The organism is Azospirillum largimobile (assembly GCF_977007025.2).
Window position 1 is genome coordinate 57,672 of sequence record NZ_CDRMUA020000004.1, and the last position, 102,329, is coordinate 160,000.

At 69.1% G+C, this 102,329-nt stretch carries 86 protein-coding genes (2 of these 86 cut by a window edge); 31 read left to right on the forward strand and 55 right to left on the reverse strand.

Annotated elements, in window-relative coordinates; translation table 11 throughout:
• On the reverse strand, positions 1–354 hold the 5' portion of the coding sequence (locus tag ACWPKK_RS21790) for a tRNA (cytidine(34)-2'-O)-methyltransferase (RefSeq protein ID WP_452009605.1). Its footprint begins 105 nt before the window's first position; 354 of the gene's 459 nt are visible here — the first part of the coding sequence; it begins with the start codon at positions 352–354; the stop codon falls past the left edge of the window.
• 271 nt (positions 355–625) lie between these two features.
• Between ACWPKK_RS21790 and petA the strand changes: the two genes are divergently transcribed.
• The 4 genes from petA (at position 626) to ACWPKK_RS21810 (ending at position 3,916) form a co-directional block, all read left to right on the forward strand.
• The gene (gene petA, locus ACWPKK_RS21795) at positions 626–1,195 is read left to right on the forward strand and encodes a ubiquinol-cytochrome c reductase iron-sulfur subunit (RefSeq protein ID WP_014249761.1); all 570 of its coding nucleotides are present in this window, start codon (positions 626–628) and stop codon (positions 1,193–1,195) included.
• Positions 1,196–1,223: 28 nt separating this feature from the next.
• Positions 1,224–2,492, forward strand: coding sequence for a cytochrome b (locus ACWPKK_RS21800; RefSeq protein ID WP_149226745.1), 1,269 nt, complete (start codon positions 1,224–1,226; stop codon positions 2,490–2,492).
• The gene (locus ACWPKK_RS21805) at positions 2,492–3,253 is read left to right on the forward strand and encodes a cytochrome c1 (protein WP_452008381.1); all 762 of its coding nucleotides are present in this window, start codon (positions 2,492–2,494) and stop codon (positions 3,251–3,253) included. The genes ACWPKK_RS21800 and ACWPKK_RS21805 overlap by 1 nt, the downstream gene beginning before the upstream one ends.
• 111 nt (positions 3,254–3,364) lie before the next feature.
• Complete coding sequence (locus ACWPKK_RS21810; RefSeq protein WP_452008384.1) at positions 3,365–3,916, forward strand: DUF924 family protein; 552 nt, start codon at positions 3,365–3,367, stop codon at positions 3,914–3,916.
• 3 nt (positions 3,917–3,919) lie between these two features.
• On the opposite strand, the gene ACWPKK_RS21815 is transcribed toward ACWPKK_RS21810, so the two are convergent.
• Both ACWPKK_RS21815 and ACWPKK_RS21820 read right to left on the reverse strand, forming a co-directional pair.
• On the reverse strand, positions 3,920–4,804 hold the full coding sequence (locus tag ACWPKK_RS21815; RefSeq protein ID WP_452008386.1) for a response regulator: 885 nt from the start codon (positions 4,802–4,804) through the stop codon (positions 3,920–3,922).
• 134 nt (positions 4,805–4,938) lie between these two features.
• On the reverse strand, positions 4,939–6,399 hold the full coding sequence (locus tag ACWPKK_RS21820) for a helix-turn-helix domain-containing protein (protein WP_452008388.1): 1,461 nt from the start codon (positions 6,397–6,399) through the stop codon (positions 4,939–4,941).
• A 231-nt stretch (positions 6,400–6,630) separates the two neighbouring features.
• On the opposite strand from ACWPKK_RS21820, the gene ACWPKK_RS21825 reads away from it, so the two are divergent.
• The 12 genes from ACWPKK_RS21825 to xdhC all read left to right on the forward strand — a co-directional run bounded on the left by ACWPKK_RS21825 (position 6,631) and on the right by xdhC (position 22,754).
• The gene (locus tag ACWPKK_RS21825; RefSeq protein WP_324864651.1) at positions 6,631–8,163 is read left to right on the forward strand and encodes an acyl-CoA carboxylase subunit beta; all 1,533 of its coding nucleotides are present in this window, start codon (positions 6,631–6,633) and stop codon (positions 8,161–8,163) included.
• An 11-nt stretch (positions 8,164–8,174) separates the two neighbouring features.
• Positions 8,175–10,175 carry an acetyl-CoA carboxylase biotin carboxylase subunit gene (locus ACWPKK_RS21830; protein ID WP_452008390.1) on the forward strand — a complete coding sequence of 667 codons (2,001 nt, stop codon included), beginning with the start codon at positions 8,175–8,177 and terminating at the stop codon, positions 10,173–10,175.
• Between the two features lie 146 nt (positions 10,176–10,321).
• On the forward strand, positions 10,322–12,475 hold the full coding sequence (scpA, locus tag ACWPKK_RS21835; RefSeq protein ID WP_452008393.1) for a methylmalonyl-CoA mutase: 2,154 nt from the start codon (positions 10,322–10,324) through the stop codon (positions 12,473–12,475).
• Complete coding sequence (locus ACWPKK_RS21840; protein ID WP_452008395.1) at positions 12,472–12,654, forward strand: type II toxin-antitoxin system CcdA family antitoxin; 183 nt, start codon at positions 12,472–12,474, stop codon at positions 12,652–12,654. Before scpA ends, ACWPKK_RS21840 begins: the two co-directional genes overlap by 4 nt.
• Positions 12,655–12,860: 206 nt before the next feature.
• Entirely contained in the window at positions 12,861–13,553 is a 693-nt protein-coding gene (locus ACWPKK_RS21845; RefSeq protein ID WP_452008397.1) for a DUF2161 domain-containing phosphodiesterase, read from the forward strand.
• Between the two features lie 65 nt (positions 13,554–13,618).
• Positions 13,619–14,245 carry a MarC family protein gene (locus tag ACWPKK_RS21850; protein ID WP_452008400.1) on the forward strand — a complete coding sequence of 209 codons (627 nt, stop codon included), beginning with the start codon at positions 13,619–13,621 and terminating at the stop codon, positions 14,243–14,245.
• A 180-nt stretch (positions 14,246–14,425) separates the two neighbouring features.
• Positions 14,426–15,823, forward strand: coding sequence for a cytochrome ubiquinol oxidase subunit I (locus ACWPKK_RS21855; protein ID WP_452008403.1), 1,398 nt, complete (start codon positions 14,426–14,428; stop codon positions 15,821–15,823).
• A gap of 5 nt (positions 15,824–15,828) precedes the next feature.
• Positions 15,829–16,848 carry a cytochrome d ubiquinol oxidase subunit II gene (cydB, locus tag ACWPKK_RS21860; RefSeq protein ID WP_452008405.1) on the forward strand — a complete coding sequence of 340 codons (1,020 nt, stop codon included), beginning with the start codon at positions 15,829–15,831 and terminating at the stop codon, positions 16,846–16,848.
• 62 nt (positions 16,849–16,910) lie between these two features.
• Positions 16,911–17,570, forward strand: a complete 660-nt coding sequence (locus ACWPKK_RS21865; protein WP_452008407.1) for a hypothetical protein — start codon at positions 16,911–16,913, stop codon at positions 17,568–17,570.
• 351 nt (positions 17,571–17,921) lie between these two features.
• Complete coding sequence (gene xdhA, locus ACWPKK_RS21870; RefSeq protein WP_452008409.1) at positions 17,922–19,394, forward strand: xanthine dehydrogenase small subunit; 1,473 nt, start codon at positions 17,922–17,924, stop codon at positions 19,392–19,394.
• Positions 19,387–21,900, forward strand: coding sequence for a xanthine dehydrogenase molybdopterin binding subunit (gene xdhB / locus ACWPKK_RS21875; protein WP_452008411.1), 2,514 nt, complete (start codon positions 19,387–19,389; stop codon positions 21,898–21,900). The genes xdhA and xdhB overlap by 8 nt, the downstream gene beginning before the upstream one ends.
• A complete protein-coding gene (gene xdhC, locus ACWPKK_RS21880; protein ID WP_452008414.1) occupies positions 21,897–22,754 on the forward strand; it encodes a xanthine dehydrogenase accessory protein XdhC in 858 nt (285 codons plus the stop codon). Before xdhB ends, xdhC begins: the two co-directional genes overlap by 4 nt.
• A 150-nt stretch (positions 22,755–22,904) precedes the next feature.
• On the opposite strand, the gene ACWPKK_RS21885 is transcribed toward xdhC, so the two are convergent.
• The 14 genes from ACWPKK_RS21885 to ACWPKK_RS21950 all read right to left on the reverse strand — a co-directional run bounded on the left by ACWPKK_RS21885 (position 22,905) and on the right by ACWPKK_RS21950 (position 36,429).
• A complete protein-coding gene (locus ACWPKK_RS21885; RefSeq protein WP_452008416.1) occupies positions 22,905–23,744 on the reverse strand; it encodes a F0F1 ATP synthase subunit gamma in 840 nt (279 codons plus the stop codon).
• Positions 23,741–25,270: a F0F1 ATP synthase subunit alpha gene (locus ACWPKK_RS21890; RefSeq protein WP_452008418.1), complete on the reverse strand. Its 1,530-nt coding sequence runs from the start codon at positions 25,268–25,270 to the stop codon at positions 23,741–23,743. Before ACWPKK_RS21890 ends, ACWPKK_RS21885 begins: the two co-directional genes overlap by 4 nt.
• A complete protein-coding gene (locus ACWPKK_RS21895) occupies positions 25,233–26,006 on the reverse strand; it encodes a F0F1 ATP synthase subunit delta (protein WP_452008420.1) in 774 nt (257 codons plus the stop codon). Before ACWPKK_RS21895 ends, ACWPKK_RS21890 begins: the two co-directional genes overlap by 38 nt.
• Before the next feature lie 23 nt (positions 26,007–26,029).
• Complete coding sequence (locus ACWPKK_RS21900; protein ID WP_014249776.1) at positions 26,030–26,269, reverse strand: F0F1 ATP synthase subunit C; 240 nt, start codon at positions 26,267–26,269, stop codon at positions 26,030–26,032.
• Positions 26,270–26,274: 5 nt separating this feature from the next.
• Positions 26,275–26,949, reverse strand: coding sequence for a F0F1 ATP synthase subunit A (locus ACWPKK_RS21905; RefSeq protein ID WP_452008422.1), 675 nt, complete (start codon positions 26,947–26,949; stop codon positions 26,275–26,277).
• A complete protein-coding gene (locus ACWPKK_RS21910; protein ID WP_452008425.1) occupies positions 26,946–27,233 on the reverse strand; it encodes an N-ATPase subunit AtpR in 288 nt (95 codons plus the stop codon). The genes ACWPKK_RS21905 and ACWPKK_RS21910 overlap by 4 nt, the downstream gene beginning before the upstream one ends.
• A gap of 4 nt (positions 27,234–27,237) precedes the next feature.
• A complete protein-coding gene (locus tag ACWPKK_RS21915; RefSeq protein ID WP_452008427.1) occupies positions 27,238–27,516 on the reverse strand; it encodes an AtpZ/AtpI family protein in 279 nt (92 codons plus the stop codon).
• Complete coding sequence (locus ACWPKK_RS21920) at positions 27,513–28,124, reverse strand: F0F1 ATP synthase subunit epsilon (RefSeq protein WP_452008430.1); 612 nt, start codon at positions 28,122–28,124, stop codon at positions 27,513–27,515. The genes ACWPKK_RS21915 and ACWPKK_RS21920 overlap by 4 nt, the downstream gene beginning before the upstream one ends.
• Complete coding sequence (gene atpD, locus ACWPKK_RS21925; protein ID WP_452008433.1) at positions 28,121–29,593, reverse strand: F0F1 ATP synthase subunit beta; 1,473 nt, start codon at positions 29,591–29,593, stop codon at positions 28,121–28,123. The genes ACWPKK_RS21920 and atpD overlap by 4 nt, the downstream gene beginning before the upstream one ends.
• A gap of 263 nt (positions 29,594–29,856) precedes the next feature.
• On the reverse strand, positions 29,857–30,732 hold the full coding sequence (locus ACWPKK_RS21930; protein WP_452008435.1) for an OmpA/MotB family protein: 876 nt from the start codon (positions 30,730–30,732) through the stop codon (positions 29,857–29,859).
• The gene (locus tag ACWPKK_RS21935) at positions 30,719–31,558 is read right to left on the reverse strand and encodes a motility protein A (protein ID WP_452008437.1); all 840 of its coding nucleotides are present in this window, start codon (positions 31,556–31,558) and stop codon (positions 30,719–30,721) included. The genes ACWPKK_RS21930 and ACWPKK_RS21935 overlap by 14 nt, the downstream gene beginning before the upstream one ends.
• A 215-nt stretch (positions 31,559–31,773) precedes the next feature.
• Entirely contained in the window at positions 31,774–33,006 is a 1,233-nt protein-coding gene (locus ACWPKK_RS21940) for a hypothetical protein (RefSeq protein ID WP_452008440.1), read from the reverse strand.
• Between the two features lie 99 nt (positions 33,007–33,105).
• Positions 33,106–34,602 (reverse strand): L-piperidine-6-carboxylate dehydrogenase, encoded by a 1,497-nt coding sequence (gene amaB, locus ACWPKK_RS21945; protein ID WP_452008443.1) that lies wholly within the window; start codon positions 34,600–34,602, stop codon positions 33,106–33,108.
• A 168-nt stretch (positions 34,603–34,770) separates the two neighbouring features.
• Positions 34,771–36,429: a thiamine pyrophosphate-binding protein gene (locus tag ACWPKK_RS21950; protein WP_452008445.1), complete on the reverse strand. Its 1,659-nt coding sequence runs from the start codon at positions 36,427–36,429 to the stop codon at positions 34,771–34,773.
• A 127-nt stretch (positions 36,430–36,556) separates the two neighbouring features.
• Here ACWPKK_RS21950 and gcvA point away from each other — a divergent pair, with 127 nt between their 5' ends.
• Positions 36,557–37,456, forward strand: coding sequence for a transcriptional regulator GcvA (gene gcvA / locus ACWPKK_RS21955; RefSeq protein ID WP_452008448.1), 900 nt, complete (start codon positions 36,557–36,559; stop codon positions 37,454–37,456).
• Between the two features lie 53 nt (positions 37,457–37,509).
• Positions 37,510–38,427 (forward strand): glycosyltransferase family 2 protein, encoded by a 918-nt coding sequence (locus ACWPKK_RS21960; RefSeq protein WP_452008451.1) that lies wholly within the window; start codon positions 37,510–37,512, stop codon positions 38,425–38,427.
• A 96-nt stretch (positions 38,428–38,523) separates the two neighbouring features.
• Here ACWPKK_RS21960 and ACWPKK_RS21965 read toward each other — a convergent pair whose 3' ends face one another.
• A complete protein-coding gene (locus tag ACWPKK_RS21965) occupies positions 38,524–39,333 on the reverse strand; it encodes a LuxR C-terminal-related transcriptional regulator (protein ID WP_452008454.1) in 810 nt (269 codons plus the stop codon).
• Between the two features lie 727 nt (positions 39,334–40,060).
• Positions 40,061–42,787 (reverse strand): carbohydrate-binding domain-containing protein, encoded by a 2,727-nt coding sequence (locus ACWPKK_RS21970; RefSeq protein ID WP_452008456.1) that lies wholly within the window; start codon positions 42,785–42,787, stop codon positions 40,061–40,063.
• A gap of 341 nt (positions 42,788–43,128) precedes the next feature.
• Here ACWPKK_RS21970 and ACWPKK_RS21975 point away from each other — a divergent pair, with 341 nt between their 5' ends.
• Positions 43,129–44,301 (forward strand): glycosyltransferase family 4 protein, encoded by a 1,173-nt coding sequence (locus ACWPKK_RS21975; protein ID WP_452008459.1) that lies wholly within the window; start codon positions 43,129–43,131, stop codon positions 44,299–44,301.
• Between the two features lie 69 nt (positions 44,302–44,370).
• On the opposite strand, the gene ACWPKK_RS21980 is transcribed toward ACWPKK_RS21975, so the two are convergent.
• The 11 genes from ACWPKK_RS21980 to ACWPKK_RS22030 form a co-directional block, all read right to left on the reverse strand.
• Positions 44,371–46,044, reverse strand: coding sequence for a DUF2190 family protein (locus ACWPKK_RS21980; protein WP_452008461.1), 1,674 nt, complete (start codon positions 46,042–46,044; stop codon positions 44,371–44,373).
• On the reverse strand, positions 46,041–47,333 hold the full coding sequence (locus tag ACWPKK_RS21985; protein ID WP_452008463.1) for a glycosyltransferase family 4 protein: 1,293 nt from the start codon (positions 47,331–47,333) through the stop codon (positions 46,041–46,043). The genes ACWPKK_RS21980 and ACWPKK_RS21985 overlap by 4 nt, the downstream gene beginning before the upstream one ends.
• 38 nt (positions 47,334–47,371) lie before the next feature.
• Complete coding sequence (locus tag ACWPKK_RS21990) at positions 47,372–48,517, reverse strand: glycosyltransferase family 4 protein (protein ID WP_452009608.1); 1,146 nt, start codon at positions 48,515–48,517, stop codon at positions 47,372–47,374.
• Positions 48,518–48,531: 14 nt separating this feature from the next.
• Positions 48,532–50,064: an O-antigen ligase family protein gene (locus tag ACWPKK_RS21995; RefSeq protein ID WP_452008465.1), complete on the reverse strand. Its 1,533-nt coding sequence runs from the start codon at positions 50,062–50,064 to the stop codon at positions 48,532–48,534.
• Positions 50,061–51,071, reverse strand: a complete 1,011-nt coding sequence (locus ACWPKK_RS22000) for a glycosyltransferase family 2 protein (protein ID WP_452008467.1) — start codon at positions 51,069–51,071, stop codon at positions 50,061–50,063. Before ACWPKK_RS22000 ends, ACWPKK_RS21995 begins: the two co-directional genes overlap by 4 nt.
• Positions 51,068–52,225, reverse strand: a complete 1,158-nt coding sequence (locus ACWPKK_RS22005; protein ID WP_452008470.1) for a glycosyltransferase — start codon at positions 52,223–52,225, stop codon at positions 51,068–51,070. Before ACWPKK_RS22005 ends, ACWPKK_RS22000 begins: the two co-directional genes overlap by 4 nt.
• Before the next feature lie 53 nt (positions 52,226–52,278).
• The gene (locus tag ACWPKK_RS22010) at positions 52,279–54,603 is read right to left on the reverse strand and encodes a GumC family protein (protein ID WP_452008472.1); all 2,325 of its coding nucleotides are present in this window, start codon (positions 54,601–54,603) and stop codon (positions 52,279–52,281) included.
• Between the two features lie 66 nt (positions 54,604–54,669).
• Complete coding sequence (locus ACWPKK_RS22015; RefSeq protein ID WP_452008475.1) at positions 54,670–56,877, reverse strand: hypothetical protein; 2,208 nt, start codon at positions 56,875–56,877, stop codon at positions 54,670–54,672.
• Positions 56,874–58,724: a glycosyltransferase gene (locus ACWPKK_RS22020; protein WP_452008478.1), complete on the reverse strand. Its 1,851-nt coding sequence runs from the start codon at positions 58,722–58,724 to the stop codon at positions 56,874–56,876. The genes ACWPKK_RS22015 and ACWPKK_RS22020 overlap by 4 nt, the downstream gene beginning before the upstream one ends.
• A 57-nt stretch (positions 58,725–58,781) precedes the next feature.
• Positions 58,782–60,149, reverse strand: coding sequence for a lipopolysaccharide biosynthesis protein (locus ACWPKK_RS22025; protein WP_452008480.1), 1,368 nt, complete (start codon positions 60,147–60,149; stop codon positions 58,782–58,784).
• 618 nt (positions 60,150–60,767) lie between these two features.
• A complete protein-coding gene (locus ACWPKK_RS22030; protein ID WP_452008483.1) occupies positions 60,768–61,805 on the reverse strand; it encodes a LacI family DNA-binding transcriptional regulator in 1,038 nt (345 codons plus the stop codon).
• A gap of 273 nt (positions 61,806–62,078) precedes the next feature.
• On the opposite strand from ACWPKK_RS22030, the gene ptsP reads away from it, so the two are divergent.
• The 5 genes from ptsP to ACWPKK_RS22055 all read left to right on the forward strand — a co-directional run bounded on the left by ptsP (position 62,079) and on the right by ACWPKK_RS22055 (position 70,382).
• A complete protein-coding gene (gene ptsP, locus ACWPKK_RS22035; protein ID WP_452008485.1) occupies positions 62,079–64,610 on the forward strand; it encodes a phosphoenolpyruvate--protein phosphotransferase in 2,532 nt (843 codons plus the stop codon).
• On the forward strand, positions 64,607–65,557 hold the full coding sequence (gene pfkB, locus ACWPKK_RS22040; RefSeq protein ID WP_452008488.1) for a 1-phosphofructokinase: 951 nt from the start codon (positions 64,607–64,609) through the stop codon (positions 65,555–65,557). Before ptsP ends, pfkB begins: the two co-directional genes overlap by 4 nt.
• A gap of 89 nt (positions 65,558–65,646) precedes the next feature.
• Positions 65,647–67,440: a PTS fructose transporter subunit IIBC gene (locus tag ACWPKK_RS22045; protein ID WP_452008491.1), complete on the forward strand. Its 1,794-nt coding sequence runs from the start codon at positions 65,647–65,649 to the stop codon at positions 67,438–67,440.
• 160 nt (positions 67,441–67,600) lie between these two features.
• Positions 67,601–67,918, forward strand: a complete 318-nt coding sequence (locus tag ACWPKK_RS22050) for a hypothetical protein (protein WP_452008494.1) — start codon at positions 67,601–67,603, stop codon at positions 67,916–67,918.
• A 154-nt stretch (positions 67,919–68,072) separates the two neighbouring features.
• Positions 68,073–70,382, forward strand: coding sequence for a tetratricopeptide repeat protein (locus ACWPKK_RS22055; protein ID WP_452008497.1), 2,310 nt, complete (start codon positions 68,073–68,075; stop codon positions 70,380–70,382).
• Positions 70,383–70,397: 15 nt separating this feature from the next.
• Here ACWPKK_RS22055 and ACWPKK_RS22060 read toward each other — a convergent pair whose 3' ends face one another.
• The 20 genes from ACWPKK_RS22060 to osmF form a co-directional block, all read right to left on the reverse strand.
• Positions 70,398–70,676, reverse strand: coding sequence for a hypothetical protein (locus tag ACWPKK_RS22060; RefSeq protein ID WP_452008499.1), 279 nt, complete (start codon positions 70,674–70,676; stop codon positions 70,398–70,400).
• The gene (locus ACWPKK_RS22065; RefSeq protein WP_452008501.1) at positions 70,666–71,286 is read right to left on the reverse strand and encodes an RNA polymerase sigma factor; all 621 of its coding nucleotides are present in this window, start codon (positions 71,284–71,286) and stop codon (positions 70,666–70,668) included. Before ACWPKK_RS22065 ends, ACWPKK_RS22060 begins: the two co-directional genes overlap by 11 nt.
• 49 nt (positions 71,287–71,335) lie before the next feature.
• Positions 71,336–71,815 (reverse strand): flagellar export chaperone FliS, encoded by a 480-nt coding sequence (locus tag ACWPKK_RS22070; RefSeq protein ID WP_452008503.1) that lies wholly within the window; start codon positions 71,813–71,815, stop codon positions 71,336–71,338.
• A 64-nt stretch (positions 71,816–71,879) separates the two neighbouring features.
• Positions 71,880–73,568 carry a flagellar filament capping protein FliD gene (fliD, locus tag ACWPKK_RS22075; RefSeq protein ID WP_452008505.1) on the reverse strand — a complete coding sequence of 563 codons (1,689 nt, stop codon included), beginning with the start codon at positions 73,566–73,568 and terminating at the stop codon, positions 71,880–71,882.
• A 112-nt stretch (positions 73,569–73,680) separates the two neighbouring features.
• Positions 73,681–74,505 carry a flagellin gene (locus ACWPKK_RS22080; protein ID WP_324871724.1) on the reverse strand — a complete coding sequence of 275 codons (825 nt, stop codon included), beginning with the start codon at positions 74,503–74,505 and terminating at the stop codon, positions 73,681–73,683.
• A gap of 124 nt (positions 74,506–74,629) precedes the next feature.
• On the reverse strand, positions 74,630–75,535 hold the full coding sequence (locus tag ACWPKK_RS22085) for a flagellin (RefSeq protein ID WP_452008507.1): 906 nt from the start codon (positions 75,533–75,535) through the stop codon (positions 74,630–74,632).
• Between the two features lie 11 nt (positions 75,536–75,546).
• Entirely contained in the window at positions 75,547–77,307 is a 1,761-nt protein-coding gene (gene flgK, locus ACWPKK_RS22090; protein WP_452008509.1) for a flagellar hook-associated protein FlgK, read from the reverse strand.
• Positions 77,308–77,337: 30 nt separating this feature from the next.
• On the reverse strand, positions 77,338–77,931 hold the full coding sequence (locus ACWPKK_RS22095) for a hypothetical protein (RefSeq protein WP_452008512.1): 594 nt from the start codon (positions 77,929–77,931) through the stop codon (positions 77,338–77,340).
• A gap of 94 nt (positions 77,932–78,025) precedes the next feature.
• Positions 78,026–78,283, reverse strand: coding sequence for a hypothetical protein (locus ACWPKK_RS22100; RefSeq protein ID WP_452008514.1), 258 nt, complete (start codon positions 78,281–78,283; stop codon positions 78,026–78,028).
• A gap of 4 nt (positions 78,284–78,287) precedes the next feature.
• The gene (flgE, locus tag ACWPKK_RS22105; RefSeq protein ID WP_452008517.1) at positions 78,288–79,583 is read right to left on the reverse strand and encodes a flagellar hook protein FlgE; all 1,296 of its coding nucleotides are present in this window, start codon (positions 79,581–79,583) and stop codon (positions 78,288–78,290) included.
• A 41-nt stretch (positions 79,584–79,624) separates the two neighbouring features.
• Entirely contained in the window at positions 79,625–80,332 is a 708-nt protein-coding gene (locus tag ACWPKK_RS22110; RefSeq protein ID WP_452008520.1) for a flagellar hook assembly protein FlgD, read from the reverse strand.
• A gap of 281 nt (positions 80,333–80,613) precedes the next feature.
• The gene (locus ACWPKK_RS22115) at positions 80,614–81,129 is read right to left on the reverse strand and encodes a hypothetical protein (protein ID WP_452008522.1); all 516 of its coding nucleotides are present in this window, start codon (positions 81,127–81,129) and stop codon (positions 80,614–80,616) included.
• Between the two features lie 169 nt (positions 81,130–81,298).
• Positions 81,299–83,422: a 3-hydroxyacyl-CoA dehydrogenase NAD-binding domain-containing protein gene (locus ACWPKK_RS22120; RefSeq protein WP_452008524.1), complete on the reverse strand. Its 2,124-nt coding sequence runs from the start codon at positions 83,420–83,422 to the stop codon at positions 81,299–81,301.
• 116 nt (positions 83,423–83,538) lie between these two features.
• Positions 83,539–84,027: a c-type cytochrome gene (locus ACWPKK_RS22125; RefSeq protein ID WP_452009611.1), complete on the reverse strand. Its 489-nt coding sequence runs from the start codon at positions 84,025–84,027 to the stop codon at positions 83,539–83,541.
• Between the two features lie 48 nt (positions 84,028–84,075).
• Positions 84,076–85,035, reverse strand: coding sequence for an alpha-ketoacid dehydrogenase subunit beta (locus tag ACWPKK_RS22130; protein WP_452008527.1), 960 nt, complete (start codon positions 85,033–85,035; stop codon positions 84,076–84,078).
• A gap of 16 nt (positions 85,036–85,051) precedes the next feature.
• A complete protein-coding gene (locus ACWPKK_RS22135) occupies positions 85,052–86,008 on the reverse strand; it encodes a thiamine pyrophosphate-dependent dehydrogenase E1 component subunit alpha (RefSeq protein ID WP_452008530.1) in 957 nt (318 codons plus the stop codon).
• A 214-nt stretch (positions 86,009–86,222) separates the two neighbouring features.
• A complete protein-coding gene (locus ACWPKK_RS22140) occupies positions 86,223–86,981 on the reverse strand; it encodes an ABC transporter permease (protein WP_452008532.1) in 759 nt (252 codons plus the stop codon).
• Positions 86,978–87,937 (reverse strand): ABC transporter ATP-binding protein, encoded by a 960-nt coding sequence (locus ACWPKK_RS22145; RefSeq protein ID WP_452008534.1) that lies wholly within the window; start codon positions 87,935–87,937, stop codon positions 86,978–86,980. Before ACWPKK_RS22145 ends, ACWPKK_RS22140 begins: the two co-directional genes overlap by 4 nt.
• Complete coding sequence (locus ACWPKK_RS22150; RefSeq protein ID WP_452009614.1) at positions 87,934–89,076, reverse strand: ABC transporter permease; 1,143 nt, start codon at positions 89,074–89,076, stop codon at positions 87,934–87,936. The genes ACWPKK_RS22145 and ACWPKK_RS22150 overlap by 4 nt, the downstream gene beginning before the upstream one ends.
• A 51-nt stretch (positions 89,077–89,127) precedes the next feature.
• Positions 89,128–90,027 (reverse strand): glycine betaine ABC transporter substrate-binding protein OsmF, encoded by a 900-nt coding sequence (osmF, locus tag ACWPKK_RS22155; RefSeq protein WP_452009617.1) that lies wholly within the window; start codon positions 90,025–90,027, stop codon positions 89,128–89,130.
• Between the two features lie 201 nt (positions 90,028–90,228).
• Between osmF and ACWPKK_RS22160 the strand changes: the two genes are divergently transcribed.
• Positions 90,229–90,399 carry a hypothetical protein gene (locus tag ACWPKK_RS22160; protein ID WP_452008537.1) on the forward strand — a complete coding sequence of 57 codons (171 nt, stop codon included), beginning with the start codon at positions 90,229–90,231 and terminating at the stop codon, positions 90,397–90,399.
• Between the two features lie 20 nt (positions 90,400–90,419).
• On the opposite strand, the gene ACWPKK_RS22165 is transcribed toward ACWPKK_RS22160, so the two are convergent.
• On the reverse strand, positions 90,420–91,052 hold the full coding sequence (locus tag ACWPKK_RS22165; protein WP_452008540.1) for an MBL fold metallo-hydrolase: 633 nt from the start codon (positions 91,050–91,052) through the stop codon (positions 90,420–90,422).
• 254 nt (positions 91,053–91,306) lie between these two features.
• Here ACWPKK_RS22165 and ACWPKK_RS22170 point away from each other — a divergent pair, with 254 nt between their 5' ends.
• A complete protein-coding gene (locus ACWPKK_RS22170) occupies positions 91,307–91,759 on the forward strand; it encodes an RrF2 family transcriptional regulator (protein ID WP_149225602.1) in 453 nt (150 codons plus the stop codon).
• A gap of 100 nt (positions 91,760–91,859) precedes the next feature.
• Positions 91,860–92,564, forward strand: a complete 705-nt coding sequence (locus tag ACWPKK_RS22175; RefSeq protein ID WP_452008543.1) for an SDR family oxidoreductase — start codon at positions 91,860–91,862, stop codon at positions 92,562–92,564.
• 90 nt (positions 92,565–92,654) lie between these two features.
• Here ACWPKK_RS22175 and ACWPKK_RS22180 read toward each other — a convergent pair whose 3' ends face one another.
• The 3 genes from ACWPKK_RS22180 to phoU all read right to left on the reverse strand — a co-directional run bounded on the left by ACWPKK_RS22180 (position 92,655) and on the right by phoU (position 96,211).
• A complete protein-coding gene (locus ACWPKK_RS22180) occupies positions 92,655–93,947 on the reverse strand; it encodes an adenylosuccinate synthase (protein ID WP_324871705.1) in 1,293 nt (430 codons plus the stop codon).
• Positions 93,948–94,048: 101 nt separating this feature from the next.
• A complete protein-coding gene (locus ACWPKK_RS22185; protein ID WP_452008546.1) occupies positions 94,049–95,203 on the reverse strand; it encodes an ATP phosphoribosyltransferase regulatory subunit in 1,155 nt (384 codons plus the stop codon).
• 222 nt (positions 95,204–95,425) lie between these two features.
• On the reverse strand, positions 95,426–96,211 hold the full coding sequence (gene phoU, locus ACWPKK_RS22190) for a phosphate signaling complex protein PhoU (RefSeq protein ID WP_324871703.1): 786 nt from the start codon (positions 96,209–96,211) through the stop codon (positions 95,426–95,428).
• A gap of 287 nt (positions 96,212–96,498) precedes the next feature.
• Between phoU and ACWPKK_RS22195 the strand changes: the two genes are divergently transcribed.
• The 3 genes from ACWPKK_RS22195 to ACWPKK_RS22205 are packed head-to-tail and all read left to right on the forward strand — an operon-like array spanning position 96,499 to position 101,140.
• On the forward strand, positions 96,499–97,215 hold the full coding sequence (locus tag ACWPKK_RS22195) for a hypothetical protein (protein ID WP_452008549.1): 717 nt from the start codon (positions 96,499–96,501) through the stop codon (positions 97,213–97,215).
• Between the two features lie 25 nt (positions 97,216–97,240).
• Positions 97,241–99,379, forward strand: coding sequence for a CHASE2 domain-containing protein (locus ACWPKK_RS22200; protein ID WP_452008552.1), 2,139 nt, complete (start codon positions 97,241–97,243; stop codon positions 99,377–99,379).
• 48 nt (positions 99,380–99,427) lie between these two features.
• Positions 99,428–101,140 (forward strand): ShlB/FhaC/HecB family hemolysin secretion/activation protein, encoded by a 1,713-nt coding sequence (locus tag ACWPKK_RS22205; RefSeq protein ID WP_452008555.1) that lies wholly within the window; start codon positions 99,428–99,430, stop codon positions 101,138–101,140.
• A gap of 79 nt (positions 101,141–101,219) precedes the next feature.
• Here the strand turns inward: ACWPKK_RS22205 and ACWPKK_RS22210 are convergent, their stop codons facing one another.
• Entirely contained in the window at positions 101,220–101,834 is a 615-nt protein-coding gene (locus ACWPKK_RS22210) for a cold-shock protein (protein ID WP_324871699.1), read from the reverse strand.
• Between the two features lie 411 nt (positions 101,835–102,245).
• Between ACWPKK_RS22210 and ACWPKK_RS22215 the strand changes: the two genes are divergently transcribed.
• Positions 102,246–102,329, forward strand: partial view of a right-handed parallel beta-helix repeat-containing protein gene (locus ACWPKK_RS22215; protein ID WP_452008559.1) — the beginning only. Its footprint extends 1,794 nt past the window's final position; 84 of the gene's 1,878 nt are visible here — the first part of the coding sequence; it begins with the start codon at positions 102,246–102,248; its stop codon lies off the right edge, out of view.

The window sequence follows — 102,329 nt, forward strand, 5'->3', positions numbered from 1 at the left end:
CACCAGCCGGGCGTCGGCGGCGTCATGCACCTCGTCGGGCACGCCGGCGCTCTCGCGGCCGACCAGGATGCGGTCACCGGGGGCGAAGCGGAAGTCGGTGTAGGGGATCGCCGCCCGCGTGGTCAGCAGCACCAGCCGCCCGGCCTGCGGCGCTGCACGGTAGGCGGCCCAGGAGCTGTGTCGGACCCAGTCGAGATGGTCCAGGTAATCCATCCCGGCGCGGCGCAGACGGCGGTCGTCCAGCACGAATCCGCAAGGCTCGATCAGGTCGAGAGCCACCCCCAGCCCGGCTGCGAGTCGCATCAGAGTGCCGGCATTCTGTGGAATGTCGGGTTCGAACAGCACAAGGCGCAACGCGGGCCTTGCCTCGAAGTGTTTGTTTTGCATACAAATAGTCCAGCCCCGACACACGCGACAAATTGTCTCCCGGCCAAGGACTTTTCAAGATGTCGACGCGACGGTATACCGCAGCGCAGAAGCTGGAGATACCCACTCCGGACCGATGCGGCATGCCTGAGGGTTTTTCCTTCGGCGGGCGGGCTTGCCGTGTCATGCATAAAAATGGTCCATCGGTCGTCCGGCGCGGGCAAAGGGCGTCGGGCATGCCTTGAGGAGAAACAGGCTTATGGCTCAGACCACGCATCCGCCCGGGACGGGTGGCCACGCGGCCTCCAGCGGCGAGGGGGGTTCCCGCCGCGATTTTCTGTATCTTGCCACCGGTGCGGTCGGTGTCGTCGGGGCGGCCTCGGCGGCCTGGCCCTTCATCGACAGCCTGAATCCGGCGGCCGACACCCTGGCGCTTGCCTCCATCGACGTTGATCTGGCTCCGGTCGCCGCGGGGCAGGCGATCACGGTCACCTGGCGCGGAAAGCCTGTCTTTGTCCGCCACCGCACTGCCGAGGAGATCGAGGCCGCCAAGCAGGTCAACCTGGGCGACCTGCGCGATCCGGCCGCCGACGATGCCCGCGTGAAGAAGCCGGAATGGCTGATCGTCATCGGCATCTGCACGCATCTGGGCTGTGTGCCGCTCGGGCAGAAGGTCACCGATCCGCGCGGCGAGTATGGCGGGTGGTTCTGCCCCTGCCACGGCTCGCACTACGACACCGCCGGGCGCATCCGCAAGGGCCCGGCCCCCGCCAACCTTGTCCTTCCGACGTACGCCTTCACGGGCGATACCAAGATCCGGCTCGGTTAAGCGGCGCAACGGTTCTGGAGACCCCGAGATGGCTCAGGTTCAAGCCACCAAGTTCAAGAATCCGGTCGTGAACTGGATCGACAGCCGCCTGCCGATCTTCACGATGCTGGATCACGAGTACAACCATTACCCGATGCCGCGGAACGTCAACTATCTGTGGGCGTTCGGTGCCATCGCCGGCATCATGCTGGTGATCATGATCGCCACGGGCCTGTTCCTGGCGATGCAGTACTCGTCCCACACCTCGCTGGCCTTCGATTCGGTCGAGCGCATCATGCGCGACGTGAATTACGGCTGGCTGATCCGCTACGTGCACGCCAACGGCGCGTCGATGTTCTTCATCGCCGTCTACATCCACATGTTCCGCGGCCTCTATTACGGCTCCTACAAGGCCCCGCGCGAAATCCTGTGGATCCTGGGCGTCATCATCTTCCTCGTCATGATGGGCACCGCCTTCATGGGCTACGTGCTGCCCTGGGGCCAGATGAGCTTCTGGGGCGCCACCGTCATCACGAACCTGTTCTCGGCATTCCCGATCGTCGGCGACCCGATCGTGACCCTGCTGTGGGGCGGCTTCTCGGTCGACAACCCGACGCTGAACCGCTTCTTCGCGCTGCACTTCCTGCTGCCCTTCGTGCTGCTGGGTCTGGTGATCCTGCACACCGCGGCGCTGCATGTCTGCGGCTCGAACAACCCGCTCGGCATCGACCCGAAGGGCCCGCAGGACACCGTCCCGTTCAACCCGTACGTCACGGTCAAGGACGGCTTCGCCGTGGTGATCTTCCTGATCATCTACGCGGCGTTCGTGTTCTTCATGCCGAACTACATGGGCCATCCGGACAACTACATCCCGGCCAACCCGCTGGTGACCCCGGCGCACATCGTGCCGGAATGGTACTTCCTGCCCTTCTACGCCATGCTGCGCGCGATCCCGGACAAGCTGGGCGGCGTGCTGGCGATGTTCGGCTCGATCGCGCTGCTGGCCTTCCTGCCGTGGCTCGACCGTTCCAAGGTCCGCAGCTGCAAGTTCCGGCCGATCTACCGCCAGTTCTTCTGGATCCTCGCCCTCGACGCGCTGGTTCTCGGCTATGCCGGCGCCATGCCGGCCGAAGGCGCCTGGCTGATCATCGCCCGTATCGGCACCGCCTACTACTTCTTCCACTTCCTGGTCCTGCTGCCGGTGCTGGGCAAGCTGGAACGGCCGAGTCCGCTCCCCAACAGCATCGCGGAGTCCGTTCTGAAGGGCGGGGGCGGCATCGCCGCCGGCGCCCATGCCAAGCCGATGGAGAAGGCCTGATGCGCGCGTTGAAGACTGCTATCCTCTCGGCGGCGCTGGCTCTCGGCATCGCCGGGGCCGCGCAGGCCGCGGAAGGCGTGCACATCCCCAAGCAGAACTGGCCGCACAGCGGCATCTTCGGGACCATCGACAAGGCGTCGGCCCAGCGTGGCTTCCAGATTTACAAGGAAGTCTGCGCCGCCTGCCATTCCATGCGTCTGGTCCCGATCCGCACTCTGGCCGGCATCGGCTTCACCGAGGATGAGCTGAAGGCGATCGCCGCCGGCTACGAGGTGCAGGCCGGCCCGAACGATGCGGGCGAGATGTTCATGCGTCCGGCCGTTCCGGCCGACCGCTTCCCGTCGCCCTTCGCCAACGACCAGGCGGCGCGCGCGTCGAACAACGGCGCCCTGCCGCCCGACCTGTCGCTGATGGCGAAGGCCCGCGTCGGCGGCGAGGATTACCTCTACGCCTTCCTCACCGGCTTCGAGGAGCCGCCGGCCGACGTCAAGCTGATGGACGGCATGAACTACAACAAGGTGTTCCCCGGCCATCAGGTCGGCATGCCGAACATCCTGCAGCCCGACGGCGTCACCTTCGCCGACGGCACCAAGGCGACGGTGGAGCAGCAGGCGCACGACGTGGCGACCTTCCTGACCTTCGCCGCGGAACCGCACCTGGATGCCCGCAAGCAGATGGGCGTCAAGGTCATCCTGTTCCTGCTGGTGCTGGCCGGCCTGATGTATGCCACCAAGCGCAAGCTGTGGAGCACGCTGCACTGAGCCCGACGGTTCGGTGAGGCAATTCGGACCTGGACAGGGCGCCCCTTCGGGCGCCCTGTTTCTTTTGGGGAACGGGTCGTCCGGGCGGCGGACTTGGTGCGGAGAAGACGAATGGTGGACAAGCTGATCGACGAGATCGTCGATTTCTGGTTCGACGAGGCGATGAAGCCCTATTGGTTTCGCAAATCGGCAAGCTTCGACCGGGCGGTCGCCGACACGCTCGGCCCCCATCACGAGGCGGCGGCCCGCGGCGACTACGACCATTGGATGGAGGATGTCGACGGCTGCATCGCGCTGTGCGTCCTGCTCGATCAGGTGCCGCGCAACATGTTCCGCGACGATCCGCGCGCCTTCGCCACCGATGCCAAGGCGCGGGGCGTGAGCGACCATGCCGTCGCCAACGGCTTCGACCTGGAATGCACCACGGACGAGCGGATCTTCCTCTACCTGCCCTATGAGCATCACGAGGACCTCGCCAGCCAGGAGCGGTCGGTCGCGCTGTTCACCGAGCGGGTGGGCGACGAGACCGCGGTGCGCTACGCCCGGCGCCACCGCGAGATCATCCAGCGCTTCGGCCGCTTCCCCCACCGCAACGCCGTCCTCGGCCGTCCCGGCACGCCGGAGGAGGAGGCGTTCCTGAAAGAGCCGGACTCGTCGTTTTGAGCCTCAAACCGGCTGCGGCGCCAGCCAGCGTTCCAGCGCGCCGAGCAGGTCGGCGCGGCGGACCGGCTTGGTCAGGTAGTCGTTCATGCCGGCGGCGAGGCAGCGGACGCGGTCCTCCGGCTGGGCATTGGCGGTGACGGCGATGATCGGGATGCGGGCACGCTCGTCGCCCAGCGAGCGGATGGTGGTGGTGGCAGCCACCCCGTCCATGTCCGGCATGGCGACGTCCATCAGCACCGCTTCGGGCGGCACTGGCGCCTGGGCGACGGCCACCACGGCCTCCGCCCCGCCGGTGGCGGTCTCGACCGAAAATCCCGCCTTGGCCAGCAGCCCGGCCACCACCATCCGGTTGGTGGCGCTGTCGTCCACCACCAGCAGCCTGCCGCCGCGCGACCGGGCCCAATTCATCAGCCGGTCGGCATCGGTGGTGCGGGAGGGCAGGGCGACCGGCATGTCCAGCGTCACCCGCCGCATACCGTCCACCCCATGGTCCATGCCCATCTGAGCCCCCAGGGCCGCCAGCAGGCGGCGGGCGAGTTCGTGGCAGAAGCGATCGCCGCCATGGGGGTCGAAACGGCCGGCCAGTTCCGCCCGCAGGGTCACCCGCTCCTCCCCCACCGGCAGGGCCGACAGGCGGACCTCCAGCCGGCCGGACCCCGGATCGGCGCTGGCGATGGCGCTAGCCGCGAGTGCGGTGAAGAGCGCGCCCACGGTGCCGGCATCGCCGACCAGCCGCGGCGGCGTGCCGTTCAGCACGCTGACGTCCAGCGCGACATCGCGCGCCTGGGCCAGCGCCGCGGCCGATACCGACAGCATGCGGGCCAGCGCCTCCGGGGCGAAGGCCGTCACCCTCCCGCCGGGGGCGTGATGCAGATTGTCACCGTCCATGACCCGCCATTGGCAAAATGCAACGCAGCTTGCAGAGATCGGGGCCGCACATGCCCATGGGCACAGCTTTTCCGATCTTGCGACCCGTTCTCAGCAAGCGGCGGGCCAACTGGGCTCTCCCTCCGGTGGTCCGGTCAGCGGGGTGGGGCATCCGGCGGGTTGAAGAGGTAGGGGACGAAGCTGCGGTGGTGCTCGTTCACCCGCAACTCGCTGCCGATCGGCGGGAAAGCGCGTTGCTGGCAATCGGTGCGCTCGCACAGGCGGCAGTTGACGCCGATCGGCGCCGCCGCCTTGACGTCGGTGATGTCGATGCCGGCGGCGTAGACCAGTTCCGGCGCGTGGCTGGCCTCGCAGCCCAGCCCGACGGCGAACTGGCGCGACGGTTTCAGATAGGCGCCGCCGCGCTTGGTCACGGTGCGGGCGATGCTGATGTAGGTGGTTCGGTCGGGCATCTGGGCGAACTGCACCAGGATCTTGCCGGGCTGGGCGAAAGCCTCGTGCACGTTCCACAGCGGGCAGGCGCCACCGAAGCGGGCGAAGTGGAAGCGGGTGGCGGAATGGCGCTTGGTGATGTTGCCGGCCATGTCGACCCGGACGAAATAGAAGGGCAGGCCGCGGGCCCCCGGCCGCTGCAGGGTGGACAGCCGGTGGCAGACCTGCTCGAAACTGGCGGAGAAGCGGCTTTGCAGCTGCTCCACATCGTGGCGCAGGGCACGGGCCTGGGCGGCGAAGGCGCGGTAGGGCATGACCAGCGCGCCGGCGAAATAATTGGCGAGGCCGACCCGGCAGATCGACCGGGCATCCTCGCTGGAAAACTTCGCCTGATCCACCAGATCGTCGATCAGGTCGCCGAACTCCAGCAGCGCGATCTGGTTCGCCATGTGGAAGGCACGGCTGGAGCTGGTCAGCAGCGCGGACAGGCGCAGCGTGCCGGTCGAGGCGTCGTAGCTGCGCATGGCGGTCTCTCCCGCCTCGTCGGCGACGATCTTCACCCGCACGTCGTGACGGCGCTTCAGGTAGGCGGCGAGTTCGTTCAGCAGCGACCCCGAATGGATCTTCTCGGTGTCCCACAGCCGCTCCGCCGCCTCGTCCAGCGGGCCGATGTAGTTGTTGCAGTAGTGGAAATAGTCCCGCACCTCCTCGTACGGGAACTGCGGGCCGGCGAAGCTGTCGCCCTCCTGACTGCTGGGTTCGCGGTTGGACAGGCTGTCGGCCAGCGACTGCACCCGCTCGTGCAGCTTCTGGTAAGCCTGATGCAGGCTGAGCACCCGGCGGGCCAGTTCGGGGCTGGAACCCACCACGCTGCGCAACTCGCCCGATGTCAGCGGCGCCCCGGCGAACAGGGGATCGGCCAGCGCCTCGCGCAGGTCGGAGACCAGCCGGCTGTCCTCATCCTCCAGGAAGGCGGAGAGTTCCAGTTCGAAGGTGGCGGCGATCCGCATCAGGACCGGCAGGGTCAGCGGGCGCTGGTTGTTCTCCAACTGGTTGAGATAGCTGGGGGAAAGCTCCAGCGTCTTGGCCAGCGACGCTTGGGTCAGGCCGCGTTGTTCGCGCAGGCGGCGCAGCTTGTAGCCAAGGAATAGCTTCTTTTGCATGCGTATAAAATCCCGCCCTATGGACGGCCTTGGAATCCGCCGTTCTTCGCAATCTTAGCAAGCGCAAAACCGCATTTGCAAAGGGCTTCGCAACTTCGCACGTTTTTGCAAAGAGGCTGTTTGAAGCGCTGCGAAGTTTGTGAATAATCCGCGGCGTTCCGGTGAATGATTGCGTCGCTCGACACCGGAGCGGGGACCGTCACTGCGACGCCAAAGATATGGGAACGCCCGATGCAAGACATTCTGGCCAAGTTGGAGTCCAAGCGCGCCGCGGCGCGGCTGGGCGGCGGTGAGAAGCGCATCGCCGGCCAGCACGCCAAAGGCAAGCTGACCGCGCGCGAGCGGATCGAGCTGTTCCTCGACGAAGGGTCGTTCGAGGAGTTCGACATGTTCGTCGAACATCGCTGCATCGACTTCGGCATGGAAAACCAGAAGGTTCCGGGCGACGGCGTGGTGACCGGCCACGGCACCGTCAACGGCCGCCTCGTCTTCGTCTTCAGCCAGGACTTCACGGTCTTCGGCGGCGCGCTGTCGGAAGCGCATGCCGAGAAGATCTGCAAGATCATGGACCAGGCGCTGAAGGTCGGCGCGCCGGTGATCGGCCTGAACGATTCGGGCGGCGCCCGCATCCAGGAGGGTGTCGCCTCGCTCGGCGGCTATGCCGAGGTGTTCCAGCGCAACGTCGACGCCTCGGGCGTCATCCCGCAGATCTCGCTGATCATGGGGCCGTGCGCCGGCGGCGCGGTGTATTCGCCGGCCATGACCGACTTCATCTTCATGGTGAAGGACAGCTCCTACATGTTCGTCACCGGCCCCGACGTGGTGAAGACCGTCACCCACGAGGTCGTGACCGCCGAAGAGCTGGGCGGCGCCATCACCCACTCCACCAAGTCGGGCGTGGCCGATCTGGCCTTCGAGAACGACGTCGAGGCTCTGCTGCAACTGCGCCGCTTCGTCGATTTCCTGCCGTCGTCCAACCGCGAGAAGGCGCCGGTCCGCCCCTGCGCCGATCCGCTGGACCGCGAGGACTTCTCGCTCGACACGCTGGTGCCGGAGAACCCGAACAAGCCCTACGACATGAAGGAGCTGATCCTCAAGATCGTGGACGAGGGCGACTTCTTCGAGCTTCAGCCGGACTATGCCAAGAACATCCTCATCGGCTTCGCCCGCATGAACGGCTCCACGGTCGGCATCGTCGCCAACCAGCCGATGGTTCTCGCCGGCTGCCTGGACATCGACAGCTCCAAGAAGGCCGCGCGTTTCGTGCGCTTCTGTGACGCCTTCGAAATCCCGATCCTGACCCTGGTCGACGTCCCCGGCTTCATGCCCGGCACCAGCCAGGAGTATGGCGGCATCATCAAGCACGGCGCCAAGCTGCTGTACGCGTACGCCGAGGCCACCGTGCCGAAGGTGACGGTCATCACCCGCAAGGCGTACGGCGGCGCGTACGACGTGATGTCGTCCAAGCATCTGCGCGGCGACGTGAACTATGCGTGGCCGTCGGCGGAAATCGCGGTGATGGGCGCCAAGGGTGCGGTGGAGATCATCTTCCGCAGCGACATCGGCGACGCCGAGAAGATCGAGGCGCGTACGGAAGAGTACAAGCAGAAGTTCGCCAATCCCTTCGTCGCCGCGTCGCGCGGTTACATCGACGACGTCATCATGCCGCACGGCACCCGCCGCCGCATCACGAAGGCGCTGTCCATGCTCAAGAACAAGCAGCTCCAGAACCCCTGGCGCAAGCACGACAACATTCCGCTGTGAGGGCCGGCAGCATGTTCGAGAAGATCCTCATCGCCAACCGTGGCGAGATCGCCTGCCGCGTCATCCGCACGGCACGCCGCATGGGCATCAAGACCGTCGCGGTCTATTCCGACGCCGACAAGAACGCGCTCCATGTCGAGATGGCCGACGAGGCCGTCCACATCGGCGCCGCCCCGTCGGCCCAGAGCTATCTGCTGGTCGACCGCATCGTCGAGGCCTGCAAGAAGACCGGCGCCCAGGCCGTCCACCCCGGCTACGGCTTCCTGTCGGAAAAGCGCGAGTTCCAGGAGGCTCTGGCGGCCGCCGGCATCGCCTTCATCGGTCCGGACGCCCACGCCATCCAGGCCATGGGCGACAAGATCGAGTCCAAGAAGCTGGCGAAGGAAGCCGGCGTCTCCACCGTCCCCGGCTATCTCGGCGTCATCGCCGACGATGAAGAGGCGGTGATGATCGCCCGCGACATCGGCTATCCGGTGATGATCAAGGCCTCGGCCGGCGGCGGCGGCAAGGGCATGCGCGTGGCCTGGAACGACGAGGAGGCGCGCGAGGGCTTCCGCTCCGCCACCAACGAGGCGCGCTCCAGCTTCGCCGACGACCGCGTCTTCGTCGAGAAGTACATCCAGCAGCCGCGCCACATCGAAATCCAGCTTCTGGCCGACGGGCAAGGCACCTGCTTGTACCTGCACGAGCGCGAATGCTCGATCCAACGCCGCCACCAGAAGGTCATCGAAGAGGCCCCGAGCCCCTTCCTCGACGCCGCCACCCGCAAGGCGATGGGCGAGCAGGCGGTGGCTCTAGCCAATGCGGTGCAGTACAAGTCGGCCGGCACGGTCGAGTTCATCGTCGATGCCGAGCGCAACTTCTACTTCCTGGAGATGAACACCCGCCTCCAGGTCGAACACCCGGTCACCGAGCTGATCACCGGCCTGGACCTCGTCGAGCTGATGATCCGCGTCGCCGCCGGGGAGAAGCTGACGATCCGCCAGGAGGACGTGCAGCTGAACGGCTGGGCTGTCGAGGCGCGCGTCTACGCGGAGGATCCCTTCCGCAACTTCCTGCCCTCCACCGGCCGCCTCACCCATTACCGGCCGCCAGCCGCCAACCCGCATGTCCGCGTCGACACCGGCGTGTTCGAGGGCGGCGAGATCTCGATGTACTACGATCCGATGATCGCCAAGCTGTGCACCTGGGGATCGACGCGCGATGCGGCGATCGCCGGCATGCGCGAGGCGCTGGACCAGTATTACATCCGCGGCGTCAGCCACAACATCCCGTTCCTGGCCTCGCTGATGGCGAACCAGCGCTTTGTCGACGGGCGGCTGACCACCAACTTCATCGCCGAGGAATACCCGACCGGCTTCCACGCCTCCGATCTGCCGCCGGAAGACCCAGCGGTGCTGATCGCGGTCGCCGCGGTGATCCACCGCAGCCTGAACGACCGGGACATCCAGATTTCGGGCAAGATGGCCGGCAACAAGGCCAAGGTGCGCGACGACTGGGTGGTGGTGCTGGACGGCACCCGGCATCCGGTGCACCTCCATCCGGCGGACGGCAGCCCGCAGCGCATCGGCTACACCGTCGACATCGACGGCAAGCACCACACGGTGTGGAGCGACTGGCAACTGGGCGAGCCGCTGTTCCGCGGCACGGTGAACGGCGAGCATGTCTGCGTGCAGATCGACCGCGTCGGCGTCGGCTACCGCCTGCACCACAGCGGGTCGCAGGCCATCGTCAAGGTGCTGACCCCGAAGGCGGCGAAGCTCGACGCCCTGATGCCGGTCAAGGCGCCGCCGGACATGTCGAAGTTCCTGCTGTCGCCGATGCCGGGCCTGCTGGTGTCGCTGGCGGTGACGGAAGGCCAGGAGGTCAAGGCCGGCGAAGTGCTGGCCGTGGTCGAGGCCATGAAGATGGAGAACATTCTGCGCGCCGCGCAGGACGGAACGGTCGCGAAAATCCACGCAGCCCCGGGCAGCAGCCTGGCGGTCGATCAGAAGATCGTGGAATTCGCGTAACCGTATAATAAGAAGAACAGTACCGAGAGGAAGCGTACCCCCTTGCCCCTCTTCCAATGGTTCATGGGACCGTTGGAAGAGGGTGCATCGGGAGGAAACGCACTGCCAACATTACCTGCGCCATAAGAAGCCCTCAGGAGGCGTCGATGACCGAGTTCCCGAAGAAGACCCTTGCCGATTGGGACAAGCTGGCCGCCAAGGATCTCGGCGCCGACGGCGATATCGCCAAGCTGACCTGGAAGACCCCGGAGGGGCTGGACGTCAAGGCGCTCTACACCGCCGCCGATCTGGAAGGGCTGGAGCTGGACACGCTGCCCGGTTTCCCGCCCTTCACCCGCGGCCCGCGCGCCACGATGTACGCGGTGAAGCCCTGGACCATCCGGCAATATGCCGGCTTCTCCACCGCGGAGGAGTCGAACGCCTTCTACAAGGCCAACCTCAAGGCCGGCCAGATGGGCCTGTCGGTGGCCTTCGACCTCGCCACCCACCGCGGCTATGACAGCGACCATCCGCGCGTCGTCGGCGATGTCGGCAAGGCCGGCGTGGCGATCGACAGCGTCGAGGACATGAAGGTCCTCTTCGCCGACATCCCGCTCGACAAGATGTCGGTGTCGATGACCATGAACGGCGCGGTGCTGCCGATCCTGGCCGGCTACATCGTCGCGGCGGAGGAGCAGGGCGTCAGTCAGGACAAGCTGAGCGGGACCATCCAGAACGACATCCTCAAGGAGTTCATGGTCCGCAACACCTACATCTACCCGCCCGAACCCTCGATGCGGATCATCGCCGACATCATCGAGTACACCTCCCAGCACATGCCGAAGTTCAACTCGATCTCGATCTCCGGCTACCACATGCAGGAGGCAGGCGCCACGGCGGTGCAGGAGCTGGCCTTCACCATCGCCGACGGCCTCGAATATGTCCGCGCCGCGATGTCCAAGGGCCTCCCGGTCGACAAGTTCGCGCCGCGCCTGTCCTTCTTCTTCTCCATCGGCATGAATTTCTTCATGGAGATCGCCAAGCTGCGCGCCGCGCGCCTGCTGTGGTCCTCCCTGATGCAGGAGAAGTTCCAACCGAAGGACGCGCGCTCCCTGGCGCTGCGCACCCATTGCCAGACCTCCGGCGTCTCGCTGACCGAGCAGGACCCCTACAATAACGTCATCCGCACCACCATCGAGGCGATGGCCGCGGTGCTGGGCGGCACCCAGTCGCTGCACACCAACGCCTTCGACGAGGCGCTGGGCCTGCCGACGAAGTTCTCCGCCCGCATCGCCCGCAACACCCAGCTGATCATCGCGGAGGAGGCCGGCGTCACCAAGGTGGTCGATCCGCTCGGCGGCTCCTTCTACATCGAGCACCTGACCCACAGCCTCGCCAACGCCGCGCTGGAGCTGATCGGCCGCGTCGAGGAGATGGGCGGCATGACCAAGGCGGTCGAGAGCGGCATGCCCAAGCTGCTGATCGAGGAGGCCGCCGCCCGCCGCCAGGCCGCCATCGACCGCGGCGAGGAGGTGATCGTCGGCGTCAACAAATACCGTCCGGAGAACCCCGAGGGGGTGGACGTGCTGGACATCGACAACACCGCCGTCCGCGAGGCTCAGATCGCCCGCCTGAAGCAGATCCGCGCCACCCGCGACGAGTCCAAGTGCCAGGAGGCGCTGGCGGCGCTGACCAAGGCGGCCACCGAGAAGACCGGCAACCTGCTGGCCCTGTCGGTGGAGGCCACCCGCGCCCGCGCCACCGTCGGCGAGATCTCCGACGCGCTGGAGAAGGCCTTCACCCGCCATGTCGCCGTCATCCGCTCGGTGTCGGGCGTCTACGGCTCGGCCTATGAGGGCGACGAGGGCTTCAAGAAGATCCAGGAGGAAGTCGCATCCTTCGCCGCCGAAGAGGGCCGCCGGCCGCGCATCCTGGTGGTGAAGATGGGCCAGGACGGCCACGACCGCGGTGCCAAGGTGATCGCCACCAGCTTCGCCGACATCGGCTTCGACGTCGACATCGGCCCGCTGTTCCAGACCCCGGACGAGGCGGCGCGGCAGGCGGTGGAGAACGACGTCCACGTCATCGGCGTGTCGTCCCAGGCCGCCGGCCACAAGACGCTGGTGCCGCAGCTGATCGAGGAACTGCGCCGCCAAGGCGCCGGCGACATCCTGGTGGTGTGCGGCGGCGTGATCCCGCCGCAGGATTACGACTACCTCTACAAGGCGGGCGCCGCGGCGATCTACGGGCCGGGCACCAACATCCCGAAGGCGGCGTCGGACATCCTGGGCATCCTGCGCAAGCAGAAGGCGGCGGCGTGATAGAGCCCGACGATCGGCATGGCTCCTCAGCTTCGGAGGCTTGCGCACACCGCAAGCGAGCGCGTATGACCGAAGCCGAGAAGAAATGCTGGATCGAGGAAAACCGTGAAGCCTTCAAGGCTTACGATGAGTTGGTTGATAAGTACGGCCTCTTTGGCAACGAGTGGCGCGAGTTCTGACGGCAGTCCCCCTCTCCCCCCCGGGGAGAGGGTCGGGGTGAGGGGGATCCGTTTCAAGGATTCTTCAAGCATCGCGCAGTCCCTCACCCGGCTGCTGCGCAGCCACCCTCTCCCGCAAGCGGGCGAGGGTCCGCCCCCCTCACCCGGCCGGCACGGCCGGCCGCCCTCTCCCCAGGGGGAGAGGCGGATTTGCCATTATTCGGCAAATGACCGTCACCGCCGAAACCGACCTCTACGCGCCCGTGAAGGCCTTCCTCGAAGCCCAGGGCTATGACGTGAAGGCGGAGATCCATGGCTGCGATCTCGTCGCCACGCGCGGGGGCGAGCCGCCGGTGATCGTCGAGTTGAAGAAGCGCTTCACGCTCGACCTCGTGCTGCAGGGGGTGGACCGGCTGGCGATCAGCGACAGCGTCTATCTTGCCGTGCCGCAGCCGGGGCGCAAGGCGACCGGCCCGTCGCCGCTGGACGGTGACGTGAAGAAGCTCTGCCGGCGGCTGGGTCTCGGCCTGCTGATGGTCGATCCGGGGCTGGCGGAGGGGCAGCGCGTCGCCGTGCTGCTCGATCCGGTTCCCTACAGCCCGCGCAAGGACAGGAAGCGCACCCACCGGCTGCTGGGCGAGCATACCCGCCGGGTCGGCGATCCCAACCGGGGCGGCTCGACCCGCGTCGCCATCGTCACCGCCTATCGCCAGGACGCGTTGCGCATCGCCCGCATGCTGCGCGACGGGCCGTTGACCGTCGCGGCGCTGCGCAAGGCGGGGGCGCCGAAGGATGTCGGGCCGATGCTGCTGCGCAACGTCTATGGCTGGTTCGAGCGGGTGGGGCGCGGCACCTACGGGCTGACCCCGGCGGGCGTGCAGGGGGTGGAGGCGTTCGCCCATGCGCTGGCGGAGGGGTGACACCCCGCACCGCCAAGCCTATGATCGGCGCCACAAAACCATGAACGCACAGGCTGGAGCCGGCTTTGTCGGACTACATCAGCAATCTCGTCGTCTTTTTCGTCGTCGTCGATCCGCCCGGGCTGGTGCCGCTGTTCATCGCGCTGACCCGCGGATTCGAAGACCGCCACAAGCGCATCATCGCGCTGCGCGGCACGGCCATCGCCTTCGTGGTGCTGGTCTTCTTCGCCTATTTCGGCAAGGTGGTGCTGCAGACCCTGTCGATCGAGATGCCGGCCTTCCGCATCGCCGGCGGCGCGCTGCTGTTCTGGATCGCCTTCGAGATGCTGTTCGCCAAGCGCTCCGAACGCAAGGAGCGTGATACCGGCGAGGCGATGACCGACGAGGACGCCCACGACATCGCCGTCTTCCCGCTGGCGGTGCCGCTGATCGCCGGGCCGGGCGCCATCACCTCCATCCTGCTGTTGATGGACCGCACCAGCGGCACGGTGGCGGGACAGGTCAGCGTGCTGGGGGCGGCGGCGACGGTGATCGGCGGGGTGACGCTGATCCTGCTGGGCGCCGACCGGGTCGGGCGGCTGCTTGGCCGCACGGTGATCCACACGGTCAGCCGGGTCCTGGGCATCGTGCTGGCGGCATTGGCGGCGCAGACGATCATTTCCGGCATCACCGCGGTCTATCCGCCCCACTGACCGGCCGGCCCCAACACTCCGTATGCCCCTCCAATCCCTTGTGCGGTCGGGTTTAAGCCTGAAAGACTAGTCCCCTTTCCACGGCAGTCGCTCACTCTACATCGCCTCTTGCCACATCGGCGCCGGGCACCTGTCCGGCGTGTGCGTTTCCACGCGCCCAAACAAAAAGAGGCGGCGGCCATGGAACTCGATCCATTGATCCTGTCGCGGATTCAGTTCGCGTTCACGATCTCCTTCCACATCCTGTTTCCCAGCTTTACGGTGGGACTTGCCTGCTGGATCGCGCTGCTGGAAGCGCTTTGGGTCGGCACCGGCAAGGGCATCTACCGCAGCCTGTCGGAATTCTGGACGCGGATCTTCGCGCTGTCCTTCGGTCTGGGCGTGGTGTCCGGCATCGTCATGTCCTATCAGTTCGGCACCAACTGGAGCCGCTGGTCCGACACGGTGGGCAACGTCCTGGGCCCGCTGATCCAGTACGAGGTGGTGACCGCCTTCTTCCTCGAGGCCGCCTTCCTCGGCATCATGCTGTTCGGGCGGGACCGGGTGCCGCGCGGCATCCACCTGATGGCTGCCTGCCTCGTGGCGCTGGGCACGCTTCTGTCCACCTTCTGGATCCTGTCGGCCAACAGCTGGATGCACACGCCGGCCGGCTTCGAGATCCGCGACGGCCGCTATTTCGTCACCGACTGGTGGCAGGTGGTGTTCAACCCGTCCTTCCCCTATCGCCTCGCCCATATGGTGACGGCGATGTTCCTGACCACCAGCTTCGTGGTCGCCGGCATCAGCGCCTTCTATCTGCTGACGCGCCGCCATTTCGACCATGCGAAGCTGGGCCTCAGCATGGCGCTGGCGCTGATCACCGTGCTGGCGCCCTTGCAGATCTTCCTGGGCGACGAGCATGGGCTGAACACGCTGGAACACCAGCCGGCCAAGATTGCGGCGATGGAAGGCAATTGGGAGGGCGGCCCGCGCGCGCCGCTGATCCTGTTCGGCATTCCCGATGTGGAGAAGGAAACCAACCACTGGGAGATCGGCATCCCGGCGCTGTCCAGCCTGATCCTGACCCACGACTTCAACGGCAGCGTTCCCGGCCTGAAGCAGTTCCCGGTGGACGAGCGGCCCGACCCGCGCATCATCTTCTGGACCTTCCGGCTGATGGTCGCCATCGGCTTCCTGATGCTGACGGTGGCGGTGGTACATCTGGTGCTGCGCTTCCGCGGCCGTCTGTACAGCAGCGATTGGTTCTTCCGCGTGCTGGTCGGCTGCATGCCGATCGGCTTCATCGCCATCCTGTCCGGCTGGTTCACGACCGAGATCGGGCGCCAGCCCTGGGTCGTCCAGGGCCATCTGCGCACCGCCGATGCGGTGACGCCGTCGCTGACGACGGAAGCGGCGCTGATCTCGCTGCTGTCCTTCGTCGTCGCCTACACCATCATCTACGGCGCCGGCACCTATTACCTGATCCGCCTGCTGCGCATCGGCCCGACACATGTGCATGACGCGCCGCAGCCGCCGGAGGCGCAACGGCCCAAACGGCCGCTGTCCGCCACCGACCAGTCCATCGAACCCGCGGAGTGAACCCCATGCAGGAGATTGCGGAAGGAAGCATTCTGACCCTGATCTGGGTTGGGATCGTCGGCTTCGCGGTGTTCATGTATGTGCTGATGGACGGCTTCGACCTCGGCATCGGCATCCTGTACCCGTTCGCACCGACGGAGGAGGACCGCGATACCATGATGAACACGGTGGCGCCGGTCTGGGACTTCAACGAGACTTGGCTGATCCTTGGCGGGGCGGGGCTGTTCGCGGCCTTTCCCATCGCCTATGCCGTGGTTCTGCCGGCGATGTACATCCCGCTGCTGGTCATGCTGATCGCGCTGATCTTCCGCGGGGTGGCGTTCGAATTTCGGTTCAAGGCGCGGGCGGGCCGGCATTGGTGGAACCGCTCCTTCTTCTTCGGCTCGCTGCTGGCGACCTTTGCGCAGGGGGTCATCCTGGGCTCCTTCATCCAAGGCATCCCGGTGGAAGGAAGGCAGTTCGTCGGCGGCATGCTGCACTGGCTTTCCCCCTTCTCCCTGTTCTGCGGGGCGGCGCTGGTTGTGGGCTATGCGCTGCTGGGGGCGACGTGGCTGATCTGGCGGACCATCGGGCCGCTGCAGGACTGGTGCTATCGCATGGCGCGGCGGCTGATGCTGGTGGTGCTGGCGGGCGTCGCCGTGGTCAGCCTGTGGACGCCCTTCCTGCTGCCGCAGATCGCGGAGCGCTGGTTCTCCATGCCGAACATGATCCTGCTGTCGCCGGTGCCGATCGTCACGGCGGTGCTGGCCTTCGCCCTGTGGCGGGCCATCGACAACAGCCGGGAGGTGGCGCCCTTCGTGCTGTCGATGGCGCTGTTCGCCTTGTCCTACCTCGGCCTCGCCATCAGCCTGTGGCCGCACCTGATCCCGCCCGGCGTCACCGTGTGGGAGGCGGCCAGCCCGCCGGAGACGCAGGTCTTCCTGCTGGTCGGCATGGCGTTCCTGATCCCGTCGATCCTGGGCTACACCGCCTATTCCTATTGGGTGTTCCGCGGAAAGGTGACGGGCAGCTTCGGTTACCATTGAGCGGAGGAGGCGCCCCGTCCTAAAACGGGCCGGATTTCGAGGCAAGCGAAAGGGTTGGGGCCATGGATATCGACATCAGCTTTGCCGAGGCGATGCTGCGCCGTGGCGCCGGCCTGCTGGAAACCGGACCGGAGGAAGCGGCAAGCGATCCCTTCGCCGTTGTGGCTCGGCTGCTGGCTGCCGCCGCGGCGACCGACGCGCCGCTGGTGGTGCTGAGCGAGGGCGGCAGCCACCCCGCCCTGTTCGACGAGGCCGCCCGCCGTGCCGGGGAGCCGCTGACCGCCCGGCTTGCCGGCCTCGCCGCCACCCGTCAGGGCGAGCGCGCCACGATGTATGAATTCGACGGCACCGGGCCGCTGACCGGCAACCGAATCGTCGCCGCCCTGCTGCGGCCGGAGGATCGGCCCGACCTGCTGCATGTCTACATCGCCGTCGGCCGGCTGCGTGGGGGAGAGGCGCAGATCACCGTGGCGCCGGCCCTTTTGCGATTCGACGCCGCGGCGTTGGCCCAGACGCTGGGGCTGCTGGGCGATGCGGTGTCGCGCAGCCCGAACGCCGCCACCGCGGCGCTGGCCCACGCCGCGGCCATCCTGCCGATGGAAGGGCATGAGCAGGGCGGCATGCCGGCGGCGCTGCTGGACCTCTACTGGCATGCGTTGACGCTGGCGTCGGTGCGAGCGGATGGCGGATTGGCGACGATGACGCCGGAGGGGAGTGCGTGAGGGGGGCTATTGCCACCGTAACCCAATGCTATCGGAACTGTGTTTCTGACAACAATGTATCCGCCCCAAATGCCCTTCTCCCCTTGCGGGAGAAGGGTTGGGATGAGGGGTGCGGCGGCCAAAGGCAGCGGAAATCAATGACTTGCAACCCCTCACCCCAACCCCTCTCCCGCAAGGGGAGAGGGGCTTCGGCTGCGTGGGCCGGCCAAATGCAAATGCCATCAAGCGGACGGGGCAAAGTCTCCTCCTTTGCAATTCATTTGAAACTCTTTCCCCTGCTGCCGATCTGGTGACAGAGTCGACGTCGGTGAAATACTGCGTCACATCGTCACCAGTTCATCGGGAGCAGCCATGCGCCAGCGCCTCCGCTTCTATCTCGGCGACGAGCTTCGGGAGATCGACGCGGTCGATCCGACCCTGACGGTGCTGGACTGGCTGCGGCTGTCGGAACGGCGGGTCGGCACCAAGGAAGGCTGTGCGGAGGGCGATTGCGGCGCCTGCACCGTGGTGGTCGGGCGGCTGGACGGCGACACGCTGCGCTACGAGGCGGTGAACGCCTGCATCCGCTTCCTCGCCACGCTGGACGGCTGCCGGCTGCTGACGGTGGAGCATCTGAAGGGACCGGACGGCGCGCTGCACCCGGTTCAGCAGGCGATGGTCGATTGCCACGGCTCGCAATGCGGATTCTGCACGCCGGGCTTCGTCATGTCGCTGCTGGCGCTCTACCTGAACGAGGACCGACCCGACGGGCAGCGGATCGACGACGCGCTGGCCGGCAACCTGTGCCGCTGCACCGGCTATGAGCCGATCGTCCGCGCCGCCCACGCCATGTACGGGATCGGCGACCGTCAGAGCGACCGCTTTGCCGACCGAGAGGCTTGGGCGGACAGGCTGACGGTCCTGCGGGACGAGGAAATCCTCAGCGTCGGGGCCGGTGGGCGCCGCTTCCTGGCACCGGCCACCATGCCGCAGCTGGCGCAACTCCTGCTCGACAATCCCGGCGCCACCATCGTGGCCGGGGCGACCGATGTCGGGCTGTGGGTGACCAAGTTCCAGCGCGTGCTGGCGACGGTGATCTATACCGGCCGGGTCCGCGACCTGCGGCGGATCGAGGATCGCGGCGACGCGCTGGTGATCGGGGCCGGCGTGACCTACAGCGACGCGGCGGAGCGGATCGCCGCGCTCTATCCCGATTTCGGCGAGCTGATCCGCCGCATCGGTGCGGAGCAGGTGCGCAACATGGGCACCATCGGCGGCAACGTCGCCAACGGCTCCCCCATCGGCGATACGCCGCCGGCGCTGATCGCCTGCGGCGCCACCCTGCGCCTGCGCCGCGGCGGTGAGACGCGGGAGCTGCCGCTGGAGGATTTCTTCATCGAATACGGCAAGCAGGACCGCCGCGAGGCTGAGTTCGTGGAGGCGGTGATCCTGCCCAAACCGGCGGCGGGCGTGCGCTTCCGTGCCTACAAGATCGCCAAGCGCTTCGACCAGGACATCTCCGCCGTCTGCGGCGCCTTCCGCCTGACGCTGGACGGCGAGGGTAGGGTGGCCGACATCCGCATCGCCTTTGGCGGCATGGCCGGCACGCCCAAACGCGCCAGCGGGGCCGAAGCGGTGCTGCTGGGCCGCCATTGGACCGAGGAAACCGTGACCCAGGCGATGGACGCATTGGCCGGCGACTACACGCCGCTGAACGACTGGCGGGCCAGCGCGGGCTATCGCTCCATGGTGGCCGCGAATTTGCTGATGAAGCTGTATGTCGAGACCAGCGACCCGGCGGCGGACACCCGTCTGGTCGGCGACCGGAGGCTTGCACATGCCTGACGTGACGACCCCCATCGCGCCCGCCGCCACTCCGGACCGCATCCAGGGTGCCGTCCATGACCCGCGCCGGCACGAGAGCGCGCACAAGCATGTCAGCGGCGAGGCGGTCTATGTCGACGACATCGCCGAGCCGGCCGGGCTGCTGCACGTCTATCTGGGCCTCGGCAGCCGGGCGCATGCGCGCATCCGCTCCATCGACCTGTCGCCGGTGCGCCAGGCGCCGGGCGTGGTGGCGGTCTTCACCGCAGACGACGTGCCGGGGGTGAACGACATCGGCTGCATGGGCAAGCATGACGAGCCGCTGTTCGCCTCGACCCTGGTCGAGCATGTCGGCCAGCCGATCTTCGCCGTCGCCGCGGAAACCCGCGATCAGGCCCGCCGCGCCGCCAAGCTGGCGGTGGTCGAGTATGAGGAACTGCCCGCCGTCCTGACCATCGCCGCCGCCCGCGACGGCACGCGCACGCTGGTCACCCCGCCGATGACGCTGCGGGTCGGCGACGCCGATGCGGCGCTGGCCGAGGCGCCGCACCGGGTGGAGGGGCGGCTCGCCATCGGCGGACAGGAGCATTTCTACCTGGAAAGCCAGATCGCCATGGCGGTGCCGGGCGAGGACCAGGAGGTGCTGATCCATGTCTCCACCCAGCATCCGACCGAGGTGCAGCACATCGTCGCCCATGTTCTGGACGTGCCGGACGCCGCGGTGACGGTGGAGGTTCGGCGCATGGGCGGCGGCTTCGGAGGCAAGGAGACGCAGTCGAACCTGTTCGCCGCCTGCACCGCGCTGGTCGCCAAACGCACCGGCCGCGCCGCCAAGCTGCGTCCCGACCGCGACGACGATTTCCAGGTCACCGGCAAGCGCCATGATTTCGAGATCGACTACCGCGTCGGCTTCGACGACAGCGGGATGATCCAGGGCGTGGACATGCTGTTTGCGGCACGGGCCGGCTATGCCGCCGACCTGTCGGGGCCGGTGACCGACCGTGCGCTGTTCCATGCCGACAACGGTTATTTCTATCCGGCGGCGCGGCTGGAATCGCTGCCGCTGAAGACCAACACGGTGTCCAACACGGCATTCCGCGGCTTCGGCGGCCCGCAGGGCATGGTTGCGGCGGAGCGGGTGATCGACGAGATCGCCTTCGCGCTGGGCAAGGACCCGCTGGAGATCCGCAAGCGGAACCTCTACGGCACCGATCCCGAGAGGGACGGCCGCAACCTGACGCCCTACCACCAGACCGTCACCGACAACATCCTGCCGGACTTGATCGCGCAGCTTGAGGAAAGCAGCGGTTATTGGACGCGGCGGGAGGAGATCCGCGCCTTCAATGCCAAGAGCCGCATCCTGCGCAAGGGGCTGGCGCTGACGCCGGTGAAGTTCGGCATCTCCTTCACCGCCAGCCACTACAATCAGGCCGGCGCGCTGGTCCATGTCTACACCGATGGCAGCATCCAGCTGAACCATGGCGGGATCGAGATGGGGCAGGGGCTCTACACCAAGGTCGCCCAGGTGGTGGCGGAGGAGTTCCAGGTCGACATCTCCACCATCCGCGCGACCGCCACCAGCACCGGCAAGGTGCCCAACACGTCCGCCACCGCGGCGTCGTCGGGCTCCGACCTGAACGGCAAGGCGGCACAGGCGGCGGCCCGCACCATCAGGGAGAGGCTGGTCGCCTTCGCGGCGGAGAAATGGGGTGTTGCGCCCGAGGCGCTGCGGTTCGAGCGCAACCGGGTGCTGGTCGGCGACAGCGACATGAGCTTTGCCGAGTTGGTGCGCGCGGCCTATATGGCGCGGGTGCAGCTGTCGGCCACCGGCTTCTACAAGACGCCGAAGATCCATTGGGACCGCGCGGCCGGGCGCGGCACGCCGTTTTACTACTTCGCCTATGGTGCGGCTTGTGCCGAGGTGACGGTGGACACGCTGACCGGCGAGTATGTCGTCGACCGGGTGGACATCCTGCATGACTGCGGCCGATCGCTGAACCCGGCCATCGACAAGGGGCAGATCGAAGGCGGCTTCGTCCAGGGCATGGGCTGGCTGACCATGGAGGAGCTGTGGTGGGATGGGCAGGGCCGCCTGCGCACCCACGCGCCCAGCACCTACAAGATCCCGGCCTGTTCGGACCGTCCGCGCATATTCAACGTCGCGCTGCTGGAGAATGCGCCGAACCGCGAGGACACCATCTTCCGCTCCAAGGCGGTGGGCGAGCCGCCCTTCATGCTGGGCATGTCGGTGTTCCACGCGCTGTCCGACGCGGTGGCGAGCGTCGCCGGGCACCGGATTTGCCCGAAGCTGGACGCGCCCGCCACGCCGGAGCGGGTGCTGGCGTGCATCGCGGGGCTGCGGGAGCGGGTGCGAAATGGCGGCGAATGCCCCCTCCCTAACCCTCCCCCGCCGTTGGCGGTGGAGGGAACTGCCGCCGCCTCGCAAGAGGCCCCCTCCACCGCCGAAGGCGGGGGAGGGTCGGGGAGGGGGCAAGACACCTTGCCATTCTCCCCCGAACCGGCATGACCTCCCTCTCCACCACCCTCTCCGACTGGCTGTCCCAGGGCGCCTCCGCCATCCTCGTCACGGTCTCCGAGGCGCGCGGCTCCACCCCGCGGGAGGAGGGGGCCGGCATGCTGGTGGGGCGGGAGGCCTGTGCCGGCACGGTCGGCGGCGGGCGGCTGGAATGGACCGCCATCGCCACCGCGCGCCGGATGCTGGAGGACGGCACTCACCTTGAGACGCTCGACCTTCCGCTGGGGCCGGCGACCGGCCAGTGCTGCGGCGGGCATGTCGTGCTGTGGCTGGAGCGGGCCGACGACGGTACCGTCGCCGCGTTGCAGGAACGGGAGAACCGGGCGTTGGACGCGCGGCCGACGCTGCTGCTGTTCGGAGCCGGCCATGTCGGACGGGCCATGGCGACGGCCTTCGCGCCGCTGCCGCTACGCCTGCAGTGGATCGACGGCCGGGCGCAGGAGTTTCCCGAGACGATACCCGCGGGCGTGGAGCGTATCCTGACCGACAGCCCGCTCGACCCGCTGGCGGGGGCACCGGCCGGGGCGGGCTATCTGGTGCTGACCCACAGCCACGCCCTGGATTTCGAGATCGCCGAGGCGGCGCTGCGCCGGGGTGATGCCGCCTATGTCGGCATGATCGGTTCCGCGACGAAGCGGGCGAAGTTCGAGCGCTGGTTCCGGGCGCGCGGGCGGGACATGCACGCGCTGGAGGGGCTGACCTGCCCCATCGGTGCGGCGCTGACCGGTGACAAGCGGCCGGAGGTGATCGCGGCGCTGGTGGCGGCGGAACTGCTGGTGGCTTTTGCGGTTCCCTCCCGTGTCTCCCTCTCCCCCCCGCTCACGCGCAAACTTCGTTTGCGCTGACGCGACAGGCGGACCTCCGGTCCGCCGACAGCGGGGAGAGGGTCGGGGTGAGGGGGAGCCGCTTCGAGGATTTCTTCGGCTGCGCCGAACCCCCTCATCCTAACCTTCTCCCCAGGGGGGAGAAGGAACTGTGGCGGGAGAGGGTGTTTGTCACCCCATCGCCTCGGCGCCCGACACCAGTTCGATCAGCTCATTCGTGACCTGTTCCTGGCGCAGGTGACGCGCCGTGGCGGTCAGCTCGTCCAGCGTGGTTTCGATGTTGTGGCGGGCCGTCATCATGGTGGTGAGACGCGCGGCGTTCTCGGCGGCGAAGCTCTCCATCGCGGCGTCGGCCAGCAGGGCGAAGACATATTCGTCCACCAGCCGGGCGATCAGGTCGCGCGGCGGCATGTTGATCAGCGGCGGCACCGTCCGGGCGCCGTCTTGCGGCAGGCCGAGCGGCAGCAGGGGGCGGCGAACCAGCTCCGGCGGCGCGCCGGCGTTGGTCCGGCCGTAGAGCAGCTCCACCCGGCCCAGCCGCCCGTCCGCCGCCGCCTGGTAGAGCGCCTCGGCGATGCGCCGCGCGGTGGCGGTGACGGCATCGGTGTTGGTCGCCATCGCCGTGGCCCAGGCCGGCTGACGGCCGCGTTCCTCCAGCAGGGCGGCGCCGCGCGACCCCGCCACCCACAGCGCGTAGCCCGGCGGTGCCGCCAGCGCCGCATCGACCAGCTTTTCGGCGAAGGCGCCGACGAAGCCGTGTTCCGGCGCGAACAGCACCCACGCGCAATGGCCGTGTCCGTTGACGGGCCAGTGCGGCGGCGCATCGTCCAGCAAGGCCGCGGCCTGGGCCAGCGCTCCGGCGATCACTTCGGCATAGGCGCGGGTGCCGGCCAGCGTGCCGAGCGCCTGCTGCAACCGCATCGCGGCGAGCGAGCGCATGACGTCGGTGACCGATTCCAGATCCTGCACGCTGGCCCGCCGGGCCTCGACCTCCGCCAGCCGTTCGGTCATGGCGCCGCTCCGGTCAGGCCCGAGACAGCCTGCGCGATCAGGTCGCGCAGCGCCGCCTTGGTGGCGTCGTCCAGCGTCTCGCCGATCCTGGGCGGGTGGGCGGCGACCAGACCCGCCAGCGCGGCCTGAAAACGCAGCACCGCATCCAGCGGCAGCCCGTCCAGCGTGCCGTCGGCCAGCGCCAGCAGCTGCGCCGCCTGGACCGCCAGCGGGCGGGGCGACAGGTGCCGTTGCGCCAGCAGGGCCCGCATGCGCCGGCCATGCTCCACCGCCTTGCGCGTCCGCTCGTCCACCAGGCCGCCGAAGCGGGTGAAGACCTCCAACTCCAGGAACTGGGCGTAGTCGAGCCGCAGCGGTTCGGCCAGCGTGCGCAGGGCCGGCGGCTGTGCCTTGCCGCCGACGCGCGACACGCTGCGGCCGATGTCCACCGCCGGCTTCTGCCCCTCGTAGAACAGCTTGGCGTCGAGGCAGACCTGCCCGTCGGTGATGGAGATCAGGTTGGTTGGGATATAGGCCGACAGGTTGCCGCCCTGGGTCTCGGCGATGGGCAGCGCGGTCAGCGACCCGCCGCCCTTGGCGGGCGTCAGCTTGGCCGCCCTTTCCAGCAGGCGGCTGTGCAGGTAGAAGACGTCGCCCGGATAGGCCTCCCGCCCCGGCGGGCGGCGCAGCAGGAGCGACAATTGGCGGTGGACCGCCGCATGCTTGGTCAGGTCGTCGACGATCACCAGGGCGTGCCGGCCGCTGTCGCGGAAATGCTCGGCCATGGTGAAGCCGGCATAGGGCGCCAGCCATTGCAGGCCGGGGGCGGAATCGGCGGCGGCGATGACGAACAGGGTGCGCGCCGCGGCGCCGCCCTGGCGCACCGCCTCGATCGCCGCGCGCACGCCGGACGCCTTCTGGCCGACGGCGACATAGACGCAGAACACGTCGCCGTCAGTCTGGTTGAGGATGGCGTCCACCGCGATGGCGGTCTTGCCGGTGGCGCGGTCGCCGATAAGCAGCTCGCGCTGGCCGCGGCCGAGCGGGAACATCGCGTCGATCACCGCGGTGCCGGTCAGCAGCGGTTCCGACACAGCCGCCCGCTCGGCGATGGTCGGAGCGGGCCGCTCCACCGGCTCCCACCCATCGGCCTCGATCGGCGGACCGTCGTCCAGCGGGTTGCCGAGCGGATCGACCACCCGCCCCATCAGCCTGTCGCCGACCGGCACGCGCAGGACCGTTCCCGTGCCGTGGACGGTGCCGCCGGCCGCGACCTGCGTGGCATCGCCCAGCAGAATGCAGCCGATCCGGTCATCCAGATCCATCGCCAGCCCGGCCACGCCGCCGGGGAACAGCAGCAGCTCGTCCACCCGCACGTCGGGCAGGCCGGAGACATGGGCGATGCCGTCGCCGACCGACTCCACCCGCCCGACCGATTCCAGCCGCGCAGTGGTATCCAGCCCGTCCAGCCGGCGCAACGCGCCCGGCATCCAGGCGTCGAGCGCGTCCTCAAGCGACGGGGTCGGCATCGGTTCTTGCGGAGTCATGACGGGTCATCTCCTCCTTCGCCTCGGCCAGCGTCTGCTTCCAGCTGCGGCGGACGACGCTGTGGGCGAAATGCAGCTCCACACCGGCGATCAGCGACGGATCCTCGGTCAGTTCCAGCGCCACTGGCCGGCCCAACGCGGCTGCCAGCCGGCCGCGGGCATGGGCGGCGTCCTCGTCCGGCAGCGGACCGGCTGCGGTGAGACGCACCGGCACCGGATCGGTCCCATCCGCCAGGGCTTGGCGCCGGGCGGCAGGAAGCGCCTCCACCGCCGCGCAGGCCTCCTCCAGCAGGGGACGGGTCAGGGCGCGTGCCGGGGCGTCGCGCAGCAGGCGGGTCGCCAACTGGGTGCCGAGATCGGCGGCGTGGCGCTGCAGGGCGCCCAGCGCCTGCGCCCGCTCCTCCGCCAGCCGGGCGCGTGCCTCCTCCAGCGCATGGTCGGCCTCGCCTCGCGCCCGGTCGAGCAGGGCGGCGCGTTCGGCCTCCGCCTCTGCGCGGGCGGCGGCGATCAGGCGGTCGCGTTCGGCCGGCAGGGTTGCGCGCTGGTCCTCCAGGGCCCGGCGCGCGGCTTCGGCGGCTTGGCGCGCGGCCTCGGCGTCGCTGCGGACGCGCTCGGTGGCGGCCTGCCGCTCGGCGATCACCGCCAGGACCGGGCGGTAGAGGAAGCGGCGCAGCAGCCAGACCAGGATCAGGAAATTGACCGCCTGGAGCAGGATCGTCCAACCGTCGATGTGCATGACGGGCTCCGGAATTGCCGCGGTCAGGCGAAGGGGTTGGCGAATAGCAGCAGCAGGGCGACGACGAGGCAGTAGATCGCCATCGTCTCGATCATCGCCAGACCGACGAACAGGGTGCGCGACAGGGTGTTGGCGGCTTCCGGCTGGCGGGCGATGGCCTCCATCGCGGCGGCGACGGCGCGTCCTTCCGCCAGGGCCGGCCCGATGGCCCCGACCGAGACGGCCAGCGCGGCGCCGAGGATGCTGATCGAATGGACATCCATGATTCCTATCCCTTTTCTATTGTTCCGACCGCGCCGCCGATGAAGACCGCGGCCAGCACGGTGAAGATGTACGCCTGCACGAGGCCCAGAAGCAGTTCCAGCGCCATCAGCGGCACCGGCACGAACAGGCCGGCCAGCGACAGCACGATGGCGATGACGAACTCCCCGCTCATGACGTTGCCGAACAAGCGGACCGACAGCGAGAAGGCGCGCGTCAGTTCCGACAGGATGTTCAGCGGAAGCAGCAGTGGGGTGGGGTGGGCGAAGCCCTTCAGGTAGGGCCACAGGCCGCGCCTTCGGATGCCCAGTGCCTGCGACGCCAGCAGCACGACCAGCGCCAATGCCGCCGCCGTTTCCAGAAAAGCGGTCGGCGCCTTCAGCCCCGGCACCAGCCCGGACAGGTTGGCGACCGCCAGATAGAGGAACAGCGTGCCCAGGAGCGGCAGGAAGGGCGTGGCGTCGGCCTGCATCGTCTCGCCGATCTGCCGGCGCAGGGTCTCCACCACCAGCTCCAGCACGGTCTGGACGCGGCCCGGCCGCTCCACCCGCAGCCGCCGGGTCGCCAGCGCGGCGCCCAGCACCATCGCCGCCATCAGTCCCCAGGTGACGACGACCGGCAGGGTGACCGGGACCGGTCCTAGCAGGAAGACAACCGGCGTCGTCAGGGGGGAGTCCGTCATGGCGTTCCCGCCTCCGCCCGCTTTTCGCGCCGGACCACGAGGCTGCGCGCCAGCTGGAATCCGGCCAGCATCGCCAGCAGCGCCTCCGCCCCGCCCCACAGGGCGGCGATGGTGAAGCCGGCGGTGGCGGCGGCCAGCCGGAGCAGATAGAGCGGAACCGCGCGCCGGACCCCGCCGGCCACATAGAGCCGGGCGGTCGCAGCCAGACCGCGGAAGAACAGGGTTCCCAACGCCAGCCCCGCCAGCGCCCCGGTCAGAATGGGAAGAAGATAGGGGGCGGTCATCACCTCAGCGCTCCTGCTCGATACGGTTCCAGGCGAGCCATCCGCCGAGCACCACGCCCGCGAACAGCAACGCCGCCGTCCAGAAAATCCCGCCGCCCGCCCGTTCGTCGAGCCAGCGCCCGGCGAACAGGCCGGCCAGCGTCGGCACGATCACCAGCCAGCCCAGCGCCCCGATCAGGGCGAGGTTGCGGCCCATCGGCCGTTCGCCCTCCCGGGTCCAGCGCTCCCGCCGTTCGCGACGGCGGCGGACGCTGCCGGGAAGCGGATCCTGCCCGTCGCTCATGGCGCCTCCTCCCCGCCGTCGGGAGTGGGGGCGAAGGGGCCGGAGGGCCGGCGGTCGGGACGCAGATAGGCGAGGATGTGGCGGATCGCGGCCAGATGCATGCGGCGGGCGCCGCTGCGCGCCTCCCCTTCCTCCTCGCGGTTGCGGCGGAAGCGGGCGAGCACGTCGCGTTCCAGGGCGTGCAGGTCGTCGCCGACCACCGCTTCGCGCGTCGCCACGGCGATCCGGGCGCCGTCGCGGATGGTCAGCACCCCGCCGCGCACGGCGCAGTGGCCTTCGCGCCCGTCGGCGGTGCGCCAGCTGATGACGGAGATCGCCAGGGCGGTCAGCAGGTCGGCATGGCCGGGCCAGACGCCGAAGGCGCCGCTGGCATCTTCCGCCCGGAGGTGACGGAGGCCGGTGAGGCGCGCGGCGACGGAGGTGGGGGTGGTGACGATGAGGGAGAGTTCGCTTGTGCGCCCCGGCTTGAGTCCCCTCTCCCCCCTGGGGAGAGGGTTAGGGTGAGGGGGATACGTGGCGGGACCTTTGGGAAAATCCCGCAGTGCATCCCCCTCACCCCGACCCTCTCCCCGGGGGGGAGAGGGGGATATCCCCGAGATCGTGCTCATGCTCCCCTCCCGGCGCGGTCGCGCTCGCGGACCTGGTCCAGGGTTCCGGTCATGAAGAAGGCGCTTTCGGCCCAGTCATCGCCCTCGCCGTCCAGGATGGCGCGGCAACCCTTCAGCGTCTCCTCAAGGGGCACGCTGACGCCGCCATGGCCGGTGAAGGCCTCGGTCACCAGAAATGGTTGGGTCAGGAAGCGCTGCAGGCGGCGGGCGCGGCGCACGGCCAAGCGGTCGGCGGTGCTCAGCTCCTCCATGCCCAGCAATGCGATCACGTCCTGCAGTTCGCGGTAATGGGCGATGGTCTTGCGCACATCCTCCGCCAGACGGTAATGCGCCTCCCCCACCACCAGCGGATCGAGCAGGCTGGAGGTCGAACTCAGCGGATCCACGGCCGGATAGAGCCCTTCCGCCGCCATGGCGCGCGACAGCACGATGGAGCTGTCGAGATGGCTGAACAACTCCGCCACCGCGGGATCGGTGAAATCGTCGGCCGGGACATAGACCGCCTGGATCGCCGTCACCACCGCGCCGGGGGTGGAGGCGACCCGTTCCTCCAGTTCGGCGATCTCGCTGGCCAGGGTCGGTTGATAGCCGACTCGCGACGGCAGGCGGCCCAGCAGGCCCGACACCTCCGCACCGGCCTGGACGAAGCGGAAGACGTTGTCCATTAGCAGAAGCACGTCCAGCATTTCCTCGTCGCGGAAATGCTCGGCGATGGTCAGCGCGGTCAGGCCGACGCGCCAGCGCGCGCCCGGCGGCTCGTTCATCTGGCCGAAGACGAGCGCGGTGCGGTCGAGCACGCCGGAGCGCTTCATCTCCTCCCACAGCTCCTGCCCCTCGCGGGAGCGCTCGCCGATGCCGGCGAAGACGGAGATGCCGGTGTGGCGCTCCACCATCTTGCGGATCAGCTCCATCACCAGCACGGTCTTGCCGACCCCGGCGCCGCCGAACATCGCGGCCTTGCCGCCGCGGGCCAGCGGGGCCAGCAGATCGATCACCTTGATGCCGGTCTCCATCAGGTCGCGGCGCGGGCTGCGCCGGGCCAGCGGCGGAGGCGGGCGGTGGATCGGTGCGCGCGGCGTGTCGGGCGGCAGGTCCGGCCCGTCGTCGCGCGCCAGCCCCATCACGTCGATCAGCCGGCCCAGCACCGCCTCGCCGACCGGGGCGGTCAGCGGGCCGCCGGTGGAGCGGACCGGCGTGCCCCGCCGCAGGCCGGAGGTGCCCTGCAGTGCGATGGCGCGCAAGGTGGCGCCGTCGAGATGGCTCTGCACCTCCGCCATCAGCCGTTCGGGACCGTCCCACAGAATCTCCACCGCGTCGAACAGCGGCGGCAGGGCCGTTTCGGGAAAGCGGATGTCGATGACCGACCCGCGGACCGCCACGACCCGGCCCGGAGCCGAGTCGGATTCCGGGGCGGCAGGTGGGGCGGCGGGCGGATCGGCGGACGGTCGCGCGGAGGTTTGAACGGACATGGTCACTCCGGCCGGTTGAGTGGGACGGGAACCGTGAAAAATGGTGGCGGTTGCGGCAGTACCGCGGCAGAGCGACTGCATCGAGGCCCCACCCGACCTTCCCCCGGCGGGCGGGGGAAGGGGCGCCCGGATGCTCCCGTGGATTTCTCCCGTGGGGCGGCGCCGTGGGGGGTGGAGGGCAATGCGTCAACCAGATCGACCACCGGATCCCAGCATAGCCCCCTTCGTTGCGTTGCGGCATTGCGTCAAATCAAACCCTGCCCCTATGGAATCGCCCGGCCGGGCTCCTGCGCTGCCGGGAAGCCATCCGGGAGGCCATCAGCCTGGATGGTGATGGCGACGCGGCGGTTGCGCGCCATCGAGACCGGGTCGGCGCCGGTGGTGAGCGGCCGGGTATCGGCGAAGCCCACCGCCGACAGCCGGTCCGGCGGCAGTCCAAGCTCGATCAGCCGCCGCACCACGCTGGCCGCCCTGCCGCCCGACAGCTCCCAGTTGGAGGGGAAGCGGCGGTTGCCGATCGGCGTGGAGTCGCTGTGCCCCTCCACCACGATGTCGCCGCGGGTGGCCGCCAGCGTCGGGGCCAGCCGGCGCAGCAGCCCGTCGCCGCCCGGCGTCAGCTCCGCATGTCCGGGTGCGAAGAGGATGCCTTCGCCGATGACGATCCCGACCCGGTTCTGCCGCACGTCGACCGCCACGCTGCGCGGCACTCCCAGCCCCGCGAGGGTCTCGCGCCAGCGCTCCGCCACCCGGTCGGGCGCCGTCACCGCGACTTCGTCATCGTCCAGGCGCGGCCGCGGGTCGGGCGGCGCGGGATCCGTCGTCGGTACGGGCACCGGCTCATCGAACAGGGGCGGGAGCGCCTGGGGGGCGTGAAGGGCCACGGCTGGGGTTTCCGGCTGCGGCGTGGTCGGCAGCTGGTCCTTCAGGCTGGTGATCGCCAGCAGCATGACGAACACCGACAGCAGCAGCGTGACGAGGTCGGAGTAGCTGAGCAGCCAGATCTCCTGATCCTCCTCCGCGCCGGCCTGCGGCAGGACGTTGCCGGCTCCTATGCCGGCCGCCCAGGTGGGGGAGGCGAGATCCTCCGCATCGTCCGGCGCGAAACCGCCGTTCTGGGGCCTGTCGTCACGAGGTGCCATGGAGTTCGTCCCCGCGCTCGCGCACGAATTCGGCCAGCGCGTCGGCGATCACTGTCGGCGAGCGGCCGAGCCGCACCAGGATGATGCCCTCCAGCAGCACGTTCAGCATCGCCACCCGCCGGGCGGTGCGCTGCTCCAGCTTGATGGCGATCGGCTTGAAGACGAGGTTGGCCAGCACGACGCCATAGAGCGTCGCCACCAGCGCGACCGACATGTGCTCGCCCACCTGGGCGATGGTGGCGGTGCCCAGCTGTGCCATCATGCCGATCAGACCGACCAGCGTCGCCAGAAGCCCGAAGGCGGGGGCGAGGCCGGCCAGCGTGCGGAACAGGCGGGACTGCACCGATTCCCGCTCGATCAGCTTCTGGATGCGCCAGTTCATCACATGCAGGATGTCGTTGACCGGCGTGCCGTCGGCGATCAGCTGCAGCCCCAGCCGCAGGAACGGGCTGCCGGCCCTGGTCCCCTGTTCCTCGGCCCGCTGGATCTGGCCGCGCTGGTAGAGCCGGGAGAAGGCCACCAGCTCCGCGATGTCGGCGGCGATGGACTCGTCGTCCCGGAAGATGGTGCGGAGGGCGGCGAGAGCGGCGCGCAGCTCGCTCGCCCGAAAGGCCATCAGGGCGGAAACGGCGATGCCGCCAGCGATGATGACCGCGCCGGTCGGGTTCCACAGCGCTTCCATCCCGTGGCCTAGGCCGATGTAGGACAGCAGGCCGACCGCACCGAGAAGGCCGACGGCCGTCGCATTCAGCAGGCGGGCGGGGCGGGAGGACGCCGCAGAGGGTGCGGGCTTGGTGGCCGCTTGGCCGGGCGTTTGGATGGACATCCGACGCCTTCGTCGTTCATTGGCATTTTAACTATTAGGAACCCGTAATGACCGGCTGTCAATCGGGGGCGGCGGGTGCTGCGCCGCGAAGAAAGCCCTTCTCCCCTTGCGGGGCGGGATCGGCCAAACGCCAACGGCGTTTTGCCGACCCGCGGGTTGGGGTGAGGGGCTTTCCAAATGATCGGCTCATTGGAAGCGGCAGCGTCCTGCGGCGGTCAGCCGCGCCCGAACAGGCGGCCGAGGAGGCCGGGGGGTGGGAGCTGGGTGGGTTCTGCTGTTTCGGATGAGGCGGGCTCTTCCGGTTCCTCCGCCACGGGGGGCGGCACGCTTTCGCTCGGGTGCCAGGGTGTGGCAGAGGCGGCATCCGCCGCGCGGCCCTGGAACAGGACGACCCCGGCCGCGTGGCCGGTTTCCAGCGCCGCCGGCTCGTCGCAGCGCCAGAGGACCAGCCGCCCGGCGCCGAAACGCTCTACGGCGGCGGTCAGCAGTTCGAAGGCGCCGGAGTCTCCGCGAATCCACTGTGTCTTGATGAAAGCCGGCTCCAGCCCGCTGAGATCAAGCCCGGCCAACGCCGCCAGCGGCACATGGTCCAACGCCACCGCGAAGCCGGCGTCGGCCAGCCTTCCGGCCGCCGCGACCACCCGCGCCGGGGCGAGGGAGAGTTCCCAGCAGGGAAGCTCGGCGGTGATCCGGCCGCGCATCTCCGCGGGGATGGCGCGCGCCAGTTCGTCGAAGCCGTCGTCCAGCACGGTGGCGGTGTGCAGGTCGATGGTGAAGGGGCGGGGATCGCGCCTGCGGTCGCGGGCGATATGGCGCAACAGCCCGCGGTCGAGCCGCACCGCCACCTCGTGCCGCAGCCAGGAATCGCGGCGCAGCGACAGGGACAGCCGCGATTCCAATTCTTCCAGCGATATGGCCAGTTCGGTGGTGACCACCGCCGCGCGGGCCTCAGCAAAAGACCAGACCGGCTGTTCGCGGACGATGCTGTCGATGTCGGCGCCGTGCAGGACCCGCTCCACCTCCAGCAGATGGGCGAGCGCCGCGGTCGGCGCGCGTTCGGCCGCTTCGCGCAGGGCCGCGGTGGCATCGTTGGGGAACAGGTCGGCGAACAGGCGCTCGGCTTCCGTCGCCATGTCGTAGTGGGCGGTGCGGAGCGTGCCGAAGCCGTGCGACAACAGGGTGTGCGCCAGCGCTCTGGCCCCGGCGTCGAGCAGCGGAGCGGCTTCGGCCGGGGCGAGGATCAGCAGGCGGGGGCCGGCGAGCCGGAACACCTCGCGCGGCTGGCTGCCCAGCCAGCTTTCCAGATAATGGTCGAGTGTCATGGCGAAACGCGGATCGCCGCCATGCTCGATCCCGCGGAGATCGGCCAGCAGGGCGGCCAGCGGCTCCGGCGACGCCCGCAAGTTTTGCAGGCGTGCCAGAGGCGTATGTCCTGCCACGTCCGCCATCGCCCCATGCTCCCGACCGTTCATGGCGGAAGTGTCGCGCCGGGCTGTGCCGGTCGCAAGGAGCGATGACGCCGCGGGGTGGTGTGCCTCAGACGCCGATCAGCCCATGATCTCGAACTTGATGCCCTGGGCGAGCGGCAGCGCGGAGGAGTAGTTCACCGTCGCGGTCTGGCGGCGCATATAGGCCTTCCACGAATCCGACCCGGATTCGCGGCCGCCGCCGGTCTCCTTCTCGCCGCCGAAGGCGCCGCCGATCTCCGCACCGCTGGGACCGATGTTGACGTTGGCGATGCCGCAGTCGGACCCGGCGGCCGACAGGAAGCGCTCCGTCTCACGGATGTCGGTGGAGAAGATGCAGGAGGACAGGCCCTGCGGCACCGCGTTCTGAAGCGCGATGGCCTCGTCCAGCGTGTCGTAGGTCAGGACATAGAGGATCGGCGCGAAGGTCTCGTGCCGCACCACCTCGGTCTGGGCCGGCATCTCGACGATGGCCGGGGTGACGTAATAGGCGTTGGGGAAGCGGTCGGTCAGCGTGCGCTCGCCGCCGGTCACCGTGCCGCCCTCGGCCTTTGCGGACTCCAGCGCGCGCTGCATCGCCTTGAAGGCGTCGGCGTCGACCAGCGGACCCATCAGCACGCCGGACTCCAGCGGGCTGCCGATGGAAACCGAGGCATAGGCTGCCTTCAGGCGCGGCAGCAGCTGGTCCTTGACCGAGCGGTGGACGATCAGCCGGCGCAGCGTGGTGCAGCGCTGTCCGCAGGTGCCGACGGCGGAGAACAGGATGGCGCGCAGAGCCATGTCGAGGTCGGCCGACGGCGCCACGATCATGGCGTTGTTGCCGCCCAGCTCCAGGATCGAGCGGCCGAAGCGCTCCGCCACCACCTTGGCGACCTCGCGGCCCATGCGGGTGGAGCCGGTGGCCGAGACGATGGGGAAGCCGGGGTGGGCGACCAGCGCCTCGCCGATCTCACGCCCGCCTTGGACGACCTGGGACAGGTTGGCCGGCGCATCGCCGAAGCGGGCGACGGCGCGGTCGAAGATCACCTGGCAGGCGGCGGCGGTCAGCGGGGTCTTCTCCGACGGCTTCCAGACGACCGGGTCGCCGCAGACCAGCGCCAGCGCCGCGTTCCACGACCACACCGCCACCGGGAAGTTGAAGGCGGAGATGACGAGGCAGGGGCCGGCCGGGTGCCAGGTCTCACGCATGGAGTGGCCCGGACGCTCCGACGCGATGGTCAGGCCGTAGAGCTGGCGCGACAGGCCGACGGCGAAGTCGCAGATGTCGATCATCTCCTGCACTTCGCCCAGGCCTTCCTGGTAGATCTTGCCGGCTTCCAGCGAAACCAGACGGCCGAGATCCTCCTTGGCGGCGCGCAGCTCCTCGCCCAGCAGGCGGACCAGCTCGCCGCGGCGCGGGGCCGGCACCGAGCGCCACGCCTCGAAGGCGCGGGCGGCGTTGGCGACGATGTCAGACACCTGCGACGGCGCGGTCTCCGCCACCGTGGCGAGCGTGGCGCCGTCCACCGGCGAACGGGCGGTGAGCCCGGCTCCGCTGGAGGTCAGGCCGAAACGGGAGAGGATGTCGCTGTGCTGCACCGGGGTGGCTCCTTGGGTCTGTATAGAACTCCCCCTCTCCCCCCTGGGGAGAGGGACGGGGTGAGGGGGATGCGTCGCGGGACGTTTGCGAAAATCCTGCGGTGCGTCCCCCTTACCCTAACCCTCTCCCCAGGGGGGAGAGGGGACTTGAGTGGTGGGAGGGTTAACTCACTTCCCCTTTCCCGCCGCACGGATCTCCGAAAGGGTCCGGCTTGGGGTCAGGGCTTCGGGGTCGAGCTTGATATGGATGATCGCCGGCAGGCCGGACGCGCGGGCGCGTTCGAAGGCCGGGGCGAACTGGTCGGTGGTCTCCACCGTCTCGCCATGGCCGCCATAGGCGCGGGCGAAGGCGGCGAAATCCGGATTCTTCAGCATCGTGCCGGACACGCGGCCGGGATACTCGCGCTCCTGATGCATGCGGATGGTGCCGTACATGCCGTTGTCGACCAGCAGCACGATGACGGCGGCGCCTTCCTGCACGGCGGTGCCGAACTCCAGCCCGGTCATCTGGAAGCAGCCGTCGCCGGCGAAGCACAGAACGTCGCGGGTGCGGTGCTGCAGCTTGGCGGCGATGGCGGCCGGCAGGCCGTAGCCCATCGAGCCGCAGGCGGGCGCCACCTGGGTGCCGAAGCGGCGGAAGCGGTGGAACCGGTGAATCCAGGTGGCGTAGTTGCCGGCGCCGTTGGTGAAGACGGCGTCATGCTCAAGCCGCTCGTCCAGCCAGGCCATGATGCGGCCCATCTGCACATCGCCGGGAATGGCGTCCGGCGGGGTGCTCCAGGCCTCGTAGGCGGCGTGCGCCGCTTCGGCGCGGGCGGCCCAGGCGGGCTTGGCCGCGACGGTCAGGCCGGCCATCGCCTCAAGGAAGGCGGCCGGGGTGGCGACCATGCCCAGGGTCGGGCGGAAGACGCGGCCGATTTCGTCGGCACCGGGATGGATGTGGACGACCGATTTGCTGGGATCGGGGATGCCCAGGAGATCGTAGCCCTGCGACGGCACTTCGGAGAAGCGGTCGCCCAGCAGGATCAGCAGGTCGCTGTCCCTGACCAGCGCCGTCAGCTTGGGGTTGATGCCCAGCCCGATGTCGCCGGCATAGAGGGGGTGGCAATGGTCGAACAGCATCTGGCGGCGGAAGGTGACCGCCACCGGCAGCGACAGCCGCTCGGCGAAGCCTTGAAGGGCCGCGACCGCCTCCTCCGTCCAGCGGGAACCGCCGACGACCAGAAGCGGCCGTTCCGCCTTGCCCAGCAGATCGCCGAAGGCAGCCAGTTGGGCGGGGGTGGGGGCGCTGTCCGGCGCGACGGCGCGCGGGGCTGCCGCGACGTCCGCGGTTTCGGTCAGCGTGTCTTCCGGCAGGGCCAGCACCACCGGGCCGGGCCGGCCGGACATCGCGGTGTGGAAGGCGCGGGAGATCATCTCCGGCACGCGGTCGGCGCTGTCGATCTCGGCGACCCACTTGCACATGCCGCCGAACAGCTTGCCGTAATCGACCTCCTGGAAGGCGTCGCGGCCGCGCATGCCGCGCTCGATCTGGCCGACCAGCACGACCAGCGGGGTTTCGTCCTGCTGGGCAACATGGATGCCGGAGGCGGCGTTGGTGGCGCCGGGGCCGCGGGTGACGAGACAGACGCCGGGGCGGCCGGTCAGCTTCGCCTGCGCCTCCGCCATCATCGCCGCGCCGCCCTCGTGGCGGCAGACGACCATCTCGATCGGGCTGTCGTGCAGGGCGTCCAGCACGGCGAGATAGCTCTCGCCCGGCACGCCGAACACCCGCCGCACGCCCTGCGCCTCCAGCGCTTCGACGATCAACTGACCACCGGTCTTCATCGCGATGCCGCCCCGCCCTGCCTATGGGAATCTTCTGGATCTCCAGATTACCGACCGTGCCGTGCCGCGCGCCAGGGCGCAAACGACTTTCTTTCCACACGTCATGAGCTTTGGTAATGAAGCGGTCATGGATCTGCAGCGCCGCCTCCTCCCCTCCATGAGCATGCTGACCGCCTTCGAGGCGGCGGCCCGCACCGGCAGCTTCACCGCGGCGGCGGCGGAACTGTCGCTGACGCAAGGGGCAGTCAGCCGGCAGGTCAAGGCGCTGGAGGACCAGATCGGCACCGCGCTGTTCACCCGCAAGGGCCAGCGGGTGGCGCTGACCCCGACCGGCGCGCTCTATGCCGATCCGATCCGCGATGCGCTGCGCCAGATCGCGGCGGCCACCGTGCGGACCATCGCGGCGCCCAAGGGCGGCGTGCTGAACCTCGCCATCCTGCCGACCTTCGGCACGCGCTGGCTGGTGCCGCGGCTGCCGGCCTTCCAAGTGGCCCATCCGCAGGTGACGATCCATTTCACCACCAAGCTGGCGCCATTCGACTTCCGCCTCCACGACCTCGACGCCGCCATCCATTACGGGTTCGGCGACTGGCCCGACGCCGTCTGCGACCATCTGTTGGACGAGGAGGTGCTGCCGGTCTGCTCGCCCGCCTTCCTCGCGGCGCATCCGGTGGCGGAGCCGGCGGATCTGCCGTCGCTGCCGCTGCTGCACACCAGCACCCGCGCCGACGCGTGGAATGAATGGCTGTCGGCCCAAGGCCTTGCGCCCCGTCCCGGTGCCGGCATGGTGTTCGAACAGTTCGCCACGACCGCCCAGGCGGCGGAGGCCGGTCTGGGCGTGGCATTGCTGCCGACCCTGCTGGTCCGCGCCGAGCTGGAGGACGGCACCCTGGTCCCGGCCATCGACCGGCCGCATCGCAGCGCGCGGGCCTATTACCTCGTCCACCCCCGCGGCAAGGCCAACCACCCGCCCTTCGCCGCCTTCCGGCAGTGGCTTCTGGCGGAGGCGCGCGGATGTGCGGTATGATACGAGCGCTTTTCCACGCATGGTTGGGCTGATTCTGTTTCGAGGATGGTTGAATGGCTCCGCGTGTCTCGGTTCTGCTACCAGCCTGGAACACGGCGGCGTATGTCGAGGAGGCCGTGGAGTCGATCCTGGCCCAGACCTACGGTGACTTCGAGCTTCTGGTGCTGGACGACGGATCGACCGATGGGACCGCCGACCGGGTGCTTGCCATGAGGGATTCGCGGCTGAAGGTCTTCCGCAACCCCGTGCAGTTCGGCCTGTCGGGCATCCTCCATGTCGGGCTGGCGCTGGCGGAGGGGGAATATGTCGCGCGCATGGACAGCGACGACATCTCGGCGCCCGATCGCTTGGCGCTGCAGGTGGCGGTGCTAGACAGCCGGCCGGAAGTGACGGTGTGCGGTTCCGATCTGGAGATGTTCGGCGACGCCACCGGGGCGAGCGATGCCCCCATTGCCGATTGCGACATCAAGGCGCTGTTCCTGGAAGCCGCGCGGAACATCTACGACCCGACCGCCGTCTTCCGCCGGGATTTCGTGATGGCGCACCGGATCCGCTGGAATCAGGCCTATGTGTCGGGCGGTGATCTTGCCTTCTGGATCGACTGCATGCGGGCCGGCGCCATTTTCACCAATGTGAAGAAGCCGCTGCTGCGCTACCGCCGCTATCCGACGGCGCTGTCCCGGAACGCCGCCGCCACGGCGTCGGCCATCCATCGCATCCGCAAGGGGCTGATCGCCGATTTCTATCCCCATCTGACCCAGATGGAGGGGACGGCGCTGGCCAACCTTCTAGCCGGCGCTCCGCCAGGCGGCGGCAGCTTCAGCTTTCCGTCGCTGTGCGAGGCGGTGGCCGCCGCAACCAAGGCGAAACGCTGGACCGAACCGGTCTTCGGCGAATCGCGATCGGTGCTCGACCAGATCGTCGACAACCGGGTGCTGCGATTCCAGCAGGCGATCCTGCGGCAGCCGTAAGCCTCCGTCACCCCGCCGCTACCGCCGCGATGGTGCAGCGGCGGCATGGCGCTGGACGGCAAGGCCGGCAGCGCCGAGCCTTGAGGCAGCCGGATCCTACGGGACGGTCCGCTCCAGGAAATATTCCATCTCCTGGATGATGCCGCTCTGGGCGGCCCACAGGGCGGCCTGGGTGCGGTTGCGGACGTTGATGGTCTGCATGATGTGACGCACGTGCAGCTTGACCAGATCCTCGGTCATCAGCATTTCGCGCGCGATCTCCTTGTTGCTGCATCCGTCCATGATCAGCTTCAGGATGCGTGCATGGCGCGGGTAGAGGCCGGGATAGCCCAGAAGTTCGGATTCATGCTGGGTTACCGACCCGTCCTCGCCGCCGCGGCGGAGTGCCGTGGGCGAGAAATAGTCGAAGCATTCCTCCGGCACCACCGGTTCGCCGGCATGGATCAGGCGCAGGGCCAGGACGAAGGCGGCGGGCGCCATCCGGTTCAGGAGATAGCCGCGCACGCCGAAACGCAGCGCCATCCGCATGTGGTGGGCCGAAAACTCGTCAGCGATCATCGCCAGCTTGGCGTCCTCGCCGTACCAGCTGCGGAAATTCCAGGCGTCGGTCTTCAGCGAGGCGAGATCGAACAGCACGATGTCCGCAGTCCGTTCGCCGGCCCGCTCGGTGCCGCCGTTGCCGGCCGGAGGTTCCAGCGTGACCACCGCTCCGCCGGCGGAGAAGCCGCCGGCATAGCGGTCGCCCGCTCCGTTCGCCCGCCCGTTCCACGCCGTCTTCGGGGACAGCCCCGTGGCAAGCCGGCTTTGCGGATCGATGACCTCGAAGCAATCATCCAGGATGTTCAGGATGGATTCACGCAGCAATCGGCTTTGATTGTGGACAATCACACGAATGCGATCGGGCATGTCCGTCTCCCCCAGGAATGGACGATATGGCGGGCAGCATCATCGCGCGGCCGGACCGCAAGGGCTCCTCCCCCGGACGCTGTACGGTAGGGCGGCAAGGGCGGCGTGGCGATAAAGGCTGCCGGTTTCTCTGTCCGGCGATTTGCCCTCGGCTCCCCGTTCGAGCCGTCGCGCTTGCTCCGTCGATTGCCGCCGCGCTGAACCGGCGCGATGTGCGAAATCGATGGACGATGCACGTTGTATCGGTCGATGCGTGTTCGTCCAATCGAATTTAGATCAAACTATGATCCGGCACTCACGGAGTTGTCTCCATCACTTTTGGAAGGCTTCTAGGTTCAGAGGGAGAGAGTTTCATACCGGCAGGAGAAGCCCGGCCCCGAAAGGCGAACAGTAATTGGGCTTTCTTGCACTGGATATGGGAAGTGATAACCCCGTCAAGTCACGGGGAGCGCCAGTGGATGACGAATTGTGGAGAGGGGGCTTAGACGAACTGGCTGAAAGAACGCGTCAGTACTGCAAGAGAAACATTTTTAAAAAGCAATTTCAATTAGAAACTGCGACTTTGAAGGCTGTTCCATTACCGCCCATCTGCGAAGATAATATAGACTCTTAAACAGCCGCCGCCAGTCGGAAAATTCAGGCGCCGGAAAAAAGCGGGGACGGAGCCCCGCCGAAGCGGATCCCCGTCCCCATCCCGAACCGTCCGGTTCAGCCTTATGCCGCCCTCTTACGCCACCATGTCCTGGGTGATGGCGTAGACGCCGGTATCCCAGCGGTCGATGGTGGTGTCGAAGCTGCCCATGCCGTTCACCACGTCGAAGCTCTGGGTGGTGTTGTGGATCAGGTCCTGGACCGTGTAGTGGCCGTTGGCCAGCTGCAGTTCCACATGGGTCGCCACCGACTTGCGCGCCGCGGTGTCGTTGAAGTCCACCCGGTCGGACGCGACCACGATCAGCCGGTCCTTCTGGTCGTAGAAGCCGTAGCCGGTGATCTGGGCGTCCGGATCCTTGTCGGTGAAGGTCAGCGGGTGCCTGTAGGTCAGCGCCTCGTCGCCGATCAGCACCGGGGCCTTGGCCTTCAGGGCGGCGATCTCCGCATCGCTGAACAGGTTCTTGCCGTTGTAGGTCGCCTGCGGGATGATCCAGGCGCTGGGCGCGCTGGCCTTGGTCATCGCCGGCAGGGCGGCGTCGCTGACATAGTAGCCGAAGGTCACGCCGGCATCATGCAGCTTGGTGATCGGCGTCAGCAGCTCGCCCAGATAGGCGTTGCCGATGGAGTTGCCGGCCGGTTCCAGCGCGTTCATCGCCTTCTCGGCATTGGCGCTGTAATAGAGCGCCGGTCCGAAGGGGCGGGTCGGCACGATGTCGCGCAGCATGTCAAGCCACGGCTGCTTCACCTCGCCCCAGTCGTGATAGCTGCGCGACCACTGCTCCGCCGCGCGGCGCACGCCGCCCTGGTCGTCGGCGATCATCGTCCAGCCGCTCTGCAGCCAAGTCTGTTCCAGGCGGCCCCAGCCCAGCTCCTCGCGCGCCGTGCCGGTGAGGCCGGTGTAGAGGCTGTTGACGGCGCCCCAGTAATCATCCTCCGACGAGGACATCATGTGGCCGAAATGGGCATCCGGCGCGCGGGCGGCGTGGATGCCCAGCATCGCCTGCTCGTAGGAGGCCGGCGCCTGCTTGTGCTGCATCTCGAAGCGTTCGAGCGTCTGCACGTTGAACAGGATGTCGTCCTCGTTCATCTTCTCGGCGATCACCCGGGCGTCGACGCCCGCGAATTCGCGCATCGCCGCCGGGGTGAAGGACACCTGCGTGGTCAGCCATGCCGCCTTGCCGGTGTTCTTGACGACGGCCTCGTCCAGCGCCTTCCAGCTGTCGGCCCAGCCGTCGACGAAATAGTCCAGCCACTTGGTCGGATGGTTGGCGACGATGTAGTCGGCTTGCTGCGCCAGGGTGGTGCCGGAGACCTTGATGCCGGTCTTGGCGCTGAATTCCGCGATCATCCGCGTGTTGAAGAAGTCCATCACGCCGGAATGCGGGCTGCCGTCGAAGAAGTCGGCCAGCTCATAGCCGCGGGTGCCGGTCAGGGCGGACAGCCGGCCCAGCTTGTCGGCCATCCAGTCGCCGTAATGGGCGGTGCCGCCGGTCCAGCCGGCCGGCGCGTCCTTGGCGTCCAGCGGCATCAGCGGGCTGACATAGCCCCAGCCATAGGGGTTGCTGCTGTCGGAATTGAGGATGTTGCCGTCGGCGTCGCGTCCCAGATACTGCTGGTGCGCCTTGGTCCAGGCAACCCAGGCCTTGTGGCCGCCGAGATTGGCGAACTCGCCGCCGGTCTGCGAGTATTCGAAGGTGTCCTCCCACAGCTGCAGGCCGATCAGCGGCATGACCCCGTCGGCCAGATGGTCGGCGGCGACGTCGCGCGTCTCCTTCAGGTGGGTGGAGCTGGCATAGTCCGGCACCGATTCCCAGAACAGGTGCTGCGGTGCCAGACCGCGGTCCGCGCCCCAGGAGATGGCGGACACGTCCGACTTCAGCGGCGGGCGGTCGCTGCTGACCCCGGCGCTGGCGGTATGCTCGTTCTTGGGCAGCGTCGTGGTGGGGGCCGGCGTGACGGGCGCGGTCGTGGTGCCGCCCAGCATCGTCTTGGTGACGGGGACGCTCAGCGTGCCGTTCCACCACAGCCCCTGCTGGCCGGCGATGACGTCCTTGCCGTCCAGCGCGCCGCGGTCATAGGTGACCCCGGCGGCGGTGGAGGAGACGCTGTGGCCGTTCACCACGACGGAGCCGACATAGAGGCTGCGGTCCTGGCCGTTGACGACGGCGTCGTTGTCGTACTGGACCTGGATCTTGTGCGCCAGGGCCGGGTCGAGGTCGACCGTGAACTTGTAGGCGGTCTGGGTGGTGGCGGACACCTTCGCCTCGCCCACCATCTTGCCGTCGGCGAGCAGCTTGAAGTGCGGCGGCACGCCGCCGGCGCTCTTGCCCCAGGCGTTGACGACGACGCTGAAGGCCTTGGTCGCGGCCGGCTCGGCGGTGATCGCGTCCGGCGCCGGGAACAGGGTCGCCGGCAGCGGGACGTTCAGCGCGCCGCCCCAGTACATCGCTTCCTGGCCCTTCACCACGTCGCGGCCGTCGACCATGCCCTTGTCGTAGGTCACCGACGGGTCGGTCACGGCGATCGGGGTGCCGTTCACGGAAACGGCGCGGACGAACAGGTTGCGGTCGGCGCCGCCGGCCATCCCGTCGTTGTCGTAGACGAGCTGCAGGTTGTGCGCGGTGCCGGCGGCGACCTTGGCGCTGATGGTGTAGCGCCCGGCACTGCTGCTGCTCACCGTCGCCTGTCCGATGGTCGCGCCGTCCAGCTTCAGCGCCAGATGCGGCCAGACGCCGCCGGCTTCCTGACCCCACGCGTCGATCGCGAAGGTGACATCGATGAGATTGGACCCGGTGATCGCCATCGGCACGACTCCCATTAACCAAAGATTAAGCAAGTACAAGGTCGGGGTAACTGGATCGATTGGGTTACCCTGTTCGTTCGGAAGTCTTGACAGGTCATCGCGACAATTTGGAGAGTCAAAGATGGGACATGTCTTTGACTCATCTTTGACTCTTCCGAAAATATCGATTTGGCTTTGGCCATTTCTTCGGCTGTTGAAAGACTTGGGGCGGCAACGGCAGACTTACGCCTGTTGAGCGCAATCGGTCTCTTTCGTTTGTTTGGTGTGCGCGGCGGCTCCGTGGTCCACTCCGGAGTGAACCGCCGCCGATACCGTCGATACAGCCGAGCAGGGGAAGCGCGATGCGCGTTGCCGTGGTCACGCAGAAGATCGTCCGCCATGACGGGCAGGGACGGGTGAATGCCGTCGTCGTGGAGGAGCTTCTGCGCCGCGGGCACGAGGTGGTCGCCATCGCGACGGAGGTGGCGGACGAACTGGCGCGCCATCCCAGCCTGCGCTGGGTGCCTGTCGATGGCGGCGGGGTGCCGACGCAGCTGGCCAAGGACCAAATGTTCGCTTGGCGGGCGAGCCGCGCGCTGGCGCGGGCAAGGCGGGCGGGGATCGACCGTGTGGTGGTGAACGGCTTCGTCAGCTGGGCGCGGTCGGACGTCAACGCCGTGCATTTCGTCCATTCGGCCTGGATGCGCTCGCCCACCCATCCCGTGCGCAAGGGCCTGTCGCCGCTGTCGCTGTACCGGGCGCTCTACACGCTGCTGAATGTCGGCTTCGAGCGCTGGAGTTTCCGCCGCGCCGGCCGGCTGGTGGCGGTGTCGCGCACGGTGGCGGAGGAACTGCGCCGGGACGGCATCGATCCGGCCCGGCTGGCGGTAATCGACAACGGCGTCGACGTGGCGGAATTCCGGCCCGGCACGCCCGACCCGGCGCTGTTCGGACTGCCGCCCGGCCGTCCGGTGGCGTTGTTCGTCGGCGACGCCCGCAGCGACCGCAAGAATCTGGATGGCATCCTGCGCGCCCTGGCCGAGGTGCCGGACCTGTCGCTGGCGGTGGTGGGGGACGAGCGCGGCGGTCCCTTTCCGGCGCTGGCGCGGTCACTGGGGGTGGAGGAGCGCGTGCGATTCCTCGGCCACCGGCGCGACGTGGCAGCGCTGATGGCGGCGGCCGACCTGTTCGTCTTCCCGACCCGCTACGAGCCCTTCGGGCTGGTCCTGCTGGAGGCGGCGGCGAGCGGCCTGCCGGTCGTCACCACGCGGCTTGCCGGCGCCAGCTGGCTGCTGGAGGACGGGGCGGCCGTCGTGCTGGACGACCCGGATGCGCAGGACGCTCTGGTCGCGGCGATGCGCCGACTGGCCGCCGATCCGGAGGAGCGCCGCCGCATGGGCGAAGCCGGCCGCCGCATCGCCGAACGCCACGACTGGCCGGTGACGGCGGGGCAGTATGTGGATCTTCTGGAAGCGATGGGGCCGCTGGCCAGTGGAGTGGGGTTGAGCGGCACGCTGGTCAGGTCGACGTCCTGAGGGGGCGGTCCGTAGCTTGGCGACCGTCGCCCTCTTCCGGGGCGGGAGAGGGAGCCATACGCGACCGCCTTACCTGACCTCCAGCCGCAGATCGACCATCACGCTGTCGCTGCCTGCCGGTGCGTCCGCCACCGCGATGCCCACGGCGGCGGTGGGGCCGGGGGCCGGGTCCACCCGGTGCGGCATGGCGGCGGCGGGGCGCAGGACGGTTCCCATGCGGATGGCGCCGCGGCTCTTGCCGACCGGGGCGGTACCGGTGGTGGCGATGGGGACGACGCCGCCGGGAGATGCGGAGGTGAGGGCGACGCCGTCCGCCGGGTGGTCCGGCTCCAGACGGCGGACGCGGTCATAGTCGCGCTGCACCAGATTGCCGGCATCGACGCCGCCGGTACCGACCTTGCGAAACTCGCCGGAACACTCCATCGCCTCGAACCGGTTGGCGCGGCAAGTGCCGGAGACCGACAAGGCGGGGGCGAGCCCGTCGCGGCCGAGGCGGATCAGGCGATCGGCATCGTCGAACCGGTTGCCGACGGCGCTGGCGGCGACGATGGCGGCCGTCCCGATGTCGGCGGCGCGGTCGTTGGTGCCGTCGCCGAAACTGGCGGTGCCGCCGGTGAACTGGTTGCGCTCCAGCGAGCGCACCACGATCAGGCCGGTCGCCGGCTGTTTCGGCAGCCGGTAGCGGGGCAGGAGCGAACCGCTGCAGCCGATTAGGCTGTTGCCGTACATCTCCGCCGCCGGGCCGTGGATCCAGCCGTTGCCGCAGGCCTCGAAGGCGCAGTCCAGGAACTTGTTGTTCGACAGGAAGGTGCGCTTGGGCGGGCCGTCCTCCGCCAAAATTCCGTAGGGCGAGAAGCCGAAATGGCAGGAGATGAAGCTGGAATGGTCGATGCCGTTCTCCGGCGCCACGGCGATGGAGGCCAGCGTGTTGCCGGCGAGGTCGGTGTCGAGGAACAGATGGTCGCCGAAGCTCTCCGTCCCCGCCGACCAATAGGCGCCGATGTGGTTCTTGGTGAGCTGGCAGGAAATCAGCGAGGAATGGTCGCGCCACACATCCACCCCGGCCTGGAAGCCGAACACCCCCACCCGTTCCAGCACGAAGCGGGAGGTCAGGGCCACCCCGCCCATGCCCGGCGGCGGGTCGCCCGGCCGGTTGCCGGGCTTCGGCCCCTGCAGGCTGAGATGGGCGATGCGGCTGCGCTGGTAGCCGTCATCGTCGCGCGCCGCCATCCGGCTGCCCGCGCGGATGCCGAAGCGGCCGGGGCCGAGGTCCTCCGGCCAGGACAGCAGCGAGGCGCGCATGCCGGCGCCGACGATCTCCACCTCGTTGAAGGCCTCGTCATAGCGGTCGAGGTTGGGCAGGACGATCTCGCCGTCCAGCCGGTAATGGCCGGGCGGCACCATCACCGTCCCGCCATGGCCAGACCGCGACAGCTCCAGCACGGCGCCCTGCAGGGCGGCCCAGTCGCATTCCTGGTCGAGCGAGCGGACATGCGGATGGACGCGCCGCGCCGCCTCCAGGCTCTTGTAGCGTTCGGACAGCGGATGGCTGCGCCCGTCGCCGATGGCGCCGCGATCGCGGATGGACAGGGCGGGACCGGGTGACTGCGATGACGGCGACGGTTCGGGTCGGGGGCGCAACGGTTTGTCCTGTGCGGCCGATGCTGCGGCGGGAAAGGCCAGCGCCGCGGCCAGCAGCAGGCGCCTGCCGATAAGCCTGACGAATGGGGGAGGGGGCGTCATGGCGCGCAGGCCCGCGCCGCGCCCAGCGGCGGGCTGGTGTCGAGCCGTGCCATCGCCGCCAGTCCGCCGCTGAGGGCGGCGCGGTAGACTTCCTCCACTCGGTCGAGATGGCGGTCCAGCGTGAAGGGCGCCCGCCAATAGTCGGCATGGGCGGTGCGGCCCATCCGCGCCACCTCGCCGTCGTGGGAGAGCAGGCGCAGGCAGCGGGCGAGGTCGGCGTCGTCGCCGCTGCGGAACAGGAAGCCGTTCTCGCCGGTCCGCACCGCCTCCGCCGCCGCGCAATTGTCGCTGACGATCACGGGAACGCCGTTGGCAAGCGCCTCGTAGGCGGCCAGCCCGAAGGTCTCGTACCACAGCGACGGCACCACCAGCGCCCGTGCCCGCCGGACCTCCTCCAGCACAGCGTCGGGCGGCAGCCAGCCGGCGAGTTCGGCCTCCGGGTTCAGGCGGCGGACGGCCTCGGCCTCGTCGCCGTCGCCGACGAAGCGCACCGGGATGCCGGCCTGCGCCGCCGCCTCGGCCAGCAAGGCGGCCCCCTTCTCGCGCGACAGGCGGCCGACGAACAGCACATGGCGGTTGTCTGCGACGGGAGCAGGGTCGCGGTCGCGGATCTCCGCCGCCACCTCCACCGGGTTGGGGATCGGCAGTGTGATGGCGCCGGGGGGCAGATGCGGCGCGATCACCGCGCGCTGGCGGTCGCTGAGCGTCACCAGCGCCATGCCGCCGGTGAAGCCGCCGGCCAGCGCGCCCGCCGCATGACGGGCCGCCCGCCACCATTTGTGATGCCGGGCGCGGGCGTCGCAGTCGGTGGCGAGGCAGCCAGCCGACAGCGCCCGGTGCGGGCAGTTGACGCCCTCAGGAAAGACGAAGAAGGCGCCGTTCGGACAGAGCGGGAAATAGTCGTGCAGGGTCAGCAGCACCGGCAGGCCGGAGCGGCGGCAGACCGGAAAGACGCTGGGCGACAGCGCCTTGGCCCAGCCATGGATGTGGACCACCGTGTCGTTGGCCGGGCAGCGGGCCAGCAGCTCGTCCAGCGCGCGCGCCGACTCCCGGTTCCAGATGCCGCGGAGCGCCGCCTGCACACGGTCGGCGTTGCCCTTCAGGTCCGGCTGTTCCAGGCAATGGACGGTGATGCCGTCGATCAGAAGGGCGGGATCGACGGGCGGCACGGCGGTGAAGAAATGCACCCGGTGGCCGCGCTGCGCCAGTCCGACCGCCCCGGCGATGGCGACCTTGGCCAGCCCGCCGCTGGGGTGGGCGTGGTCGCACAGGATGACGATGGTGCTCATGGCAGTGGGCTCATGGCAGTGGGCTCATAGCGGCGGGCTCATTGCAGGGCGTCGCGGTAGACGGCGGCGGTGCGGGCGGCGATGACCGGCCAATCGAAGCGGGTGCGCACCAGCGACCGGCAGGCGTCGGCGTCGGGCAGCCGGCGGACGCCGGTCAGCGCCTCCGCCAGGCCGATGCCGATGGCGCGCGCGTCGGTCCCCGCCAGAACGAGATCGCCGTCCAGCCCCTCCACCACCTCCGGCAGGCCGCCGACGGGGGTGACCAGAACCGGCGTGCCGGAGGCCAGCGATTCAAGAGCGGTCAGGCCGAAGCCCTCCAGCGCCTGCGAGGGCATGACGCACAGGTCGGCGGCGCGGTAGGCCAGCGGTAGCTGCGCGTCGGGCACGAAGCCGAGAAGCCGCACATGCTCCTCCAGCCCCAGCGCGCCGATGCGGTCCTGCAGCGCCGCCGCTTCCGGCCCACGGCCGGCGACGACCAGCAGCGCATCCGGCACCCGGCGGCGCAACTCCACCATGGCATCCACCAGGGCGGTCAGCCCCATGCGCTTGACCAGACGGCGGACCGTCAGGATGACGGGACGCCCCTGCGGCCAGCCCAGCCGCGCCCGCGCCTGCTGCCGGCTGTCGGGAAGGTCGTAGCGGTCCGCCTCGACGCCGCCCGGCACCCGGTGGATGCGGTCGGGCGGCACGCCGTAGCGCTCGGCCAGGATGGTGCCGAAGGAACGGGACAGCACGACGAAGCGGGTGGCGCGGTGATAGACCAGCCGTTCCACCAGGAACTTCAGCCGCACCGACAGGGCGCCGGCCCCCTCCGCGGCGCTTTCCAGCGCCCAGGGACCGTGGAAATGGACGACCAGCGGCCGGTTGCGCAGGGCGGGCAGCGCGCCCACCGTGTTCAGCGCAAAATGCGAGGCGACGAGGTCGGGCGCCTGCCGCCGCAGCGCCGCGGCGATGGCGGTGCGCGCCGCCGCCACGCGGCGCGGCAGCGAGGCGGTCGGCGGCGCGAAGCTGTCGATGCGGGCGCCGTTGTCCAGCGTGGCGGAGGTGTTGCCGAGCACCAGCCCGGAGAACGCGATGCCCTGCTGCGGCAGGTGGCGGGCGAGGTGGTAGAACATGTTCTCCGCCCCGCCATGGGTTTCGGGGAACCAGCCCAGCCCGAGCTGGAGCACGCTGGCCTCCCGCATCTCCGCGGGGAAGGTCAGGCTTCCGTCCATCGATTGTCCTCCTGGGGCTTTTTCTCCTGGCGTTGCTCCGCTGGGAGCGCCGCCGGTTGCGGGGCGGGCTGGAGGCTGGCGAGCCCGTAATTCTTCGCGGCCATGCCCATGCCCAGGAAGAACCAGAAGCCGACGCCCGTGACCTTCACCAGCGTGTGTTCGAACACCATGCAGCCGAGGATCGTCAGGGCGGCGGTCTCGGCACAGCGGGCGAAAGGATCCGGCGGGGCGCCGCCACGGCGCAGCAACCCGACCATCAGCGTGACGATGCCCGCGACATAGCCCAGCGTGCCGGGCCAGCCCAGCTCGTAGGGGACGCGCAGGATGCCGCTGTCGAAGTAGGCCATGGCGCCGAGATGGCCGTCCTCGTTGGTCAGCTTGGTCGCGGTGTCGACGGTGCCGAGCCCGGCGCCGCGCACCTCCGTCAGCGCCTGGATCAGGAAACGGCCGTAGAATTCCTGCCGCTCCTGATAGCTGCGGTCGTTCTCCATCGAGTTCAGCGTGTCGAAGCGCTTGACGATCGCCTGATTGACCATCGGCACGCTGAGCAGCGGCAGGGAACACAGCACCAGCCCGCAGCCGACCGCCACCAGCCGCAGCCGGTGCCGGCCGGGCATGGTCAGCAGAAGCCAGACGAAGACGAACAGCCCGGCCAGCCACGCGGCGCGGACGAGGCTGAGCAGAAGCGACCCCAGCGCTAGGGCGCCGGCGATCGGCACCAGGATGCCGCGGGCCGCCGGCAGCACGGCCAGCCCGGTCACCAGCAGGAAGGCCAGCGGGCCGGAGCTGTTCAGCGTGCTGAACACCCGCACCTGCATCGGCAGCGGCAAACCCTGGTTGGTCATGCCGACATTGATCAGCCAGCGCGCATCCCAGGGCGGCATCACGAAATACTGGATCAGCCCGTATCCGCCGACCAGCGCCATCCCCAGCACGAAGGCGCGCAGCACCGCGTCGCGGATCTGTGGGTAGATCGGCCAATGCAGGGCGACATAGAGGCCGAGCGTCACCGGCACCAGCCAGTTCAGCAGTGCGAAGGTCGCCGCCGCCATGCCCGCCTGGGTGACGCCGTTGACATAGGCGTAGAACAGCCCGATCATCACCGGCACGAAGCCGAAATAAGCGCGGTAGCGCAGCATCGGCAAATACTGCGCGATCACCAGACAGGTCATGGCGCCGACCGCGAAGGGCGTCACCATGACCGGGCTGATCACGCTCCATCCCGCCTGATAGTCGACCAGCCGGCGCACCTCCGGCGTCAGGAACCACAGCCACCAGGTGAAGGCGGCGAAGCGGGCCGGATCGCGCGTCACCAGCAGGGCACCGGTGGCAAGCGCGCCGATCGGAAAGATGATCTCCAGCAGGCCGGCCTTGCCCATCAGCACCGGCATCGCCACCACGAACCAGAAAAGGGCGGGGGCCATCTTGGCGACGGACGGCAGGCCGTCCCCACCCTGCTGGTGACCCAGTTGGGTCTGGTCGATCCCCGCAGCGGCGCCGGCAGTGGCAAAGGTCATGCCGGCGACTCCCGCCAGTCGCGCATCCCGGCCAGCCGGCCACGCAGGGTGGCGCGCAGCTTCGCCCCGGCATGCCGGTCGCCGCGCAGGGCGAGCCGCGCCCATTGCACGGCACCCGGAAACTCGCAGGTGCCGACCAGGAAGGCCCAGGCGGCGAAGGCCATGCGGTTCGCCGGGTTGAAATGGGCCATCAGGGCGATGGTGTCGTTGTAGGTCGCGTTCTCCTGCGCCAGCGGATGGAAATGGTCGGATCCGCGCTGGTCGATGTCGAAGCGGACGGCCGGGAAATGGTCGACCGCCACCAGCGGGTCGTAGACCAGCCGCCAGCCGCGGCGGGACAGCCGCAGGCAGAAATCGACCTCGTTGCGGACCTGGGCGCCGCTGCCGCGCAGCCGGGTGTTCAGCCGTTCGTCGGCGATGGCGGCACGGCGGAAGCTCCAGTTGGCACCCTTCAGGACGTCGACGTCCTGCGCCGGGCCGACGCCCAGATGGTGGTTGCCGATGACGCGGCCGAACCATTGCAGCCGGCCGACGACCTGCCTCTCGCCGGTTTCCGGCACGCCGTCGTGATAGACATGGTCGCGTCCGCCGACGCCGCCGATCCTGGGATCGGTACGGTACCAGGCCTCGATGCGCTCCACCCAGTCGGGATGGGGGACCGCGTCGTCGTCGGTGATGGCGACGATGTCGGCGCGGGCATGGTCCATGCCGCGGTTGATGGCCGCAACCTGTCCCGGCACCTCGATCTCGACGACCTGCATCGCCAGCGCGCCCTCGTAGCGGCGGGCGACCTCGGCGGAAGCGGGGTCGGTGTCGCGCACGGTGACGATCACCTGGGCGGGTGCCAGGGTCTGCCGGACCAGCCCGTCGAGGCAGCCGGCCAGTTGGTCCGGCCGGCGGTAGGTCGGGACGATCACGGTGACGCCGAGGCGCTCGGTCGCATCGGGGTCGACGGGGACCAGGACGCTGGGACGGGAAACGGCCGTGGGGCTCATGGTCTCGCTCATGCCGGGGCCAGCTCCCGCCCGCGGGCGCCGTGGACAGCGGCCCGTGCCGGGGCCAGCGACGGTTCCTCGCCGTTCATCCAGCTGTCGATGGTCTCGCGCAGCCGCGTCTTGAACACGGCCCGGTCGAAGCGGGCGGCATAGGCCTGGATGACGGCCGGGTTGAAGCGGCGTTCCTGCGCCTCGAACCGCTCCACCGCCTCGATCAGCGCCTCGGGCGTCTGCTGGTCGAAGAACAGGCCGGACAGGCCGTCCTTCACCGTTTCGGTGGCGCCGCCGCGGTTCAGGGCGATCACCGGCCGGCCGGCGGCCATCGCCTCCACCGGCACGATGCCGAAATCCTCGTTGGCGGTGAAGACCAGGGCGCGGCAGGCGGCATACTGCCGGTCCAGCTCCTCGGCGGAGCAGTGGCCGAGCAGTTCCACCGTCGGTCCGGCCATCTGCTTCAGCCGGCGGAACTCCTCGCCCTCGCCGACGACGACCAGCTTGCGGCCCATGCGGTTGAAGGCCTCGATCGCCACGTCGGCGCGCTTGTAGGACACCAACTGGCTGACGAACAGGTAATGGTCGCCGGGCGGCTCGGCGGTCGCGAAGCGGCGGGTCTCCACCGGCGGGTTGATGACGGTGGAGTCGCGGCGGTAGACCCGCCAGATGCGCTGGGCCACCGTTTCCGAATTGGCGATGAAGCGGTCGACCCGCGCGGCGGTCGCCAGATCCCACTGCCGCAGCCGGTGGATGGCGTATGGCATCAGCGGCCGGATGACCGGGCCGGCCGACGACAGATAGTCGTGATAGCCGCTCCACACGTAGCGCATCGGCGTGTGGCAGTAGCAGACATGCAGCGCGTCGGGCCGCGTCAGCACGCCCTTGGCCGGGCCGGATTCGCTGCTGATCACCAGGTCGTAGGCGCTGAGGTCGAGCTGCTCCAGCGCCAGCGGCATCAGCGGCAGGTATTTCTGGTACATCCGGTGGGCCATCGGCAGCCGGTCGATGAAGGTGGTGGTGACCCGGTGGCTGCGGATGACGGGAGAGATGCGCTCCGGCCGATAGACGTGGGTGAAGACGTCGGCCTCCGGATACAGCTCGCACAGGGCTTCGATAACCTTCTCACCCCCGCGCATCCCGACGAGCCAGTAATGGACGATCGCGACTTTCATGGTGGGTTCTCCGGCAAGGGGCAGGCCTTTGCGAAAGGCTGGAAATCGGCCGCTCAGGCGATGCGGCGCAGGCGGTAGGAGCGGCCGCTGGGCGGGCGGGCGCCATATTCGAGGTTCGCGTGCTCGCGGGCGTTGACCATCGACAGCACCGCCCCGCTGACCCGTCCGCCGACCTGCCGCACCTGCTTGATGCCGGCCCCGGCGAGGCTGGAGGCGGTGCGCGCCCAGCGCACGACATAGAGGATGCGGTCGGCCAGCGGCGCCAGGATCAGCGCGTCGGACACCGACAGCACCGGCGGCGTGTCGAGCACGATCACGTCGTAGCGTTCGGACAGTTCGACCAGCAGCGACAGCATCGCCTGGGAACCGAGGAGGGTCTGCGGCCGGTCCACCGGCCGGCCGGCGGCGATCACCGCCACCCGGCGGCGCTCGTCCAGATGCACCACCTGGTCCAGCGTGGCGTCGCCGTCCAGCAGGTCGGTCAGGCCCTTGGGCGGCCGGCCGTTGCCCAGCAGGCGGTGGACGTTGGGCCGGCGGGTGTCGCAATCGACCACCACCACGCGGCGGCCGGCTTCGGCCAGGAAGGCGGACAGCGCCACCGCCATCGTCGTCTTGCCCTCGCCCGCGACGGAAGAGGTCAGCATGATGACCTCGCCGCCCTTGGCGGTGGCCGTCTCGGCACCGGTACGGACCAGCCGCAGCCGGGCGCAGAGCCGCCAGACCGCTTCGGCGAAGTCGCCGCCGCCGGTCTCCGCATAGGGATCGCGGGCGGCCTCTCCGTTGCGTCCCCGCTTGGCGCGGCCCAGCAGCGGCACGATGCCGACCGCCGGCAGGCCCAGCAGAGCCTCCACCTGATGGGAGCTGTAGACGCCGCGCTGCCCCATGGTGCGCACCAGCGCGATGCCGGTGGCGATGGCGCCGCAGACGACCGCGGCCAGCCCGGCCAGCACCGTCTTGCCCGGCCCGACCGGACCCGTCGGCACCGAGGCGGACGACACGATGCGCACGTCCGGCGTCATCTCCAGCGCCTGGAGCACCTGGGTCTCCTTCAGGCGGGTGACGGCGCGGCGGTAGTTGTCGTCGGAAGCATCGGCCTGCCGCTGCAATTCGCGCAGACGGACGTCGGCCTGGAGGGTGTCGAAGGATTCGGTGCGCAGACCCTCCAGCCGCCGGCTGAGGTCCTGGATCTTGGCGACCTGCTGTTCCACTTCGCCGCGCAGGCCGCGGACCACGCGGTCGACCTCGGTGGCGAGCGACGCATTGAGGTCGCGCAGTTCGGCGGCCGGACGGGTCAGCGCCGGATGGCGGTCTCCATACTGGGCGCGCAGCTCGGCCAGTTGGGCGCTGAGCGCCGCCTGGCGCTGGCGCAGGCCGGTGATCAGCGGATCGCCGCCGATGTCGGTGCCGGTCAGCGATTCCGGGTTGCCGGGACGAACGGCCTGCAACTGGCGCAGCCGGGCCTGGGCGTTGGCATGGGCGGTCCGCGCCTCCGCCAGCTGGGCGTTGAGGGCCGACATCTCCTCGTTCACCAGCGGGGCGTCGCGGCCCTTCACCATGCCGGTTTCAGACCGCATCGCCTCGATCGCGGCGCGGCCGGTGGTGGTCATGTCCTGGCGCAGCTCGTCCAGCCGGCTCTGCAGCCATTCGCTGGCACGCTGGGTGGCATTGCGCTTCGCCTCCACCTGGAGGGCGATATAGGCGTCGGCCACCGCGTTGGCGGCGCGGGCGGCCAGCTGCGGATCCTTGGCCTCCACCGTGATGCGGATCGCGCGCGACTGCACGCCGGGGCTGACCCGCAGGTTCTTCTGGAAGGCGTCGATCAGGCGGGCGCTTTCCACCTCGGCCGCGTCGCCGGTGGGGGCGGCGGGGCGGGGCGGCGGCGTCAGCATGGCGGACAGCGGCTCCGGCAGGGCGCCGGCCACGTCGATCAGCAGGGCGCGGCCGTCCTCCAGCAGCGGCGTGAGCGGGCCGGGCTTGTCGGCGGTCGCCGCATATTCCGGTTCCTGCCCCAGGTTCAGCGCCTCCACCACCCGGCGGGCGAGATCGCGGGACCGCAGGATCTCGACCTCGGTGTTGACGGTGTCCTGATAGATGCCCATCGGCTCCGACACCGAAGGGATGTTGATGACCCGGTTCGGGTGCGGGTCGATCACCACCACGGTGGACGCGCTGTAGAGCGGCGTCATGGAGTTGATCAGTAGCACCGCCGGCAGCCACAGGACCGCGGAGATGCCCAGGATCAGCCATTTCTGGCGCCAAAGTGTCTGAGCCAGCCGCTTGACGTCGACCTTGTCGGCGCCCGAACCGACCGGCGGTGCGACCAGACCGGAGGCGAAACCGGCCGCGCCGGATGGCAGGCGGTGTTCCGGTGCTTCCATGGGCTGAACTCCTCTATCTCGACTGACTGTGCGCGGGAAAGACCGATGGGTGGAACGGGCGGCGGCTCAGCCGACCTCGGCCGGGTCCTTTGCGGCCTTGGAGACGGCGGTGCCGGAGCCGGCGGCGTTGGAGGCGGCGATCTCTTGCGCGGCTCCGGACGTGCCGGACGGCTGGTCCGGCGGCGGAACCTGTCGGGGATGTCCGGGGGTCCGCTCTCCCGTCTTCGCCTCCGCCTCCGCTTCCGCCAGGATGCGGGCGTAGCGGGCGACGGTGTTGGGCGTGACGTTGACCAGCTTGCCGGTCCCGCCGCCCCCGGCGACGAGCTGGGCGACCTGGAACAGCGCGCGGCCCTTCTCCAGAACCTCGCCGGGCAGCATCCACAGGATGGAATCGATGTTGGAGGCGAGCCATCCCGGCTTGCCGCCGCGGGTCAGCCGGCGTTCGGCCGAGCGGACCTGGGCAGTGTTGCGGATGGTGTAGAAGGGCGACCAGCCGTCCCAGTCGCCGGCGGTGAAGGGCAGGGCGACGAAGTCGCCGTCCACCAGGGCCGGCGCCGCGCTGCCGAAATCGGCCTTGGTCCACATGTATTCGAAGCCGGCGGACTGTACGGCGGCGGCGATGTCGGGCCGGACCGGGCCGGGTCGGGCGTCGTCGTAGGGGCGCCACGCCTCGTAGAAGCGGTCGAGCCGGTAGCGGCGCAGCGCGTTGCCGATCAAGCGCCGGGCGTCCATCGCCGGGGCGGCGGTCCGGGGCGTGTTGGGCGCGGTGCGCGGCGCGGCGGCTCCGGTATCGGCATTCTCCGCACTGGAGGCCGGCGTTTCCGACGGGCGCGGGCGGGGGGAGATGCGCAGGACCGGGCGGCCTTCCTCCCAATGAAGGCGCGGCGTGCTGCCGGGCACCAGGGGGGAGTCGACCAGCGGCCACCAGCCCCGCGGCATCAGGCCGGACGGCAGCATGGTCGCCACCTCCGCCCGCGCATCGGCCAGCAGGCGGGCCAGTTCACCGGCCTGCATCTCGCCCTCGGCACAGACGCCGCGGCCGGTGCTGCCCAGCAGAAGCTCCACCCGGCCCAGCACGCCGCCGCGCTCTTCCGGCACCGCCAGCAGGGCGAGGTCGGCGGGGCTGGACTGGGTCAGGCTGTCGACCGTGACCACGAGGCCGCAGCGCAGGCCGGTCGCCGCCACCAGATCGAGGATGCGCGGGATGCAGTGTAGCTCGCGGATCATGCCCGACCACAGCACCAGCGTGGTCAATACCCGCCCCTCATCCGCCCAGCGGCGCAGCGTGGCGTCGTCGGGCTCGTAATCGGTGAAGGGCTGCGGCGGCTCCTGGATGCGCAGCGGCACCGCGGCGGCGCTGGCGAAGGGCGGGTCGGGATCGACGATCTGCAGGCCGCGGCCGAGCCGGCCCAGCGCGAAGAAGTCGTGGTCGTCGAACTGCCGGCCATAGACCGGGTCGGCCCCGGCGCGGATCAGGTCGGCGGCGCGGTCGATCACGTCGGTTTGCGGCCGGCCGTAGAGCGGGAGCAGGCGCTTGGCCGCCGCCATCGGCAGTTGCGCCGCGATCAGGTCCGGGTCGCCCAGCAGGGTGCCGCGTCCCCACTCCACATGGCGGTGGGCGAGGCCGGCGCTGAAGCTGGCATAGCTTTCGCCGGCCACCTTGCCCTCGACGGCGTCGAGGCCGCCGGGGAAGTGGCGGGCGCGCACCGGGTCGACGCAGAGCCCGACGAAGCGCCGGGCGCCCAAGGCTTCCAGCCGCTCGCGCAGGGCCACGTCGGCGCTCACGTCGATGCCCAGGCGCGGCTCGGCCAGCAGGCGCGGGTAAAGGAAGGGAGCGGCGACGATGCCGAGCGGGGTCTGCGGCGCCATGTCCAGCACCGCGACCTCGTCGGGCAGCGGCTGCTCCAGCAGGCGGAAGGCGGCGTCGTAAAGGGCGGCGGGGTCGGTGCTGCGCAGGGCGCACTCGCCGCCGGCTTCCACCACCGGCCACAGCGGCGAGGCGGGATCGCCCAGCGCCACGACCCGGTAGCGGGTGGTCAGCCACAGCGCATGGTCCAGATGCCGGCCGCCGGCCATCAGGCTGCCGGTGCCGGTCGCCTCGGTGCGGTTGCCGTCCTCCCAGCCGCCGAAATGGCGGCCGCTGCGGCGGCCGTCATAGTAGAGGTCGAAGGTCCAGCCGGCGCGTTCCGCCGCGGCGGCCAGCACCGGCGCCATGGCGACGCGGTGCGGGTCGCCGCCATGGGCGAGGAAGAGGAGCAGGGACGGTTTCGTCACGATGCGCGTCCCTCCGGCCCGTTGCCGCCGCGCTTGCACCACCACAGGTGCCATTTCGCCACCCCCGGCGGTCCGAAGTGATCGGTCTTCTGCAGGGTCAGGCCGGTCGCGGCGATGGCCTTGCGCATCTCCGGCGCCCAGTGGTGGCGGACCAGCGCCTTCCATTCCGGCAGGACGCCGTGGCAGCGCATGGTCGCCAGCAGCCGGTCGGGCCGCCAGCGGTAGTAGCGGGGATAGGCGATCACCCAGAGGGGGTTGGCATTGGTGGTGTCGCAGGCGATCCGGCCGCCGGGCTTGACCACCCGCTTCAGCTCGCGCACGCCGGCCTCAAGGTCGGGCAGGTGGCAGAGCAGGTCCATGGCGATGACGAGGTCGAAGCTGTCGTCCGGGAAAGGCAGCTTGCGGGCGTCGGCCTGCTGCACCGCCAGGGCGGGGAACCGCTCCTTCGCCTCGGCCAGCATCTCGTGCGAGATGTCGACCAGGGTCACGTCGTGGCGTTCGGCGAAGGGGCCGGTGATGCGGCCATAGCCGCCGCCGACGTCGAGGATGCGCATCCGCGGCGCCCGCTCCAGCTCCGCCGCCACCGCGCGCCGCTTCTCGTCATAGATGCGGTAGAAGGGGGTGGTCGGGTGGTCGGGGCGGAAATGGCGGCGGTAGCCGTTGTTGTAGATGCCGGAGCTGGCGGCCTGCGTGCGCTCGGCCTTGGCATGCTCCAGCAGGCTGGCGACCTGTGCGGCCACCGTGTCGACGTCGAAGACCTTGGCGCGTTCCAGCCCGGCATCGGCCGCCGCCTTCAGGCCGGCGGGGTCGGCCAGCCGGGCGATCAGCATGTCGCGCAGCGGGGCCGCTTCGCCCGGCGGGACCAGCCAGCCGGAGCGGCCGTTCTCGATGATCTCGGGGAAGCCGCCGCAGTCGCTGGCCACCACCGGCACGCCCAGCGCCATCGCCTCCACCACCACGAAGCCGAAGCTCTCCCACAGCGAGGGAACGACGGCCAGTTCCGCCCGCGCCACCACGGCCAGCGCGTCTTCGCGCGGCAGGGCGCCGGTGAAGTGAACGCGGTCGGCGACCGGGGCCACGTCGCGGCGGAACTGGTCGATGACGGCGGCGCTCGCCGGATCCTCGCCGCCGACCATCACCAGATGCAGGTCGGGGTTGGCGGCCAGCACGGCGGGGATGGCGCGGCCGAGGGCAGCGATGCCCTTGCGCCCTTCCAGGCGGCCGAAGAAGGCGATGAAGCGATTGGGCAGGGGAATGGGCGGCTGGCCGGCGCCGGCGGCCTTCACCGCGGCGAGGTCGATGCTGTTGGGGATGACCTGGATCAGCTCCGGCGCGATGTGCCAGTAGTCGGCGACCCGGCGGGCGATGGCGCGGGTGGAGGCATAGATCGCGGCGCTGCGCTTGGTCTGGTCGCGCTCCAGCGCGTTCAGCAGGTGGGTGTGCGGACCCCAGCTGCCGGTGTTGGTGTCCACCACCAGGCCGGTCGGGGTGGCGAGCCGCGTCACCACCGGGATGGTGCTGAAGCGGGTGAGCCACCAGGCGTCGGCATCGAACTCCGCCGCATGGACAACATCGGGATTGAAGGAGCGCACGGCGTCCGCCAGACGGCGGTTGGTGCGGAAGCGGTCAAGCATCGGCTGGATCCGCGGGCCGGGATCGACGCGCTGGACCGTCACCCCGTCCTCGATCGCGGTGCCGGCCGCAGGACCGCCGGCCTTCCACGGAGTCACCACCTGCACCGCATGGCCCAGCCGGGTCAGCGCGCGCGCCATCGTGTGGGTGTGGGTGGCGATACCGCCGAGCTTTTCGCCGGGCGGATATTCGGGCGTCAAGAGCGACAGTCGCATTGTGGGTTTCCTCAAATTCCGGGTTCAGGCTTTTCGCCGGGTTATTTGCCGGCCGGGCTATTTGCCGGTATGCCCGGCCGCGGTGGCGGCGGCCGGCGGCGGCTTGTTGAGCAGGTGGCGCGGCAGCGAGGCGAGCAGCGCCGGGTCCGGCAGGAAGGCCCGCCAGGGCAGCCCGGTCGCCCGCCGGTAGAGCGCCGCCGCGGCGACGAACACCAGCGCATAGGCGACGGTGGACACGACCGCCGCCGCCAGGATCCCGCCGCTGCGCAGGAACAGCAGCAGGCCGCCCACCGTGACCACCATGCCCAGCAGGTTGGCGAGGGTGGCGGTGAAGGGCCGGTTCTCGGCATAGAGGCCGTTCAGCAGGATCGACGCCGCGGCATAGAGCACCGCGCCCGGCAGCAGCAGCCGCAGCGGCAGGGCGCTGTCGGCGAAGGAGGGGCCGTAGACCAGGCCGATGGCGATGTCGGCGAACAGGAACAGCCCGCCCCCCAGCACCCCGCCGACGGCGAAGGTCGCCTGCAGGCTGTTCAGCACCAGATCGCGTCCCGACCGGCCGCGCCGGGTGGCCGCCGGCATCACGACGGTGGCGAGCGCGCTCGACAGGTTGACGATCAGCCAGGACAGGCTGGTCGCCAGCGCATAGAGCCCGACCTGCGCCGCCGGCAGGAAGGCCGGGATGATCAGCAGGTCCAGCCGCTGGGTGATGACGCCCCCCACGACGTCGCCGTGGGTGCGCATCGCATACCAGGCGGTGCTGCGGCCGAGCGCGATGTCCGGCCGGCCGATGCCGTGGCGCCGCAGAAGAAGCAGCAGGGCGGCGACCAGCACCAGCGTGCTCATCGCCGCCTGGGCGATCACCGCGGTCTCGACCGTGAACAGGCCGATGGCCCACAGCACGGCATAGGAGACGGCGACCCCCGCCGGCTGGAGGAAGTTCAGCGCGTTGAAGCTGCGGAAATCCTGGTCGCCGAGGACCAGCCCCATCGTCAGTTCCGACAGAAGCGCCAGCGCGATCATCGGCAGGTAGAGGCGGGCCAACTCCAGCGTCTCAGCCGGCTGGGCCGCCAGCAGGGTCGGCAGAAGCAGGTAGCCCGCCAGCACCGCCGCCGCCGCGACCGGCAGCAGCATCAGTGTCCAGGTGGTCAGCAGCCGCCCGCCGGCCGACGGGTCGCGGGACAGTGCATAGGTCACCGCCTTGCCGCAGCCCATGCCGAACAGCCAGCCCAGCAGTTGCGCCGTGGTGAGCACCGCGGTCAGCGCCCCCCGGCCGTCCGGCCCCAGAGTGCGGGCGACCAGGACGCCTGTCAGCAGGCCCAGCCCCATCGTGGCGGCGGTGACGAGAATGGTGGCGACGCCATCCCGCGCAAAGCTGCGCCGGGCCGGTGCTGCCGCCGCAGACTGACCGGTGGAACCATTTTGCATTACGCTCTCACCCCCGTTGGTGTCCCCTGAAGCGTCGGTCCCGCGTCATCCCGGCGGCGTCGCGGCTCTTGTCCGGGATTCGGCGCCGGCCCCTCCCCCAAGGCTGCGGCGATGGGCATGTGCGGTGGACAGTTCATCCCTTTCGGTGGCCCGGATGTTCAGACAAGGAACCGGTCACACCGGGTCCTGCGCGAAGATTGCTGGCGTTGCCAACAAAGATTCCGCTGATCTCGATTATTTTCTCGTGAAGAAACAAACTCTCTCCGACAGCGTTATTCAGTCTTGAGCGGGTTTGTTCTTTCGCATTTGCACATCGAACGGTAGTGGGAGACCGCGGCGATGGTCAACGCCGCTTTCGGAACTGTTCTTCCAACACACCGCAAGGGTATTTTTTATTGGGCGTTCGTTGGGGATTTATCGGGGTCCTGACGTATCTTTCGGATCCCGATTATCGGCGACGCCAATTTTAAAGCGGTGGGATTACCCCGAACCAGGGCAGGCCGCGCACGGTCGGCGAAGCAAGCGCGCCGCCGCGCTCCGCCCCCAGGGTTGGGGAAGCGGTGAAATGGAACCTTCGATCCATGTCCGAAGTGCCGACTGGCAACAGCGAGCGGACGCTCAGTCCGCGTCAGTCAGCCGGGGGGCCATCCCAAGAACCATCCTGGCGGCGGTGGACCCGCGTACGATGCAGGTGCCGCCAAGAACGAGGCGTCGGCTGGGCCGGTCCGGTTCCTCCAGCCGTTCGAACAGCAGGGTCATGGCGGACCGGCCGATGTCCTGCACCGGCTGCTCGATCACGGTCAGGCCGGGTCCGACCAGCTCGGTCCAGGGCTCGTTGTCGAAGCCGGCCACCGCCAGCCCGTCCGGGATCTGCAGGCCGAGCCGGCGGGCGGCCTTGACCACGCCCATCAGGAACAGGCTGTTGCTGACGATGAAAGCCTCCGGCCGGTCGGGTTCGGCCATCCACTCCACCACCGCCTCCTCCGCCGCGTCCGCATAGGGCGCGAGGAAACGGGCGGCGGGCGTCAGGCCGCGGGCGGCCATGGCGGCGCGATAGCCGTCGTGACGCTCCTGCCCGGTGGTGCTGGTGTTGCCGAACAGGCCGGCGATGCGGCGGTAGCCCTGGGCATGCAGATGCTCGACCAGCATCGCCGCGGCGCGTGGGTTGTCGAGCACCACCGCGTCGTGCCGTCCGGTCGGCGCGTTGCGGTCGATCAGCACGACGGGGAAATCCAGGTCGAGCCCATCCAGCCGGTCCAGCGTGCTGCGCGTGGGGGCGAAGATCAGGCCGGTGATCCGCTCCTCCTGCATCAGGCGGAGGTACAGTTCCTCCCGCTCCGGATTCTCGTCGCTGTTGCACAGGATGACGCGCATGCCGGCGCGGTAGGCCGCATCCTCCACCGCGCGGCTGACCGCGGTGAAGAAGGGGTTGCGGATGTCCGACACCACCAGCCCGATGGTCTGCGAATGCTGGGAGCGCAGCCGCCGTGCCGACAGGTTGGGGCGGTAGCCGGTGGCGCGCACCGCGTCTTCCACCCGCTTGCGCAGCGCCTCGCTGACCGGGCCGCTGCCGAGCACGCGCGACACGGTGGCGACCGATACCCCGGCGGCCAGGGCCACATCCTTGATGCTGGCGGTTTTTCCCGAGACGCTCATGTGCAGACCGATCGTGTGGCGGATGCCCCGAAAGAGGGGGTGCAACCTTAGCGGCGCCGGCCGGTGATGACCAGAGCGCGGCAAATTTTGACGAGCTTACTGAAAACGTTTCCAGTACCTTCGGCTGAACATCCCCCATTTTCGTGCGGCTGACAAGCCGTTCATCCGGAAAAGTCCATATGCTGCAACGCAACAAGCGTTGACAGCTGAACTGTAATCGTTTTCACTTGCTCTCAAGAGACCACACAAGAACATGCGGAGGAGACGGTCGCCATGGCCACCGACACGCACCCCCTTAGCCTTCCCCCGGATCTGGTCCGCCTGGGCGCCGCCCCGGCCGGGAAGGAGGCGGCGATCCGCGAGGCGGCGCAGCTTCTGATCGCTGCGGGCTGCATCGATCCCGCCTATGCCGACAGCATGATCCGGCGGGAATCGGTGGCGAACACCTTCCTCGGCCATGGCGTCGCCATCCCGCACGGCATGGTGGACGACCGCAATCTGGTCCGCCGCAACGGCATCGCCATCCTTCAGGTGCCGGACGGCGTGGTGTGGAACGACGGGCAGACCGCCCGGCTGGTCGTGGCGATCGCCGCGCAGTCCGACGCCCACATCGCCATCCTGCGCCGCCTGACCCGCCTGATGCAGGACGAGCAGCGGCTGGGCGCGCTCTTCACCACCACCGATCCGGCCGATTTGGTCGCCGCCCTGTCTGACGAGTCCGCGATGCCGGCGGCGGCCGCGTCTGAGGCAGGCGATCTTGCCGAGACGTTCGAGTGGGTGGTCGATTACCCGACCGGCCTGCATGCCCGCCCGGCCGCCGCCTGGGTGGAGACCGCCCGCGCCGCCGCCGGCCGCGTCCGCATCCGCCATGGCGGCGAGGTGGCCGACGGCAAGACGCTGGTCGCGCTGCTGCAACTGGGCCTGCGGCCCGGCGACCGCATCACCGTTTCCACCGACGGCCCGGATGCGCGCGCCGTGTTGAACCGTCTGCGCGCGACCATCACAGGCTTGAGCGCGCGGGAGAAGGCGGACGCCGCCGCCGCGGCGCGCAAGGCGAAGGCCGTGCTGCAGGGTTGGACGCCTCCAGCCGCCACCGGTCGCGAGATGCCGGTGGTCGCCGGCATCGGCGCCAGCCCCGGCCTCGCCATCGGTCCGGTTCATGTGATGCCGAAGGCCGACCTGACCGTGCCCGACCGTCCGGCCCCGCTGCTGGAGGGCGGCAACCGCCTGCACGAGGCGCTGAACCTGACCCGCCAGCAGTTGAAGGCTCTGGCCGACGACACCGCCCGCCGGCTCGGACCTGCCGAGGCCGGGATCTTCGGCGCGCAGGCGGAGCTGCTGAACGACACCGACCTGATCACGTTGGCTTGCCAGCTGATGGTGGAGGGGCATGGCCCCGGATGGTCCTGGAACGAGGCGGTGGAACGCAGCGCTGCGACGCTGGCCGCCAACCCCAACCCGGTGCTGGCCGGCCGCGCCGCCGACCTGCGCGATGTCGGCCGCCGGGTGCTGACCCGTATCGACCCCGACCTGCGCGGCGGCTCGATCCGCGACCTGCCTGACACCCCCTGCATCCTGGTCGCCGACGATCTGTCGCCGTCCGACACCGCGGCGCTCGACATGGGCCGCGTCATCGGGCTGGCGACGGCGCAGGGCGGCCCGACCTCCCACACGGCGATCCTGGCGCGCACGCTTGGGTTGCCGGCGATGGTGGCGGGCGGCGGTCCGCTGACCGGGCTTGCCAACGGCACCACCGCCATCCTCGACGGCCAGTCCGGCCGCCTGTACCTGGACCCGTCCGAAGCCGACCTCGCCGCCGCCCGCGGCTGGATCGAGGAGCAGCGCGTCAGGAAGGCCCAGCAGGAAGAGCGGCGCGGCCTGCCGGCCCGCACCCGCGACGGCCACACGGTGGAGATCGGCGCCAACGTCAACCGGCCCGATCAGGTGGCCATGGCGCTGTCCCAGGGGGCCGAGGGCGTCGGCCTGATGCGCACCGAGTTCCTGTTCCTGGAGCGCGGCGACGCCCCCAGCGAGGAGGAGCAGTACGAGACCTACCGCGCCATGCTGGAGGCGCTGGACGGCCGGCCGCTGATCGTCCGCGCGCTCGACATCGGCGGCGACAAGCAGGTGCCGCACCTGCAGCTGCCGCATGAGGAGAATCCATTCCTCGGCGTGCGCGGCGCCCGCCTGCTTCTGCGTCATCCGGAACTGCTGGAACCGCAGCTGCGCGCCCTCTACCGCGCCGCCAAGGGGGCGAAGCCGGGTTCGCTGCTGATCATGTTCCCGATGATCACCACCCTGCGCGAGATCGAGGCTCTGCGCGCCGTCTGCGACCGCCTCCGGGCGGAGCTGGACGCGCCGGCGGTGCCGCTGGGCATCATGGTGGAGGTGCCGGCCGCCGCCATCCAGGCCGACGTGCTGGCCCGCCATGTCGATTTCTTCTCCATCGGCACCAACGACCTGACGCAGTATGCGCTGGCCATCGACCGCCAGCATCCCGAACTGGCGGCGGAGGCCGACAGCCTGCACCCGTCGGTGCTGCGCCTGATCCGCATGACGGTGGACGGCGCCGAGAAACATGGCCGCTGGGTCGGCGTCTGCGGCGGCATCGCCGGCGACCCGTTCGGCGCCGCCCTGCTGGCCGGCCTCGGCGTGCGCGAGCTGTCGATGACCCCGCGCGACATTCCCAGCGTCAAGGACCGGCTGCGCGACAGCGACCTCGCCGGTCTGCGGGATCTCGCCCGGCGTGCGCTGGACTGCGAATCCTCCGACGAGGTGCGGGCGCTGGAGGGAGGTGCGTCATGACGAAGCCGGTCGTCACCGTCACCCTGAACCCGGCCATCGACCAGACCATCACGGTCGAGGCGCTGAAACCCGGCAGCGTCCACCGGGCCAAGGCAGTGCGCCACAATGCCGGCGGCAAAGGGGTGAACGTCGCCAGCTGCCTTGCCGACTGGGGCACGCCGGTGGTCGCCACCGGCCTGCTCGGCAGCGGAAACGCGGCGCCGTTCGAGACGATGTTCGCGGCCAAGGGCATCGCCGACGCCTTCCTGCGGCTGCCGGGAGAGACGCGCGTCAACATCAAGATCGCCGATCTCGCCGCCAACGACACCACCGACATCAACCTGCCGGGGCTGAGCGCCGATGCAGGCGCTCTCGACCGCGTGCGCCAGACGGTGCTGGGGCTGGTGGAGCCGGGGACGCCGGTCCTGCTGGCCGGCAGCCTGCCCGACGGATTGCCGGCGGATGCCTATGCCGGGCTGACCGCCGACCTCTCGGCGGCCGGCGCCCGCGTGGTGCTGGACAGCAGCGGGGCGCCGCTGGCTGCGGCGCTGGCGTCCACCGGCGCGCTGCCCCACTGCATCAAGCCGAACCGCCATGAGCTGGAGGATTGGGCCGGCCGGCCGCTGCCGACCGATGCCGACCTGCTGGAGGCGGCGCGCGGCCTGCAGCGGCGCGGCGTGGCGGTGGTGGTGGTCTCGCTGGGGGCGGACGGCGCGCTGTTCGTCAGCGGTGAGCGCGCGCTGCACGGGCGGCTGCCGCCGGTGACGGCGCTGAGCACCGTCGGGGCGGGCGACGCGATGGTTGCCGGCCTGATCGCCGCCTTCCAGATGGATGGGGGGCTGGAGGATGTGGCGCGCCTGTCGGTGGCCTTCGCCGCCGCCAAGCTGGGCTGTTTCGGCCCGAACCTGCCCGATCCGGCAACCGTGCGGTCGCTGGTGGCCCAGGTGGCGCTCAGGTCGCCCGATTGATTTCCGCCGCCGGACGGCATCGGACGAGATTCAACACAGCGGACTCAACACAGTGACAGGGGCGGGACCGAACCCGTCAGGAGGAAACAATGGCGAACCTGTTGGCCGTGATCGCGGCGGGCGACCTCACCACCCAGGCCGTTCTGGCGGCCGAAGCCCTGCGCAAGGCCGCGACCTCGCTGGGACATGGCATCCAGGTGGAGATCCGCTCCAGCCTCGGCATCCAGTCCCCGCTCGACCCCGCGGCGCCGCCCAAGGCTGATGGCGTCATCCTGGTCGGCAGCGGCGACCTCGACGAGGGGCGCTTCGCCGCGTTGAAGCGCAGCAGCGCCTCGCTCGACGAGGTGCTGGCCGGCCCGGCCGCGGTTCTGGAACGGGCGCTGGGCGCCGCTTCGGCGGCACCGTCCGCCGCGGGGCCGCGCCGGATCGTCGCCATCACCTCCTGCCCGACCGGCATCGCCCACACCTTCATGGCGGCCGAAGGCATCCAGCAGGCGGCCACCGCGCTGGGCCACAAGGTCCGGGTGGAGACACAGGGGTCCGTCGGCGCGCGCGACACGCTGACCGACGAGGAGATCCGCGACGCCGACCTCGTCCTGATCGCCGCCGACACCCAGATCGACCTCTCCCGCTTCGCCGGCAAGCGCGTGTTCCTGAGCGGCACCAAGCCCGCCATCAACGACGGCAAGGCCCTGGTCACCCGCGCTCTGGCCGAGGCCAAGCCGCATGGCGCCCCCGGTGGCGTTTCCGGCGGGGCTTCCGGCGGCGCGACCCAGCTGGTCGATGCGGTCGCCGCCGGCAAGGCGGAGCGGTCGGCCCAGCGCACCGGCCCCTACAAGCACCTGATGACCGGCGTGTCCTTCATGCTGCCCTTTGTGGTGACGGGCGGACTGCTGATCGCGCTCGCCTTCGCGTTGGGCGGCATCTACGTCTATGAGGAATCCAACGCCGGGACGCTGGGCTATGCCCTGTTCCAGATCGGCGCCAAGGGGGCCTTCGCCCTGATGGTGCCGGCGCTGGCCGGCTACATCGCCTATTCGATCGCCGACCGCCCCGGCATCGCCCCCGGCATGGTGGGCGGCATCCTGGCCGGCAGCATCGGCGCCGGCTTCCTGGGCGGCATCGTCGCCGGCTTCATCGCCGGCTACGGCACGGCCTTCCTCAACCGGCACATCAGGCTGCACCGCAATCTGGAAGGCTTGAAGCCGGTTCTGATCCTGCCGCTGCTGGGTTCGCTGCTGACCGGCCTGCTGATGATCTACGTCGTCGGCACCCCCGTCGCCGAAGCCCTGGCCTGGATGAGCGCCTGGCTGAAGGGCATGCAGGGAAGCAGCGCCATCCTGCTGGGTCTGCTGATCGGCGCCATGATGGCCTTCGACATGGGCGGTCCGGTCAACAAGGCGGCCTACGCCTTCTCCACCGGCCTGATCGCGTCGCAGGTCTACACCCCGATGGCCGCCGCCATGGCCGCCGGCATGGTGCCTCCGCTGGGTCTGGCGCTGGCCACCAAGCTGTTCGCCGACCGCTTCACCGCCGAAGAGCGCGAGGCCGGCAACGCCGCCGCCGTGCTGGGCATCGCCTTCATCACCGAAGGCGCAATTCCCTTCGCCGCCCGCGATCCGCTGCGCGTCATTCCGGCGCTGATGATCGGCGCCTCGCTGACCGGTGCCATCTCCATGGCGATCGGGGCGGAGCTGAAGGTTCCCCATGGCGGCGTCTTCGTGCTGCCCATCCCGAACGCGGTCACGCATCTGCTGGGCTATGTCGTGGCCCTGGTGGTCGGCACCGTCGTGACGGCCCTGGCGCTGCGCCTGTTGAAGAAGCCGGTGGCCGCCGTGGCCGTGCCGAAGCCGGCGGTGCAGGGCGCGGGCGCGCATGCCTGATCCCGGCCTTTTCTGACCGTTTCCTCTCGGGCGTCCTCCCGAAGCCTTGCCCCTCTCCGCCCCGCGCGGAGAGGGGCTTTCTTTTTGCGGTAAGAATCCGCGCCAGCTTTCGCCGCGCCGTCCGTGAGACCCGTCACGACATCGCCCGGAGTGACGACCCATGCTCGACGAAAAGCCCGATGTGATGCTGGGCAACATGCTGCTGCATGTGAACCTGCTGGCCCTTGGCACGCTGATGACCAAGATGATGGCGGAGATGTTCCGCAGGGACGAGGACCCGGCCGCTAAGGCGGACGAATGGCTGCGCCTGTTCGAGGCGACCGCCGCCCAGATGACCTTCGCCGGCGAAACGCCGGAATGGAGCGACCTGACCGCGCAGGAGTTCCGCGATATCCTGATGCAGCACATCCACCGCGCCCGCGCCATGGCCCTGGGGGAGGCGTGCGACCCCACCGCCTATCTGCGCCATCACGGCTGACGCCGGTGGAAGTGTTCATGTTGCGGACAAGAGAAAAGCCGGCCTCTTAAGAAAAGTTGCACGCCCGCGCAGGAGTTCATCGCCGGCACCGTACCAACGAACAGACGCGGCCCGAATGCCGCGGGACGAGTTCATTGACGGAACGGCGACGACCATGGACGGGAACGCGACACGGCGTACCGACAGCTTGCTGCGTCTTGCGGTCCAGCACCACAATGCCGGACAGATGGAGCGGGCGGAGCGGTTTTACCGCGAAATCCTGCGGATCGACCCGTCGCACGGCGACGCCGCCCATCTGCTCGGCCACATCGTCTTCCAGGACGGGCGCCGCACCGACGCCACCCGGCTGTTCGACACGGCAGCCCGGTCCAACACGCTGGTCGGCTCCTACCATCTGGCACTGGGACAGGCGCTGATGGAGGAGGGACGGGTGGACGCCGCGCTCGCCAGCGCCCGCCGCGCCCTGATCCTCAACCCCGACGACGCCGACGTGCGGTGCCTGCTGGGCTCGATCCTTGGGAAGCAGGGGCGGCCGGCGCCGGCACTCCGCTGCTACCGCACCGCCGCGCGGCTGGTGCCGGGTGCCGCCGAACCACGGATGGGCATGGGCAGGGCGCTGGAGGATCTGCGGCAGGCCGGCGCGGCACTCGGCTGCTACCGGCTGGCGGCACGGATGAGGCCGCAGGACGCCGCCATCCGCATCACGCTGGCGAATGCGCTGCGCCGCTGGGGCCAGCTGGCTGAGGCGGCTGCCGCTTATCAGGAGACTCTGCGGCTGGGCGTCGACAATGCCTCGGTCTGGGCCAATCTCGGCGCCACCCTGCAGGGGCTGGGCAGGCTGTCCGATGCGGAAACCGCTTATGTCCAGGCTTTGCGGCGCCAGCCGGACCATGCCGAGACCCGCAACAACCTGGGCCTGCTGCTGCATGCGCAGGGCCGCCACGCCGGTGCGCTGGAGTGGTTCCGCGCCGCTCTGGCGCTCGATCCCGGTCATCTGCCGGCGCTGGTCAATCTCGGGCTTGCGGAAGCGGCGCTCGGCCGCTCCGACCGTGCCGAGCGTTGCCATCGCCGCGCCATCGCCCGCGAACCCCGGCAGGCCGAGGCATGGAACAATCTCGGCAACGCCTGCAAGGCGCAGGGACGCCGTGACGAGGCGGAAGCGTGCTGGAAACGCGCATTGGCGCTGAATCCCGTCTTCGCCGACGCGCTCGGCAACCTCGGCGCGGATCTTTCGGACAGCGAGGATTTCGGACCGGCGGCGGTGAAGGTGCGTCGCGCCATCCGGCTGCTGCCGGGGCATGCGCCGCTGCATGCCGTGCTGGCCTATGCGCTGAATGGCGCGCAGAGGACCGCCGAGGCCGGGGCCGCCTGCCGCCATGCGCTGGCACTGGGGCCGGCGCTGGCCGATCCGCTCTGCACCCTGGGGCTGGCGGAGCAGCGGCAGGGACGTGCCGATGCCGGCCGCTGGTTCGGGCGTGCGGTCGCCGCCTCGCCCGGCCATGCCCTGGCCCGCTTCAACCGCGGGCTGTTGTCGCTGGAGCGTGGGGCGCTGAACGACGGCTGGGCCGACTACGCCTTCCGCTTCAAAGCCGGTCGCGTGCGTCCGGAGCGGCGCTTTACCATCCCGGAATGGACCGGCCAGCCGCTGGCCGGCAAGCGCCTGTTCGTCTGGCGCGAGCAGGGGGTGGGGGACGAGTTCCTGTTCGCCTCCTGCTATCCCGACCTGATCAAGCTGGCGGGGACCGTGGTGATCGAATGCGAGCGCCGGCTGGTGCCGCTGTTCGCCCGGTCCTTTCCCAAGGCCACCATGCGCGCCGGGCAGCCGTCCTGCGGGCTGGTGGAGGCGGAGACGGTCGACTGCGACTATCACATTCCGGCCGGTTCGGTCCCGCGCCTGCTGCGGGACCAGCTGTCGGCCTTTCCGACCCGGTCCTGCTGGCTGTTCGCCGACGGCGGCCGCGTCGCCGACTGGCGGGAGCGGTTGGACGGCGCCGGCGACGGCCTGCGCGTCGGCATCAGCTGGCGCAGCCAGGTGATGACCGCCGACCGTCGCGGCGCCTATCTGCCGCTGGACGCCTGGGGCCCGGTCTTCGCCGTTCCCGGCGTCACCTTCGTGAACCTGCAGTATGACGACTGCCGGCGCGAAATCCTGGAGGCGGAGGGTCGGTTCGGACAGCCAATCTACGGCTGGACCGGTTTGGATTTGCGCGATGATTTCGAGGAGACGGCGGCACTGGTCTCCGCGCTGGACCTCGTCATCGCGCCCGCGAACTCCGTGGCGGAACTTGCCGGTGCGCTGGGAGTGCCGGTCTGGCGCTTCGGCAATCGTGACTGGACGCAGCTCGGCACCGCCGGGCGGCCCTGGTATCCGTCGATGCGCCTGTTCCAGCCGCTGGGCGGCCAGGGGCTTGAGCAGGCGATGGAGCGCATCGCAGGGGAACTGCGGCGGGTGGCCGGGGGCTGACCCGGCGAGGAAATGCTACATCAGCCGCGTCGGCTGATCGCCATCCTCATCGAAGCCGCGCTCCGACGGCGGCAGGCGGAAGGCTGCGGCGAAGATGCGGTCGGCTAGGCCCGGCGGGGGACGATCCTCAGACCGGCCGAGCGCCAGTTCCATCGTCACCATCTCGTCCAGCATCGCCTGCGCCTTGACCGAACGCAGAAGAAGGCGCCGCGCGTCCCGGGCCACATCGGCGGGCCAGAGGGCGAGGTCGCCTCCGTGGCGATCGAGCCGATCGCGAAACTCCTCATCCGTCATCGAAGGAATCCCTGGCCGCCTGCGCACTGGCGCGCAGCAGCAGCCGGAGCTGCTGGCGCGCGCGTTTCAAAAGGGATTCTACAGCACCTATGCTGATTTGCATAACGCCGGCGATGTCGGCGTTGCTCAAATTCTCATAATAAAACAGCGTCACGGCGGCGCGCTGCTGCGGAGTCAGCTTGTTCTGGGCGTCAAGAAGGCGGGCGGCGACCTGCCGGCGGTGAATGGTGCTGACGGCATCGGGAGCGCCGTCCGACGGCTCCGCCACCGCATCCAGATCCTGGCCGACCGGCCGGCGCTTGTGGTCGATGCAGCGGTTCACCACCACCCGGTAGAGCCAGGTGGTGAAGCGGGCCCCGCCGTCGTCGGTCCATTGGGCGCGGCGCTGCCAGACCTGGAGGAAGGCATCCTGCACGACATCCTCCGCCTCCGCCTCGTTGCCGGTCAGGCGGCGGGCCAGCGCATAGGTGCGCTTCAGGTGACGGTGGACCAGGCGCCGGTAGGCCGTCTGGCTGCCCGACCGGATTTGCGCCATCAGCGCCTCGTCCGGATCCTCGTCCAGGGGAATGATGGCGCCGGCGGCACGCCCTTGCGTCACCTCGCCGGACATGACCGATCCGTGATCGGGGCGCCCGCAGTCGTCCGGCCGGCGCCTGGCATCAAGCCGAGAGTCCGCCATGAGCATGATCCATCGTTCTCCCGACGACGGATGCATGCAGCCCTTTGGCCGGGGCACCGACGACAGTGGATGGCCCGCCGCGTTCTGCGGCGATGGCCTGCCAGGCCTTCAGCATGAAGGATGTCTGGCTGATCAGTGACTCGCAGGCCGCAACCGGATCCTTCCGGCTGGCGGCGGCGCCCGCCTGTGCGATCAGCCGGCGGTAGAACCGCCGGAGCGTCCAGGCGATATCCTCATATTTGTCGAAAATTAGAATGGAATCAAGGCCGGCGAACACCATGACGGCGCGCTGGATGGCCGCATGATGGTGGTCGAAGCGGCGTGCGGCGGCGGCGTCGCGTGCGGCGTGCAGGTGGATCATCGCCCGCTCGTAGAGCCGCACCACGGCGACCAGCGGCGGCACCGTGCTGTTGGCGACGGCATAGGCGTTCAGGGCTTTCGAATAGGCGGAGTTGCGCATGGCGCCGGATCCTCGTGATGGGGATGAGGTCTGCCCGATGGAGCCCCGACCGGAGCCTCCCAAGTCAGTCGTCATCGTCGTCGCTGTAGGTCAGCTGCTTCAGCAGCAGCGCCGCGGTTTCGGCGGCGGCCTCCAGCCGGGCGTAATATGCGGTCAGCGTGCTGCGGTAGGTCTCCGCCCTGGTGCGGATGTCGTCCGACCGGCTCTGCAGCGTCGTGTCCTGGGCTTCCAGGTCGTCGACGGCGGTCGCAAGGTCGCTGTCGTAATCGGCCGCCGCCGCATCGATGGCACCGTACAGCTTGTCCGCCAAGCCTCGCGAGAAGTCGACATCGACGCCGCCGCTGCCGCCGGTATAGACCAGCACGATGCCCTGGTATGCGGTGCCTTCGGCACCGATGATGCGGTTGCCGCTGACGGTGAACAGATCGCTGTCGCCGTTGACCGACGCCGATGTCAGCGTCCCGTCGTCGCCCCTGACGATGTCGAGCGTGAAGGACAGCGACGACTGCGTGGTCTCGTAGCGCAGCAGCGACAACTGGCTCGACGACGAGGTCATGGTGAGGCCGAGCAACTGCTGCACGGCGTCGACGTCGCTGGTGAGGATGCTGTTCAGCGTGTCCTCGTCCAGCTCCAGGTTGTTGGAACCGTCGAAGGTGATGCCGAGCGCGGCCAGCGACAGCACGGTCCCGTCGTCGGTGGTGATGGAAGTGTTCAGCGCGCTCGACACCGAATGCGTGATCTGGCGGAGCAGGCTGTCGGCGAACAGCGTCGCGTCCTCGCTCGCCTCGCCGTCCGAGGTGGTCGACTGCTGGGTGAGTACGAACTCGCGGTAGGCGTTGTAGGCATCGACGAAATCGGTGATCGCGGATTTGATCGACGACAGGTCGGTCGAGATCTCCATGGAGACCGCCGTATCGGGGCTGGCGCTGTACAGGTTCAGCGTCACGCCATCGATGGCGTCGTCGATGGTGTTGGAACGGCGGGTGACGGTGACGCCGTCGATCTCGACGATCGCGTCCTGGACCGCCACCAACTCGTTTTTTATCGCGCCGTCGCCGTCGGTGAGGCCCAGGGAGGACAGCACCCCGTCGCCGCCGTCGGTCAACGTGATCTCCTCGCCGGTGTTGTCGGCGGTCAGGATCAGCCGATAGCTGCTGTCGCTGACCTGCACGATGCTGGCGGTCACGCCGCTCGTCGACTTTTGCGCGTTGATGGCGTCGCGCAGGTCGGTCAGGCTGTCGTCGCTGTCCATGGAGATGGTCACGGCGGTGCCGTCCGCCGCCTGCAGCGTGAAGCTGCCGGAATAACCCAGCGCGTCGGTCTTGCTGCCGGTGCCGTCGGCGGCGAACTTGTGCCTGGTGGCGATCTGCTGCACCACCACCGAATAGGTGCCCACCTCGGTACCGTCGTCCACCGTGGCGCTGAACACGTCATCGTCGCCGATATAGGCGGCGCGCTGGCTGAACAGGTTGCTGGAGGCGCCGGTCGATTTGCTGCGGTTGCGCAGACCGTCCAACGACTCGTTCACCGTCTGCAGCAGATTCTGCAGGTCCGTGTAGGCGGTGATCTTCGCCTCGTTGGCGGTGATCTTGGTGTCGATCCGGTCGGCCTTCACCAGTCGCGCATTGACCTTCGCCTCGATCAGCAGGGAATAGTCGATGCCCGTCCCGGAATCGGTGGAGGTCAGCGCCGAGTATCCGGTGCCGGCGGCCGTCGTGCTGGTGGTGCTGGTTGTCGAAGTGACTGTGGACATGGCGGTGGTGATCCCCCCGATGCTTCACCGTCGCCGGCCGGCGGCACCCTGCGCGTGCATGAAGCCGTGCCGAGCGCGCCGGACCGGCGACCACCGAACCGTCGGCGAACCGTCAGCGGAGAAGGGAGAGCAGGTTTTCCGGCATCGAATTCGCCTGCGACAGGACGGCGATGGCCGCCTGTGTCAGCACCTTCTCGGAGGCGAGCTGCGACTGCTGGGCCGCGACGTCGACGTCCATGATCGCGGACTGCGCCGCCTCGGTGTTCTCGATGGTGGTGTCGATCATGTCGCTGCGGAACTCGAAGCGCGAGATCAGCGCACCGACATCGGCACGGGCGTCCGACAGGCTGGTCACCGCGGTGTCGAGCGCCGTCAGCGCGGCGGCGGCGGTGGCCGAGGTGCCGACATCGAGCGTGTTGATGCCCAAACCCGTCGTGGTCACGTTGCCGATGGTGACCGTAATGTTGTCGGTGGCGGTGGTGCCAACCCGGAAGTTGACGCCCGACGCCCACTGCTCGGTGCCGTCGAGCAGCGATTCGTCGTTGAATCGGGTGCCCGACGCGATGCCGTCGATTTCGTCCTGCAGCTGCTGGAACTCGGCGTCGAGATAGGCGCGCTCGTTGTCGGTGACCGAACCGGAGAGCGACTGCGTCGCCAGCGAGCGCATGCGCTGGACGATGTCGGAGATGCTGGACATGCCGCCATCGGCGGTCTGCAGGATCGACGAACCGTGCGAGGCGTTGGTCGCCGCCTGGTTCAGCACCGTGATGTCCGACTGCAGCGAAGTGCCGACGGCGAGGCCCGCCGCGTCGTCCGACGCCTTGGTGATGCGCGAGCCGCTGGCGATCTTGGACACCGAATCCGACTGGTTTTCGGAGTTGATGTTCAGATAGCGAAGCGCCGAATTGGAAGCCGTGTTGGTCGTGATGACGGGCATGATCTGGTCTCCTGATCGAACCGGGGCCGTTTCGGCGACCCTCACAGGGACTCACGGCGGACGCGGCGAAAGCTGGCGGGGTTTTTCGATCGGGCCAGCGCTTTTTTGCGCGCCTTCGCGGCGGTCACAGGTAGTCGGACAGGCTGTTCTCTTCGAGGATCTTCATCAGGCTCATGGTCGCTTCCAGCGAGGCCTGGAGCTGGGACAGCCTGGTGGTGGACTCGGCCAGGTCGATGCTGCGGATGTCGTCGACCTGGGTCTGCAGCACCAGCTGCTCGTCCACATGGCGGTCGATGGTGTTCTCCAGCGACGCGCTGGCGGCACCCAGCTTGGCCTGGACGATGGTCAGCCCGTCGGTCGCATCGGATGCCAGTTGCGTCGCTTCGGCCAGCAGGTCCTCGTCCACCGGATCGGTCGACATGCCGGCGATCAGGCTGAAGGCGCGCAGGGCCTTCTCAAAGGCCGGATCGTCGGCGGTCACCCCGTAGGACAGCACGAAATCATCGGCCGCCTGATAATGCGTGACGGTGGAATCGCCCTGGTAATAGCTGGTGTCGGCGCTCGACGGGTAGGTCTGGGCAGTGTAGCTGTCGAGATCGACCGCCGTCTGGTCGGTGCGCCCGCCGGCGAACAGGTAGCGGCCGTCCTGCCGGGTGTTCATCAGCCCGGCGAGTTCCTCCATCAGCTGGGCGGCTTCCGCCACCACGCCTTCGACGCCGGCGGCGTTGTCGCCCTGCAGCCCGGTGATCAGCGCGCCGAGGCGGGAGGTGAGGTCGGTCATGCTGCCGACCGCGTCATACATCGACTGGATGCGGCCGTTCACGACCTCGCCCTCGTCGATATACTGTTCCAGACGGCGGTAATGGCTTTCCAGATTGACCAGCCGGCTGCTGTCGGTGGCGATGCCCTTGTAATAGGTGGAGTTCAGGCCGGACGCCGACCGGATCTGCTCGGCCGCCACCTTGGCCTCGGCCTTCAGCATGTACTGGACGAGCGTGTTCTGATGGTTGTAGGTCGCGACCCGTTCCATCGCGGTCTCCTTTACTGAACCATGTCCAGCGCCGTGTCGAACATCTCCTGCAGCGTCTTCATGACCGCGGCAGCGGCCTCGTAGGCGGATTGCAGGGTGGAGATCGCAGCCGTCTCCTCGTCGACGTTGACGCCGCTCCGGGACGAGAAGGTCGTCTCCAGGCTGGTGGTGTAGGTTTCCTGGCTATCCAGGGCGGTGGCCGCCTTCTCGGCGAGCGTGGCCGCTCCCTGGATCACGGCGCCGGCATAGCCGGCGAAGGTGGTGCTGCGGGCGCTCAGGCTCCCTGCGGCATCGAAGGCGTAGCCGGTGGAGTAGGCCACCGACAGGGCGCTGGCGACCGACCCCTCGCCGCTGGCCAGCACCGTGTCGCCGGCGGTCAGGCCGCTGGTGGAGGACAGGGCGCCGGTGGCGAGCAGGCTGCTGTCCTCGGCGATGCGCGTCGCCACCTTGATGTCGGAGGCGCCAGTGCCGGTCAGCAGGTCGTTCAGTCCGTAGGCGTCGGAAAAGGCGCCGGTCGTCCCGTCATTGGCGTCGCCGCCGAGCGCGATGCCGTTGCTGGAACTGTCGGCGGAGATCACAAGCTTGCCGTCGGCGGAGATCGAGGCGGACGCGGTGCTCATCGTGTTGATGGCGTCCACCACGTCCTGCAGCGTCGACATGGTGGACAGGTCGATGTCCAGAACCTCCGCCGCCGTGCCGCTGCTGTCGGTGACGGCGACGCGCAGCGTCCCGCTGGTCACCGCCAGCGCATCGCCGGCCGACACCGTTTCGGTTCCCGTCAGCGTCTGCGGCGCGGGATAGGAGGTGCCCTGGTTCTGAATGGCGTTCATCGTGTCGATCAGCGTCGTCGCCAGCTCGTCCAGCGCCGCCTGCTGGGCGGGCAGGTCGCTGTCGCGCAGCTGCACCAGCGCGCCCAGCGAGCCTCCCAGCAAAGAGCTGGTGATGTCCACGCCGTTCAGCATGATGCCGTTGAAGCCGCTGCTGCCGCTGGCGCTGTAGGCCGTGCAGGCGCTCACCGACGAGGCCGCCGTGTAGGACAGCTCGTGCACCGCGCTGTCGAGCAGCGACTTGCCCGACGCGGTGGAGATGCGCATCAGCCCGCTGTCGTCGACCTGATAGGTGACATCGAGGTTCGAGGCGAGGCTCTTCAGCGCGGTGTTGCGCTGGTCCTCCAGGTCGGTGACGTTCTGGCCCAGCGCCTTGCCCCGGACGATTTGGTCGTTCAGGTCGTCGATGCTGTTCAGCGTCTCGTTGATGGTGTCGACGGTGGTGGCGATCTCGTCGTCGGCCTGGGCGCGCAGCGACTGGATGGTGGAGGAGGTGTTGCGCAGCGTCTCCGCCAGATCGGACAGGTCCTGAACGGTGGCCGCCTTGGCGCTCTCGCTTGCCGGGGAGGTGGCGAGCGTGCCCAGCGTGTCGGCCAGCGCGTCGATCATCGACCTGATGTCGGTGCCGGTGCTCTCCTCGTCCGCCGTCACGCTGCCCAGGGCCGACTGCATCTGGTCGAGGTAGCCGTCGCGCGTTTCGGCATAGCCGAGGTCCGACTGCGCCGACACGATGGTCTTCAGCAGATAGCGGTCGACGTTGCTGGAGACGGAGGTCACGTCGACGCTGGAGATGCCGGTTCCCGTGTCGCGGGTGATGGTCGAGGACGTCTTGCGGGTGTAGCCCTCGGTATCGGCGTTGGCGACGTTGGAGGAGGCGACGGCCATCCCGACTTCGGACGTGCGCAATGCCGATGTGGCGATGGAACTGGCGACGCGAAGCGACATGGCGCGGCCTCCCTCTCCTTCGTTGCGGTGTCAGACCGTCACGCCGACGGCGTGGCCGGTGGTGCGCTTCGCCACCCTTGCGCCGCACCGCGCGCCGGGACCGTAGGCGACGCCGTAGACGCCGGCGGGGGCGGTGGAGGCGGCGCGCAGGGCGGCGCCGATGGCGCTCTGGCGGGCACGATGAACCTTGATCTGCGCCTCCATCACCCGCATGCGGGCAGCCAGCGTCGGCAGCACCTGCCCGGCGGCGGCCTTGGCCGCGCCGCGCACGGCCGGGGCGACGCGCTTGCTGCGCGCCTGGGCCAGCGCATCGGTCAGCCGGTCCTTCCAGGCCATCAGCAGGGTCTGCATGTCGCCCGCCGCCAGCAGCGCGTCGCGCGGCCGGCCTTCGCGCACCGCCGCCTCCGCCCGCGCCGCCGCGCGATCCAGTTCGACGACGAAGCCCTCCAGAACCACCACCGCGTCGACGCGCAGGAAGATCGTGGGCGTGTCCGGAATTGCGGATGCCGTCCGCGGTTCAGCCTTCGTCAGCTTGAGCTTGGGCGTCTCGGAATTCGCCGTTTCGGATTTCGCCGTTTCGGATTTCGGTTGGGCGGGCTTGCGCAGGGTGTGCTTGAGCGCCATGGCGTAGGCTCCGGGGTGTGGATGTCAGGTTCCACGGCGGGAGAGGGAAAAGCTGGCGCGGAATTTTCGGGAGGAGGGGCGGCGTCGACTGCCCTTACCGCCGCGCCGCCAACGCCTTGCCATAGGCGCTGACCGCCGCGCTGGCGGCCCGGCCACGGTGGATGCGGGCGGCGAGCGCACGCTTTTCGATGCCCAGCCGGTCGATCAGCGCGATGAGGTCGTCGGCCATCGCCAGCCGCTCGGCCCGCGTGCTGCTGCGGGCCAGAAGCGACCGCGCCTGCACCGTGAGCCGGCGGTGTTCCAGCAGCAGGCTTTCGGCGTGGGCGAACCCTTCGTCCGGTGCGGCGGCCATGGCGTCACCGCTTCATCGAGATCAGCGTGTCCAGCATGTCCTGCGCCGTGGTCATCACCTTGGACGCCGCGGAATAGGCCTGCTGGGCGACGATCATGCGGCTGAACTCGTCGGTCAGCTCGACGGTGGAGCTTTCCAGGGACCCGGCCTCGATGTCGCCGGCCTTGCCGTCTCCGGCGGTGCGCAGCTGGTAGCTGCCGGACTCGTAGGTCTGGGTGAAGGTGGTGCCGCTCTCGCTGTCCAGCCCGTCGGCATTGGCGAAGGTCGCGATCGGGATCTGGTAGATCGCCCGCGTTTCGCCGTTGTCGAAGGTGGCGCGGACCACGCCTTCGTTGTCGATGGTGGTGCCGGTCAGGGAACCCGGTTCGTAACCGTCCTGGGTCGAGGTCCAGTCGCCGATCTCCGGATCGTCCTCGCCGGACGCATATTGCGTCAGCCCGTCGGTGCCGTCGGCGGTGCCGAGATCCATCGAGACGCTGCTGTCGCCGGCGCCCGTCGTCCATCCGGTGACGGAGAAGGCGATTGCGGAGGGATCGACCGCCGTGCCGTTCTGGGTGGCGCCGGCCAGCGACCCGTCTTCGTTGAACTCGATCGTGATCGGGAAGCCGGAAATGGTGCCGGTCGTGGTCGTACCGTCGTCCGAGCTGACCGGGTTGGACGCGCTGACCGACCATGTGTTGTCGGCGGTCTTGCTCCAGGTCATGGTGACGGAGTGGCTGTTGCCCAGCGCGTCGAACATCTCGACGTCGGAGGTGAAGCTGTCGCCGGTCTCGGCATCGGACGGCAGGTTGGCTTCGATCCCCAGGGTGGAGGTTGCCTTCGGCGTTCCCTTGATGTTGGACAGGTTGATGGATTCCAGGCTGTCGACGGAGGTCTTGTTGCTTGCGCTCACATTGCCGCTGTCGTCCAGCTTCCAGCCGGAGAGATAGTAGCCCTCCGAATTCACCAGATACCCGTCTGAATCGGTGCTGAAGGAGCCGTTGCGGGTGAAGTAGGTCCCGCCGTCCGCCGTGTCGTCCGACACCACGAAGAAGCCCTCGCCGTTCACCGCCAGGTTGGTGGTGACGCTGGACGTCTCGATCTCGCCCTGGCTGCTGATGCTTCGGGTGTTCGATGCGATGACGCCGCCGACCTGCTCGTCGACCGTGGTGGTCTTGTTGATGTAGGAGGTGAACTCGGTGACGGTGCCCTTGAAGCCGGTGGTGCTGGAATTGGCGATGTTGCTGGAGATGCTGGCGAGCGCCTTGCTCTGGGCGGTCAGCCCGGACGTGGCGCTGTACATGGCGCTGGTGATGCTCATCGCGGCACCTGTCGTCTGGTGTTCGGGGAGGGGAGGGGAGGTCAGGACACCGACAGCACGTCGTCGGCCGACACGCTGACGCCGCCGACGCTCAGCACCGCGGTGCCGGACGAGCTGTCGACCGAGGTCACGGTGCCCTTGAACCGCGTCGTCGTGTCGATGGCGTTGCCGTTGGCGTCGAGCGCGGTGATCGACAGCGTGTAGGTGCCGCTGCTGTAGCTGCTGCCGTCGGTGCCGACGCCGTCCCAGGTCACCTCATGGGTGCCGGCGGCGGTGGAGGAGCTGACGTCGCTGTAGACCGTGTTGCCGCTGGAATCGGTGATGGTCAGCTTGACCGAGGCGGCGGTGGACTCCAGGTCGTATTCCCAGGTCGCCTCGCCGTCCTGCAGCGGGGTGGTGGAGCCTTCCGCCTCGACCGTCTGCCCGTAGTAGTTGATGGCGCTGCTGGTGGAGCCCAGAGCGGAGGTCAGGGAGGTGCTGAGGTCCGACACCGTGCTGGTCAGCTCGTCGATCTTGTCGCCGATCGACATCTGCTGCTCCAGCGACGCGAGCTGGACCAGCTGGGTGGTGTATGTGCTGGCGTCGACCGGGTTGGTCGGGTCCTGGACCTCCAGCTGCTTCAGAAGCAGGGTGAGGAAGGACTGGTAGTTTTCGACCAGCGAGCCCGAAGAACTGCTCGTTGAGGAACTGTTGGACGAGGAGCTCGTCGTGGCCGTCAAGGTTGTAGAGCTGACAGAATCGACCAGCATCGCCTTCTCCACCCAATCGCGGCCCGTTCGCGGAATCCGGGCGGGATTTCGCGGCGGTTCGGGCCGATGTCGTTCTGGAATGGGCGACGGTCAGGCGCCGCCCCGTTCGTTCTGTGGCTATCCACGGAACGCCCGGCGAAAGCTGGCGCGGTTTTTTCGGGGAAAATGCGGCTGCAATAAAAAGCCCCGGCGGGAGGTGAGTCCGGCCGGGGCGAAAAGGCAGGTGAGACGACGATGACTGCAGGAAAAACGGATACGAAACAGCCGTTACGGGAAAACCGTCAGCAGGCGTGGCGCAGATCGGATCGACCGGGGGAGGTCGCCGGCCGATGCGCCGCGGTGACGGGGAAGGCCAGAACCGACGGGCGGCCATCGGACACCCGAAGGGCATCCGCAGGCTCCCGGCCGTTCAGCAGCCACTGGTAGGCGGCGGCGATGGCGACCCGGTCGCGGCCCTCGGTGAAGAGGACGCGCAGGCCGGTGGCCGTCTCGCTGGCGCCCGTGCCGCCGCTGCGGCGGACCGCATCGCACAGCGCGTGGCCGAGCCGGAGGTCCGGCACCAGAACCGCACTGAACCCGGCCTGGGCCAGGACCGACGCCAATGCTCCCAGGTGGGACGGCGGCAGGGGGGACTTGCCGACCTCCCGCAAATCCAGGAACAGGCGGGAGCCCGTGCCGGCGCCGGACAGCACGTTGCGCAGCGTCCCGAGCCAGGCGGAGGGGGGAGCAAGAGGAAGGCCGGTGCAGGCGACGGCGTGGAGACCCCAGTCGGTGGCTGCGACGGTGATGTCCTTCATGCTCTTCCCCTTCGATCAGGTCCGGGCCGTTTCAGGACCGCTCCGCCGGTTCCGCCGCCTGGGGGGACGGGTGGGGGCCGGTGGAGCGGCTCCGTGGGAAGAGTATAGGGAAGATTCCTAACAATCGGTAACACAAACTAGTTTCGGGGCTGTAATCCATATTCCGGATTCAGCATCCGATCGGCTGTCCGTCCGCCGCCCGTTGCAGCAGCAAAGTGGACGGGCGCCATTGCGGTCCGCCGATGTCCCGGTGGTAACGCTGCACGGCTGCGGCGATTTTGCCCAGCCCTTCGCGGTCGGCCCAGAACAGCAGGCCGCCGCGCCAGGACGGGAAGCCGTAGCCGTGCAGCCAGATGGCGTCGATGTCGACCGGCCTTGCGGCGATGCCTTCCTCCAGGATCTTGGCGGCTTCATTGACCATGGCGTAGAGGCAGCGTTCGCGAACCTCCTCGTCGCTGACGGCACGCGGGGTGATGCCGCGGCGGCGGCGGTCCTCCTCGATCACCGCCGCCACCTCCGGATCGGGAATGGGGGTGCGGCTGCCGGGTTCGTAGCGGTAGACCCCGGCGGAGGTCTTCTGGCCATACCGGCCGCGTTCGGCCAGCACGTCCAGCCAGTTGGGCGCCTGCGCCTCGGGATCGCCGGCCTTGCGGCGCTCCTCGCGGATGCGCCAGCCGACATCGATGCCGGCAAGGTCGGTCATCGAGAAATGGCCGAGCGGGAAGCCGAACTCCGTCAGCACGCGGTCGACCTGCTCGGGGCTGGCGCCCTCCTCGACCAGAGCCATCGACTCGCGCCCGCGCTGGTGCAGGATGCGGTTGCCGACGAAGCCGTAGCAGACGCCGACCGCCACGCCCACCTTGCCGATCCGCCGCGCCAGTCCTATCACCGTCGCCAGCACGGTGTCGGAGGTGCGGGCGCCGCGCACCACCTCCAGCAGGCGCATGACGTTGGCCGGGCTGAAGAAATGCATGCCCAGCACGTCCTGCGGCCGGCCGGTCGCCGCAGCGATGGCGTCGACATCCAGCGTCGAGGTGTTGGTGGCGAGGATCGCGCCCGGCTTGCAGGCCTCGTCCAGCATCCGGAAGATGGTTTGCTTGACCTCCATGCTCTCGAACGCCGCCTCCACCACCAGATCGGCGTCGGCGAGGTCGCCATAGGACAGGGTGGGGTGGATCAGCCCCATCCGCTCCTCCACCTGCGCGGCGGTCAGCCGGCCCTTGCGGGCGGTGGATTCGTAGTTGCGGCGAATGGCGGCGGTGCCGCGGTCGAGCGCCTCCTGCGCACTGTCCACCAGCACCACCGGAATGCCGGCATTGGCGAAGCACATGGCGATGCCGCCGCCCATGGTGCCGGCCCCGATCACCCCGACCTTGCGGATGTCGCGCGTCGGCGTGCCGGCGGGCAGGCCGGGGACCTTCGCCACCTCGCGCTCCGCGAAGAAGGCGTGGATCAGGCCGGCGCGCTGGGGCGAGTCCATGCAGGCAAGGAACAGTTCCCGCTCGCGCGCCGTGCCTTCGGCGAAGGGCAGGGTGACGGCGGCCTCCACCGCATCGACGATCCGGTGGGGAGAGAACAGGTGCGGCTGACGCTTCGCCAGTTCCGCCCGTTTGGCTGCGAACAGGGCGGGATCGGTGCCGGCGATGCGGTCGGTACGGGCGCTGACCGGCTGCGGCATCCGCCCTTCCGCGAGCAGCCGGCTGGCGGCGCGCAGACCGGCATCAAGCGGCGAATTGCCGTCCTCCACCGCATCGACGAGGCCGATGGCCAAGGCCTCCTCCGCGCTCACCGGGTCGCCGGTCAGGATCATGTCGAGCGCCTTGGCCGCGCCGATCAGCCGCGGCAGCCGCTGGGTGCCGCCGGCGCCGGGCAGCAGGCCCAGCTTCACCTCCGGCAGGCCGAGCTTGGCGGATCTCAGCGCGACGCGGACATGGCAGGCCAGCGTCACCTCGAGCCCGCCGCCGAGCGCCGTACCATGGATGGCGGCGATCACCGGCTTGGCCGAGGCGTCGAGGCGCGCCACCACCTCCGGCAGGGTCGGCGGTGCGGACGGCTTGCCGAACTCCCGGATATCCGCCCCGGCCATGAAGGTGCGGCCGGCGCAGACCAGCAGAAGCGCTTCCGCCTCCCCATCGGCGAGCCCCGCCTCCAGCGCCGCCACCAGCCCGCTGCGCACGCCATGGCCGACGGCGTTCACCGGCGGATAGTCCACGGTGATGACGCCGACGCGCCCCTGGCGCGCGTACTGGACAGGATGGGACGGAACCGCTTCAGTCTGGGCCGGGGACGGCATCGGCGCTCTCCGAAAAGCCTTGAATCAGGGCACATCGGCCCGCGGACGGTCAGTCTAGCAGACCATCCGGCGAATTCAAGTTTTCGGAATATAGTTTTGCTATACGAAATTTACTGTCATTGCGGGGCCGAGATCCGCATGACGAAGCCCGACGGCTTGTCGGTCGCACCGAAGGGGCCGGCGACCTTGTTGGCGACCGGGGGCAGGCTTTTCAGATAGACGGCGATGGCGCGGGCGTCCTCGTCGCTGAGCGCGGCGAAGGACATCCAGGGCATGGCCGGCGCCAGCATGCGCCCGTCCGGCCGCTTGCCGGTGCGGATGGCGGTGACGATCTGCTCCTCGGTCCAATTGCCGATCCCGGTCTCCTTGTCGGGGGTCAGGTTGGAGCCGTGGAAGACGCCGAGGCCGGGGATCTCGAACCCGACATCCGAGCCGCTCAGCGCGCGGGCGAGGTCCGGCTTGCCCAGCAGATGGCCCGGCGTATGGCAGTCGCCGCAGCTGATCACGGTGACGAGATACTTGCCGCGGGCGACCGCGTCGTCGGCCAGGGCAGGACTTGCGAGGGTCGCGGAAAGAAGCAGGGCGGACAGGGTCTGGCGGATTATCGGGGTGTGCTCCGGGGAAAGGAATATGGCGGGGTATCGGGCGCGGCGTCAGCCGCCCATCTGCGAGCGGACGGCCGCGACGATGGCGTCGGCCTGTGGGACGAAGGCCTGCTCCAGTGGGAAGCTCGCCGGGGCCGGGGCGTCGGGGCCGGTCAGGCGCAGCACCGGCGCGCGCAGGCTGGTGAAGGCCTTCTCCGCCACCAGAGCCGCGATCTCCGCGCCGACGCCGCACAGGCGGCTCGCCTCATGGACCACCACCAGACGGCCGGTCTTGGCGACGGAGCGCAGGATGGCGGCCTCGTCCAGCGGCTTCAGGCTGCGCAGGTCGATCACCTCTGCGTCGATGCCGGCGGCGGCCAGCGTGTCGGCGGCGGCCATGCAGGTGCCGACGGTCTTGGCGTAGGACACCAGAGTCACGTCGCGACCCTCGCGCCGCACCGCCGCCTTGCCCAGCGGGATGGCGTCGGCGTCCTCCGGCACCTCGCCGGTGCTGTAGCCGAGCGCGATGTCGGCGAAGACCAGCACCGGGTTGTCGTCGCGGATCGCCGATTTCATCAGCCCCTTGAAGTCGGCGGGGGTGGAGGGCATGACGATCTTCAGGCCGGGGCTGTGGACGAACCAGCTCTCCACATTGTGGTTGTGCTGGGCGCCGACGCCCCAGCCGGCGCCGGTCATCGCCAGCACCACCATCGGAAATCTGAACTGCCCGCCGGAGATGTAGCGCAGCTTGCCGGCGCTGTTGACGATCTCGTCCATGGCATAGCAGAGGAAGGGGGCGAACAGCAGGTCCACCACCGGGCGCAGGCCGGTGGCGGCGGCCCCGGCGGCGGTGCCGGCGATGATGCCCTCCGCCAGCGGGGTGTTGCGGACGCGGGCGGCGCCGAACCGCTCCAGCAGGTCGCGGCGCTTGGTGGCGACGCCTTCGCCGAAGATCATCACGGTGGGGTCGCGCTGCATCTCCTCGGCCAGGGCGGCGGAGATCGCGTCGTTGACGGTCATGGTGGTCATGATTGCTGGCCTCCGCTCAGGCGTAGACGTCTGTGGTCAGGGCGTCGGGGCCCGGATAGGGGCTGGCGTCGGCGAAGGCGGTCGCGGCCTCCATCGTCGCGCGGACGCGGGATTCGATGGCGGCGATGCCGTCGGCGCTCAGGCGGCCTTCGTGTTCCAGCTTTGCCCGAAGGCGCAGGATCGGGTCGCGGTCGCGCCAGTGGGCCAGTTCGGTCCGGTCGACATAGGCTTGGTCGTCGGGCTCGAAATGGCCGCGCAGGCGGTAGGTCATCGCTTCCAGCAGGAAGGGCTTGCCGGTGCGGCGGATGCTGTCGATGGCGGTGCAGGCGGCGTCGAACATCGCCAGCGGGTCGTTGCCGTCGACCACGGCGCTCTCCACCCCCAGGGCCGCGGCATGGCCGGCGATCCCGTCCGCCAGCATGGTTTCCTTGCGGTGGACGAAGGCCTGCCACTGGTTGTTTTCGCAGACATAGAGGATCGGCAGCTTCCACACCGCGGCGAGGTTCAGCGATTCCTGGAAACGCCCTTCGGTGGCGGCGCCGTCGCCGAAGAAGCAGGCGACGATGCCCGGCTTGTTCAGCATGCTGCGCGACAGCCCGACACCGGTCGCCAGCGCCAGCTCGCCGCCGACGATGGTGGAGGTCAGCACGACGCCCAGATCCTTGGCGGAGATGTGCAGCGACCCGCTTTTGCCGCCGCAATAGCCGTCGCGCTTTCCCATCACCTCCGCCAGCATGCGGCCCGGATCGGCACCGCGGGCCAGCAGATGGCCGGCGCTGCGGTGGTTGGTCAGGATCAGGTCGTCGGCAGTCAGTGCGGATACGACACCGACGGCCGGCGCCTCCTGTCCCACCGAGGTGCAGGTGCCGGCGGCGCGCCCGCGGCCATGCAGGTCGATCAGCGTCTCTTCATAGGCCCGGATCAGCATCATGCGTTCCAGGGCCTGGACGGGGTCCAGTGGATGAATGCTCATGGTGGTCTCCCTGAATTCGGAGACCGGTCGGATGCGGGGATTCTTCTTTGCGCAAGCGGCAAGGCCTGCCGCGATGTTGCATTCCGAACGGTCCGTGTTCGGAAACGACCATAGGCATGCTAATCGAACTTCGGGTACTAACTGTTTCTTACCGGAATGCTAAAAGATCATTAAGTGTCTCGGTCGATATAATTATCTGAATTATATCGATTTTTCAGCGCCGCGACCAGCGTGTCAGCCATCCGGCCAGCCGGTCGAACCCGGCATCGATCACCACCGCAAGTGCGGCAACGATCATAGCGCCCTGGATGACGTAGGCTTGGTTGGAACCGTTCAGCCCGACGATGATGGGAAGGCCGAGGGTCTTGGCCCCGACGGTGGAGGCGATGGCGGCGGTGCCGACATTGATGATGACGGCGGTGCGCACGCCGGCCAGGATCACCGGGGCGGCCAGCGGCAGCTCCACCTTGAACAGCACCTCCGCCGGTCCCATGCCGAGACCGCGGGCGGAATCCAGCACCGCGGGGGAAACGCCGTCCAGCCCGGCGACCGTGTTCTCCACCACCGGCAGCAGGGCGTAGAGCGTCAGCGCGATCAGCGCCGGTTCGGGGCCGAAGCCCATCACCGGCACGGCCAGCGCCAGCACCGCCACCGGCGGGAAGGTCTGGCCCATGGTGGCGACGGTTTCCAGAAGGCCGCGGAACTCCCGCCCCCAGGGGCGCGTGACGGCGATGCCGGCCCCGCCGCCCAGCAGGATGGCGGCGAGGCTGGAGAGGCCGACCAGAATCATATGGTCCAACGTCAGGCGGACGAAGCTTTCCGCCTCGTAGAGCGGGCGGTCGAGGCCGGGGTAGAGGGTGGCGAACAGAGGCTTCAGCGATGGCATGCCCAGCACCAGCGCCACCAGCGCCACCAGCCCCAGCATCAGCCGGTCGGTCAGGAACTCCCGCGGGGCCATGCCGGCGACTGTCATGCCGCCCGGTCCGGCAAGGTTCCATCGGACGTGGGACGGACGAGGTCGGACAGGTGCAGCACCCCGGCGGGCTGGCCGTCGCCGTCCACCACCGGAAGCCGCTCGGCCCCGCGGGAGACCATTTCCGACAGGGCGCGGTGAAGCGGGGTTTCGGACGGCAGCGGTTCGCCGCCCACGCGTTCCTGCGGACGGGCGCGGTCGCCGGCCGTCTCCACCGCCAGCCGCTTCAACCCCCACTCCTCCCGCCCCACGAGGTCGCGCACCAGCGGGCTGGCCGGGCGGGTCAGGATCTCCAGCGGGGTGGCGCACTGGATCAGGCGGCCATGGTCCATCACCGCGATGCTGTCGCCCAGCCGCAAGGCCTCGTCCATGTCGTGGGTGACGAAGACCACGGTGGTGCCGGTGCGGCGGTGGATGGCCGACAGTTCCGCCTGCAGGCTGGCGCGTGTGATGGGATCGAGCGCGCTGAACGGCTCGTCCATCAGCAGGATGCGCGGCTCCGCCGCCAGAGCGCGGGCGACGCCGACGCGCTGCTGCTGCCCGCCGGACAACTGGTGCGGATAGGCGGAGCGGTAGCGGCGCGGGTCGAGGTTCAGCAGTTCCAGCAGTTCCGTCACCCGGTCGCGGATGCGCACCTTGGGCCAGCCGAGCAGGGCGGGGACGGTGGCGATGTTGCGCTCCACCGTCCAATGCGGGAAGAGGCCGACCGACTGGATGACGTAGCCCATGCGGCGGCGCAGTTCCTCCGGTCTCAGGGAGGCAATGTCCTCGCCGTCGATGCGGATCGCGCCCTCATCCGCCGGGATCAGGCGGTTGATCATGCGCAGCACCGTCGATTTGCCGGATCCGGACGGGCCGATCAGCACCCGGAACTCGCCTTCCGCCACGGTGAAGGACACGGTGTCCACCGCCGTCCAGGAGCCGAAGCGCTTGGTCACGCGCTCGAAGTCGATCATGGCGCACTCCTTCCCGGCGAAAGGCCGATGTGGCTAGTGGCGGCGGCGATGCCGATGGACAGCAGGGCGTCGGCCGCCACCGCCAGCAGGATGACGGGAACGGCCCCCAGCAGCACGAGGTCCAGCGCGTTGGCGAAAAGCCCCTGGAACATGATGGCGCCCAGGCCGCCGGCACCGATCAGCGCCGCCACCGCCGCCAGCCCGACCGCCTGCACGACGGTGATGCGCAGGCCCGACAGGAAGACCGGCAGGGCCAGCGGCAAGTCGACGCGCAGGAAAATCTGGCGCGGCGTCAGCCCCATCCCCCTTGCCGCCTCGCGCACCGGGGCGGGCACGCCGTCGAGACCGACCGCGGTGTTGCGGACGATGGGCAGCAGCGAGTAGAGCGTCAGGGCGATCACCGCCGGCAGCGGCCCGACCCCGCTGATCCCGAAGCCCGGCAGCAGGGCGCCGAGTGCGGCCAGCGGCGCCATCAGCAGCCCGAATAGGGCAATGGACGGCACCGTCTGCACGACGTTCAGCACCGGGAACACCGCGCGCCCGACCGCCTCCACGCGGTGCGCCGCCACGCCCAGCGGAATGCCGACCAGCAGCGTCGGCACCAGCGCCGCCGCCACCAGCATGGCGTGGCGCAGCACGGCATCGGCGAAGACGTCGCGGCGGTTGGCGTATTCCTTGAGGATCGACAGCGCGTCGAGATGGCCGGTTGCCAGTTGCAGCGCCACCAGAGCGGCGACGGCCCCGCCGACAGCCAGACGGCCGACGGCACCAAGCCCCATCCGCCGCGCCGCGTCGACCGCCGCCAGCAGCCCCGCCGCCGCCATGACCCAGAAACCCGAGGCGAAGGAGGCGCGCGCCGCCGCCGAGGCCCCCTGCGCAAGGGCAGTCGCGTGGTGTCCCGCCAGCCAGACCAGCCCGACTGCGAACAGCCCCCCCGCCGCCACGGTCAGGCCGAGCCCGAAGCGTGTCGGCCGCAGGAACGGCGTCGCCAGCAGGACCAGCCCCGGCAGCAGGACGGCCACGCCGCCCAGACCCTGCACCGCGGCCCACAGCGGCACCGGCCGGCCGGACAGCAGCCGGTTCGGGGCGAAGCCCAGGAAGGGCAGCGCCACGGCGGCAACGGCCGCGGCCAGCACCATCAGCAGGGCGACGCGGTTGTACAAGGGAAGCCGGAAGGTCACGTCACCGGCTTACTTCAGGAAGCCCTTGGACTTCAGGTAGTCGGTGGCGACCTGCTTCTGGTCCTGTCCGTCCACCGAAATCTTGGCGTTCAGGCCCCGCAGCGTTTCCGCGTTCAGGCTGGCGAAGACCGGGTTCAGCAGGTCGGCGATCTTCGGATTTGCCGTCAGCACCGATGCGCGGACGGTCGGCGCCGGCTCATACACCATCTGTGCGCCCTTGGTGTCGGCCAGCACCACGAGGTCCAGTGCGGCAATGGCGCCGTCGGTGCCGTAGACCATGGCGGTGTTGACGCCGGAAGTCTGCTCCGCCGCGGCGCGGATGGTCGCGGCGGTATCGCCGCCGGCCAGGATCAGCATCTGGTCGGGCTTCAGCGCGAAGCCGTAGGTCTGCTGGAAGGAGGGCAGGGCGGCCGGGCTCTCCACGAACTCGGCGGAGGCGGCGACCTTCGCCTTGCCGCCGCCGGAAACCCACTTGGCGAAATCCTCCATCGTCTTCAGCTTGTTGGCGTCGGCCACGTCGCGGCGGACGGCCAGCGCCCAGGTGTTGTTGGCGGGGGCCGGCTTCAGCCAGACGATGCCGTTCTTCTCCTGGTCCATCTGCCGGACCTTCTCATAGCCGGCGCCGGCATTCTTCCAGACCGGATCGCTGTCCACGTTGAAGAAGAAGGCGCCGTTGCCGGTGTATTCGGGATAGACGTCGATCTCGCCCGACAGCAGCGCGCCGCGCACGATCTTGGTCGGGCCGAGCTGGATCTTGTTTTCCGTCGGGATGCCGTTGGCCTGCAGCATCTGCAGGATCATGGTGCCGAGCAGTCCGCTTTCCGCATCCAGCTTGGAGCCGACGCGCACCGCATCCGCCGCCTGCGCCGCCCCGGCGATCAGGCCCAGCGCCAGCGCCGCCGCACCCATCACGGCACGGCCCCTGTTGAACAGTGTGAACACCCCTGATCCTCCCCCGGTAAGCTTTGGGAAAAGGATGGGCGACAGCCTCGCTCACGGCAAGACGCGCTTTCCGACTGTCCGGTCCCGGATATGAGATTCAGCCTAATCCGGTGAGGAACCTTCCATCAGTCGATGCTGTTGAGCGGGAAATTGCGACAGGAGGATCGGATGTCCCAGGGCGACAAGGACAAATACACCGACAAGCAGAAGCGCAAGGCCGAGCATATCGAAGAAGGTTACGAAAAGCGCGGCGTGTCCCACGACGAGGCCGAGCGGCGCGCCTGGGCCACCGTCAACAAGCAGGACGGCGGCGGCAAGAAGGGCGGGTCGGGGGGCTAGCTGCGCGGTAGCTCTCCGCCTCAGTCGTTCAGGAACGGATTGTACAGCCGCTCCTCCCCGAAGCTGGACATCGGGCCGTGGCCGGGGATGAAGGCGATGTCGTCGCCATAGGGGAACAGCTTGTCGCGGATGGACGCGATCAGGTCGGCGTAGTTGCCCTTGGGGAAATCGGTGCGGCCGATAGAGCCCTGGAACAGCACGTCGCCGACGATGGCGAGCTTCGACGGCCGATGGACGAACACCACATGGCCGGGGGTGTGGCCGGGGCAGTGGCGGACCTCCAGCGTCTGGTTGCCGACGGTCACCGTGTCACCCTCCGCCAGCCAGCGGTTGGGCGTGAAGGAGCGGACGGGCGGAAAACCGAACATCTGGCTCTGCATCGGCATGCCGTCGATCCAGAACTGATCATCGCGGTGCGGTCCCTCGATCGGCAGGGACAGCTTGTCGGCCAGATCGGCGACGGCGCCGGCATGGTCGATGTGCCCATGGGTGACCAGGATCTTCTCCAGCGTCACGCCCTTGGCCTTCGCGGCTGCCAGAATGCGGTCCAGGTCACCGCCCGGATCGATGGCGGCCCCCTTCATCGTCTCGGGGCACCAGAGTACCGTGCAGTTCTGCTGGAACGGGGTGACCGGAACGATGGCGTACTGCATGTCCTGTCCTTCTGCGCTTCTTGGGTAACGGGTCGACGGAGGCCGCGCGACCTTAACGCGCCTGCGGCGGCCGTCGCAAACCATTCGCGCAAAGCCGGTCGCATTGGGCGACGATTCTGGCTAAGGTCCGCAAGTCCGGCCGGGTGTCACGCCTTTGGGTGGAATACCGGGCCGGCACCAAATGTTAACCACCGAAGCTTTAGATCGGTGCGGTCCCACCAACCGCCGCCGCAAATAATACGGACTCCGCCGGAATGCTGTCGCAGAAAGCCAAATACGCGTTGCGTGCCCTGATCATGCTGGCGGAGAAGGACAATGGCGATCTGATCCTGATCGCCGACATTGCCGAGCGCGAGAACATCCCGCGCAAATTCCTGGAAGCGATCCTGGTGGAGTTGCGCAAGGAAGGACTGCTGTTCGCCAAGCGTGGCAAGAGCGGCGGATACCGGCTGGCCCGGCCGGCGGCGCAGATCACCTTCGGTGAGGTGATTCGCCTGATCGACGGCCATCTGGCCCCGATCCCCTGCGCCAGCAAGGCCTCCTTCCGGCCATGCGAGGACTGCATCGACACGGCGACCTGTTCGGTCCGCTGGCTGATGGTTCAGGTCCGCGACGCCACCGCCGCCGTGCTCGACAACCAGACGCTGGCCGACGCGCTGCGCCATCGCCAGTCCACCGGCAACATCGCCGCCAACTTCGACATCTGACGCTGCGGACCTCCGGCCTCCCATCCAGAATTCGCGTTTGAGGCGATGTTCCCGCGCCCCTATGGTTGGCGGGACCAACATGGCTTCAGGAGGGTTCGGGATGTCTGGAGAGAAGGTGGCCGTCGTCACGGCCGGGGGCAGCGGCATGGGGGCGGCCTCCGCGCGCCGCTTGGCGGCCGACGGGTTCAAGGTCGCAGTCCTGTCCTCCTCCGGCAAGGGCGAGGCGTTGGCCGTGGAGTTGGGCGGCATCGGGGTGACCGGGTCGAACCAGTCAGGCGACGACCTGAAGCTGCTGGTCGACGCCGCGATGGAGCGCTGGGGCCGCATCGACGTGCTGGTCAACAGCGCCGGGCATGGCCCGCGCGGGCCGCTGCTGGAGATCAGCGACGAGGACTGGCACCGCGGGCTGGACGTCTATTTCCTCAACGTCGTGCGGGCGGTCCGGCTGGTGGCGCCGATCATGGTGGCGCAGAAGTCGGGCTCCATCGTCAACATCTCCACCGCCTGGGCGTTCGAGCCGAGCGCCATGTTCCCGACCTCGGCCGTCGCGCGGGCCGGTCTGGCCGCCTACACCAAGATCTTCGCCGACCAGTACGCGGCGGACAATGTGCGGATGAACAACGTCCTGCCCGGCTGGATCGACAGCCTGCCGGCGACCGAGGAGCGCCGCGAGAGCGTGCCCATGCAGCGTTACGGCAGCAGCGACGAGATCGCGGCGACGGTGGCCTTCCTGGCGTCGGCGGGAGGCGGCTACATCACCGGACAGAACATCCGGGTCGACGGCGGCCTCACCCGGTCTGTTTGAGCGCTTCAGGCCTTTTTGATACGAAAAAGGGCCGGCAAAGCGCCGGCCCTTCCTTCTTGGGAACTCCCCGTCAACTCAGTCGGCGCCGCCTCAGTCGGCGAACGGGTCCGTCATCAGGATGGTGTCGTCGCGTTCCGGGCTGGTCGACAGCAGGGCGACCGGGGCCTGGATCAGCTCCTCGATGTGGCGGACATACTTGACCGCCTGGGCCGGCAGCTCCGCCCACGAGCGGGCGCCGCGGGTGGTGTCCTTCCAGCCTTCGAAGGTCTCGTAGATCGGCTCGACGCGGGCCTGGGCACCGGCGTTGGACGGGTAGTAGTCCAGTTCCTTGCCGTCCAGGCGGTAGCCGACGCAGACCTTGATCTCGTCGAAGCCGTCCAGCACGTCCAGCTTGGTCAGGGCGATGCCGTCGATGCCGCCGGTCTTGATCGCCTGGCGGACCATGACGGCGTCGAACCAGCCGCAGCGGCGCTTGCGCCCGGTCACCACGCCGAACTCCTTGCCCTTCTGGCCGATCAGTTCGCCGATCTCGTCCTTCAGCTCGGTCGGGAAGGGACCGGAGCCGACGCGGGTGGTGTAGGCCTTGCAGATGCCCAGCACATAGCCGACGGCGCGCGGGCCCATGCCGCTGCCGGCGGCGGCGTTGCCGGCCACCGTGTTGGAGGAGGTGACGTACGGATAGGTGCCGTGGTCGATGTCCAGCATCGTGCCCTGGGCGCCTTCGAACAGGATGCGCTTGCCGGCGCGGCGCAGCTCGTCCAGCTGCTTCCAGACGACCGCGGCGTAGGGCAGCACCTGCGGCGCAATCTCGCGCAGCGGGTCCAGGATGTCGGCCGGGGTCATCTCCGGCGCGCCCAGCGCGCGGAACAGCGCGTTGTGGTGGGCGAGCAGGGCATCGACCTTCTCCACCAGCACGGCGTCGTCGGTCAGGTCGCACAGGCGGATGGCGCGGCGCGCCACCTTGTCCTCATAGGCCGGGCCGATGCCGCGGCCGGTGGTGCCGATCTTGCCGGCGCCCTTGGCCTCTTCGCGCGCCTTGTCCAGCGCGCTGTGCACCGGCAGGATCAGCGGCACGTTCTCGGCGACGATCAGGTTTTCCGGCGTGACGGAGACGCCCTTGTCCTTGATCGCGTTCACTTCGCGGATGAAGGCCCACGGGTCGAACACGACGCCGTTGCCGATGACCGACAGCTTGCTCTGGCGCACCACGCCGGACGGCAGCAGGCTCAGCTTGTATTCGACGCCGTTGATCACCAGCGTGTGGCCGGCGTTGTGACCGCCCTGGAAGCGCACCACCACATCGGCCCGGCTGGACAGCCAGTCGACGATCTTGCCCTTGCCCTCGTCGCCCCACTGGGCGCCGACCACCGCAACGTTGGCCATCTCTCGTCTCCGCAAAACTTCGATAAGGAACCGCTCGACCGCCCGATCCGCCGCAGGGCACCATCCGCGCGGCGTGGGGGTCCGTTCACCCTAAAACCGGATCATCCGACCGGCTTGACGTCTCCGCCGGCCAGCCAATGGCCGCACTGAAGCCGCTTGGCCTCGGCGACCGCATCGGCCACCGGGGCGAGCCCGGCCACCGTAACCCAACCCTCGGCCCGCAGCCTGCGCGCCGATTCCCAGCCGGTGCCGTGCGGCACATACACGCGCCCCGGCGCCTTGGCCGAGGGAACCGCGCGCAGCAGCGTATCCATGTACAGCGTGAAGCCGGTCGCCGGCTCCCCGCGATCCTCTCCCTGCGCCCCGGCGCGGTAGCGCCCGCCCTGGCCGAGTTCACCCGCAGCGCGGGAGAACAGGGTGAAGCTGAGGCCGGTCTGGTATTCGAAGCCGCGATGCTCGACCAGATCGACGGTCACCGTCAGGTCGGGCATCGCCGCGCGCAGCAGGGCCAGCGTATCGGTTAGCCGGCGGCGGTCCTTTTCGGCCCCCTCCGGCAGCGGCAGGGCAGCCAGCGCCTGCATGGCGCGGTCGGCAGGACCCGACGCGCTCATCAGCGATTCCAGCAGCGTCGCCGCCGGTCCGCCGACGGCGGCCACCGCGGCGGCATCCTTGCGGTCGAGCGCGGAGCGCAGCTGCCGGATCTCGTCCTCGCCGAGGCCGAGCCCGGCGCAGATGCGCGACACCATGGTGGGAACGCAGAGATCGACCGACAGGTGCGGCACGCCGATGGCGGTCAGCGCCTGTACGGCGAGCAGGACCACCTCGGCATCCGCCTCCGCCTCGAGCGCGCCGATCAACTCGACGCCGACCTGGGTGAACTGGCGTTCGGGACGCAGCTGCGACCCCTTCACCCGCAGCACCTGCCCGGCGTAGCACAGGCGCAGCGGCCGTGCCTCGTTCTTCAGGCGGGTGGTGGCGATGCGGGCGATCTGCGGGGTGATGTCGGCACGCACCGCCATCATCCGCTGCGAATGCGGGTCCATCAGCCGGAAGGTCTGCTTGGACATCGCCGCACCGGGTCCGGAGAGCAGGTTCTCCTCGAACTCCACCAGCGGCGGATCGACGCGGCGGTAGCCCTGCGCGGCGAATTCCGCCAGCAGGCGTTCGACGGCGGCCGCCTCGTGCGCCGCTTCGGACGGCAGCACGTCGTGCAGTCCGGCGGGGAGCAGGGCGGAACTCAATGCGTCGGCGGGCATGACCAGCGTCGTCTCGTTTCAGGCAGGGAACAGGGTGCCGCGGCGAATGTCGGACACACGGGGCGGGCTAATACCCGACACCCGCGCCGCATGCAAACGGAAAAGCCCCGCACTTCGGCGGTATCTCCCCTGCGCAGGTGGTGCGGATAAGGAAAGCCGCGGGAATCTATCGGCTTTTACCGGACAAAGTGTCGCTGCGGATGTCGTGGGGGAATGTTGCGGTCAGCCGGCGTCCGCCGGTCCGGACTCGTCATCCAGCACGCCCGGCAGGTCTGTTTCCGGCCGGCCGGCGGACGCCATCGCCGGCGACACCACGGCGAAGCTGCTGCCGTCGTTCTTCCGCCGCACGACGGTCAGCGGGGTGCCGACCACCAGGAAATGGATGATCTCGGCGATGTTGGTGGCGTGGTCGCCGATGCGCTCCAGGTTCTTCGCCATGAACAGCAGATGCGTGCAGGGCGTGATGTTGCGCGGATCCTCCATCATATAGGTCAGGACCTCGCGGAACAGGCTGGTGTAGAGGTCATCCAGCTCCTCGTCGCGTTCCCAGGCGGCGATGGCCTTGTCCACGTCGCGCTCGATATAGGCGTCCAGAACCTCTTTCAGGATGGCTTCGACCAGCCGGCCCATGCGCGGGATGCCGGCGGCCGGACGCACCACCGGCACCTGGGCCAACGCCAGCGACCGCTTGGCGACGTTGGCGGCATAGTCGCCGATGCGTTCCAGGTCGGCGGAGACCTTCAGGGCCGACACGATCTCGCGCAGGTCCTGGGCCATCGGCTGTCGCAGGGCGAGCAGCCGCACCGCTTCCGCGTCGATGTCGCGCTCATAGGCGTCGAGCCGGGCGTCGGCCTGCATCACCTGGGAGGCCAGCCCGACGTCGCGGCGCGATACCGCCTTCACCGCGGCCTCCACCTGCGCCTCGGCCACCCCGCCCATCTGGGTCACGAGGTTCGACAGGCGCTGGAGTTCCTGCGCGAAGGAGCGGACGATGTGTTCGGTGCCCATGATCGGTCGCGACGCCCCTTTGATGCCCGTCCCGACCGCCGCGACCGGATCGGTCGCCTGGGCGCGGGACGCGTACAATAACGTTGGCTGATGACTCCGGAATGGCGGGTTCGTTGCGAATTTATGACAATCTCGCGCCGGTTGTAGGGCCGGCTTTACTGGCAATGGGATGTCGGGCCGACGTATTGGATTTGAAGTAACTCGGTAACTTCGCTAAAGGGTACACAGCCATATTGAATCCGTCCGCAACAGGTATGCCCCGTTGCATTGACCGGGAGGCCGTTTCCATGTCCGTCGCGTTCCAGATGCCCGTCCGCGCGCTTGCCGCCGGTGCCCTGCTGCTGCTGGCCGCATCTCCGGCTGCGCTCGCCGCCGATCCGGCCCCTGCTGCCGCCGCCGGTGCCTCTCCCACCGCGCTGGTGGAGGATGTGTCGGACGGCGTCGACGGCGTGCAGCCGATGGATTATCTGGCGGCCGGCCGCACATTGGCGCTGAAGTCCGGCCAGACGCTGACGCTGAGCTATCTGGAATCCTGCGTGAACGAGACGATCACCGGCGGTTCGGTGACGGTCGGTGCCCGCGAGTCGGCGGTGCAGGGCGGAACCATCGACCGCCACACGCTGCCCTGCGACGGCGGCAAGCTTCTGCTGGCCTCGAACGAGGCGGGCAAGGCGGGGGTGACCGTCTTCCGCAGCGCGCCCATCGCCCTGCCGGGCATGAAGGCGCCGCTGCCCAAGCCGGACCTCACGCTGTTCAAGACCCATCCGGTGCTGATCCTGTCCGCTCCCGGTCCGGTCACCATCGACCGGCTGGACATGCAGGGCATCGCGCTGACCACGGTCAACGTTCCCGGCACGACGCTGGACACCGCCAAGCAGGGCACTGGGCTGGAACCCGGCGGCCTCTACAAGGTCTCGGCCGGGCAGAAGTCCTTCGTCGTCAAGATCGACGACAAGGCGGTCGCCGGCGGCGGCCCGGCTCTCGGCCGCCTGATCCGTTTCTGACCGGCCGGACGTGAGGCTGCCGACGATGAAACTGCCCCGGCGCGTGAGGCTGGTCCTGCTCGGCGCCGTCGCACCGGTCCTCGCCGGGCTTCTGGCACTGGCAGCCTCCCCATCCCTGCAGGGACCGTCGATCGACAGCCTCTATTGGTTGCGCGAGCATCTGCACGGCCCGCGGCCGGCGCCCGACCCGTCGCCGGTGGTCGTGGTCGGCATCGACGAGGAGACCTACCGCCGCCCGCCCTTCGCCGGCACGCCGCAGGCGCTGTGGGGGCCGCGGCTGGGTACCGTGCTGGGGGCGATGCTGGACGGCGGGGCGGCGGCCATCGGCCTCGACCTTGTCCATCCGACCTCGGTCGAGACGCTGATCCCGGGCTTCGAGCGCGACTATCTGCTGACCCTGCGCCGCGGCGGCAAGGACGGCCGGCTGGTGCTGGCCAAGGTGCAGCACCAGAGCGACCCGCTGATGCCCTACCGCGGCTACATGATCGCCGCCGGGGTCAACAACGTCCGTTCGGTCAATCTGGTCGAGGATCCGGACGGCGTGCTGCGCCGCGTGCCGCTGACGTTGGCCGTGACCGGTCCCGACGGTAAGCAGAAGGCCGAGCCGGGCATGGCGGTGGAGGTGGCGTCCCGCGCGCTGAAGGCGCCGCTGGAACGGGGGGCGGACGGCTCCGCCACGCTCGCCGGCTACCGGCTCCCGGGCGGGGAGGGCAACCGGCTGCTGGTCAACCACGCCACGGTGCCCGGCGCCATCCCGACCTATTCTCTTGCCGACCTGTTCGCCTGCGCCGAAGCCGGCAAGGTCGACTATTTCGCCAAGCATTTCAAAGGCAAGGCGGTGATGGTCGGTACCGTGCTGGATGTGGAGGACCGCAAGCTCTCCTCCAACCGCTGGGTGACGAAGCCGGAAGGGCTGAACCTGCCCGACCGCTGCGCCCTGCCGGTGATGAGCGACCTGTATGTCGCCGGCCGCACCCGCGACAGCATCCCCGGCGTCTACATCCACGCCGCCGCCATTTCCAACCTGATGACCGGCGATGCGCTGGCCGAGGTGGGAAAGCCGATCTCCGCGGCGCTGGTCCTGCTGCTGGCCGGGCTCGCCGCCCTGGTAACGCTGGCCGCCCGCCCGCCGGTGGCCGCCGCGGGCCTGATCCTGCTGCTGGCGGGCTGGAGCGGCGTGGCGGTCGAGCTGTTCCAGGCCGGTCTGGTCCTGCCTTATCTGCAGGCAGCGCTGGCGGCGGTGCTGGTCTTCCCGCTGGCGCTCGGCTTCCGCTTCGCCGTGCTGGACCGCGACCAGCGGCGCATCCGCAACGCCTTCAAGCTCTATCTGCCGGGCTCCCTCATCGACGACATGATCGCATCGGGCCAGTCGCCAAGCCTGGGCGGCGAGGAGCGCGACCTGTCGATCCTGTTCTGCGACATCGCCGGCTTCACCAAGATGTCGGAGGGCATGGAGCCGGAAGCCCTGGTCACCGTGCTGAACCGCTATTTCACCGTGATGACCGACATCATCGAGGCGCATGGCGGCTTCGTCGACAAATACATCGGCGATGCCGTGCTGGCGGTGTTCGGCGCCCCCTATGCCATCGACAACCATGCCCGTGCTGCGGTGGCGGCGGCGCTGGCGATGCGTCAGGCGATGGCGGACGACCCGACCTTGCTGGCGACCTCCAGCGGGCGCGGCTCCAACCGCATCGGCATCGCCACCGGTCCGGCGCTGATCGGCAACATCGGCTCGCCCCGCCGCTTCAACTACACGGTGATGGGCGATACGGTGAACCTGGCCTCCCGCCTTGAAGGGGCCAACAAATACTACAACACCGCTCTGATGGTCAGCGGCGAGACCGTGCGCCACCATGGCGATCCGGAGACCTTCCGCGCCCTCGACATCGTTCAGGTGGTCGGCCGCAGCGAACCGGTCGAGGTGTTCGAGCCGCTCTCCGAGGCCCGCCGCGCCGATCCGGAGGACCGCGCCCAGCGCGCCGCCTACGCCGCGGCCCTCGACCATTGGCGCGCCGGCCGCTTCGAGGCGGCGGCATCCGGCTTCCGCGCGTTGGTGGCCGGCGACGGCGCCGCGTTGGCGATGCTGCACAAGGCGGAAAAGCGCGTCGGCCATCCCGCCGAACCCGGCTGGGCCGGCGTGACCGCGCTCACCGACAAGTAGCTTTCAATCAGCCCTGAAGCAGCCCTTCCCAGGACCGCGATCTCCGCCATGCCCCGTTCCGTTCCCTGTTCCGCCCTGCGCCTTGCCCGCCTGTCCGCCCTGCTGCTGGCCGGCGCCGCCGTTCCGCTGCCGGTGCTGGCGCAGTCGGTTCCGCCGGTTCTGCCGCCTTCGCTCGACCCCAACCGGCTGGAGCAGCGCTTCGAGCGTCCGGTCGTGCCGCAGTCCGTCCCGGAACTCGAGATGCCGGAGCCGGAAAAGGCTCCGCCGCCCCGCGACGCCGAGCGCATCACGCTGACGCTCAGCGAGATCCGCATCGACGGCAACAGCGTCTATGACGCCGACAGCCTATCCGCCCTGTGGCGCGACAAGCTGGGCAAGCCGGTGACGCTTGCCGACCTCTACGCGATCCGCGACGCGATCACCGCGCGCTATCGCAACGACGGCTATGTGCTGTCGCAGGCGGTGGTGCCGGCCCAGCGCATCCGCGACGGCATCGTCCGCCTGCAGGTGGTGGAGGGCTATGTCAGCGACGTGGTGGTCCAGGGCGAGGCATCCGACCGGCTGGACCTGCTGCGCCGGATGGGGGAGAAGATCAGGGCCTCCCGCCCGCTGCGCATGGCGGACATGGAGCGCTACGTCCTGCTGGCCGACGATCTCCCCGGCGTGGCGGTGAAGACGGTGTTGGAGGCTTCTCCCGACACTCCCGGCGCCTCGCGCCTGACGCTGGCCCTGGAGCGCACGCCCTTCAACGGTTTCCTGTCGCTCGACAACCGTGGCACCCGCTCGGTCGGGCCGATGCAACTGACCGGCGTCGCCAGCGTCGAGGACCAGCTCGGCCTGTTCGAGCGCACCACCGCGCAGGGCATCGTCACCCCGCAGGTGCGCGAACTGCGCTTCTTCGACGTGAGCCAGCTGGTGCCGGTGGATGCCGAGGGAACGACCATCGAGTATGGCGCCCGCCGCTCCTGGTCGGAGCCGGGCGACAGCGTGCGTCCGCTGGAGCTTTACAGCCTGACGAGTTCCGCCCGCATCGCGGTGGCGCATCCCTTCATCCGGAGCCGGGCGCAGACCCTGCGGGCCGGCGTCAGCTTCACCATCCGCGACAGCCGCACCGATGTGCTCGGCGACAAGCTCTCGCAGGACCGTCTGCGCATCGTTGCCGCCAATGTCTCCTACGACTTCGCCGACGGATGGGGCGGCACGAACCTGCTGACGGCGGAACTGTCCAAGGGCCTGGACATCCTGAACTCCACCTCCTCCGGCAGCGCCAACCTGACGCGCAGCGGCGGGCGCAGTGATTTCCGCAAGCTGCTGGTTTCGGCCCAGCGCAACCAGCCGCTGGACGACTCGCTGATCCTGGCGCTGTCCGGCGAAGCGCAATACAGCCCCGACCAATTGCTGTCGTCGGAGGAATACGGCGTGGGTGGCAAGCAGTACGGCCGTGCCTTCGATCCGTCGGAACTCACCGGCGACAGCGGCTTCGCCGGACGGGCGGAGCTGCAATATATCCTGCCGGTGCAGGAGGAGGGGCTGGATTACGCCGTCGCCTATGGTTTCAGCGACTACGGCGCGGTCTACAACTATGAAGGCGGCACGCGCCATGGCCGCCGCTCTCTCGCTTCGGCCGGTATCGGCCTGCGTTTCGGCGTGTTCCGGCGGATCGACGGCAGCGTGGAGGTGGCGAAGCCCTTCATCGCCACGCCCCTCGGCACGCAGGACCGCGCCCCACGTGTTTTCTTCACCCTATCGACGCGGTTCTGATCGAAACAAGCGCAAATGGCCGTGCGGAGGGCCCGTCAGGGTCTCCGCACGGCATTGCTTTTCCGGCAGCGGCCTGCTGTCAGATCAGTTCGACGCGTTGCGCGACCGGCGCATCTTCCGACCCGACGGCCAGATACCGTACGTCTTCGCCGTCGGCGACGATGTCCAGGCCGGACTGACGCAGGGTGGCGCGGTCGAAATAAACGGTCGCCCCGTCTTCCCACGGTTCGATCAGGCCGGACTGGCTGTCCAGGTTGTACCAGCGCACGGTGCCGTAGGCCATGGTGGCGGGCCCGGCGGGCTCGACTTGACGCTCGCGGCGTTCGCGCTGCGGCTTGGGCGCACGGACGAGAGGCTCGCCGCCATCCTCGGGCTGGGCCGACGGCTGGATGGCCGAGGCGGTGGGGCGAGGCGGTCGCTGGTTGCGGGCCCGCGGCGCCGGCGGGGTTTCCGGCGGCGTCGCGGAGTGGATGGCGACGACCTGGGGACCCTTGGCGCCCTGGGCCAGATCGCAGACGACCGTCGTGCCCTCGACCGGGTTGGGCAGGGAGGCGGCAGCCAGGACCGAAGCGTGCAAGAAGGCCTCGCCGGACCCATCGGCAAGGCGGACGAACCCAAAACCCTTTTCCGGCTTGAACCACTTTACCGTCGCGGTGACGTTCGTCGCGGTGACGTTCTTCAACTCTTCGCTCAAGACAGGTCCCTTTCACGTCCTGTAGGCCGGGGCGGGCGGTCCTGACGCTGAACTGGGCGCGGCTCCGCTGAATGACCAAGAACAAGACCCCGGCGGGCACAAGCTTATCATAAAATTCCAGAAAATGACCAGCGCGGTGATGCCCTGTAATGCATCCGCGATGGACACCGGAGGCGGGCTGTCCACATGCACACGTACAACGGGAATCCCCGGTAGGGATGTTTGGGTGATCACCATGGTTGATCATTGCAAACAAAACCGAACATGAACCTCTCCAAATTTGAATAGGGTATCGGGGCACAAGAAACCGATCTTGCAGAGTGCACCTGTCCTTCAGAGGTACTGAGCACGTAAATAAAATTTTAACTAAAAAAATCGACTTATGCCTCCATCAGAACGGAGGATTAACTGATGCCGACCACCGACCAGACCGCTTTCTTCGTGTCCACCAAGGGCAATGACAGCTGGTCCGGGCGGCTCGCCGCTCCCAACGCC

What these genes read in the sequence shown, in the direction of transcription:
- petA (WP_014249761.1), top strand. Translation starts at nt 626, where the DNA reads ATGGCTCAGACCACGCATCCGCCCGGGACGGGTGGCCACGCGGCCTCC.
- ACWPKK_RS21800 (WP_149226745.1), top strand. Translation starts at nt 1,224, where the DNA reads ATGGCTCAGGTTCAAGCCACCAAGTTCAAGAATCCGGTCGTGAACTGG.
- ACWPKK_RS21805 (WP_452008381.1), top strand. Translation starts at nt 2,492, where the DNA reads ATGCGCGCGTTGAAGACTGCTATCCTCTCGGCGGCGCTGGCTCTCGGC.
- ACWPKK_RS21810 (WP_452008384.1), top strand. Translation starts at nt 3,365, where the DNA reads ATGGTGGACAAGCTGATCGACGAGATCGTCGATTTCTGGTTCGACGAG.
- ACWPKK_RS21815 (WP_452008386.1), bottom strand. Translation starts at nt 4,804, where the DNA reads ATGGACGGTGACAATCTGCATCACGCCCCCGGCGGGAGGGTGACGGCC.
- ACWPKK_RS21820 (WP_452008388.1), bottom strand. Translation starts at nt 6,399, where the DNA reads ATGCAAAAGAAGCTATTCCTTGGCTACAAGCTGCGCCGCCTGCGCGAA.
- ACWPKK_RS21825 (WP_324864651.1), top strand. Translation starts at nt 6,631, where the DNA reads ATGCAAGACATTCTGGCCAAGTTGGAGTCCAAGCGCGCCGCGGCGCGG.
- ACWPKK_RS21830 (WP_452008390.1), top strand. Translation starts at nt 8,175, where the DNA reads ATGTTCGAGAAGATCCTCATCGCCAACCGTGGCGAGATCGCCTGCCGC.
- scpA (WP_452008393.1), top strand. Translation starts at nt 10,322, where the DNA reads ATGACCGAGTTCCCGAAGAAGACCCTTGCCGATTGGGACAAGCTGGCC.
- ACWPKK_RS21845 (WP_452008397.1), top strand. Translation starts at nt 12,861, where the DNA reads ATGACCGTCACCGCCGAAACCGACCTCTACGCGCCCGTGAAGGCCTTC.
- ACWPKK_RS21855 (WP_452008403.1), top strand. Translation starts at nt 14,426, where the DNA reads ATGGAACTCGATCCATTGATCCTGTCGCGGATTCAGTTCGCGTTCACG.
- cydB (WP_452008405.1), top strand. Translation starts at nt 15,829, where the DNA reads ATGCAGGAGATTGCGGAAGGAAGCATTCTGACCCTGATCTGGGTTGGG.
- ACWPKK_RS21865 (WP_452008407.1), top strand. Translation starts at nt 16,911, where the DNA reads ATGGATATCGACATCAGCTTTGCCGAGGCGATGCTGCGCCGTGGCGCC.
- xdhA (WP_452008409.1), top strand. Translation starts at nt 17,922, where the DNA reads ATGCGCCAGCGCCTCCGCTTCTATCTCGGCGACGAGCTTCGGGAGATC.
- xdhB (WP_452008411.1), top strand. Translation starts at nt 19,387, where the DNA reads ATGCCTGACGTGACGACCCCCATCGCGCCCGCCGCCACTCCGGACCGC.
- xdhC (WP_452008414.1), top strand. Translation starts at nt 21,897, where the DNA reads ATGACCTCCCTCTCCACCACCCTCTCCGACTGGCTGTCCCAGGGCGCC.
- ACWPKK_RS21885 (WP_452008416.1), bottom strand. Translation starts at nt 23,744, where the DNA reads ATGACCGAACGGCTGGCGGAGGTCGAGGCCCGGCGGGCCAGCGTGCAG.
- ACWPKK_RS21890 (WP_452008418.1), bottom strand. Translation starts at nt 25,270, where the DNA reads ATGACTCCGCAAGAACCGATGCCGACCCCGTCGCTTGAGGACGCGCTC.
- ACWPKK_RS21895 (WP_452008420.1), bottom strand. Translation starts at nt 26,006, where the DNA reads ATGCACATCGACGGTTGGACGATCCTGCTCCAGGCGGTCAATTTCCTG.
- ACWPKK_RS21900 (WP_014249776.1), bottom strand. Translation starts at nt 26,269, where the DNA reads ATGGATGTCCATTCGATCAGCATCCTCGGCGCCGCGCTGGCCGTCTCG.
- ACWPKK_RS21905 (WP_452008422.1), bottom strand. Translation starts at nt 26,949, where the DNA reads ATGACGGACTCCCCCCTGACGACGCCGGTTGTCTTCCTGCTAGGACCG.
- ACWPKK_RS21910 (WP_452008425.1), bottom strand. Translation starts at nt 27,233, where the DNA reads ATGACCGCCCCCTATCTTCTTCCCATTCTGACCGGGGCGCTGGCGGGG.
- ACWPKK_RS21915 (WP_452008427.1), bottom strand. Translation starts at nt 27,516, where the DNA reads ATGAGCGACGGGCAGGATCCGCTTCCCGGCAGCGTCCGCCGCCGTCGC.
- ACWPKK_RS21920 (WP_452008430.1), bottom strand. Translation starts at nt 28,124, where the DNA reads ATGAGCACGATCTCGGGGATATCCCCCTCTCCCCCCCGGGGAGAGGGT.
- atpD (WP_452008433.1), bottom strand. Translation starts at nt 29,593, where the DNA reads ATGTCCGTTCAAACCTCCGCGCGACCGTCCGCCGATCCGCCCGCCGCC.
- ACWPKK_RS21930 (WP_452008435.1), bottom strand. Translation starts at nt 30,732, where the DNA reads ATGGCACCTCGTGACGACAGGCCCCAGAACGGCGGTTTCGCGCCGGAC.
- ACWPKK_RS21935 (WP_452008437.1), bottom strand. Translation starts at nt 31,558, where the DNA reads ATGTCCATCCAAACGCCCGGCCAAGCGGCCACCAAGCCCGCACCCTCT.
- ACWPKK_RS21940 (WP_452008440.1), bottom strand. Translation starts at nt 33,006, where the DNA reads ATGGCGGACGTGGCAGGACATACGCCTCTGGCACGCCTGCAAAACTTG.
- ACWPKK_RS21950 (WP_452008445.1), bottom strand. Translation starts at nt 36,429, where the DNA reads ATGAAGACCGGTGGTCAGTTGATCGTCGAAGCGCTGGAGGCGCAGGGC.
- gcvA (WP_452008448.1), top strand. Translation starts at nt 36,557, where the DNA reads ATGGATCTGCAGCGCCGCCTCCTCCCCTCCATGAGCATGCTGACCGCC.
- ACWPKK_RS21960 (WP_452008451.1), top strand. Translation starts at nt 37,510, where the DNA reads ATGGCTCCGCGTGTCTCGGTTCTGCTACCAGCCTGGAACACGGCGGCG.
- ACWPKK_RS21965 (WP_452008454.1), bottom strand. Translation starts at nt 39,333, where the DNA reads ATGCCCGATCGCATTCGTGTGATTGTCCACAATCAAAGCCGATTGCTG.
- ACWPKK_RS21970 (WP_452008456.1), bottom strand. Translation starts at nt 42,787, where the DNA reads ATGGCGATCACCGGGTCCAATCTCATCGATGTCACCTTCGCGATCGAC.
- ACWPKK_RS21975 (WP_452008459.1), top strand. Translation starts at nt 43,129, where the DNA reads ATGCGCGTTGCCGTGGTCACGCAGAAGATCGTCCGCCATGACGGGCAG.
- ACWPKK_RS21980 (WP_452008461.1), bottom strand. Translation starts at nt 46,044, where the DNA reads ATGACGCCCCCTCCCCCATTCGTCAGGCTTATCGGCAGGCGCCTGCTG.
- ACWPKK_RS21985 (WP_452008463.1), bottom strand. Translation starts at nt 47,333, where the DNA reads ATGAGCACCATCGTCATCCTGTGCGACCACGCCCACCCCAGCGGCGGG.
- ACWPKK_RS21990 (WP_452009608.1), bottom strand. Translation starts at nt 48,517, where the DNA reads ATGCGGGAGGCCAGCGTGCTCCAGCTCGGGCTGGGCTGGTTCCCCGAA.
- ACWPKK_RS21995 (WP_452008465.1), bottom strand. Translation starts at nt 50,064, where the DNA reads ATGACCTTTGCCACTGCCGGCGCCGCTGCGGGGATCGACCAGACCCAA.
- ACWPKK_RS22000 (WP_452008467.1), bottom strand. Translation starts at nt 51,071, where the DNA reads ATGAGCGAGACCATGAGCCCCACGGCCGTTTCCCGTCCCAGCGTCCTG.
- ACWPKK_RS22005 (WP_452008470.1), bottom strand. Translation starts at nt 52,225, where the DNA reads ATGAAAGTCGCGATCGTCCATTACTGGCTCGTCGGGATGCGCGGGGGT.
- ACWPKK_RS22010 (WP_452008472.1), bottom strand. Translation starts at nt 54,603, where the DNA reads ATGGAAGCACCGGAACACCGCCTGCCATCCGGCGCGGCCGGTTTCGCC.
- ACWPKK_RS22020 (WP_452008478.1), bottom strand. Translation starts at nt 58,724, where the DNA reads ATGCGACTGTCGCTCTTGACGCCCGAATATCCGCCCGGCGAAAAGCTC.
- ACWPKK_RS22025 (WP_452008480.1), bottom strand. Translation starts at nt 60,149, where the DNA reads ATGCAAAATGGTTCCACCGGTCAGTCTGCGGCGGCAGCACCGGCCCGG.
- ACWPKK_RS22030 (WP_452008483.1), bottom strand. Translation starts at nt 61,805, where the DNA reads ATGAGCGTCTCGGGAAAAACCGCCAGCATCAAGGATGTGGCCCTGGCC.
- ptsP (WP_452008485.1), top strand. Translation starts at nt 62,079, where the DNA reads ATGGCCACCGACACGCACCCCCTTAGCCTTCCCCCGGATCTGGTCCGC.
- pfkB (WP_452008488.1), top strand. Translation starts at nt 64,607, where the DNA reads ATGACGAAGCCGGTCGTCACCGTCACCCTGAACCCGGCCATCGACCAG.
- ACWPKK_RS22045 (WP_452008491.1), top strand. Translation starts at nt 65,647, where the DNA reads ATGGCGAACCTGTTGGCCGTGATCGCGGCGGGCGACCTCACCACCCAG.
- ACWPKK_RS22050 (WP_452008494.1), top strand. Translation starts at nt 67,601, where the DNA reads ATGCTCGACGAAAAGCCCGATGTGATGCTGGGCAACATGCTGCTGCAT.
- ACWPKK_RS22055 (WP_452008497.1), top strand. Translation starts at nt 68,073, where the DNA reads ATGGACGGGAACGCGACACGGCGTACCGACAGCTTGCTGCGTCTTGCG.
- ACWPKK_RS22060 (WP_452008499.1), bottom strand. Translation starts at nt 70,676, where the DNA reads ATGACGGATGAGGAGTTTCGCGATCGGCTCGATCGCCACGGAGGCGAC.
- ACWPKK_RS22065 (WP_452008501.1), bottom strand. Translation starts at nt 71,286, where the DNA reads ATGTCCGGCGAGGTGACGCAAGGGCGTGCCGCCGGCGCCATCATTCCC.
- ACWPKK_RS22070 (WP_452008503.1), bottom strand. Translation starts at nt 71,815, where the DNA reads ATGCGCAACTCCGCCTATTCGAAAGCCCTGAACGCCTATGCCGTCGCC.
- fliD (WP_452008505.1), bottom strand. Translation starts at nt 73,568, where the DNA reads ATGTCCACAGTCACTTCGACAACCAGCACCACCAGCACGACGGCCGCC.
- ACWPKK_RS22080 (WP_324871724.1), bottom strand. Translation starts at nt 74,505, where the DNA reads ATGCCCGTCATCACGACCAACACGGCTTCCAATTCGGCGCTTCGCTAT.
- ACWPKK_RS22085 (WP_452008507.1), bottom strand. Translation starts at nt 75,535, where the DNA reads ATGGAACGGGTCGCGACCTACAACCATCAGAACACGCTCGTCCAGTAC.
- flgK (WP_452008509.1), bottom strand. Translation starts at nt 77,307, where the DNA reads ATGTCGCTTCGCGTCGCCAGTTCCATCGCCACATCGGCATTGCGCACG.
- ACWPKK_RS22095 (WP_452008512.1), bottom strand. Translation starts at nt 77,931, where the DNA reads ATGGCGCTCAAGCACACCCTGCGCAAGCCCGCCCAACCGAAATCCGAA.
- ACWPKK_RS22100 (WP_452008514.1), bottom strand. Translation starts at nt 78,283, where the DNA reads ATGGCCGCCGCACCGGACGAAGGGTTCGCCCACGCCGAAAGCCTGCTG.
- flgE (WP_452008517.1), bottom strand. Translation starts at nt 79,583, where the DNA reads ATGAGCATCACCAGCGCCATGTACAGCGCCACGTCCGGGCTGACCGCC.
- ACWPKK_RS22110 (WP_452008520.1), bottom strand. Translation starts at nt 80,332, where the DNA reads ATGCTGGTCGATTCTGTCAGCTCTACAACCTTGACGGCCACGACGAGC.
- ACWPKK_RS22115 (WP_452008522.1), bottom strand. Translation starts at nt 81,129, where the DNA reads ATGAAGGACATCACCGTCGCAGCCACCGACTGGGGTCTCCACGCCGTC.
- ACWPKK_RS22120 (WP_452008524.1), bottom strand. Translation starts at nt 83,422, where the DNA reads ATGCCGTCCCCGGCCCAGACTGAAGCGGTTCCGTCCCATCCTGTCCAG.
- ACWPKK_RS22130 (WP_452008527.1), bottom strand. Translation starts at nt 85,035, where the DNA reads ATGACCACCATGACCGTCAACGACGCGATCTCCGCCGCCCTGGCCGAG.
- ACWPKK_RS22135 (WP_452008530.1), bottom strand. Translation starts at nt 86,008, where the DNA reads ATGAGCATTCATCCACTGGACCCCGTCCAGGCCCTGGAACGCATGATG.
- ACWPKK_RS22140 (WP_452008532.1), bottom strand. Translation starts at nt 86,981, where the DNA reads ATGACAGTCGCCGGCATGGCCCCGCGGGAGTTCCTGACCGACCGGCTG.
- ACWPKK_RS22145 (WP_452008534.1), bottom strand. Translation starts at nt 87,937, where the DNA reads ATGATCGACTTCGAGCGCGTGACCAAGCGCTTCGGCTCCTGGACGGCG.
- ACWPKK_RS22150 (WP_452009614.1), bottom strand. Translation starts at nt 89,076, where the DNA reads ATGGTGCTGGCCGCGGCCGTTGCCGCCGTGGCGCTGCCCTTCCTGGGC.
- osmF (WP_452009617.1), bottom strand. Translation starts at nt 90,027, where the DNA reads ATGGGTGCGGCGGCGCTGGCGCTGGGCCTGATCGCCGGGGCGGCGCAG.
- ACWPKK_RS22160 (WP_452008537.1), top strand. Translation starts at nt 90,229, where the DNA reads ATGTCCCAGGGCGACAAGGACAAATACACCGACAAGCAGAAGCGCAAG.
- ACWPKK_RS22165 (WP_452008540.1), bottom strand. Translation starts at nt 91,052, where the DNA reads ATGCAGTACGCCATCGTTCCGGTCACCCCGTTCCAGCAGAACTGCACG.
- ACWPKK_RS22170 (WP_149225602.1), top strand. Translation starts at nt 91,307, where the DNA reads ATGCTGTCGCAGAAAGCCAAATACGCGTTGCGTGCCCTGATCATGCTG.
- ACWPKK_RS22175 (WP_452008543.1), top strand. Translation starts at nt 91,860, where the DNA reads ATGTCTGGAGAGAAGGTGGCCGTCGTCACGGCCGGGGGCAGCGGCATG.
- ACWPKK_RS22180 (WP_324871705.1), bottom strand. Translation starts at nt 93,947, where the DNA reads ATGGCCAACGTTGCGGTGGTCGGCGCCCAGTGGGGCGACGAGGGCAAG.
- ACWPKK_RS22185 (WP_452008546.1), bottom strand. Translation starts at nt 95,203, where the DNA reads ATGCCCGCCGACGCATTGAGTTCCGCCCTGCTCCCCGCCGGACTGCAC.
- phoU (WP_324871703.1), bottom strand. Translation starts at nt 96,211, where the DNA reads ATGGGCACCGAACACATCGTCCGCTCCTTCGCGCAGGAACTCCAGCGC.
- ACWPKK_RS22195 (WP_452008549.1), top strand. Translation starts at nt 96,499, where the DNA reads ATGTCCGTCGCGTTCCAGATGCCCGTCCGCGCGCTTGCCGCCGGTGCC.
- ACWPKK_RS22200 (WP_452008552.1), top strand. Translation starts at nt 97,241, where the DNA reads ATGAAACTGCCCCGGCGCGTGAGGCTGGTCCTGCTCGGCGCCGTCGCA.
- ACWPKK_RS22205 (WP_452008555.1), top strand. Translation starts at nt 99,428, where the DNA reads ATGCCCCGTTCCGTTCCCTGTTCCGCCCTGCGCCTTGCCCGCCTGTCC.